The sequence below is a fragment of the Microbacterium sp. genome (genome assembly GCF_036823965.1).
Lineage (GTDB): Bacteria > Actinomycetota > Actinomycetes > Actinomycetales > Microbacteriaceae > Microbacterium.
In genome coordinates, this window is the sequence record NZ_DAITBE010000008.1 from 57,672 (window position 1) to 146,202 (window position 88,531).

Here is an 88,531-nt window from a genome sequence, read left to right on the forward strand (position 1 = left end):
GTCGCGCCGAGCAGGCGCGCGATCGATGCCAGGTCTCGCGTCATATCCGCAGTATAAGGAATGTCGAGAGCTGGCAACGAAGATCATCATTTCGATGAATGACACGAGCATGCCCGCGTTTCTACGATGAAGCCCGACCGACACGAACGAAGGGGGCCACATGCGGGCCATCGTATTCCGCGACACCGACAGTCCGATCGAGCACACCGAGGTGCAGCTCGCGCCGCCGGCTGCCGGAGAGGTGCGCGTGAAGATCGCCGCTGCGGGCGTCTGCCATTCCGACCTGCACGTGAAGCGAGGGGAGTGGACGGCAGCGGCGCCGATGGTCATGGGACATGAGGGCTCCGGTGTGGTCACCGAGCTTGGCGAGGGTGTCACGTCGCTCGCCGTCGGCGACCACGTCGTGCTCAGCTGGGTGCCGCCGTGCGGCGAGTGCCGGTACTGCCGCTCCGGCCACGAGGCGCGCTGCCAGAAGGTCGCGACCGTCGTCGCCCCGCTCGGCGTGCTCTTCGACGGAACCTCGCGGCTGAGCAAGGACGGCGAGACGATCCACCACTACCTCGGTGTCTCCTCGTTCGCCGAGGAGGTCGTGGTGCCCGCGTCCGGTGCGATCAAGGTGCGCGACGACGCGCCGCTCGACGTCATCGCCGTCGTCGGCTGTGCGGTCGCGACCGGCGTCGGCGCCGTGATGAACACCGCGGGCGTCGAGCCCGGTGCTCTCGTCGCCGTGATCGGATGCGGCGGCGTCGGCCTCAACGTCATCCAGGGCGCCCGACTCGCCGGTGCCGAACGGATCGTCGCGATCGATGTGCGCGAGGACAAGACGCGCCTCGCCGCGCAGTTCGGCGCCACGGATCAGATCGTCGCCCCCGACGGCGACGCGGTCGCGCAGCTGCGGGCTCTCCTCCCGGACGGCGTCGACTACGCCTTCGATGCGATCGGCCGCACCGCCACGACCGAGCAGTCCATCGAGATGCTCGGACTCGGCGGCGCAGCGGTGATCGTCGGTCTGCCCCCGACCGGTGCCCGCGCATCGTTCGAGCCGCTCGTGCTGGCCGAGGCCGACCAGCGCATCCTCGGGTCGAACTACGGCTCGGTGCGTCCGGCGATCGACATCCCCGCTCTGGTCGACCGCTACATGGACGGCCAGCTGATCCTCGACCCGCTCATCTCCTCGCGCCGCCCGCTGGCCGAGGCGGCAGAGGCCTTCGCCGAGCTCGAGTCCGGCCAGGCACTGCGCACCCTCCTCATTCCCTGATCGACCCTCCCTGCACCACACCTCACAGCACCACTCCGACCGACCCGATGCGAAGGAGCACCCCTTGACCACGACATCCCAGCAGCATCCGCCCGGTGCCGCAGCCGGCGCACCCACCGACGCAGGCCTCCGCCGCGGCGTGATGAGCGGCCCCGAGCTCGCGGCCCAGGCGATCGCGAACATCGCCCCGAGCGCGGTGATCGCCTTCACCGCAGCCGCGATCTTCCTCGGCGCCGGCAACGGCACCGTCTACGCCTTCGGCCTCGCGACGATCGTGATCCTCTGCGTCGGCTACTGCGTCGTGGTGTTCGCCCGCAAACACGCCTCCGCCGGCTCGCTCTACACGTACGTGTCGAAGGGGCTCGGACCTGCCGGTGCCTACCTCGCCGGTGCGGCGCTGCTGATCGGATGCTTCGGCATCGCGGCAGCCTCCCTCATGGGTTCGGTCTCCTACATGAGTCAGTTCCTGACGCTGCTCGGCGTGCCTGCGGCCGGTGTCGGCTGGAGCATCGGCCTCGCGATCGTGCTCGGCGGCCTCGCGACCCTGTTCACGATCCGCGGCATCCGTCTCTCCGCTCGTGTGTCCCTCGTGCTCGAGCTGCTGTCGGTCGCGATCATCCTGGTGCTGCTGATCTCGGCACTCGTCTGGGCCGGGCCGGGCGCGTGGGATCCGGCGCAGCTGCTCGCCGAGGGCTCCTCGTTCCAGGGCGTCGCGGCCGGCATGGTGCTCGGCATCCTCGGATTCGTCGGATTCTCGTCGGCTGATGCGCTCGGCCGCGAGGCGAAGAACCCGTACAAGGCCATCCCTCGGGCGATCATGTGGAGCGCGCTGACCGTGGGCATCCTCTACGTCTTCGCGGCGTACACGCAGATCGCCGTCCTCGGCGACGACCTCGCCACCTCGGCGAGCCCGCTGGAGAGCATGTCCGAGCTCATCGGCATGCCCGCCTGGTTCGCGCCGGTGCTCACGTTCGGCGTCGCCGCGTCGTTCTTCGCCGTGGTCGTCGCTCCGCTCAACGTCATCGGCCGCATCGTGTACGTGATGGGCAAGGAGGGTGTGGTACACGAGCGGTTCGGACGCACCCACGAGCGTCACCTCACGCCGCACCGTGTGCTGCTGGCCGCCGGAGCCCTCGCCGTGATCGTCGACATCGTCTTCCTGATCGCGGGCGCCGACCCGATGGAGATCCTCGTGTGGGTCAACACCTGGGGCACCTACGGCTACATGGTCGCGTACGCGCTCGTCGCGATCGCCTGCGTCGTCTACACGCAGCGCGCCGGAATGCGGAACGGCCTCGTGTGGGTCTGCGCGACGATCGCGGTCGCCACCATGGCCTACGTCTTCTTCGCGAACGTGTTCCCGGTGCCGGCGTTCCCGTTCAACGTGATCCCCTACGTGTTCATCGTCTGCGTGCTCGCAGCACTCACCCGGTACTGGTTCCTGAAGGCGCGTCACCCCGAAGTGATCGCGCGCATCGGAAACACCGAGACGTCGGCGATGGACGGCGTCGGCTGACCCGAACAGCCGCTCGCAGCTGACGAGGGCCTCGACTCCATATGGAGTCGGGGCCCTCGTCGGTGGTTGCGTCCGGTCGATAGTTGCACTTTTGCAACTACAGGCGTATGGTTGACACTTATCAACTTTCTACGCAGGAGCTCTCCAACTGTGACAACCCCCTCATCACCCTCCATCTCAACGGCGACACGTTCGCCGCGCGAGGTCTTCACCGCGATCTCCGGCCTCGTCGTCGGCATGTTCGTCGCCGTGCTCTCGGGCACCGTGGTGTCGACCTCGATGCCCGTCATCATCGCCGACCTCGGCGGCACCCAGTCCCAGTACACCTGGGTCATCACGGCGAGCCTGCTGGCCACGGCCGTCTCGACGCCCATCTGGGGCAAGCTGGCCGACCTCGTCGACCGCAAGATCCTGGTGCAGCTGTCGCTCATCATCTTCACCGTCGGCACCGTGATCGCCGGCTTCTCGACCGACACGAACATGCTCATCGCCGTCCGCGTCGTGCAGGGCATCGGCGTCGGCGGCCTGATGTCGCTCGTCATGATCGCCGTCGCCCTCATCATCTCCCCGCGTGAGCGCGGCAAGTACATGGGCGTCGTCGGCGGCATCATGGCCCTCGGCACCATCGGCGGCCCGCTGCTCGGCGGACTCCTCACCGACGTGTGGGGCTGGCGCTCCAACTTCTTCGTCGGCGTGCCGTTCGCGATCCTCGCCATCGTGCTGCTGCAGTTCACGCTGCACCTGCCGAAGCCGCAGCGCGACACGAAGGTGTCGATCGACTACTTCGGCATCGTCCTGCTCGCCGTCGGCGTCTCGACCCTCCTCATCTGGGTCTCGATGGGCGGCAGCCAGTTCGACTGGGATTCCTCCACGAGCATCATGCTCGCCGTCATCGCCGGTGTCGCGATCGCCGGCTTCATCACGGTCGAGTTCTTCGTCAAGGAACCGATCGTCCCGATGTCGCTGTTCCGCAACCGCACCTTCACGCTGTCGGTCGTCGCCTCCATCGCGATCGGCGTCTCGATGTTCGCCACCTCAGTGTTCCTCGCCCAGTACTTCCAGCTCGCACGTGGCGCCACACCGACCGAATCCGGCCTCATGACGATCCCGATGATCATCGGCCAGATGGGTGCATCGATCATCATCGGCCAGCTCGTCAGCCGCTTCGGCAAGTGGAAGGGCTGGATGCTCACGGGTGCCGCGCTCACCACGATCGGCGTGAGCCTGATGTCGACGCTGCGCTACGACACCCCGTTCCCGCTGGTCGCCGTCTTCATGTTCGTGCTCGGCGCAGGCCTCGGCATGGTCATGCAGAACCTCACGCTCATCGTGCAGAACGACACCCCGGCGCGCCAGCTCGGTGCTGCCTCGTCGAACGTCAACTTCTTCCGGACGATCGCCGGCACCATCGGCGTCACGGTCATGGGTGCGATGCTCTCGACGAGCGTCGCGAACTACATGACCGACTCGCTGAAGGGCTTCACGCCCACCACGCAGGACGAGGTCGACGCGCTGCAGCACCTCGCATCTGGTGACGTTCCGAAGGTCACGCAGCTCCCCGACACGATCCGCGCGATCGTCGAGGGTGCCTACGGTCACGGCATCGCGGACGCCTTCATCATCGCGATCCCGCTCGCCGTGATCTCGATCATCGCGATCGCGTTCATCAAGAACAAGCCGCTGTCGACGAAGAACGCCGCAGAGCATCTGCGCGAGCAGGCCGAGGAATCGGTGATCGACGTCGCCGAGGCCGAGGTCGGTGCATCGCTCTCGACAGGGACCATCCGGATCACGGGTGCCGAGTCCACGTCGCCGACCACCGGATCGGTGACCGTGCTCGAGCGCGAAGACCGGGAGCCGAGGCGCTGAGGTGGTCACCTCGGAAGCAGCGGTGTCCCAAGACGTGGACAGCGCACTCGGAGACCTCCAGACGCACCTGAACCTCATCTTCGCGAGGACCAGATCGCTCTGGAAGGAGTCGGCGGCCCGCGTCGCCCCGGAACTGCAGGTCGGCGGCTACAAGCTGCTGACGTTCATCGAACGGGCCGAGACCGCGAACGCCCACGAGCTCGCCGAGCGCTTCGAGATCGACAAGTCGGTCATCAGCCGGCAAGTTCGGATGCTGGAGGAGCTGGGCCTGATCGAGTCGCGGCCCGATGCGCGCGACGGGCGGCTGCGGGTGCTGACGGCGACACCGTCGGCCCGCGCCGCACTCACCGAGCTTCGCCGGGACCACGCCACCCGCCTGCGGACGGTCGTGGCCGAGCTCACGCAGGACGAGATCGCTGCAGCATCCAAGGTCTTCCGGCTTCTCGCGGAGATCTGATCGGACAGTCGCACGAAGCCCCGCCGTCAGTCCGACGGCGGGGCTTCGCCGTAAGCTGGCGACCATGAGCGCCTCCTCCGACGAACCCGCCCGAACGGGCGAGCCAGCCGCTGCATCCGCCGGCGCCGATGACCGTGTCGACCTCGATCAGGCGGTCACCAGGGTCGAGCACGAGCTGGGTCGGCTCTTCGCCCGGATCAGGGTGAGCTGGCGCGAAGCCGCGACCACCGTGCATCCCGATCTGCAGCCGCTCGGCTACCAGGTGCTCACGTCGATCGCGACGGGCAAGGCCACCTCGGCCGGCGCGATCATCGAGCGTCTGCAGACCGACAAGTCCGCCGTCAGCAGGCACGTCCGTCAGCTCGAGCAGCTGGGACTCGTCGAGAGCGTCCGGGATGAGGACGACCGTCGGGCGCGAGTGCTCGTCGCCACCGAACTCGCACAGGAGCGGGTGGCGCTCGCCCGCTCGCGGTACGAGGCTCGACTCGGCGAGCGGCTGCGCAAGTGGTCGGCGGAAGACCTCGATCACTTCGCCGATCTGCTCGCTGCGTTCGGCGACTGAACGACTCCCGCGGGATCAACGCGAGGTCGGCGGAAGCTTGTCGACGCCGTGGCGGTTCGGCTTGTCCGGCTCGGCCGCGGTCTCCGGCGACGCGTGGGCAGGACCCGTCGGCGCCTCGGACGTGGGATAGCTCGGCTCGTCGATCTCGACCGCCTTGTCGCGCTCGTCGAGCGGGGGCAGATGGTCGAGCGGCTGCTTGATGTCGTCTGGATGGCTCATGCCTCCAGCATCCGACGGGTCGCGCCCGGCGGCCAGGGGGTTGAGAACGGGCCGCTCATGTGGTTCTGCCCGACGCCCACGGCTGACACGCGCCGAGGGGTCGCCGGCCCGCTGCTCCCCGTCGCCGATCGCTCACCCCTCCGTCGTGTCCGACTCCGACGCGCTCGCATCCGTGACCGGTTCCCGACCCGTGCGCGAGGTGCGGCGACGCAGGAGCGCCAGCCCGCCACCGACGACACCGGCGGTGAGGCCCAGCCCCGCGAGGAGCGGGCTGAACACCCCGCCCGTGTTCGCGAGCGGGTCCGAGCCTGCTCCGGAGGAGTTCCCTCCACCCGTGGACGGCCCTGTCGCACCCACCACGGCCAGCGGAGTGGACGTGGTCTCGCCCCACGCGTCGATCGCGACGATCTCGTGCGGACCGACCTCGACGTCCGGCACGCGGAAGCTGAACTGCGCCGCGCCCTGCGCGTCGGAACGCAGGATGCCCAGTGCCTGCGGCGCCGAGTGGAGCTCCAGTCGGACATCGCTGGCGGGTTCGAACCCGGTGAGAGAGACGACCACGGTGTCGCCGATCCGTGCCGTGACGGTGTCGAGGCTCAGCGCGGCGGCTCCGGGGGTGGGGGAGTCGGCGGGGCCGAGGTCGCGCATCGGCTTGCCCGTGCGCGGATCCGCGGGGCGCACCATCCGTCGCTCGCCGTCGACGATCACCACGATCGGCTTCGCGTCAGGAGCCCTGTCGGCGACCACGTCGTAGCCGGCGACCTTGCCGTCTCGCCATGTGCAGGTCACGCGGTAGCCGCCGCGGGCGCGCAGACCCGTGAAGGACCCGGTCGCCGCCCAGTCGGCGGGCAGTGCGGGCAGCAGGCGGATCACGCCACCATGGCTCTGCAGCAGCATCTCGATGATGCCGCCGACGATCCCGAAGTTGCCATCGAGCTGGAACGGCGGGTGATCCGCCCAGAGGTTCTGCAGCGTGTTGAAGGTCAGCAGCCCCCGAACCATGGTCCGCGCACGCTCGGCCTCACCGAGTCGCGCGAACAGCGCGGTGCGCCACGGCCACGTCCACGACCGGCGGCTGTCTCCGGAGACGGTGGCCGCGGTGAACGGCACGCCGTCCTTCTCTCCGCAGCGCGCTTTGAGTGACACGAGGGCCGCGGCGGCGAGCTCAGGCGTCTCCGGCGTGATCTGGCGACCCGGGTAGACGGCGAACAGATGCGAGGTGTGGCGGTGCAGATCGCTCGGGTCGTCGCGGTCGGCCTGCCACTCCTGGAGCTGACCCCACCGCCCGATCTTGTTCCCGGCCAGACGGCCCCACATGTCGGCGACCTTCGCCCGATACTCGGGGTCGATATCGAGCGCGGTCGCAACCTCGATGTAGTTCCGGAACAGGTCCCAGATGATCTGCTGGTCGTGCATCACCCCGTCCTCGCGCGGACCGTGCTCGGGTGACCAGCCGTTCGGCGCGACGAGCGTGCCGTCCGGGAGCTCCTTCAGCTCGTCCTCCCAGAACTCGCAGATCTCCTTGATCAGCGGATAGGCGAGGTCGCGGAGGTACGTCTCGTCCTGGGTGAAGGCCCAGTGCTCGTAGAGATGCTGCGCGTACCACGCACTCGCGATGGTGTTCCATTCCCAGCCGTTGCCCCCGAAGATGCTCTGCGAGGTACGGGCGGTCCATCCGCGCTTGTCGGCACCGAAGGCCTTCTGTGTCGCCACGCGGCTCGGCACGGCGACCTGCTGGATGAAGGCCGCGAGCGCCTCGTGCGACTCCGACAGGTCGGAGGTCTCAGCGCCCCAGTAGTTCATCTGGATATTGATGTTGGTGTGGTAATCGCTGGCCCAGGCCGGCGAATTGCTCGCATTCCACAGCCCCTGCAGGTTGGCGGGGAGGCCGCCCGGCTTCGAGGAGCTGAGCAGCAGATAGCGCCCGTAGGCGTACATGGTCTGCTCCAACGTGGGGTCGGACTCGCCTGCGGCATAGCGCGTGAGACGCCGGTCCGTCGGCAGGGCGAGCACGGCGGCATCCGTCTGCCCCCACTCGATGGCGGCACGCTGCATGAGTCCCGAGACATGAGCGACGTGTGCCGTGCGGAGGTCGTCCCAGGAGCGTCCGGATGCGGCGGCGAATGCGCGCTCGATCTTCGGCTCGGGGGCCTCTCCGCGCCAGCCGTCCGCGGCGTTCATCCGGTAGTCGGTCCGGGCGTCGAGAAGCAGGGTGAGCCGTGAGGCTCCCTCGATGCGCAGGCCGTTCTGCTCGGCCGTGATCGTGCCGTCGGTGTCGATGATCTTCGCCGCCGCGGCATATCTGAGAGCGTTGGCCATCGTGCCGGAGAAGCTCAAGCGAGCTGCCCCGGCGTCGGCGACGGTCTGCGGGCCGTCGTCCTGGTGCGTGCTCAGGGTGAGGTGCGCCGCGAGCGACTTCTCCCGATCCGCGGTCAGCCGCACCACGATGAGGTCGGCCTCGCGGCTGGCGAAGGCTTCGCGCAGGACGGTCCCGTTCGGCGTGGCGAAATGCGTGGTGTGCACACCGACCGCGATGTCCAGCGCACGGCGGTAGTCGACGACGGTGCGCCGGCTCGCAGTGCTGAATCCGTTGCCGGTGAAGGCGACGCCGGCGAGCCGGAAGGCCCCGGGCGCGACGATCGTCAGGCGATACGCCGCGTACGCCGTCGTGTTCGCGAACGTGAACTCGCGGAGGCTGCGCTCCGGGAAGGACTCGCCCGTGCGGGTGTCCAGCGTCGTCCAGTCGAGGCCGTCGTTCGAGCCGGAGACAGTCCATGCGGTCGGGTCGGCGCCGGGCCCCTCCGCGGCGGGGGTGAGCACGTAGCCGTCGAGCGCTCGTCTCTCGCCGGTCTCGAGCTGCCACACGGCCCCGGAGCCGGCATCCGCCACTTCCCAGACCGTGGAGGGGTCCGAATCGACGGTTCCCAGAAGGGAATCGGCGTGGCCGCTGGGCGATGACGCGAAGACGGAGCCGGAGCCGGTGAGGTTGATTCCGCCGAGTGCGACCTCGGCGACCTGGAAGTGGCTGACGCCCGCCTTCGGCAGGAACACGAAGCGATAGAACGCATAGGCGACAGTGTTCGTCGCGGAGTAGTCCTTCGTGAGCTTTCGCGTCGGGAACGGCGATTCGGAGCGCTCATCGAGCGTCACCCAGTCGGAGCCGTCGGCGGATCCCTCGAATCTCCAGTCCTGCGGATCCCGCGCTGGCACGTCGTTGGCGCTGGTCAGCGAGTATGCCGAGACGACGCTGGGGTCCGCCAGCTGCGCCTGCCACACCACTTCGGTGGGCGGGCCGTCGATGCACCACTTCGAGTCCGCACTCCCGTCGTACGTCTGAGCGACGGTCTCGCTCCCGGAGTTGTTGTAGGGACCGCCGGGGGCGGTGACCGTGTTCGTGGCGCTGAAGCTCATCGAGAGGTCGCCGAAATCTCGGAACGACCCGAATCCGGTGACGGATGTGTCGAAGTCGCCGTCCCAATCGTTCATCCCGCCCCAGAAGCTCTGCTCGCTGAAATGCACGACCTCGCGGTCCGGGTTGCCGAAGAGATTCGCGCCCAGTCGCGCGTTGCCGATCGGCAGCGACTGCTGCTCCCAGCTCACCGCCGGCGTGCCGTACCAGAGCGCGTGAGTCGAGAGCTCCGGTCGCGCGATGGCCCCCGCTGCGGCGGCCTGAGGCCGGAAGGTCGCCGGCAACGTGCTGGCGGCAGCGGGCCGTGCGGACAGGAACTGCGGCGTGAATACGGCAGCGGCAGCGAGGCCCCCCAGCTGCAGCGCGCCACGACGAGAGATCGGTTCTTTGAACATGGGAAATCCTCCGGAGCGTCATCGATCAGAGTCAGAATTGCCGAGAAAAGAGGTCTTCAGCGAAACCAACCACAATCCTGGCTGAGGATTGATCCGATGTCTAGACCGACTCCGGTGCCGCGTGCGGCTCACTGCCGTCTCGACGCGGCGGGCCCGACCGTGCAGAGCCGGTCCGCATCCGCAGCCTCGAGTGGCCCATCTGCAACGTCGGCGACACTCGCTCGGGGGAGGATGGAGATATGACCGCCAACCCCTATGCATCCCGCCCGTGGCTCAGCTCGTACGCGGAGGGCGTCCCGGCGGAGATCGACGAGCCGACGCAGACGCTGCCGGAGATGCTGGCCGCGAGCGTGCACGCCTACGGCACACGTCCTGCACTCGAATTCTTCGGCGCGGTCACGACCTACCGTGAACTCGGAGCGCAGATCGAGCGAGCCGCCGAGGGCCTGCGGCGGCTCGGGGTCGGGAGCGGTGACCGGGTCGCTCTGGTGCTGCCGAACTCCCCGCAGCATGTCGTGGCCTTCTACGCGACGCTCCGCCTCGGCGCGATCGTGGTCGAGCACAACCCGCTCTACACGGCCCGCGAGCTGCGGCACCAGTTCGAGGATCACGGCGCCAGCGTGGCCGTCGTGTGGGACAAGATCGCCGACACGGTCGCCGGGTTCCCCGCCGACCTCAAGGTCGAGCACATCGTGAGCGTGGACATCACGGCGGCGATGCCGTTGTCGAAGCGGATGCTGCTGCGCCTGCCGGTGCCGAAGGCGCGCGAGTCGAGGGCGAAGCTGACGACGACTCCGAAGGCGCGGCATCTCGTCGCCTGGAAGACGCTGATCGATCACCGCCGGATCTCGCGGCGCGTGCCCGGCCCGACGCTGAGCGACACCGCGCTGCTGCAGTACACGAGCGGCACCACCGGGGTGCCGAAGGGGGCGATCCTCACACATGCGAACCTGCGCGCCAACGCGATGCAGGGGCGCGCCTGGGTTCCGGGCCTCGTCGACGGCGAAGAGACGTTCTACGGGGTGCTGCCCCTGTTCCACGCCTACGGCATGACGCTCTGTCTGACCTTCGCGATGAGCATCGGCGCGAAGCTCGTGCTGTTCCCGACGTTCGACCTCGGCCTGGTGACGGCTGCGGCGAAGTCGAGCCCGCCGACCTTCCTCCCGGCGGTTCCGCCGATCTACGATCAGCTCGCCCGCGCTGCCGCACGCGGCACCATCGACCTCTCGACCGTCCGGTTCGCGATCTCCGGCGCGATGAGCCTGCCGGTCGCGACCGTGCAGCGCTGGGAGGAAGCCACCGGCGGCCTGCTCGTCGAGGGCTACGGCATGACCGAGAGCTCGCCAGTGGCCCTCGGCAATCCGATCGGACGCACCCGGCGCCCCGGAACCGTCGGCGTGCCCTTCCCGAGCACCGAGATCCGCGTGGTCGACCCGGCCGACACCGACGTCGACGTGCCGGCCGGCGAACGGGGCGAGCTGCTCATCCGCGGCCCGCAGGTGTTCCAGGGCTATTGGGGCCGTCGTGGCGAGACCGCCGACGTGCTGCTCGCCGACGGATGGCTGCGCAGCGGCGACATCGCCGAGGTGTCGACCGACGGGTTCGTCACGATCGTCGACCGCCTCAAGGAGCTCATCATCACCGGCGGATTCAACGTGTCGCCGAGCGAGGTGGAGGACGCGCTCGAGGCGCATCCCGACGTCGTCGCAGCGGCCGTCGTCGGGCTTCCGCGATCCAGCGGCGGCGAAGAGGTCGCGGCGGCCGTGGTGCTCCGTGAGGGTGCGGTGCTCGACGCAGGTGCGCTGCGCGACTTCTGCCGCACCAGGCTCACCCCCTACAAGGTGCCCAAGCGCATCACGGCGGTCGACGACCTCCCTCGATCGCTCATCGGCAAGGTGCTGCGCCGTCAGGTGCGGGAGCAGCTGCTCGACGCTCGCTGATCGAATCGGAGGCCGTCGGATGCCGCGGTGGGGAGTTCTCTCCATCGAGGGATCCGCGCATCCCCGATAGGGTTTCTCAGGTGTCTCGATAAATCACTCGGGATCGGAGGGCGGGGGCCAGATGGACGATTCGGGTACGGATTCGGAGAAGACGCGACGGATCTACGGACCTCCGCGAGCGGCGGTGCTGGCGTTCGGGACCCCGGAACCGGCGATCGCCTACGCAGTGCCGCTCGCCGGTGCGGTGATCGTGGTCGCGACCATCGTCATGACGGTGTTCGCAGGCGACCTGGTCATCGCGAACAGTGAGGTCGCAGCGCTCCGCGGCGGCCCGGATGTGCTGGCGGGTGTCGTGATCCTCGCGGTCGCGGTCGCCGTCGCCCATGGGTTCGGGATCACCGCAGCCACCCTGGCCGTGATCGCGCGCGTCGATGGGCGTCGGCTCACGGCGGGCGCCGCGTGGGCAGGTGCAGTGCGTCGTCCTGGCAGCGTCCTGCTCGCGACCCTCGTCACGCTGGGTATCGCGGCGCTCGTCGTCGGCATCGTCGGCGTGCTCATCCCGGTGCTGCCCATCGCCGGCATCGCGGCTGCCATCGCCCTGCTGCCCCTCGGGATCGTGCTCGCCCCGCTGCTGCTCGCCTGGCCGCTGATCGTGGCAGGCACGCACTCGCTCCCGTCCGCGCTCGCCGCGGCATGGCGGTCGCCGCGCGCCTTCCAGGGGCAGGCCGCCGAACCGCTGGGCAGCCCGCGACTCGCCGTCTCGGTCGCCGTCATCATCACCGGCCTGATCTCGGTCGGACTCGGCTGGTCGGGCGGGCTGCTTCCGGCAGGGTGGTGGACGCCGGTCGTCGGCGTCGCGCTCGCACTCGTGCCGGCAGCGCTCACGCAGCTGCTGCTCGTCGCGGTCGAGGTTCGTGGCATGGCGCTCCGGGTGAAGGGGCCGCTCCAGGTTGTCGAGAACACCTCGGCGGATCCCGCTGAGACCGCCGAGCCGGTGCGCGCACCGCGCGGGGGCGTGCTCATCGGTCTCGGCGTGCTGCTCGTGCCGGCGATCGTCGCGGGCGTGCTGATCGCGATCAACCCGTGGCACGTGCCCGCCTACGCCGCTGCCGACGTGCGCCGGGTCTGGAAGTCCTCGGAGGTCGTGCACTGGGACGGCGGCACCGCCGTGCTCTCCCGCCTGGCCGGCGAGGATTCGCGCGCCCAGCTGTGCTCCGGCGCCGAGTGCGGGCCCGAGCACGAGATGCGCTCCATCCTCCCGTCGACCATCGCGCCGGCTGCGGACGGCGGACTCCTCTCCGCTGCCTGGAACCCGGTCGAGGGTGCCGACTCCTCCTCCGGGAGCTTCGAGCTGCGCGTGACGCACAGTTCGCCCGAGGCGCTCGCCCGGTGGTCGGAGCCGCTCGACGACGACGCATCCGACGCTGAGCGGTGGGAGGCATGGCACGGCTTCCCCGGCGAGGAGCGCGTGCTCGGCAGCGTCGATGCGGCCTTCCGGCCGGCCGAGTCGGTCACCGCGCGGATCAATGAGTCCCGCATGGCCGTCGCGATCGACTCGAGCGGTGAGAATCCGGTGATCGCGTCGATTGTCCGCCCGGAACTGCGCGACTCGATGCTCTCCGTCGACTTCTGCGATGACGCCGAGTGCACGGCCAGCAGCCGCATCTCGATGCCGGTGCAGTGGAGCCTGTGGAGCACGAATGCGACCACGCTCGACATCGCGTCCGCACCCGATGGCTCGGTCGTGATCACCCTCGTGGACGACATCGGCGAGGAGGGCGCCATCCCGCTGCGCGTCATCACCGCCACGGCTGATGGCGAGTGGACGACCGAGACGCCTGACGTCGATGTTCCCGGGGAGTCCGTCACCGACCTCGACGCCACGCACGGCGCCCAGGTGGCGATGAACGCAGACGGTCTGCCGGTGATCCTGTTCCGGGGCGTCGAGCAGAACGTCATGCGGCTCTTCACCTGCGCGGATGCATCGTGCGCTGACGTGACCTTCACCGACATCACGCCGGACACCGAGCTGCTGCACGCGCCGGCCCTCGCGATCGATGCGACTGGCCGCCCGCTCATCGGCACGATCGATGCGGCGGTGAACATCGCCCTGCTCTCCTGCGATGACGCGGCCTGCACATCACGCACATCGGTGCCGTTGGCCGGTGTGGTGGCGACGGGCGCCGGCTTCACCAACGGCTTCGCGCTCTCGCTCGACGACCAGGACCGCCCACTCGCCGCGGTCGGCCTCCGGCACAGCGGCGCGACAGCGAAGGACACCGACAGCGGCACGGTCATCGAGTGCACCGCCGCGCGCTGCGGCGCCGACTGATCGGCGGGTGCCGATCACGTGGGGTCACGGGACCGCAGGTGACCCCTGCTGCCCGGCGCCGCGGCGAATCGGCATCCGCACTCCGGCCAGCGCTTCGAGCTGCTCCCAGACCGAGGCAGCGAGTTCGGCCGGCGGGGTCTGGGTGCGGGCGATCGGTTCGATGCGAACCGGCAGGCCGCGGAGTCGGCCGGCGGGAGCATAGTACTCGCCGCCCGCTGCGGCCGGATCAGTGAGCGCCCGCACGGCGGACCAGGCGGCGGTGTCCTTCCCCTGCGCCCACGGCGTGTAGGGATTGCGCTGGTAAGGCGTCGTGGCATCGCGGATGCCGGGTCGCTCCGGCGTCTTCGCATCGACGCCGACACCTGGGCGGACCACGAGGGACGCGACGGGGAGTGCGCTCGCGCGAAGGCGGCGCTCGAGCTCGAACGCGAACACCTCGGTCACGGCCTTCGCCTTCGTGTATGCCGCGATGGAGATCGGGGGCGTCGCGCGCACATCGTCGACGCCGACCCGGAACTGCTGCACGAAGCCGGTCGACGTATGGACGACGCGACTGGTCGAGCCGTGCGCGTCACCGGTCGCGACGAGCGCGGGGAGGATGCCGGCGAGCAGGCGGACGTTCGCCGCGACGTGGGTGCCGAGCAGCAGGGGGAGTCCGTCCTCGGTGACGGCGCGTCGACCGCCGGTCATCGCTCCGCCGTTCAACAGCACGCCGTCGAGGCGCGGCAGCGCGCGCAGCTCGTCTGCGGCACGGTCGACGGAGTCGAGGGAGGCGAGATCGATCACGACGCGTCGGACGGATGCTCCGGGAACACGGTCGCGGATGGCGGCCTCAGCGAGGCGGAGCTTCGCTTCTGAGCGGGAGGCGAGCACGATCTCCGCCCCGGATGAGGCGAGCTGCTCGGCCGCGAAGTAGCCGATGCCACCGGTCGCGCCTGTGACGGCGAAGGTGTGCCCCGTGTGGTCGGGCAGGTGTGCGGGATTCCAGGTCATGAGTCGGTCCTCGAGTAAGCGGATGAGTTATCCGTTTGAACCTAGCACGAAGCGGATGATCTATCCGCTTCCCTGGTACGATCGACCCATGCGACAGATACGTGCGGATGCCGTGCGCAGCCGGACTCGGATCCTCGATGCCGCGCGTGCCCAGCAGTCGGCCACGCTGAGCCTGAACGTCGTCGCGAAGGATGCAGGACTCGGCGTCGGCACCGTCTATCGGCACTTCCCGACGGTGCACGCACTCGTGGAGGCGCTCTCCGCCGAGACGCTCGAGCGGATGCTGACGATCGCCCGCTCCGAGTCGCAGCGCGCCGACACGGAGGCGGCGTTCATCGGCTTCCTCGACGGCGCTCTCGAACTGCAGCTCCAGGACGGCGGACTCCAGGCCGTGCTGCTCTCGCCCGACGACGAGGACCAGGGCGTGCGCGCGATGAAGCAGGAGATCTTCGCGGCCTTCGAGGGCGTCCTGCAGCGCGCTCGACACGAGAGGATCGTCCGTGCGGACCTGTCGATCACCCAGCTCGAGCATCTGATCTGCGGCATCGAGCACGCCGTCAGGATCGGGGAGCCCGGCGATCGGCAGATGTTCCTGGAGATCCTGCTCGCCGGCATCCGTCCGACCGTCTGACGGCCGAAATCAGCCGCGCAGCGTGAGTGTCTGCTGCACGGTGCCGATCGGGCCCAGCTCGTCGTGGACCACGGTCTGAGTCAGCCCGTGTCCGCGCGGTCCGTAACTCACGGTCGTGTCGAAGCCGATCCATTCCGTCTCGGGTGCTCGGAACAGGTGCGCGGTCAGATCGACGTTGGGGAATGCGAGATCCGCGGGAGAGTGCAGTGGCGTGACGCCGTTCGCGATGTCGACGAAGCCGAGGAGTCGAGCAGTCGGGCTGACCGGCTCATCCTGGATCAGCGGCAGCCGCGGGCGCAGCCAGCACTGGGCTCGGCCGGCTTGCTCCTCCCGCCGACGGACCTCGACGGTTCCGACGAATTCGCCGGGCCAGATGTCGGATGCGTTCCAGTGGGGCAGCATCTCTCGGGGCGGCATCGGGAGGAGCGCGGTCCCCTGGACGGTGGCGGTGTCTGAGGGGGCGAGGAACCATCCGCGAGCGATGACTGCTGTGCGACCGTCTTGGCTGAGCGTGGCCTCTGCGAGTTCGATGGTCCGTCCTGGCCGGATGACGCGAGTCGAGGTCTCCATCGCATGGATGTCCAGGGTGCCGAGGATGTCGAAGGAGACTCGGGCGAGATCCATCGGAGCCCTATGGCGTGAACGATGATCGGCCTCCAGGAGGTGGGCGAGCAGTCCCAGCGCAGGGGCGATGTGCTGTTCGCTGGTGTTCCACGCGCCCTCGACTGCGGAGGTCGGGAGGAATCGCGACGCGTCGAGGCGATGGAACGACGCGGTCGGGGAGTCGGTGGCTGTCACAGGTGCACGAGCCTTTCGATGATGAGGAGGAGTCCGATCGCGATCATCGTGATGCCGGAGATTCGACTGACGATTCGGGCGGCGGCCGGCCGGGTGCGGAGCAGGCGATCCGCTCCGTATCCCACGACGATGTACATCACGGCGCAGCTTGCCACGTGGACGAGCCCCAGGACGATGATCTGCGGGGCGAGCGGCCAGGACGACTCGGGATCGGTGAACGGCGGCAGCACCGCGAGGAAGAGCAGGAAGACCTTCGGGTTCAATCCGCTCACGCCGAACCCCTTCGCCCACCAGCGCCACGCCGATCCGGGAGGCTGCACGCTGCTCGCCTGCACCACTGCCGGGTGGCGGAGCGTGGAGATTCCGAGCCACATCAGGTACAGCGAGCCGGCGAGCGTGAGAACCGTGAGGGCGCCGGGGATGCCCATGATCAGTGTGCCGACGCCGGCGGCGACGATGAGCGTCGCGACCACGTGTCCCGTCAGGAGTCCGAGCACCGCTGGTAGGACCCGCCGCTGGAGTCCCGCTGTGATGGCGTAGGCCCAGTCGGCGCCCGGTGTGAGTACGAAGAGCGCGGAGACTCCCCAGAATGCAAGGACGGAGGGGAGGTTCACGACGTGACTTCTTCGCACTGCTCCATGTGAGCAAGGCTATTCGCGATCAGCCGCAATGTGCTTTCAACTTCTGTGCCTCTTCGAGCCGTCCGTGGAAGAATCAACGCATGGATGCCACGGATAGGAAGATTCTTTCCGAACTGCAGCGAGACGGGCGCCAGACGCTCACGGAGCTGGCCGAACGGGTGCAGCTGACCGTGTCGCCGTGCCATCGAAGAGTGCGGGAGCTCGAGAGGGACGGCGCGATCACCGGGTATCGGGCGATTCTGGACCCGAGCGCAGTGGGGTTCGGCTTCCAGACGCTCGTCTTCGTGTCCATGCGCGAGTCCACCCGGGACGTCATCGCGGCCTTCGAGGCTGCGGTCACTGAGATCCCCTACATCCTCGACGCGGATCGGCTGTTCGGAGATCCTGACTATCTTCTGCGCGTCGTCGCACGAGACCTCGAGCACTTCCAGCAGATCTACGACGAACGACTCAGCGCGCTCCCCGGAGTGCAGCGTCTGAACACGACCCTGGTCATGCGCTCGGTCGTCGATGAGCGGGCGCTTCCGCTCGGTGGCTAGAGAGACGAGCTCAGCGAGATGTGCGGGCGGTCTCCATGCTCTGCGCACGCAGGATCCGGTGTAGCACGTCCGGCGTGATCCGTGCCCTGCGCCCCTGGCCGGTCTTCGCCAGGTCGGAGATGGTCGTGTGGCCGCATCCGGTGAGGCGCGCGATCTCACGCAGCGAGAAGCCCCGCTGTCGAAGCTGCCAGATGCGCTCGGAGGCCGGCGTCGAGTCGACGTGCTCTGCGCGCGGTGCGATGCCGGCGGATGCCGCGATCTCGCGTCGTCGCAGTGCCTGCGCGTCGGCGCACGAACGACCGTCCGAGTCGCCAGGACAGGTGCGCCGGTCGCGGCATCCGAGATAGTAGCCGTTCGGGGTGCCGTGGGCGACGCCGGGGCCTTCCCCATCGAGCCGTCGGCTGCGATAGTCGCGGATGTACTCGCGACGCGCGCCGGCGCACGTCGTCCTCCCGCGCTGCCAGTTCGGGCAGGTGCGGTCCTCGTGGCATCCGCGTCGATAGCCGCCGAGCGTGCCGTGGGTGGCGGCTGTCTCGTCGCCGGAGCCACGTTCGGTCGGGGCAGGTGCGGCAGAGCCGGCTGATGCGTCACGGGGGATGGGTTGCTCGAGCGGCAGCTTCCACATCCGATAATCGGATCGCCTCCGCACCGATGCCTCTGCGCAGGACAACCAGGGTGAGAACTCGCCGTGCGGGCACATGGCGCGCGTGCGGCAACCGGCGGCGAAGCCGGCGAAGCTGCCGTGCGGGGCGGAAGCGCTCACGCGCTCGTCCTCGCGGGTGAGGGGGCCGCCGTCATGCGTACGCCCGCTGCTGCTCGTGACCGCGGATCGCCGACTGTGCGAGTCCGATGATGCGATCGATGCGCTGAGTGGCGTTGACGGCCAGCCCCTGCTCGTGGGGCGCGAGCGGCTCCAGGGTGTCGAGCTGCGAATCGAGCAGGGCGAGCGGCATGAAGTGATCGCCGCGAGTCACCATGCGCGCGGCGAGCACGCCTCTGGTCACGGTGAGATGCAGGAAGAACACATCAGGTGCCTGGGTGCGCAGCGCGTCGCGGTACGCGACCCGGAGCGCGGAGCACGCCATCACGAGCCCGGACGGCCGATGGCGACGGAGTTCCTCTCCGACGGCGCGCAGCCATGGGCGGCGGTCGTCGTCGGTGAGGGGGATGCCACGCGACATCCTGTCGAGATTGGCGTGCGGATGCAGGTCATCCGCGTCCTGGAACGGCAGGCACAAGCGCGCCGACAGCGCCTCGCCGACGGTCGACTTGCCGCACCCGGAAACGCCCATCACGACGATGAGCGGGCCGGAACGAGCGTGATCGGTGCTCATGGGAATCGCAGCAGCACCTTCCCCGACGCCGTCGGATCGAGCGCGATACCGAGCGCCGTGAGGCTGTCCTCCAGCTCGAACTCGTGCGTGATGACCGGATCGACGGCGAGGCTGCCGTCCGCGAGCGCCTCGATGACCGCGTCGATCTCGTCATGGAATCGGAACGAGCCGACCAGATCGAGCTCGCGCGTGATCGCGGTGGCGATCGGGACCGGCTGATCGCCGTCGGGCTGCAGGCCCACCATCACGACGCGACCGCCGCGGGTGGCGCCACTGAGCGCGGAGGCGAGACCGCGAGGGTTGCCGGAGGATTCGAGGACGATATCGGCGTCGACGGCGGCGATCTGCTCGGCATCCCCCGCGAGGATCGTGCGGGTGGCGCCGACCGCGGCCGCGATCCGCAACGGCTGACCGTGCAGATCCACCGCCACGATCTCGGCCGCACCCTTCGCACGGGCCGCAGCGACGACGAGGGCACCGATCGGACCGGCTCCGATCACGAGCACGCGCTTTCCGCGGACGTCCCCTGCACGATCGAGCGCGTGCCAGGCGACGCTGGCCGGTTCGATGAGCGCGGCGGTCCGCAGGGCGAGCTGCGGCGGGAGCGCGCGAAGCATCCGGGTCGGCAGCACGACATGGTCGGCGAAGCCGCCGGCCGTGTGCGGCAGTCGCGCCGCAGAGCCCAGATAACTGACGCCGCCCGAGATGTTCGGGCGATCGGCGGGGAATCGGACGGGCGATCCGGCGTATCGGGCCGGATGCACCACGACCGGCGTTCCGGCCGCAGGACCGGAGCCGTCACTGGCTGGAGCCATCACCGTGCCGACGATCTCATGGCCGAGCACCATCGGCTCGCGGAGGATCGACTGTCCTGCTGCCCCGTGCTTCCAGTAGTGGAGATCCGAACCGCAGATGCCGCCGTAGGCGATGCGGATCACGGCTTCGTCGTCGGCTGGCGTGCGCAGGGGCACATCCTCGACTCGGATGTCCTCCGCGGCGTGGGCGACGAGTGCTCTGACGGATGCCGGAGCCGATGCGGTGGTGTCAGACGACAACGCTCATGCCTCCGTCCACGAACACGAGCTGACCGTTCACGTACGCGGAGGCGTCGGAGGCGAGCCACACGGCCGGTCCGATCAGGTCCTCCACCTCGCCCCATCGTTCGGCGGGGGTGCGACCGACCACCCATGAGTTGAAGGCCGGGTCATCGATCAACGCCTGCGTCATCTCGGTACGGATGTAGCCGGGAGCGATGCCATTGATCTGCAGACCATGCTTCGCCCACTCGGCCGTCATGGCGCGGGTGAGGTTGCGCAGGCCGCCCTTGGTCGCCGTGTACGGGGCGATCGACGGCCGTGCGAGGTCGGCCTGGATCGAGCAGATGTTGATGATCTTCCCGGCGCCGCGCGTGAGCATCCGCTTCGCCACGGCCCGTCCGACCAGGAACGGCGCGGTGAGGTTGACAGTGACCACGCGATCCCAGTCTGCGACGTCGAGGTCGACCATCGGCACGCGGTGCTGGATCCCCGCGTTGTTCACCAGGATGTCGATGGGCCCGTGCTCGGCCTCGGTCGCGGCGATCGCTGCTTCGACGGCGGCGTCGTCCGTGATGTCGAACGCGCGGCCGGACACTCTGACGTCCGGCACGGATGCCGAGAGGCGGATCACGGCATCCGCCACTCCGGTCTCCGTCGTGCCGTTCAGCACGATGTCGGCACCGGCACGGGCCAGGCCCTCCGCGAGTGCGGCGCCGATACCGCGCGTCGATCCGGTGATGAGCGCGGTCCTGCCGTGCAGGCTGAACAGCTGGTTCCGAGTCATCGGGCGCCCTCGCGCGAGGCGCGAAGCTCGACGACCTCGGCGTCCTTCGCCGCCTCGAGCTCGACGATCGCATCGGCGCCTGCGAGCGCCTCATCGACTCGCGACGGCGGGATCACGATGACACCGTCGGAGTCAGCGACGATGATGTCCCCGGGGGAGACCACGACGCCGCCGAGTGCGACTGGCACGCCGATGCGTCCAGGGCCGTTCTTGAACGGGCCGGCAGGGGTGAGCCCGCGGGCGAAGACCGGGAAGCGCAACGATTCGATGATGTCGCGGTCCCGGACGACTCCATCCACGATCGCTCCGGTGGCACCGAAGAGATCGAAACGCTGGGCGAGGTTGTCACCGAGGATGGCTCGGCCCTCGTAGCCTCCGGCGTTGATGATGAGCACGTCACCGGGCTGGATGTGATCGAGCGCCTCGATCACGGCCTTGTTGTCGCCCGCGACGGTGAGCACGGTCAGGGCGCTGCCGACGATCTTCGCGCCGGGCCAGATGGGGGAGATGCCGGCGTCGACGATGTCGAGTCGCTCCATGCCGTCGCCGAGGTTGGCGACCGAGTGGCGCTCGAAGGCGGCGAGAGTCTCGGCAGAGGGACGCTCCCAGGACGGGGTGACGGAGATGTTCGAGTCGGTGGTCATGGTGATTCTTTCGTGGAGGTGGGACGGATCAGGGGTAGAGGCCGCGGTTGCGGTGCGCATCGTAGACCCGCCCGACCGCGATCGTCATGGCGGCGCGGCGCAGGGTCACGCCCCGCCGGATGGACTGGCCGAGCACGTCGTTCCAGGCCGCGCTCATGCGGGTGCGCAGACGCTCCTCGACGGTCTCGAGCGACCAGCGGTATGTCTGCTTCGCCTGGGCCCACTCGAAGTAGGACACGATCACTCCTCCGGCGTTCGCCAGGATGTCCGGCACCACGAGGGTGCCGCGCGCCGAGAGGATCTCGTCGGCGGCAGTGGTGGTCGGGCCGTTGGCGCCCTCGACCACGATGCGGGCGCTCACCGCATGCGCGTTGCCCTCGTGGATCACGCCCTCGACGGCGGCCGGCACCAGCAGGTCGACGTCGAGCGTCAGGGCATCCGCTGCCGGAAGCGCGTCTGCACCGTCGAAGCCCTGCACGGTGCGGTGCAGGTCGACGTGCCGATCGAGGGCGTCGAGGTCGAGGCCGGTGGACCGGTGCACTGCACCGTGCTCATCGGCGACGCACACGACGCGGACGCCGGCCTCGCTCAGGAAGCGGGCGGCCGAGCGGCCGACCTTGCCGTAGCCCTGCACCGATGCCGTGGCGCCGTCCGCGCTGATGCCCACGTGATCGAGGGCTGCCAGCGCGACGAGTGCGACGCCACGGGACGTCGCGGTCGCGCGCCCCAGCGATCCGCCGAGACTGATGGGCTTGCCGGTGACGACGTCGGGAACCGTGTACCCGACGTTGGCGGAGTACGTGTCCATGATCCAGGCCATGGTCTGCTCGTCCGTGCCGATGTCAGGCGCGGGGATGTCGCGATCCGGACCGATGATCGGCAGGATCTCGCTCGTGTACCGCCGGGTCGCACGCTCCAGCTCGGCACGGGAGTGGCGGGAGGGGTCGATCGCGAGTCCGCCTTTGGCGCCGCCGTACGGGAGATCGACGAGCGCGCACTTCCATGTCATCCACATCGCCAGCGCCCTGACCTCGTCGAGGTCGACGCCGGGGCTGAAACGGAGGCCGCCCTTCGCAGGTCCTCGCGTCAGGCTGTGCTGCACGCGATAGCCGCGAAGCGTGAGGATCCTGCCGTCGTCGGTCCGCAGCGGAACCGCCACGGCAAGCTCCCGACGAGGCGTGACCAGCATCTGGAAGACGTCATCGCCGTGCTCGAGCGAATCGAGCGCCTGTCTGAGCTGTCTCCGCGCATCGCCGAGGGGCGTCGCCACGGTGGTCACCGGTGAGTCGATCAGCATCCTTGCCTCCAGATGAAATGCGAATTGAGTCGCGTTTTATTCTTCGATCATGCATCAGGTGTCGATGATCCACAACCCCGAGATCGCACCAGCCGATCTTCACAGCTTCGCGAATTCTGCCGGAAACATTGGGCGTCTACGGTCATCATCACCGCCAACCCACAGCTGTTTCGGGATACGGCTTGACCAAATCAAAATGCAACTCTAGTCTCAGATGCGATATCAATCGCAGGATGATGGGCGTACCATCATCACCAGCACGTGGGTTGCTCGATTTCGAAGGTGAGACATGCAATGACTGCAGCGCAATCGCTCAGCACCGAACAGGTCGCTGTCGTGACGGCAGACGGGAAGATGGTGCGCAAAGCGACCGTCGCCGGAGCCGTCGGTTCATTCGTCGAGTGGTACGACTACGGCATCTACGGGCTGCTGGCGACGTACCTCGCGATCAACATCATGGGAGGCGCCGAGACAGGCGCGCTCTTCCTGACCAACATCGGCTTCCTGGTGAGTTTCATCGCACGGCCGTTCGGCAGTGTGATCTGCGGCTACCTGGGCGATCGCATGGGGCGCAAGACGCTCCTCGCAGCACTCCTGATCCTCATCTCGGTCGCCACGGCCTGCATCGGCCTGATCCCCTCGCACGAGGTCATCGGCGTCGCCGCTCCGATCCTGCTCATCGCGCTCCGCGTGCTGCAGGGCTTCTCGGCCGGTGGCGAGGTCGCCGGCGCCATGGCGTTCGTCGGCGAGTACGCGCACAACGCGACCCGCAACTTCTCGATGTCGTTCATCGCCGTCGGCTCGTTCCTCGCGCTGATGTTCGGCTCAGCCTTCTCCGCTGTGCTCATCACCACGCTCGGCGACGCGACCATGGAGGCGTGGGGCTGGCGCATCCCGTTCCTGTTCGCCGCTCCGCTCGGATACATCGGCTTCTACATCCGCCGCCGCATGGAGGAGACACCGCACTTCGAGGCCCTTCGCGAGCGCAAGTCGGTCGCCCGCAACCCGCTGAAGGCCGTCTTCACCTCGAAGCGCACCCTCCTGGCAGTCGTGCTGACGATCTTCCTTCCGGCACTGAACGGTCCCGGCTATTACCTGCTGTTCGCGTACATGCCCACCTACCTGAAGACGTCGCTCGGCGAAGGCCACAACTTCACGATGCTGCAGGCGCTCATGGTGACGGCGTGCAGCCTGGTCGCGATCATCATCTCGATCCCGCTCATGGCTCGACTGTCGGACCGCATCGGGCGCAAGAAGGTGCTCGCGTTCTCCGCCGTCGTCACGGCGGTCGTGGCCTACCCGGCGTTCGCGCTGATCACCACCGGCCAGATCGGACTCGCGATCATCGCGACGATCGTGATGGCGATCGCCTTCTCCGGACACGCGGCGGTCATCCACACCGTGCTGACGGAGATGTTCCCGACCACCGTCCGCTACAGCGCGTACAGCATCGGGTTCAGCCTCTCCACCATCATCTTCGGAGGCAGCGCGCCACTGGTGATGACCGCGATCATCAACGCCACAGGCAGCAGCATGGTGCCGGCGTTCGCCGCGATCATCACGGCCGGCATCACGCTCGTCTCGCTGATCTTCGTCCGCGAGACCAAGGGCACGGCACTGCGCGTCGAGTGATCACGCGAGAGCATTGACTGAGACAGAAGGAGCAGCATCATGGGAGTGAACTCGGTCGCTGTGGTCGCCGATCTCGGCGAGAGCTACGGCAACTACACCATCGGAGACGATGAGGCCCTGCTGGGTCTGGTCACCGCATCGAACATCGCCTGCGGGTTCCACGCCGGTGACCCCCGGGTCATCGACAAGACCGTCGCCGAGTGCGTGCGCCGTGGCATCGAGCTCGGCGCGCATCCCGGGTACCCCGATCTGGTCGGCTTCGGCCGTCGGCTGATCGAGGCGTCGGAGGATGAGATCCGCACCGACGTGCTCTACCAGATGGGTGCGCTCGACGCCTTCGCCAGGGTGCACGGCGGCAAGATCAGCCACGTCGCACCGCACGGACGCATGGGCAGCATCGCGCAGACGGATGCCAAGCACGCCAGGGCGATCACGGACGCCGTCGCGGCATACGACCCCTCGTACGTCGTGATCTGCCAACAGGGGCTGCTCGCGGAGGAGTCGCGCAAGCGCGGTCTCGAGGTCGGCTACGTCTTCCTGGCAGATCGCGGCTACGGCGACGATGGCTGGCCCGTCGCGCGGTCGCACCCGGGCGGGCTGATCTACGACCCGCAGGCGATCGGCGAACGCGTCGCGCAGGTCGTGCGCGAGGGCACCGTCACCACGGTCGACGGCAATGTCGTGCCGCTCGGACACGACGCCGACATCGTGCTGCTGCACGGCGACCACCCCACCGTCCTCGAGAACGGCACCGCACTGCGTGCCGCACTCGAGGCCGAGGGGATCCGCGCCACGGGCCTCCGCGAGGTCCTGGCCGAGAAGGCCGCACTGGCCGCTCGCTGATCGGAGAACAGCAGATGTCCGTATTCCCGCTCGCCATCGCCGACTACGGGGACGGCGCCGTCATGGTCACGGTCCGTAGCCAGGAGGAGGCCGAGCGTCGGCGCCTGATCGGCGAGTTCCGCGAGCGCGTGCTGACCGAGCTGCCGCCGGGCGTCGACGACATCGTCTCAGGACTGGAGTCGCTGCTGGTCGAGTTCGATCCGCTCACGACCTCGTCCGAGCAGGTGGCGTTCGCGCTCGGTGCCCTCGGGCGGATCTCCGACCCGCCGGCGACGCAGCGCACCCCGCGAGTGCTCGATATCCCGATCGTGGTGGACGAGGAGACCGGGCCGGATCTCGGCTCGGTGGCTGATGAACTCGGACTCAGCGCCGACGAGGTGATCGCGCGACTCGAGTCGTCGACGCTCACCATCTCGCTCCTCGCCGCAGCGATGGCGCCGATGATGGACGGGCTCGTTGTGCCGCGCGGCGTCCGGCGGCAGGCGACGCCCCGGACGGACGTGCCGTCGGGCTCGATCATGGTCGCCGGACGCAACGTCATCATCCAGCCGTTCCCCGGCCCGACCGGCTGGCGCGTGATCGCGCGCACGCCGTTGCGGATCGTCGACATCTCGCGGGAGCAGCCGGTGTCGTTCGCCCCCGGCGATGTGCTGTCGTTCCGGCGCGTCAGTGCAGCGGATGCCGCGGCGCTGGCAGGAGGCTTCCTCGAGGGAGAGATGCGATGACCACCACGATCCGGATGACCGAAGTCGGCTGGCGCACGACCGTCCAGGACCTCGGGCGCAGCGCGACCGAGCGGCTCGGGGTGCCGAGCGGCGGCGCAGCCGATCAGGGTGCGGCCAGAGTGGCGAACATCCTGGTGGGCAACCCGCAGAGCTCTCCGCTGCTGGAATCGCTCGGCGGCGCCGTCGCGTTCACAGCCGACACCGATCTGCTCGTGAGCGCCACCGGCTCGGTGGCCGGCATCGCGATCGACGGATGCGAGGTCGAGCTCGGTCAGCCGTTGGCGATCCCGGCGGGCGCCGAGATCCGAATCCTGGCAGCCGAGACAGCGGCTCGCACCTACGTCGCCGTCGGCGGTCTGCTCGACGTGCCCCGGTTCCTGGGCAGCGCGGCACCCGATCAGCGAATGGGGTTCACCCAGGCGCTCGTCGTCGGGGGTGAGATCGCGGTCGCGACGGCCGTCACGCGCATCGATCAGCCGTATCTCGGCCGAGCGCTCTTCCGGCTGCCGGTGCCGGACCTCGCAGATCCTGCACGCGATGACGTCGTCCGCATCGTCGATTGCGCCGAGACGAATGACATCGAGGGCATCCGTGACCTCCTCGCGGCATCCGTCTACACGGTCACCAACCGATCCGATCACGTCGGCATCCGCCTCGACGGGCCGGTCCTGCATCCGGCGCACGACCAGGAGATCCTGTCGCACGGCGTGCCGATCGGCGCGATCGAGATCCCGCATTCCGACGAGCTGATCGTGCTCGGTCGCTACCGCACGCTGACTGCCGGGTATCCGATCGTCGGCTTCGCCACCCGCCGCTCGCAGGACCTGATCGGTCAGCTGCGTCCTGGTCAGGAGCTCGGCTTCGCCTGGACGGATCGCTCGGCGGCGCGCGCGGATGCGCTCCGTTTCGAGATTGAGCTCGCTGCGCTCACCGCCGCATCGCTGGGAGCGTTCGCCGCACTCGAACTGCCCGTGGTGTCCACACGCGTTGCAGTCCACGGTCTTAAATGAGAAACTAATCGCATACGAGAACGCATTCCGATGCGAGAGAGTGAGAGTTCGATGACGGAGTTGAACGGTCAGGTGGCGCTCGTCACCGGCGCAGGCAGCGGAATGGGACGCGAGATCGCACTGCTGCTCGCGGCAAGCGGCGCGACGGTCGTGATCGTGGGGCGTCGTCCTGAGCCGCTCGAGGAGCTTCGGGCCGAGATCGTGGCTGCTGGGGGGCAGGCCGTGGTCGACGTCGCCGACATCTCCGCCGATGGTGCGGCGGACGCGCTGATCGCCCGGGTGAGCGAGAAGGTCGGCCCCGTCGACATCCTCGTGAACAACGCCGGCAGCTCCTCGACGGTGCTCAATCCGCAATGGCTGGAGGAAGACGAGTGGCGTGGCGTCATCGACGTGAACCTCACCGCCGTGTTCCTGCTGAGCCGTGCCGTGCTGTCCGGCATGATCGCCCGCGGTGGTGGCACCATCATCACGGTCTCCTCGCTCGCGGCGCTCACGCCGAACCTCCTCGGCGGAGCGGCGTACGGAGCGGCGAAGGCAGGTGTCCGCAACTTCATGACCTTCCTGCACACGACGTTCCGCGGCGACGGCATCCGGGCCATCACCGTGCTCCCGGGCGAGGCGGACACCCCGATCCTCGAGAACCGCGCGCGTCCGCCCCGCGCCGACGAGCGCGCCAACATGGTGCAGCCGGTGGACGTTGCTCGCGCCGTCCACCTCGCCGCAACCCTGCCGCCGCGCACCGTGCTGCAGGAGGTCATCGTGGCGCCGACCCGGCAGCGCGACGTCTCAGGCGACCTGGAGATCAGTCGCTGGCTCGGCGCGCCGGAGGGTGCACGTCCGAAGGAGCAGTCCGCATGACGACCATCGATCTCCCCCACGTCATCGACTTCACTGCGGCGCCTGCCGTGCTCCGCGTTGAGGCGACCTCCCGTCGTGTGCAGCAGCCGGCGTCATCCGCCGACCTCGTCTCGCTCGCAGTCGGCGAGCCTGACTTCGACACCCCGCAGAAGATCGTGGATGCTGCAGGCGCCTCCGCAGAGCGCGGCCGTACGCACTACGCGCCGATGGCCGGCGATCCCGCGCTGCGTCAGCGTCTCGCCACCGAGATCACGGCATTGCGCGGGCTGCCGACCGACGCTTCCGACGTGCTCGTCACGCAGGGAGGCACGGCCGGGCTCTCGGCTGCGATCCTCGCGACCGTCGGCCCCGGTGACCGGGTCGTGATCCCGGATCCGACCTATTCGCTCTACGCCGACCTGGTCTCGCTCGCCGGCGCCACGGCCGTGCACGTGCCCATCGCAGAAGACCTGCACTGGGACCTCGACGCCTTGCGTGCCGCGCTCCCCGGCGCGCGCATGTTCGTCTTCTGCAACCCAGGCAACCCCACCGGCATCGTGCACTCGCGCGCGGAGATCGAGGCCCTCGCCTCGATGCTCGAAGGCACAGACACGATCGTGCTCGCGGATGAGGCCTACGCGGCGCTGAGCTACGCCGATGAGCCCTTCACCTCGGCGCTCCAGGTGCCCGCACTCGAGGGTCGAACGATCTACTGCCAGACCTTCTCGAAGAACTACGCGATGACCGGATGGCGGGTCGGGTACCTCTGGGGCCCGAGCGCGATCATCGAGGCCGCGACGCGCGTGCACGGCACGTTCAACGGATCGCTGAACACCTTCGTGCAGGACGCCGCGATCGTCGCGCTCGACGAGTGCGACGCCGACATCGTGCGGATGCGGGATTCGTACCTGCGTCGACGCGAGGTCATGCGCGAGGCATTGGCCGCCGTTCCCGGCCTCGAGCTGAGCGAACCGGAGGGTGCGTTCTACTTCTTCCCGCGTTTCGACGCGCCGTTCACCTCGGTCGAGATGGTCGCCCATCTGCGTGAGCACGGCGTCGCAGTGCGGCCGGGTTCGGAGTTCGGGCCGAGCGGTGAAGGCCGCCTCCGGCTGTCCTATGCGGCGTCCGACGATGCCATCCGCACCGGCGTCGCACGCATGGCGGAGGCGCTGACCGCACTACGATCGTCCTGAGGGAAGGGGACCCATGCGCAGCGATACCGAACGCAACCGGCGACGCCTGATCAAGGCGGCGGCGTATCTCGTCGCTCGTCGGGGTTCGTCCGTGCGCATGACGGATGTCGCCGAGCGCGCCGAGGTCTCACCGGCAACCGCCTATCGGCACTTCGGATCCGTCGATGAGATCCTCTCGCAGTTCCGATTCGATGTCGGTGAGCGACTCCTCGACTTCAGCCAGAAGAGCGAGGAGCATGGGCTCGCTCGTCTCGAGGCGGTGTGCGGCCACTGGGTACGGCTGGTCGTCAAGCACGGCGGGGCGATGGTCCACACTCGATCGGAGCACGGGTACCTGGAGCGCCTGCGTGCATCAACGCAATACCTGACGGTGCAGGGCGACGCGCTCCTTCCGGCGATCTCCGAGGCGTCGGAGGAGCTCGGCGTCGAGGACCCGGCCGACGAGGCGCTGTTCCTCTGGAACATCATGTTCGACCCCCGCGAGATCTTCGACCTGCTGAACACCGTCGGGCTGAACGAGGAGCAGGTTTCACGTCGTCTGTTCGCCGCGTTCTGCGGTGCGCTGGTCGGCTGGGCCGCGGACAAGTCCGGTGCGCCCGTCGCCGAACGGCTGCGCAGGATCCCGGTCGACTGACCGCAGAGGCCACGAGAGAGGGCGGGCGCCGATCGATGATCGGCACCCGCCCTCTCTCCGTCCGGTCAACGCGAGGGCGTGCAGGCCACCGCCATCACGAGGCCGGCCGGGCCGACGACGTGGTGGTATTCGTGCTCCTTCGGGAGATAGACGGCATCGCCAGGACGGAACTCATGCACCGTGCCGTCCGGCAGCGTCTGCGTCGATCCGCCGTGCAGGCAGTACAGCACGCTCTCGTGTTCACCGTCGCCATTGGCCACGTGCTCGAAGTCGGCGATGAACGTCGTGATGTGGAAGCTGAACGACGAGCCCTGCGCAGCCTCGGTGATCAGACGGTGGGTGTACTCGATCCCGGACTTGAGCGCGATGCGCTCGACGTCTTCGACCCGACGCCAGGCGATGCCGCTCATGCCTCGACTCCGGACACGAACACGTCACCTGGTTCCCATCCGACTGCGTCGCCGAAGGGCAGCGCGCCGAATCCGAGGCGCTTCCCGCGCGTGTAGAAGTGCGGCGTCCACCGGGCGTCCGCCGCCGGGCGGTACACCGTGTTCGACTCTCCGGCGAAGCGCGCGGGACCGGTCGGTCCGAGTGCGAGCACGGAGAAGAGGTCGGCGAGCTCGGCATCCGCACCGGCGACGTGGGAGATGGCCTCGTCGGTCGTCCAGTCCTGCACGACGAAGAAGCGCCCCTCGCGCTCAGGGGTCGCCTCCACTCTGACGTCGCCGAAGAGGCGGAGGAAGTTCGGGCCGACGTAGGTGACGGTGTAGTCGCCGTAGGTGCGCCCGAGCTGCACCGCCTCCCGCACGAGGAAGGCCTCGAGGGCTGGCAGGGTCACGGTGCCCTCGTCGGCGAGGATCGCGGGAGTCGTGGTCGCGGTCATTGGTGTGTTTCCTTTCGATCGGTCTGTGAGTGGCGCAGCGTCGGGGCGGGCTGCGTGATTCGCGTCCCGCCCCGACAGACGTCACCCGAGGATGCGGTCTGCCTCGGCGAACAGCTTGTCGGCAGCATCTTCGGGAGAGAGGCGTCCGTAGGCGACCTCCTGCGAGTAGCGGGCGAGCTCGGCCGTGAACTGCTGCGAGGTCTCCGGCACGATCGGGCTCGGGCGGGTCGGGAACTCGAGCTGCTCGTTGAGGTACTCGACGACCGTCCGGTCGCCGTCCGAGAGCAGCGGCAGGATCGACTCGCTCACGGCGCTCGAGGTGGGCGTGCCCATGCTGATCTTCGTGATCGCAGCGGCCTCTGGAGCGTTGACGATCTCGTTGATCAGGTCGGCCGTGACGCCGGGCGCCGGCGTGTTCGCGGCGGCTGCGAGGAGCAGCGCCGTGTAGAACCGCCAGTCCTCGGCGGCATCCTCGATCTCCGGGTAGTCCTGCAGCGTGAGCCCGCCATCGCGGAGCGCACCGGCCGCAGTGAGGTGCGTCGCGCTGGAGAGGCGGATCGCCGCCTTGCCGGTCACGAGCAGATCGTTGGTGAGGCCCTGGCTCTCGCTCTCGATCTGCACGTCGGGCGCGGGGATCACACCGGCCTCGCGCAGTTCAGCCCAGTACTCCCACCAGGCGATGAGGGTGTCGCGGTCGAAGCCGACGCCGCCGTCCTCGCCGTAGACCTCTTCGCCGTGCTGGCGGACCCAGACCTCGAAGGCGCGCTGGGTCTGGCCGACGGTCGGGTCCGTCAGGCCGTAGTACCCCTCGCTCGGGCGGGCGAGAGCAGTGGCGAGATCGGCGAGATCGTCCCAGGACTCGACGTCGTACTCGAGCCCGCCCGCGTCCAGGACCGCCTGATCGACCAGCACGGCCTGGCCGTTGAAGTTCGACGGGATCGCGTAGACGCTGCCGTCCACCTCGCCGTACGGCAGCCAGCTCTCGCCGATCGCGTCCGAGTCGATGTTCTCGCCGAGGTACGGCGAGAGGTCGAGGAGCGCGCCGGCTTCGGCGTACCGCCCGAAGTGGGTCTCGGTGAGCCAGAACAGGTCGGGCAGATTCTGAGACGCGGCAGAGGTGGTGAGCCGCTCGAAGTACGGACTCTGGTCGGCGAACTCCATGGTCGCCGTCACGCCGTCCTGGCCCTCTGCGAACTGATCGATCACCTGCTGGTAGAGATCCGCTCTGTCTGCTCCGCCCCAGAGGGCGACCGTCAGGTCGACCTTGTCCGGGCGCTCGGCGGAGGGCTCGGGCGTGGTCGGGGAGGTGGAGCATCCGGCGACGAGCAGGACCGTGAGGAGTCCTGCGCCGGCGGCTGTGCCGACACGTCGTGCATTCATGGGTGGTTCCTTTCGATGGTGTGAAGTGGAGCCGTGCGGATGATGCGGATGGTGCGGGAGGAGAGGATCTGGGTCACTTCAGGCCGGTGGTGGCGATGCCGTTCACGAGGTGGCGCTGGGTGAAGAGGAAAAGCAGGAAGACGGGAAGGAGCGACAGGCAGGCCATCGCGAACATCGGGCCCCACTGCGAGGCGCCCTCGGAGTCGAGGAAGGCGTTGAGCGCCAACGGGACAGTGAAGTTCTCGCGCGACGGCAGGTACAGCAGTGGTGAGAGGAAGTCGTTCCAGGTCCAGATGAACGTGAACGCCGCAGTGACGGCCAGTGCCGGACGCATCAGGGGGAGGATGATGCGCCAGAACACCCCGAAGGGTCCACAGCCTTCGATGGCCGCCGCGTCATCGAGTGAGCGGGGAAGACCGCGGATGAACTGGACCATCAGGAAGATGAAGAAGGTGTCGACCGCGAGGAACTTCGGCAGCAGCAGCGGCCAGAACGTGTCGACCATGCCGAGGTTGTTGAAGAGGATGTACTGCGGCACGAGGATCACCTGGAAGGGCAGCATGAGCGTCGCCATCATCGCTACGAACATGGTCTTCTTGCAGCGGAATTCGAGCCGCGCGAAGGCGTAGGCGGCAAGCGTGCAGGAGAAGAGGTTGCCGAGGACGGATGCTGCGGCGACGAGCGCCGAGTTGCCGAGGAACAGCAGGAACGGGTGGCCGATGGCGTTCCAGCCCTGGACGTAGTTCTCCCACGTCCAGGTCGTGGGCAGCCCTCCCTCTGTGAAGATCTCGGCGGTCGGCTTGAAGGAGCTCGAGACCATCCACAGCAGTGGATAGATCATCGCGACGCCGACCGCGATGATGACGATGTGGGCGATGAACTTCTTCACCGACCACGGGCGGCGTGGCTTCCGCTTCGTTCCGGCGGTGGTCAGTGCTTCAGTGAGCGTGACAGTCATGGCTCACTCCTCTCCGTAATGGACCCAGCGGTTCGACGTCGCGAACGCCAGCCAGGTGAACAAGCCGATGATGAGCAGCAGGACCCACGCCATCGCCGAGGCGTAGCCCATGTCGAAGTCGCGGAACGCCTTCTGATAGAGGTACAGCGTGTAGAACAGCGTCGAGTCGACCGGCCCGCCGGACCCGCCGGAGACGATGTAGGCCTGTGTGAAGGTCTGGAACGCGCTGATCATCTGGAGCACGAGGTTGAAGAAGATCACCGGGCTGATCATCGGCACGGTGATGCGCCAGAACTTCGTCCACGCGCCCGCGCCGTCGACGGATGCCGCTTCGTACAGTTCGGTCGGGACCTGGCGCAAGCCGGCCAGGAAGATCACCATCGGCGAGCCGAAGGTCCACACATTGAGCGTGACGAGGGTGCCGAGTGCGAAATCCGGGGAGCCGATCCAGTTCGGCAGGTTCTCGAAGCCGATCGACCCGAGGATCTGATTGACCATGCCCTCCGCGCCGAAGATCTGACGCCACAGGATGGCGACCGCGACGCTCGAGCCGAGCAGCGACGGCAGGTAGTAGACCGAACGGTAGAACGCGAGCCCCTTGAGGCCCTGGTTCAGCACCATGGCGATCAGGAGTGCGAAGCCGAGTTGCAGCGGAACGGAGATGAAGACGTAGGTGAAGGTGACGCCGAGCGATGACATGAAGCGCGCATCACTGGTGAACATCCGCTCGTAGTTCTCGATGCCGACCCAGTCGGTCGAACCGATGAAGCTGTAGTCGGTGAAGGAGAGCAGCAGGCTCGCGATCATCGGCCCCAGCGTCACGGCGATCATCCCGATCAGCCACGGAAGGAGGAAGATGTACGGCGCCCAGCGCCGCACGCCGCGCGTGCGGACGCGTGGTCGCGATACGGGACGGTGTCCGCTCGCACGGTCGGCGTCGCGCGTGTCTCGGGTGGATCTCGCGTGATCCAGGGTGCGCTGGCTCAACATCAACTCCCTCGTCGAACTGAGAGTGCAATCGCGTATGCGATTCGCATCTCTATTGAGACAACACTCTTAGTTAACTCACGGCAAACGTCAAGTGTTTCCGCAGAGAGCGCCGGAGAGTTTACGCGTCCGTTACACACGTGCGGGTGGTCGTATTTGGCAAAGTGCATGGCACAGCCGGATACTGCTCTCGAGCCACGAGCCCGAGAAATCAAGGCGACAACGGGAGGATCCGGCACATCTGTGGCACATTGCTTGTCCCGCTCGCTCGCGGATCCATACAGTTCCCTCAAGCGAGCGAACGCGCCGCCCATGAGATCTGACAGCGGACCAGCGCACCCCCGACATCGGCGCACGCAACTCGATCGTCGTACCCGCAGAGAGTCCGCCAATGGAGGCGAAATGACGAACACCGCAATTCCCAGGAAGACGCCGGCCAAGGCCGCGATCGCCTCCTGGGTCGGCACCACGCTCGAGTACTACGACTTCGCCGTCTACGGCACAGCGTCGGCACTCGTGCTCAACCAGCTGTTCTTCCCGCCGGAGCTCCCGGAGGGCATCCGCGTGCTGCTCAGCCTCGCGACCTTCGCCGTCGGCTATGTGGTCCGGCCGCTCGGCGCGTTCATCCTCGGCCCGCTCGGCGATCGCTTCGGTCGCAAGTTCGTGATGATGCTGACGCTGTTCGGCATCGGCATCTGCACGTTCATCATCGGCTGCCTGCCGACGTACGAGCAGATCGGCATCGCTGCGCCCGTGCTGCTGGTCGTGATCCGCATCCTCCAGGGGCTGTCGGTGTCGGGTGAGCAGGCGAGCGCGATCACGATGAGTCTCGAGCACGCCCCCGAGCACCGTCGTGCGTTCACCACGAGCTTCACGACGAGCGGCTCCGCATCCGGCGGCCTGCTCGCGACGGCCGTCTTCATCCCGTTCGCCGCGCTCCCGACGGAGGACCTCCTCGGCTGGGCATGGCGGATCCCGTTCTGGCTCTCCGCGGTCGTCGTCGTGGTCGCGTACCTCATCCGCCGCAACCTCGAGGAGCCGCCGTCCTTCCTCGAGACGCAGGCGATCAAGGTGCAGCTCGCCCCCATGAGGCAGGCCACCCGCTTCCACTGGGTGGCGATCATCCGCGTCGCCGCGTGCGCCATCATCGCCGGCGTGAGCTATCTGTTCGCCACGTTCTCGGTGGCGTTCGCGACGACCGGCTACGGACTCGACAAGGCCACCATGCTCTGGGTCCCGGTGCTGGCGAGCCTGCTCGCTCTGCTCTACACGCCGGTTGCCGGCTTCGTCGCCGACCTCATCGGTCGCAAGACCGTGTTCATCATCGGCGCCGTCGGCGCTGGTGTGACACTCGCTCCCTACCTCTGGGCCATCACGCAGGGCGACTGGCCGCTGATCTTCGTGCTCGGCATCCTCTGCAACGGCCTGTTCTACTCGACGGCCAACGCGGCCTGGCCCGCCTTCTTCGCGGAGATGTTCCCGAACCGCGTCCGTGTCTCGGGGCTCGCGGTGGGCACCCAGATCGGGTTCGCGATCGCCGGCGCCGTCGGCCCGGTGGCGTCGACCGCGCTGGCCGGGGCCGACCTGAAGAACTGGTTCGGTCCGGCGATGCTCGGTCTCGGACTCATGCTGATCGCGGTGATCTCGGCACTGACCGCGAGGGACACCAGCCGCTACACGCTCGACGAGGTCGACGACGTGCAGCAGACGCAGAAGGAGAAGGACACCGTCACCGCATCGATCCTGATCCCGTAGGGACCGGACGCAGGACCGGCGGAGCCCGGGGTCGCATCGTCGACCCCGGGCTCTCGTCGTGCGGCGCCGGGCTCTCGTCGTGCGGCGCCTGGTCGACGCGCGAGCCTCAGCGCTGCAGCGGCGCCGTCGAGTCGCGCACCGTGAGGTGCGCGGAGATGTGGTCGATGCGGTCGGCGCGGTCGCGCGTCGAGAACCTGCCGATGAGCATGTCGACGGCGGCCCGACCTGCGCTCTCGCCGGGCGAGGTGACGGTGGTGAGCGGCGGGTGCGAGAACGACGAGCCGAAGATGTCGTCGCAGCCGACGACGCTGAGGTCGTGCGGCACCGAGACGCCGAGCTGTCGGAATCGATCGAGCGCGCCGATGGCCAGCACGTCGTTGAAGAAGATGCAGGCGGTGGCGCGGGTGAGCACGACCGCGTCGGCGGCCGCTGCTCCGTTCGCGAGCGTCGGCTGATAGCGCCCGACCGTGACGAGGTCGACGCCCTGCTCGTCCGCCGCGGCGGTGATGGCCTCGTAGCGCGTGTGGTCTGTCCAGGAGCCGTGCGGGCCGCGAACATAGGCGATGCGCACGTGCCCGAGGGAGTTGAGGTAATGCACGGCCTGCGCGAGGCCGGCGGGGGTGTCGATCACGATGCCCGACAGGCCCGGTGCCTCCCGGTTGATCGTCACGGTCGGCGCGATCTGGGCGACCGCGCGCAGCGCCTCGTCGTCGATCCGAGGGGACGAGACGACGATGCCGTCGACCGTGCGGGCCATCTCGCGCAGCCACTGCTCCTCCATGGGCAGGGACTCCTCGGTGCTGACGAGCAGATGCAGATAGCTCGCGGCACGGATCTGGGCCTGTGCGCCGCGGATGACGTCGAGGTTGAACGGGTTGGTGAGGTTCGGGAGCACGAGCGCGATGGTGCCGCGCGCGAGGCGGTTCTCGGCGGCGGGCAGCAGCGCGGACGTGTAGCCCATCTCGTGCGCCTTGCTCGTGATCCGCTCGTACATCTCGGGGCTGACGCGGTTCGGATTCGAGAGCGCGCGCGAGACCGTCGACGGCGCGACGCCGAGCGCCTCCGCGATCTCGGTGAGCGTGACGCGGCGCTGGACACGACGTGCGGGAACGACCATGGCTCGATGCTACCGAACCGCGAGCGGTTCGGGACCGCGTCATTGGCACAGAAATTGCCAAGCCAGGCTCGCCCTATCCCTGGAATCACCGACACCTGTCCGGCTATCCGGCACAGAAGCGGCACGACGCTGCACCCTTCGATGCCGTCCGTCCTAGCCTGTCTGCAACAGCGGATTCGACGACGAGAGGAGCTGACGATGACCCGCAGAATCGATCTGGTCGCAGATCTCGGCGAGGGGTTCGGCCCCTGGCGGATGGGCGACGACGCCGCACTGCTCGACATCCTCACCTCGGCGAACATCGCCTGCGGCTTCCACGCCGGCGACCCGCAGATCATGGATGAGACCGTGCGCGCCTGCGTCGAGCGCGGCGTCGGCATCGGTGCGCATCCCTCGTTCCCCGACCTGCAGGGATTCGGGCGCCGAGACATGGGACTCACCGCCGACGAGGTGCGCACCGACGTGCTGTACCAGATCGGCGCGTTGCAGGCGATGGCCGCCTTCCACGGCGCCGCGGTCACGCACATCGCACCGCACGGCCGGCTCGGCAACCTGGTCGCGGTGCGCGAGGACTACGCGGAGGCCGTCGCCACGGCCGCGGCTCGCCTGAACCCCGAGCTCATCGTGCTCGCGCAGGACGGGAAGCTCGCGGATGCCGCGCGCGCCGCAGGGCTCCGGGTCGGCATCGTCGGGATCGCCGACCGCGCCTACGAGGACGACGGCACCCTGGTGCGTCGCACCGAGCCGGGCGCAGTGATCCACGACGGCGACGAGATCCGGCGGCGCACCGTGCGGATGGTCGTCGACGGCGTGATCGAGAGCCGCAACGGCGTGCTCATCCCGGTCGCGTGCGACACGGTGCTCGTGCACGGCGATACCGCCGGCGCGGTCGAGCTTGCTCGGCAGATCCGCGAGGGCCTGGAGACCGCCGGTGTCGAGATCGCCCCGCTCGCGGACTGGCTGGAGTGAGCGGCGCCATGGCTGCAGCATCCGTCGTCATCTCGCCCAGCGGCACCTCCGCCCTGCGTGTCGTCAGCACCCTCGCCGACCGCGACGCGGGTTGGCGGCTCGTCCATCACCTCGCGCGCTTCGTGGACGCCGCGCACGTCCCGGGTGTCGAGTGCGTCATCCCGACCTACGACGCGGCGCTGATCGAGCTCGACCCCGCCGAGGTGTCGCTCGATCGGCTCGGCGACTACCTCGCCCACGTGGTCGAGGGACTCGACGTCGACCGCCCGCTCACCGAGAGTCCGCGCACCTTCGACGTGCCGGTGCGGTACGACGTCGACGGCGAGCTCGATCTGCAGATGGTCGCCGACGCGCAGGGGGTGCGCATCGACGATGTCATCCGCCTCCACAGTGAGCCCACCTACGTCGTGCGCTGCCTCGGTGCGCCAGGCGGATCGCCCATGCTCGACGGCCCTCCCCTCCCGCTGCCCGTGCCGCGTCTGGCGAGCCCGCGCGCGCACGTGCCGCAGGGCGTCGTCTCGGTCGCCGGTCGGCAGGCGACGATCACTCCCGCTGCCGCGCCCGGCGGCTGGCCGCTGATCGGACGCACCCCGCTGACGGTGCTCGATCTCGCGGCCGAGCCCTTCGTCCCGTACGAGCCCGGCGACCTCATCCGCTTCCACGCGATCGACGGCGACGAGTACGAGTCGCTGCTCGGCGCCAGGATGGTGGCGCGATGAACGCCGGCGCGCTGACCGTCATCGACGCGGGCTCCACGCAGGTCACCGACCTCGGCCGCCGCCGCGGACCGCGCTTCGGCGTTCCGGTGAACGGTGCGCTCGATCAGCGCTCAGCCCGCATCGCGAACATCCTCGTCGGCAATCCGGAGGCGGCGCCGGTGCTCGAGATCACCGCACTCGACGCCGAGTTCGTCGCCGACGTCGACCTGCTGATCGCGGTGAGCGGCGCAGACGGGCATCTCACGGTCGACGGCGTCGCGCGTCCCTCGAACGAGCCGGTCTCGGTGCGTGCCGGCGAGGCGATCGCGCTTCGGCAGATCCAGGGCGGGCTGCGGTCATACCTGGCGGTGCGCGGCTCGTTCGACGTGCCGCAGCTCCTCGGCAGCTGCGCCCCGGATTCGGTGCTCGGCTTCGGCGGCCGGCTCGTCAGCGGTGCGTCGATCCCGGTGCGCCGCTCGACGGCACCGATCTTCAACGCGCACTTCTCCGCCGAGCTCTACAGCCTCGACGTGCCTCGCCTCCCGGCGGGATTCGTCGTGGATGTCACCGACGGCCCCGACATCGACGACTTCGCCGGCACCGCGGGTCGCCTCTTCGAGCAGCCCTATCTCGTCACGCCGAAGAGCAACCACATCGGCCTGCGCATGACCGGGCCGCTGCCGGAGCGGATCACGCAGGGCGAGGTGCTCTCCCGTGGCGTTCCGGTCGGGGCGGTCGAGGTGCCGCCGGGGGACGAGCTCCTGGTGCTGCATCGCGGGCGCGGCGTGACCGCCGGCTACCCGGTGCTCGCCGTCGTGACGCCCGGCTCGCTCGATGTGCTGGCGCAGGTGCGACCCGGTCAGCACCTCCGCTTCCGTCGACGCTCCGCGGCAGATGCCGCAGCCCGAGCTCGCGCCGAGCTCGTCGAACTCGAAGCGCTCCGTCGTCGCGTCCAGTCCGTGTTCGCGGCTCTGGACGCACTCGCAACAGCCACCACCGGAAGGACCCTGCTATGACTTTCTCCGACTACCGTGTCGCCGTCGTCACCGGCGCGACGAGCGGCGTCGGCCGCGGCGCGATCGACCTGTTCCTCGCGAAGGGACTCACGGTCCACGCGATCGCGCGCGACGAGTCGCGGCTCGCCGACCTGGCCGCGAAGGGCGTGATCACCCACGCGCTCGACGTGCGGGACACCGCTGCGCTCACCCGCGAGCTCGACGGCATCGAGGCCGACATCGTGCTGAACAGCGCGGGGGTCAGTCGCGCGGGCAACATCCTGAGCGCATCGGCCGAGGATCTCGACGACCTGATCGAGGTGAACCTCACGGCGGTGATGCAGATCCTGCGTCTCGTGTACCCGGGCATGGTCGAGCGCGACCGCGGTCACGTGCTCAACATCTCCTCGATCGCCGGGCACTACAACTTCTTCGGTCACACCGCCTATCACGCGACCAAGGCAGCGGTGCATCAGCTCTCGCGGCAGCTCCGCAACGACGCCATGGGCAAGCGGGTGCGCGTCACCGAGCTGAGCCCCGGTCGGATCGAGACCGAGATCTTCTCGCGCAACCTGGGCGGCACGCCCGAGACGGATGCCGAGGCCTGGGCGACCTACTACGAGGGCTTCGAGTCGCTCACGGTCGACGACATCGTCGCGGCGATCGAGTACGCGGTGGATGCGCCGGCGCACGTCAACATCGGGCTCATCGAGCTCATGCCCACATTCCAGGTGCCCGGCGGACTCACCTTCGAGCGCCGCCAGCAGGACGCCGTCCTCGAGAACGCAGAGTAAGGAACGACACCATGGTCCACGTCACCACGAAGATCGAGCGCGCCGACGCAGCCGACATCGCACGGCTCGGCGAATTCAGCGCCGCGACCATCCACGAGGCGCAGGGGCGCCGCGGCGCGCTGAACTCGAACATCAAGCCCATCGACCGCGACACGTCGTTCGTCGGGTCGGCGTTCACCGTCGTGTGCGCTCCCCGCGACAACCTCATGCTCCAGGTCGCGATCCACTACGCGCAGCCGGGCGATGTGCTCATCGTCTCGGCAGGCGAGTTCGCCGAGGCCGGCATGTTCGGCGACGTGCTCGGCAACGCCTGCAAGGCCAAGGGCATCGCGGCGCTCGTCACGGATGCCGGCGTGCGCGACACCCGGGAGCTGCGCGAGCTCGGACTCCCGGTGTTCTCCGGCAGCGTGTCGATCAAGGGCACGGTGAAGGAGACCCTCGGCGCGCTGAACCAGCCGGTCGTCTTCGCCGGCGAGCTCATCCGCCCCGGCGACATCGTCAAGGGCGATGCCGACGGCGTGGTCGTGGTGCGGCGCGAGGAGGCCGGTGAGGTCGCCGAGCTGTCGGCTGCGCGCGACGCGCACGAGGCCGAGCTCATCACGAAGTACTGGGCCGGCGGCACGACCATCGAGCTCTGCAACCTCACCGAGGTGCTGAAGGCGAAGGGCCTGACGTCCGACATCGAGGACGCGTCATGACCGAGGCGACCGTGTCATCCGATGCAGTCGCGTCGTCGTTCAGGGCGGCCGAGCGTCTCGGTCGCATCAAGCCCTCGCCGAGCACGGCCGCGGCGGCACGGGTGCGGGAGCTGAAGGCCGAGGGCCGGCGCATCCTCGACCTGACCGTGGGCGAGCCGGACTTCGACACGCCTGCGCATGTCACGCACGCCGCGATCGCCGCGATCGAGGCGGGCGAGACGAAGTACACGCCGGTGAACGGCACGCCCCGGCTGCGACAGGCGATCCGGGGTGCGCTGCAGCGCACCCACGGGATCGAGTACTCGGATGCCGAGATCACGGTGGGCGGCGGCGGCAAGCAGGTCATCTTCCTCGCCCTGATGGCGACCGTGGATGCCGGCGACGAGGTGCTCATCCCGGCGCCGTACTGGGTCTCGTACCCCGACATGGTGCGCGCGAACGACGGCACTCCGGTGATCGTCGCGACGTCGGCCGAGGCCGGCTACAAGCTGACGGCCGCCGAGCTGGAGGCCGCGATCACCGACCGCACCACCTGGCTGATCCTGAACAGCCCGGGCAACCCGAGTGGCGCGATCCACACCGCGCACGAGCTCGCCGAGCTCGCCGAGGTGCTGCGTCGTCACCCCGCCGTCTCGGTGCTGTCGGATGAGATCTACAGCGAGATCTCGTTCACCGGATCGCCGGCGCCGAGCCTGGCCTCCGTCGCCCCCGACCTCCGCCACCGCGTGCTCGTGGTCTCCGGCGTCTCGAAGTCGTATGCGATGACCGGCTGGCGGCTGGGCTACGCGGCCGGCGACCCAGCGCTCATCGGCGCGATCAACACGCTGCAGTCCCAGACGTCGTCGTGCCCGTCGTCGATCAGCCAGGCCGCAGCGGCTGCGGCACTCGAAGGGCCGCAGGACTTCATCGCCGAGTCCGTGCCGGTGTATTGCGAGCGCCGCGATGCCGCGGTGGCGGGGCTCGGCGCGATCGACGGACTCACGCCGCTCGTCCCCGACGGGGCCTTCTATCTGTACGTCGACTGCGCCGGCCTCATCGGCAGGCGCACGGAGGACGGCAGCATCCTCACCGGTGATCAGGACGTGACCCTCTACCTGCTCGACCGGGCCGGCGTCGCCGTCATCCAGGGGTCCGCCTACGGACAGTCGCCGTTCTTCCGGATCTCGTTCGCGACCGACCTCGACACGATCACCGCCGCGATCCAGGAGATCGCCACCGCCGTGAGCGCACTGCGATGACCGGGCAGCGGATCGAGAACCCGTTCGACCTCACCGGTCGGCGGGCTCTGGTGACCGGCTCCAGCCGCGGCATCGGCCTCGCCATCGCCCGGTCGCTGCTCGGCGCCGGCGCGCACGTGGTCGTGCACGGTCGAGACGCCGCGGTCGTCGACGCGACCGCCGCCTCGCTCGCGGGGGAGTTCGGAGCGGATGCCGTGTCGACCGCCGCGTTCGACATCACCGACGAAGCCGCGGTCATCGCCGGCATCCGCGACATCGAAGCCGCCGGCCCGCTCGACATCCTTGTGAACAACGCGGGGATGCAGCACCGTGAGCCGATGCTCGAGGTGAGTCTGGAGAACTGGGAGCGCGTGATCCGCACCGATCTGACCAGCGCCTTCCTCGTCGGTCGCACCGCGGCCCGTGCGATGGTCGAGCGCGGCGGCGGAGCGATCGTGAACATCTGCTCGGTGCAGACCGACCTCGCCCGTCCCACGATCGGCGCGTACACCGCGGCGAAGGGCGGGCTTCGCAACCTCACCAAGGCCATGACCGCGGAATGGGCCGGCAGCGGCGTGCGCGTGAACGGCGTCGCCCCCGGCTACATCCGCACCGAGCTCACGCAGTCGCTCGTCGACGATCCGACCTTCAACGCGTGGGTCCTCGGTCGCACGCCGGTCGGCCGCTGGGGAGAGCCGGAGGACATCGGCGGCGCCGTGGTCTGGCTCGCCTCGGACGCATCGCGCTTCGTGACCGGCCAGGTCGTCTTCGTCGACGGCGGCATGACGGCGGTGGTCTGATGTCGGATGCGCTGCACGCACTCGTGATCCACGAGGCCGGCGATCTCCGTCTCGATGTGATCCCGGAGCCGGTGCCTGCGCCGGACGAAGCGGTGATCGACGTCATCTACGGCGGCATCTGCGGCTCCGATCTCCACTACTGGAAGCACGGCGCAGCGGGGGAGTCGATCCTCCGTGCCCCGATGGTGCTGGGGCACGAGGTCGTCGGCGTCGTCCGCCGAGCCGCGGCCGACGGCAGCGGCCCCCCGGAGCAGACCCGCGTCGCGGTGCATCCGGCGACCCCGGCGAAGGAGGCCATCCGCCACCCGGTCGACCGGCCGAACATCTCCGGCGGCGGTTACCTGGGTTCCGCGGCGCGCTTCCCGCACCGGGACGGCGCCTTCGCGCAGCGGGTCGCGATGCCGACCAGGATGCTGCGTGCGCTCCCAGAGGGCGTCGATCTGCAGGAGGCCGCGCTGATCGAGCCGGCCAGTGTCGCGTGGCACGCCGTCAGCCGGATCGGCGACGTCACCGACCTCTCCGCGCTCGTCGTCGGCTGCGGTCCGATCGGCCTGCTCGCCATCGCGGTGCTGCGGGCACGGGGCGCACGCCATATCACCGCCGTCGATCTGCACGAGCGCCCGCTCGGCATCGCGCGGGAACTCGGTGCCGACATCACGCTGCAGCAGCCGGATGACGCCGACATCGCGGCGATCGACGCGGATGTCGTGATCGAGTCCTCCGGCAGCCATCGCGGTCTCGACACCGCGATCCGCGGCGCAGCGCGTGGTGGTGCAGTGGCGATGGTGGGGCTGCTGCCGAGTGGTCCGCAGCCAGTGCAGGTCGCGCTCGCGATCGCGAAGGAGCTCGACCTGCTCGGGTCGTTCCGTTTCAACGACGAGATCGACGAGGTGATCGCCGCGCTCGCCGATGGCACGTTGCGGATCGCGCCGGTGATCAGCCACGTCAAGCGCTGGCGCTCGGCTGCAGACGCGTTCGCGCTCGCCGCCGACCCGACCGTGTCGAGCAAGGTGCTCCTGCAGTTCGGGCGCGGACGGTGACGTCCCCTCCCGGCGCCGCCTCCGCGCCGCACGGCAGCGCCGCCGGCTATGACGCGGGCTGCCGCACCAGGGCGATGTGCCCGCACGGCCCGGATTCGGGGTGGCTCAGCTGCGCGGAAGCCGTGGTGCGCCGGCGCGGGGACTACCACCTCCTGCGTCTTCCCGCGGATCAGCCGCTGCCGAGACACGGCAACGTCGGCGTGATGACGTCGTCGCACGAGCCCGTCCGCGCGGTGCACGGCACACCATGGGGGTACGCCCGCGGATGCCGCGATGCGCGCGCATGCCCGAACCGGCTTCGCGGCGCGGTGACCTGCGCCGACGCGCGGCGTCGGTACGTGCAGGACTACTCGGCGAGGCGTGCGGCCGGCGCTGGGACGCCGATCGAGCACGGCACGCCCAACGGGTATCTCCTGGGGTGCCGTGACAGCCGGCTCTGCCCCGGCGGCGACGAGGGCGTCTCCTGCACCGAGGCGCGATCACGACATCGGATGCGGATCGCACGCGCGGCCGGCATCGCCCCACGCGCCGAGACCCTCGACGCCGCCCCGGCGATCGCGAAGGTCCGCGCGCTGCGGTCGCAGGGATGGTCGCTGCGTCGCATCTCGTCGGCGACCGGGTGCGGACGCACCACGATCGCCGAACTCACCGGCGAGACCGGCGCGGTGCGGGAGCGGATCACGCCCGTCACGCTGCGACGGATCCTCGCCGTCCAGCCGTGACGACCGTCGCTCGTCGGCTCGGCACGGCTGGACGCCGCGTACCCTTGGCCTCATGACCGCAACGAACGCCCGAACCGCCGCGCAGGTCGTCGACTGGCGACGCCGTGTCTTCGCCCTCTACGACGCCGTGCGCCGGGCGGAGTCTCCCGAGGACGCGCACGAGCTCTGGCGGATCGAACGCGACGAGCTGCTGCTGCATCACCCCGCGACGCCGCTGCGCTCGGAGGACCGGCCGCTGTTCGAGGGAATCCCGATCGCTCCCTACGACGCAGCGTGGCGCTTCGAGCTGCCGATCCTGCCTGCCGAACCCGGCGGCTTCGACTTCGCCACCGGCACCGACGGCGTCGTGCCCTTCGAACGGGTCGGCAGGGTCGAGGTCCCCGATGCCGGCTCGCTCGACATCTGGCGGCTGACCACCTACGGCGGCGGGCTGTTCATCCCCGTGCGCGATGCACTGGCCGGGCGCCCCGGCGGGACCTACGGCGGCGGGCGCTACCTCATCGACACGATCAAGGGTGCCGACCTCGGCTCCGATGCCGAGCGCGGCACGATCGTCCTCGACTTCAACTTCGCGTACAACCCGTCGTGCGCCTACGACCCGGCGTGGGCATGCCCGCTCGCCCAGCCCGGCAACGTGCTCCCCGTCGCGGTTCCCGTCGGCGAGCTGTACGCCGGCGCCTGAGCGCACGGCGACACCCGTCAGGCCCGCGGCGGCCCTGATGAGTCGCGCACGATGAGTTCGTGCGCGGTCTCGATCGTCCTCGCCTCGTCGGTCCCGGGCCGGAGGATGAGCGACACGGCGTGCTGGCCCATCTCGAACATCGGGATCCGGGCGGTCGTGAGCGCGGGGGCCACGTCTGCTGCGACGGCGATGTCGTCGAATCCGACGACGGAGAGGTCTTCCGGCACGCGGATGCCGTGCTGGCGGAGTTCGCTGAGGATGCCGATGGCCATGGCGTCGTTGAGGCCGACGATGGCGGTGATGTCGCGGTCGATGAGTTCGCGTGCACCGGCGATGCCGCCGTCGCGGGTGAACGACTTGGAGACGACGGTGAGTTCGACACCGGCATCCGCTGTGCCCTCGCGCAGTCCGGCGATGCGGTCGGCGACCGTGTTCAGCTCCGGCGGTCCGGCGACCACGCCGATGCGGCGGTGGCCGAGGTCTGCGAGGTGCCGGCCGATCGAGACGCCGGCTCGGTGGTTGTCCGGGAGCACCGCGTCGACCGGGAGGTGGTGGCGCCCGATCACGGCGACGCGTCCGCCGGCGACGGTGAAGCCCATGAGCGCCTCGGCCATCGCGACCTCGTGGATCGGGTCCGCATAGCCGGAGCCGGCGATGATGATCGAGCCGACGCGCTGGCGCATGAGCGCCTTGACCTGGGCGAGTTCGCTGTCGGGCGTGCGCTCGGCCTGCGCGATCTGCACCGAGCGATGCTCGAGGGTGGCGCTGCGGATCACGCCGCTGGCGATGTCCGCGAAGTACGGGTCGCCGATCTCGTGCACCACGAGTCCGATGGTGGGGACGAGTCCGCCGGCGAGCCCTCTGGCGTGCATGTTCGGCTCGTAGCCGAGTCGCTGCGCGACGTCACGGACGTGGGCTGCGACCTCGGGGGAGATGCCGGAGCCGCCCGACATCGCCCGCGAGGCGCTGGCGAGGGAGACCCCGGCGGCCTCGGCCACATCGATGAGTCGTGGCGCGTCTGCACGCTTCACGAAACCTCCCCCTGGAGCAAAGATCGACGCTGACTGCGCTGTGGGTTGCTCTCGTCACTTCGGTCCCACTATAGTGGCGGAAGCGCTTACGAAAGCGCTTTCGCTACGATGACGTAGGAGACTCGGATGACTGCACCCCGACACGGTCGACGGATTGCCATGGCGATCGGAATGGTATCGATCGCAGCGCTCACGGTTACGGCTTGCTCCGGAACCGGCGACCAGGCGGAAGGGGGTGGCTCTGACGATCCCATCGTCATCGGCATCTCGCTGCCGCTCACGGGCGACTTCTCCGAACCGGGCAAGGGCGTCGAGCGAGGCTACGAGGCCTGGCGTGACATCATCAACGAGAACGGCGGACTCCTCGGTCGTCAGGTCGAGCTGAAGATCCTCGACGACCAGTCCAACGCCGACCGTGTCGTCTCGGACTACGAGTCGCTGATCGCGCAGGACGGCGTCGACCTCGTGTTCGGGCCGTTCTCCACCCGACTCGTGGTGCCGTCGGCCCGCGTCGCGCAGGAGTACGGCATGCTCTTCGTCGAGCCGGCCGGCGCAGCCGAGGAGGTCTTCGAGCAGGGCTTCGACAACCTGTTCTACGCCGCCCCCGCGATCGCGAACGACCACTACAACAACCTCGCGGACTACCTGCTCGCGCTGCCGGAGGGCGAGCGCCCCGAGACCGCGGCGGTCGCCTCGATGGACGACCCGTTCGCCCAGGGCACCGCCTACGGCCTCAGGGACAAGCTCGAGGAGGCCGGCGTCGAGATCCTCGTGAACGAGGTCTACCCGCCGAACACGACGGACTTCTCCACGATCGCCGCGAAGATCGCGCAGTCGGATGCCGACATCGTGATCGGCGGCACGCAGTACCAGGACGCGGTCAACCTGATCATCGCGCTGCAGCAGCTGAACTATCAGCCGGAGCTCGCGGCATTCTCGACGGCACCGACCAACCCCGAGTTCGCAGCCGCGATCGGCGGGGCGACCGAGGGCATCCTCGCGCCGACCGGATACTCGCCGAAGTCGCAGTTCCCCAGCAACATCGAGTTCGTCGAGAAGTACACCGAGATGCACGGCAACCCGCCGTCCGAGGACGAGGCGAACGCCTACACGACCGGCCAGGTCGTCGCGGCTGCCGTCGAGGCCGTCGGGTGTGCCGAGCAGGGCGACTGCCAGCAGGAGCTCATCGACTGGCTGCGCGACAACTCGGTCGAGACCGTCGTCGGCGAACTCAGCTGGGATGAGACGGGCAAGCCCACCGGCGCGCACCTGATCCAGCAATGGGTCGGCGGCGAGATCCTGATCGTCCTCCCCGAGGACGTCAAGGAGTCCGACTTCCTCTTCCCGAAGCCGACGTGGTGATCCGCACGTGAGTGGAGCACTGCTGCTGCAAAGCCTGATCCTCGGCATCCTGCTGGGAGGGCTCTACGCCCTCCTGGCGGCCGGGCTCACGCTGTACTTCGGAATCATGCGCGTCGTCATGATCGCGCACTCCGCGTTCCTGATCCTCGCCGCCTACCTGGCCTGGTGGTTCAACCGGGAGACCGGCATCGACCCGCTCGTGTCGCTCATCGTCACGGTGCCCCTGTTCTTCCTCACAGGCGTCGTGATGCAGCGACTGCTCGTCTCGCGGTTGAAGCCCCTGACACTGACCATGATGTCGGTGCTGCTCACCTTCGCGGTGGCGCTCGTGATCGAGGGCTCGCTCGGGTTCTTCTTCACGGGCACGCAGCGCCGCATCCCGCTGCCATACGCCAGCGCCAGTCTCGACTTCTTCGGGGCGCAGGTGCCGGTCGTGAAGCTGATCGCCTTCGGCCTTGCCGCACTGGCCCTCGCCGGACTCTTCGTGCTCCTGAAGTACACGAAGTTCGGCCAGGCGCTGCGGGCGACCATCCAGCATCCTGAAGCCGCCCGACTCGTCGGCATCAACACCGATCGCGTCGCCGGCTACGGATTCGGACTCGGGCTCGCGACGGCGGCGATCGGCGGCACCGCGCTCTCGCTCGACGCCACGATCTACCCCTCGCTGCACTGGCACTGGATCGGCCCGCTCATGGCGATCATCGTCGTCGGCGGTCTCGGCAGCATCCCGGGCGCAGCCATCGCGGCGCTCGTGCTCGGGGTCGCGCAGAGCCTGCTCCAGCTCCCGCTGGGGCCGACGTGGGCGCAGACGGTGTTCTACGTCGCGCTGTTCGCCACGCTCATGTTCCGTCCGCAAGGATTCTTCGGAGGTCGTCTTGCCCAGCGTTTCTAGCCGAGAGCCGATCGCCACCGAGACGGTGGTGATCGCACCTCCTGCACCTGTCCGCCGGTCGTCGACGAAGTGGGTCGGCATCGTCCTCATCGTCATCGGCGCGGCACTCATCCTGTCGTTCCCGACGATCGCTCCGAACCCGTACATCCTGTCGGCCGGCGTCGTGATCCTGAACTACGCCGTGCTGTCGACGGGATGGAACTTCATGGGCGGGTTCACCGGGTACATCTCGCTCGGGCACGCCGCGTACTTCGGACTCGGCGCCTACGGCACCGGGCTGCTGATCAAGTACCTGGCGCTCCCCGGCTTCGTCGCCTGGATCCTCGCCGCCGTGCTCGTCACCGTCATCGCGATCCCGATCGGCATCGCAGCCCTCCGGGTGCGCGGCGCATCGTTCGTGATCGTGTCGATCGCCTTCGTCCTGATCATGCTGCTGGTGTTCCAGAGCTGGCGCGACGTCACCGGCGGCTCAGAGGGACTGAACGTCCCGCGTCCGTTCGACGTGCTGCGCCCCGAGCATCACCGCATCTTCTATTACCTGTTCGCCGGGCTCCTGGCGTTCGCGATCGTGGTGTGGTGGCTCATCGACCGGTCGAAGTTCGGCACCGCGCTGAAGTCCATCCGAGAGGACGAGGACAAGGCGCAGTCGCTCGGCGTGCCCACCACCCGGTACAAGCTGATCGCCTACATCCTGTCCGCGCTGTTCGTGTCGCTCGGCGGCGGACTCTACGCGCTGTGGTTCGGCGACCTGGATCCGATCTTCCAGTTCTCGATCCTGATCGGCTCGTACATGGTGCTCATGGCGCTGCTCGGCGGCGTCAGGAACCTCTTCGGCCCGCTGCTCGGCGCCGTGGTCGTCGGCCTCGCGCTCGAGTACTTCAAGCTCGAGTTCGGCGACACGCAGTTCCACCTGATCGCGACCGGCATCCTGCTCGGCGTCGTCGTGCTCTTCATGCCGGACGGGATCATCCCCGCGGTGAAGGCGCTGTTCACGCGAGGGCGGGATCAGGCCTCGATCCGCGAGGTCACCGCGGGTGAGCTGCTCGAACAGAACACGGCCCGCACCGCAGCGCACCGGACAGCGCAGCAGTCCACGCGACGAGCGGATGCCGCAGGAGAGGAGGCGTCGTCATGAACGCTCGCGCAGCACAGGGCACCGCAACGCTGGAGAGCCTGAGCACGGTCGAGATGACCAAGTCCTTCGGCGGGGTCACCGCTGTCGACGCGGCATCCGTGACGTTCCTGGAGGGGAAGGTCAACGGACTGATCGGGCCGAACGGCTCGGGCAAGACGACCTTCTTCAACTGCGTGACCGGCATGATCAAGCCGGACTCCGGCCAGGTCAGGTACCGCGGGCACGCCATCACCGGGAAGTCACCCGACCGCATCGCCCGCACCGGCATCGGGCGCAGCTTCCAGCTGTGCCGGGTGTTCCCGCGGATGACCGTGATCGAGAACCTGCTCGTGGCGGTCCGCAGCACCAGCATCCGCCAGCAGCTTCGCTCGGCGAAGGACCCGGACGAACTCGAACGGGCACGCGGCTGGCTGCGCCGGGTGGGCATCGATCACCTCGAGCACGCTGAGGCGCGCAACCTCAGCTACGGACAGCAGAAGCTGCTCGAGCTGGCCGGTGTGCTGATGGGCGAGCCGGACACGATCATGCTCGACGAGCCGGCCGGCGGGGTGAACCCGGCCCTGATCGGCCGCATCGCCACGCTCGTGCGCGAGCTCAACGACGAGGGCAAGACCTTCATCATCGTCGAGCACAACATGGAGATGGTCATGAGCCTGTGCGATCACGTCGTCGTGTTCGACCGCGGTCGTCCGATCGCCCAGGGCACTCCCGAGATCATCCAGAAGGACCCGCGAGTGCTGGAGGCATACCTTGGCGTCTGAGACGAAGAACCTGCTCGAGCTGCGCGACATCGAGGCGGGCTACGGGCGCGCTGCGCTCGTGCTCCGCGGCCTCACGGTCGAGGTGCCACCGGCATCCGTCGTCTGCCTGGTCGGACCGAACGGCGCCGGCAAGTCCACGGTGCTGAAGGTGGCGAGCGGCATGCTGAAGCCGCGGTCGGGCACCATCCGGGTCGACGGCGAGGACGTCACGGGTGACGGCCCGCAGAAGATGCTGCAGAACGGACTCGCGCATGTGCTCCAGGGGCACAGCGTGTTCCGCGAGATGACCGTCGGCGAGAACGTGATGCTCGGCGCCTTCACCCTCAAGGACCAGAAGGTCATCCAGGAGCGCGTCGAGTTCGTGCAGAACCTGTTCCCCATCGTGGGGGAGCGGTGGAAGCAGCTCGCCGGCCTCCTGTCCGGCGGGCAGCAGAAGCAGGTCGAGTTCGCCCGTTCGCTCATGGTCAGCCCGAAGGTGGTGCTGCTCGACGAGCCGTCGATGGGGCTCGACCCCAAGACGACGGCGAAGGTCTTCGAACAGGTCGCGCGGATGCGGGATGCCGGCACGGCGGTGCTGCTCGTGGAGCAGAACGCGCGGCGCGCGCTGGAGACCGCCGACATCGGCTGCGTGCTCGACCTCGGTCGCGTGCACATCTCGGGGCCCGCGCCCGAGCTGCTCGCCGACCCGACGCTGGCTGCGCTGTACCTGGGCGGCAAGCCCGCCACCGACGACGCCGCGACAGCGGGTCTCTAGACCGCACCACGACCCTCGATCGCCCTCCCCGCTGCAGTGCCGCCCCGGGGAGGGGGTACGACCCATCGGCACGACACCGCACGACGATGACGTTGAGAGGTTTCTGATGCACGAACGAACCATGCGACCGGCGAGATCCGATGGGCGAGCGGATGCCCCACCCAGAGCGTCCTCCGCTCGACGGACCGCTGCAGCGGTCGCCGCGATCACCGTCGTCGGCGCGCTGCTGACGGCGGTGCCGGCGACGGCGGCCGAGCCCTTCACGGAGCTGATCGACTTCGAGGCATATGAGCGCACCGCGCTCGACGGGCAGGACGGCTGGGTGGCATCCGCCGCTCCGCGCGTCATCGCCGACCCGCTGAACGGGAACAACCAGGTCGTCGAGTCCATCGGCGGTGGGCAGCAGTCGTATCGCGCCATCCCGCCGATCGCGAACGGTGACACCGGCACGCTCTTCTTCCGGTTCCTGCGCACCGGCAGTGTCGACACCTCGTTCGGCCTCACCGACGTCGACGCGCCGAACGACTACGCGAACAGCCGCGCCTACGTGAACAACCAGAACGACGACGTGCTGCGCGTCCGCGACGGCGGTGCCTTCACGCCGGCCGGCGTGTGGTCGAAGGACGCCTGGCAGTGCGTCTGGATCGTGGCGGACAACGGCGCCGACACGGTCGCCGTCTACAGCCAGGGCGGTCCCTACGAGGAGATCACGCGGCTGCCGGCGGGCACGGAGCAGCAGTTCGGGTTCCGCCAGGCGGTGAACGGCGCGCTCGACCGCTTCTTCTGGAAGAACGGCGCGTCGAGCAGCGGCCGCCTGCTGCTCGACGACGTCGCGGTCGACACCACGGGGGAGAACCTCGCGATCGCCACCGGCAATCCGGGCGACTGCGCACCGGGCGGCACCGCGACCGAACCGCTGCTGAACCCGCTGCCGGACCCGGCGCTCGCCGAGCTCGGCATCGAGGTCACCGAGCTCGCGCAGCTGCCGGAGTCGAAGACGACACCCGCGACGCAGGACCAGCGTCTGGTGCGGCACAACCGGATCACGCACCTCGACGAGGTGCCAGACGACTCGGGGCGCCTGATGGTGCCGGACAACAACGACATCCTGTATCTGGTCGACAAGGAGTCGGGCGAGTACGTGCCGTATCTGAACGTGCGGAACGAGTTCATCGACAACTTCCACAACAGCGCAGGACTCGGGACGGGTCTCGGCTCGGCGGAGTTCCACCCGGACTTCGCCGACAACGGCCTGTTCTACACCGTGCACACGGAGGGCGGGACGGCCCTCACCGAGGACACGCCTGACTTCCCGGCCTTCGGTGCCACGGCGTTCCACAGCGTGATCACCGAGTGGAAGGCCAGCGACCCATCGGCCGCGACCTTCGCCGGCACGCATCGCGAGGTCATGCGCATCCCCTTCAACGGCCGAGTGCACACCGTGCAGCAGATCGCCTTCAACCCGACGGTCGCATCGGGCGACGCAGACTACGGCAACCTGTACGTGCTCGTGGGCGACGGCGGCAACGGCGTCGGCAACGGCAACCCGCAGGATCTGGCGACGCCGCAGGGCAAGGTGCTGCGCATCAACCCGACCGGCGACGACAGCGGGAACGGCGAGTACGGGGTGCCGTCGGACAACCCGTTCGTGGACGAGACCGGTGCGCTGCCCGAGATCTACGCGGTCGGGCTTCGCGATCCGCATCGCATCAGCTGGGACCCCGAGGGTGACCACACCATGTACCTCGCGCACATCGGCGAGTGGCAGGTCGAGTCGATCTACGCGGTCGAGCCCGGTGACAACTACGGCTGGTCGGTGCGCGAGGGCTCGTTCCTGGCGGACAACCGGCAGATCTTCCCGCTGCCGGCGGATGACGCCGAGAACGGCTTCACCTACCCGGTGGCCGCCTACGACCACAACCGCGATCCGGGCCAGACCGGTGACGCCGGTGTGGCCGTGAACGGCGGATTCGTCTACCGCGGCGACATCCCCGAGCTGCAGGGGCGGTACCTCTTCACGGACCTGGTCCGCGGCTGGGTGCTCTCGACGAACGCCGATGAGATGGCGCGCAACGAGGGCGACATCGCCGACCTCGCCACGATCGAGGAGCTGCGCGTCTTCCACGAGGGCGTGGAGACGACCTTCCAGGACCTCGTCGGCGACACCCGTGTCGACCTGCGATTCGGATCGGATGCCGACGGCGAGCTGTACCTCGTGTCGAAGGCGAACGGCAAGATCTGGAAGGTCACCGGTGCGCGGACGGTCGACGAGACGCCGTCACCGTTCGTCCTCCCGGCGCTCGCACCGAACCTCGTCACCCACTACGACTTCGACCACCCCGACGCGGCCGATCCGAAGACCGAGGTCGACCAGGGACGCTCAGGCACCGACATCGCGCTCGTCAACGGCGGGGTGGAGATGCGGGTCGCGGATCGCGCCTATGCCGGAGCGGGCGAGGCGCTGCAGACGCAGCAGATGAGTCCGCGGACGGCGTCGAACGACGACTGGAAGGCCGGCGTCTACGACGCATCCGGTGTCGAGTCGCTCGAACCGCTCGCGGATGCCGACGAGATCTCCGTCATGGGCTGGTTCAAGCCGACCGGAGACCATCCGGCCCTGAACTCGGGGACCGCGGATCCGGACGACGTGTACAACGCGATCGGTCTGGCCGGCGTGCTCACCGGCACCTCGGACGGCCACGCGGTGCGGGCGCTGCTGGAGGTCATCACGGTCGACGGCGAGCTGAAGCTCGTGGCCCTCGGGCGACGGGTCGACGGGGCAGGCTCCTGGACCTTCGCCGCTGACCTGCCGTGGAACGAGATCCTGCAGAAGGGCCGGTGGGTGCACCTCGCCGCGACCTTCGACTTCGCGGGCGGTGAGATGAAGCTCTTCATGAACGGCGAGGAGCTCGCCGGGAAGTACACCGCGGCCAACCCCTGGGGCGCCGGATCGACGTCCGACACCGCGCCCGCCGGGATCAAGATCGGCGGCAGCTTCCCGCAGAACACACGCGAGTCGAACCCCTTCAACGGACGCATGGACGACGTGATGCTGCTCGACACCGTGCCGACGCCCGAGCAGATCGCGGCGCAGTACGCGCTGTACGACGTGACCCCCGAGGAGCCGCCGACACCACCGACGTGCACGCCGGAGGGCACGGTCATCACCGACGTGATGTCGGCCGAGGACTGGGCGCCGCGCACGCCGGCGAAGTGGGACTTCCCCGGTGACGAGGTCGTGCTCACCGAGGCGGGCACGAACCCGAACGACGGCATCCGCCGCCCGTTCGAGTACGCGGTGCTCACCGAGGGGCCGGAGCTCGGATCGTTCGACCTCAGTGGGCAGGTGCGGCTCGACGAGCAGGCGTCGGTGAACAACCGCGACGTGATCATCGTGTTCGGGTGGAAGTCGGACACGGAGTACTACTACGCCCACCTCTCGCAGGACAACACGATCTACCCGCACAACGGCATCTTCAAGGTGAACAAGGCCGACCGTGAGCGGATCGACGACCAGTGGGACGGGACGGTCGGCGCCCCGCCGGCGGTGACGGACGAGGAGTGGCACGATGTGCGAGTCGTCCGGTGTGCTGACAGCGGCGACATCGCCGTGTACCTCGACGGACTCGACACCCCGCTGCTGACCGCGAACGACACGACGTTCCCCGAGGGCCGGGTGGGCTTCGGCTCCTTCGACAACTTCGGACGCCTTCGCGACCTCACGGTCACGGCGGCGGCGACCGACACCACGGCGCCGACGGTGACCGTCAAGACGGGAGCGGAGTTCACCGTCGGCCGCGACGGCGTGTTCAGCAGGGTGTCGTTCGCGCTGCAGGACGACGGGAACGTCAGTCGTCTGACGCTGAACGGCGTGGAGAAGGAGCTGACTGATGCCGTCTGGTCCGACCTGAACGGCGTGGTGCCGGGAGCCTTCGGCGCCGTGGAGGGCGCGAACACGCTGGTCGTGTACGACGCCGCAGGCAACGCCACGACCGTGCAGTTCGCGCTCGACGTGACGGCACCGGCGGTGACGGTGAAGGAGGGCGCGCAGTTCACCGTCGGCGCCGACGGCACCTACAGCACGGTGTCGTACAAGCTCCATGACGCCGGGAAGATCGACCGGCTCACGGTGAACGGCGTGGCGAAGGATCTGACCGACAACGTGTGGTCCGATCTCAACGCCGTGTCCCCGGGCCGGTTCGGCGCGGTGGCCGGTGAGAACACGGTGGTGGTGTACGACGTGGCGGGCAATGCCACGGCCGTGCGGTTCGTGCTCACGGCTTCGCCGTAGTTCGTGAACAGGCGCCCCTCTCGAGTTTCGGCTCCCCAGCCTGACTCTCGAGAGGGCGCTGCCACCGGGGGGTGTGGCTGTCCTGCTCACTGCAATCGGTTCTGCGCCCCAGACGCTTCACCATGGCAGCCCCAGCTGCCGTCATCGAGAATAGCGCGGAAACCCGTGTCCCCCAAATGGGGGACACGGGTTTTTGCTGAGAGTTTGCTGAGCGCTTGGATGCGGACGGCATCCGGGCCGGTCCTGCGTGGTGTCAAGGGGTGGGCATGCACGACCGGGACACGGGATGCTGGAGGATCGGAAGGCCGGAAGGAGTCAGCCATCATCACAGATCTCCGCGGACGCAGCCGCGCCGCTGCGCACACTGCGCGCGATGCCGTCCACCCGGCCCGACTGCTGCTCGTCGCGAAGACGATGCTCGCGGTCGGGCTCGCGTGGTGGATCGCCCCGCACATGCCGGGGGTCACCGACGAGTACCCCTACTACGCCCCGCTCGGCGCGCTGCTGAGCATGTACCCGACCCTGATGGGGTCGGCCAAGTCCAGTCTGCAGACACTGCTCGGCCTCGCGACCGGGATCGGCCTCGCGGCACTCGTGGTGATCACGGTGGGTCCGACCTGGTGGACCATCCCGCTCGTCGTCGGCGTCGGCGTGCTGGTCTCCGGCACCGGCTGGTTCGGTGCGGGGCGGGACTACGTGCCGATCGCGGCACTGTTCGTCCTGATCATCGGCGGCCAGAACGCCGACGACTACTCGCTCGGCTACCTCACGCAGACCGCCGTCGGCGTCGTCGTGGGACTCGTGATCAACTTCGTGATCGCACCGGCGCCGCTCACCGCCTATGCGCAGGCGCGAGTGCACGAGTTCCGCGCGCAGCTGGCAGCACATCTCGACGACATCGCCGAGGCCGTGTCGGAGTCGTGGCCACCGGAGCATGAGCAGTGGGCCGGCAACGAGAGGTCGCTGGCCGACACCGCCCGCTCGGTCAGAGCGACGCTCGACGAGGCCGATGAGAGCCGTCGCTGGAACGTCCGAGCGCGCGGCAGCCGGGCGCACACCGCTGATGTGCATGCGCAGCTCGCCGCGCTCGACCGGATCGCCGACCGCATCCGCGATGTGTCCGAGACGATCGCCGACACGATCTGGGACCGCCCCGGCGCGATCGACCTCGACCCGGCGGTCGTCGCGCCGCTGACGGATGCCTGCCGCGCCGTCGCCCTCGTGATCGGTCTCGACGACCTCGACTCCGCCGAGGCGCATCGCGTGCGGGGTGAGGCCGTCCGTGCCGTGCGGCTGCTGCTCGAGACCGTCGACGACCGCACCGTCGAGGTGCGCCGCTCGATGGGACCCGGTGTGCTGTGCGCGATGCACCTGCGCCGCATCCTGATCCTCGCCGGGCAGCAGCTGCCGGAGTGACCGTCAGCGCCGCACGCGGGCTCTGGTCTTCGTGACGCTGTCGAGCGTGGCGCGCACCGGCGTGCCGAGGTAGAGCCCGAGCGAGGCGCCGGATGCGAGGCCGACGCCGATCACCGCGGCGTAGACGAGCGAGCCCCCAGCACCGACGACCGCTGTGGCCGTGCCGTCGGTGTGCACCATCTCGAGCAGCCCCTGGAAGACCGCGACACCGGGCACGAGCGGCACGATGGCCGCGGTCGTGACCGCGACCGACGGCACGTGCAGGTTGTGCGCGATCATCACCCCGATGAAGCTCGCGAGCAGCGCGCCGACGGCGCTCGCGGCCGCAGGGTGCAGGTTCAGGGCGATCGAGCCGGTGTACCCGGCGATCGTGATGGCGCTCAGCAGCGCACTCACGAGGATGATGCGGATGCCGGCGCCGTTGAAGACCGCCACCGCGACGGCGATGATGACCGCGCCGGCGAACACGCTCGGCAGCGGCCCGAAGGGCGCAGGATCGTCGGGCAGGTCCATCGTGAACCCGAGGACGCTGCCGAGCTCCAGGCCCACGAGGATGCCGATCACGACGCCGAGTGTCTGCATCGTGAGGTCGAGGATGCGTCCGCCCGCGGTGAGCGCGAAGCCGTCGATCGCGTCCTGCGCCGCGCCGACGACGGTCAGGCCGGCGAGCATCAGCACGATGCCGGAGGCGACGATGATCGATGGGCGGATGCCGACGAAGGGCTCGATCCCGGCGGCGCCGAGCGCCGAGACGGCGACTGCGACGACGGTCGTCACGAACCCTCCCGCGATCTGGCTGAAGAACAGGGGGACCTGCAGGCGGGCGAGTCCGGCCTGGGTGAGTGCTGCGGCGAGGGCTGCGACGAAGGTGAGGCCGACGATGATCGGCGAGGCGCCGAGGAGGATGCTGACTCCCACCGCGAGCAGGGCGCGGGCGACCACGACCACCGGCTGCTGGTACCGGAAGGGCACCCGGCGGATCACGCGGAAGGCCGTGCGGGCCGACTCCAGGTCGAGCCCGCCGCGGATGTCGGAGACGAGCGCCTGCACGCGCTGGAGCTTGGCATGATCGGGTGCTGTGACCCGCACCACGCGAACCAGGGTCTCCGGCCACACTTCACCGCTCAGGTGGAACGACACCGTGATCGAGTTGTAGGTCACATCGACCTGCACGCCGCGCAGTCCGTACGAGTCGCAGACCCGCGTGATCGCGAGCGTCACCTCATGGGCCGACGCCCCGACCGCGAACATCGACTCGCCGATGCGGGTTGCGAGGTCGAGCACCCTCGGCACCGTGCGCTCGTCGATGATGGGCATGACTTCGGTCGGCGCGACGTTGGAGGGGTCGGTGTGCAGGATCCTGCGCACCGAGGCGAGCAGCCGCCGCTGGGTCTTCGGGGACATGCATCCATTCTCCCGTCCGGTCGCTGCGGGTGCGCCGCGCCCCGCCGCCCGGGTCAGCGCGTGAGTGCGGCGAGCTCGGCCCTGTTGCGGGCGCCGGTCTTGCGCAGCAGCTTCGAGACGTGGAACTTCACGGTGTGCGGACTGACGCGCAGCTCGGCGGCGATCTCCGCATTGCGGGCGCCGGTGCTCAGGAGTCGCAGCACCTCGCGCTCCCGCTCGCTGAGGTCGATGTCCTCCTCGACCGAGTGGGCGGATGCCGGCGGGGGATCGAGTGGCAGCACGATGCTGAGATCGCTGCCCCACCCCGGAGTGGAGGAGACGCTGAGGGTGCCGTCGGTCGCACTGACCTGCTCGGCGATCCGGCGCAGTGCATCGTCGTGTGCGGTGAGCTCTCCGCTGCCGTCGTCCCGGATGCCGATCAGCAGGTTCAGGCCGTCGCAGTCCCACTGGATGCGCACCCGGCGGGCGTCGTCGGCATCAGCGAAGGCGAGCACGGCGTTGCGGACGATCGCGCGAGCCGACAGTGCCACGGCGCCCGGCAGCGCCCGGCCGTTCGCGGGCGGCTCGACGAACTGCACGTCGAGCTGCCCGAAGCGCACGAGCGGTCGCAGGTCGCGCTTCAGTCGCTCGAAGGCGCCGACCACGGGCTCGAGGAAGTCGCTCTCGCGCACATCGGATGCCGTGCGCAGCTCGACGAGTGCGGCGGCGGCCACATCGATCGCGGTCTGCCTGGCCGCCTGATCGCCGAGGCGCGTCGAGCGCAGCACCGCGAGGATCGACTCGAGCGTGACCGCGTGCCGGTCGGACTGCTCGGCGAGGATGCGGGCCTGCTCCGAGCTGTGCACTCGTGCGGCCTGCGAGGTGACTGCTCCCTGGGTCGTGACGGTGGTGGCCATGCCCCGAGGTTAGCCGATCGGACAGTCCTAGCCGAACGGCTAGTTCTTCCAGACATTCGGCGGACCCCGGCGCGAGGCGCGGCGTTCGATGATCGAAGGATGAGCACTGCCACTCTCACCTCCGCCGACGCGATCCGCCTCGTCAGAGGGGAGACGGATGCCGCGCTCCAGGCGCTGGCCGACACCGAGTCGGGCGCGATCGACGCGCTCGCCGACGCGGTCCTCGACGCCGATCGCGTGTTCCTCCTCGGCGCCGGACGCTCCGGTCTTGCACTGCGGATGACCGCCATGCGGCTCATGCACCTCGGGCTCACGGTCTTCGTCGTCGGCGACACCACGACGCCCGCGATCGAGCCGGGCGACCTGCTGCTCACCGCGACCGGCTCCGGCACGACCACCGGGATCGTCCGCGCAGCCACGACCGCGAGCGAGGTCGGTGCGATCGTCGCCGCGATCACGACGGCCCCCGAGTCGCCGGTCGCCGAGCTCTCGCAGGTCGTCGTCGCGGTCCCGGCCGCCGGCAAGCTCGATCGTTCAGGCACGACCTCGGCGCAGTACGCCGGCAGCCTCTTCGAACAGACCGTCGTGCTGCTCGGCGATGCGCTCTTCCACGCGCTCTGGCAGCGCAGCGGCGCCTCGGCCGACGAGCTCTGGCCGCGCCACTCGAACCTCGAATGATCCAGGCCTCCCGGCCGACACCTCACGAAAGCAGGAACATGAAGATCCAGTTCGCCATCGACACGCTCACCACCGAAGCCGCCCTCGACCTCGCTGCATCCGCCGCCGAGCACGTCGACATCCTCGAGCTCGGCACCCCGCTCATCAAGAGCGAGGGCCTCTCGGTCGTCACCGCCATGAAGCAGGCGCACCCCGACAAGATCGTCTTCGCCGACCTGAAGACGATGGATGCCGGCGAGCTCGAGGCCGAGATCGCGTTCGCGGCCGGCGCCGACCTCGTCACGGTGCTCGGCTCGGCCGACGACAGCACCATCACGGGTGCTGTCAAGGCCGCCACCAAGCACGGCAAGGGCATCGTCGTCGACCTGATCGGCGTCGCCGACAAGGCTGGCCGCGCGAAGGAGGTCGTCGCGCTCGGCGCCGAGTTCGTCGAGATGCACGCCGGCCTCGACGAGCAGGCCAAGGAGGGCTACTCGCTCGACGGGCTGCTCGAGGCCGGCCGTGCCGCTGGTGTGCCGTTCTCGGTCGCCGGCGGCGTGAACGCGTCGTCGATCGCGGCCGTGCAGGCCTCCGGCGCGCAGATCGCCGTCGCCGGCGGCGCCATCTACGGTGCCTCGGACGTCGCGGCTGCGGCAGCAGGGCTCCGGGCCGCGCTGGTCTGATCCGCAGCAGACGACTGAGGCCCGCCGGATGCCCGGCGGGCCTCCGTCGTTCAGCGGCGACTCGCGGTCAGGCGTCCTGCTGCGTCAGGGAACGCTGGCGGAGGTTTCCCACCCATCGGATCAGCACCGCGAGCAGGAAGAAGACCACGACGAGGGCCGCGCACCACAGGGCGACTCCGCCGTACCCGCCGCTGACATCGGGGTTGTAGAACGGGTACGGGTAGAAGCCGTCGACGGCTCCGCGAGCGACGGAGAAGATCGAGAACACGGCCGGCCAGATCATCCACCACAACACGACACGGAACGGCAGTCGACGGCGAGGAGCCCAGATGAGCCAGTCCAGGAATCCTGCTGCCGGCACGATCATGTGCACGACGACGTTGACCCACGGGATCACCGGGCCGATGTCGCCGTCGCCCAGGATCGCGCTGAAGACGATGCCGACGAAGACGATGTAGACGACCGCGCCACCGCGGATCGCGACCATCGAGTCGGACGGGTCGGTGCGACCCCGCAGCAGACGCAGCGCACTCACGATGAACACGATCGAGATCAGGATGTTCGACAGGTTCGTGAAGTAGCAGAAGAAGTTCGGGATGCTGAAGCCTCGGGCCACCGTCACGGCGAAGAACTGCACGAACACCGCTGTCAGCGAGAGCGCGGCGAAGGCGAGCCGGAAGACGATGGCGGCGACGCGGGAAGTCATGCCCTCAATGTAGCGTCGCGGGCCGGTCGCACCGGCGGCACCGCGCTCGCGTCACTCCGTGCGGTGCGGCGACTGCAGCTCGCGCGAACGCCGCGATGTCGGCGGCGAGCATTGCCGGCTCCTCGTGCGGCGCGAAATGCCCGCCGCGCGGCATCAGCGTGTAGCGCGTGAGGTGATAGGTCCGTTCGATCCAGGCCCGCGGCGGCGAGGCGAGGTCATGCGGGAACAGGGCGATCGCAGTCGGCACCCGTACCTGGTCGATGCGGTCGGTCAGCCCGGCGGCGTGCTCGTAGTACGCACGGAACGAGGTGCCGATCGAGTTCGTGAACCAGTAGAGCGATGCCAGGGTCAGCAGGTACTCGTCGCTGAAGCGCGATGAGACGTCGCCGTCGCAGTCGCTCCAGGCGCGGTGCTTCTCGAGGATCCACGAGAGCAGGCCGGTGGGGGAGTCGGACAGGGCGGGTGCGAGGGTGAGCGGTCGGGTCTGCTGCTGGTGCTGATACCCGCCCTCGACGGTCAGCCAGGTCTGCACCCGAGCGAGATGCGCGCGTTCCTCCGGTGTGATCGACGTCTCGTCGACCTGCGCCGGCGGAGCGACGGCCAGCAGATGGATGCCCGCGACCTCGTCGGGGTATGCCTGGGCGAGACGCGACGTGATGCCGGCGCCGAGGTCGCCGCCGTGCGCGAGATACCGGTCGACGCCGAGGTGCTCGGTCATCAGCAGGTGCCAGAGGACGTGGGTCTGCACACCGAGGTGCGGACGCTGCGGCGAGAACGGCAGCCCTGGCAGCGCCGGCACGATCACGGTCGCAGCGTGCGAGGCGTCGCCGCCGAAGCGGGACGGCACCGCCAGTCGCTGCGCGACCTCGACGAGCTCGAGCGCTGTGCTCGGCCAGCCGTTCGTGAGCAGGATCGGGATGCCGGTGCCACCGCGCTCGGCGTCGAAGCGCAGGTAGGCGACGGTCGTGCCGTCGATGTCAGCCGACGCCCAGGGCAGCTCCTCGATCCGCCGTTCCTGCGCACGCCAGTCGAACTCGTCGGCCCAGATGCCGACGAGTCGCCGGAGCTCATCCTGATCGGTGCCGGCCTCCCAGCTCGTCGTCGGCCACGGTTCGGGCCAGCGCGTCTCCAGAAGGCGTCGTCGCAGATCATCGAGCTTGCCGTCGCTGACCTCGAGGCGTGGGATGCGGGACACGGGGAGACCTCCTCCAGAGCGGGCGGGACGACACGGCGACGCTATCGCAGGGCTCCGACGTGGGCGCCGTGGATGCAGATCCGGTGCTCCGCGCTCGCCGCCGTGGCGGGCTGCACCGATCGGGCGTCCACCGTCAGGCAGCTCGGAATACCGCATCCGCAACTCCCGGGGCAAGCCCCTCGTGACGATGCTGTGCGTGACCTATGTTCGGTGGCGCGGGGTGCGGAAGCCCTCGAGGGTGCGGCTTCGGCCTTCCCCCGCACGCCGGTGGTCTGCGGCCGCTCACCTCTGAGCGGAGCGGGCCGCCGGCGGTTCCTGCCGGCGGTTCGTGCCGGTGGTTCCGGCTGTCCTCGACGCGTCGTCTGCGTGCGTTCTGCAGGGAGATGTGCGAGATGCAGGGAGGATTCGACGGATCGGCCCTGCATCCGAGACCTCTCCCTGCATCTCGCACGCGCACGGCGCGTGAGCGTGAGCCGGACTACTGCGAGATGCCCAGGTCGGGATCGACGTTCGACTCGTCGCCCTGCTTCAGCGGGTCGAGTTCGACGTCGTCGCCCTGCTCGAGCTCGTCGGCGTCGTCGGCATCCTGCTGGTCGGCGTCGTACTGCACGGCGTCCGGCGCTGCCGGGTCGTCGGCGGTGAAGGTCTTCTCGCCGGCCGAGGTCTCGGCCTCGGCGTCGAAGGGACCCTGGTCCTCGGGGTACGAGCGGGGTTCAGACATGGGGAGTCCTCTCAGATCGGAGATCGAACGTCGGATGCCGGATCCGGAGTCGGATGCCGGAGCTGCCCAGCCTCGCGCATTCCGGCGTCCGCCGCCCACCCGTTGACAGGGCGCGACCGGCGTGGTTCCTTCCCGTGCCCGACGCGTCAGTCAGGCCGCGCAGGTCTCGAACACGTACGCCTCGTCGTCCGGCGTGACGAGGTCGCGGTCGCGCAGCACCATCGACGCGGGGGAGTCGGGGTCGGCGCACATCTCCGCGAACTCGCGCGGCAGCTCGTCGCTGTACTCGATGTCGATCACGCTGTCGCCGTAGACATCGGTGTACGCCGCACATTCCCGGTAGGCGGCGCACTCCTCGGTGACCGCGAAGTCGAAGCCTGCCTGCTCGTGCAGCACCCGCGCATCCTCGGCGGCGTTCTTCTGCCCGGCCGCGAGTCCGACGGCGTGGGCTGCGTCGACCAGCATCGTCGCGAGCCAGAGGTTGTCGTCGAGCGTGAGTGCGCCGTCAGAGCGCGTGTAGGAGTCGAGGTTGTCGAACTCGACGGCGTCGAACCCGGCATCCGCGCACCCCTCGATCCACGGGATCACCTGCTGCGCGATGCGCTCGCGGCGTTCAGCGGTCGAGGTGTCGACCAGCACCTCGTCCGGCCAGTCCGGATCGAACACGGGTTCGCCGTCGCGGTGCAGCAGCAGATCGTCGTCCCAGGTGTCGAGCTCGCCCGGCTGCGTCTGGAAGCCGTTCACGTAGCAGATCGAGTAGACCCCCGGCGCCGGCTCTGCTGCGCGATCCCGCCCGACGATGCCCACCCCGGCCGCCGGGTCGTAGGCGCCGCCGAGCTGATAGTCGGGCACGGCACCGGCGGGGAACCCCGTGGGGTCTGCGGCTGCCGCGGCATCCGTCCCGTTCCCCGCGTGGCCCGCGTGCCCCGTCGTCTCGGCGCAGCCGGTGAGGGCGACCACCGCGGCGGCGAGCAGCGCGACGGCTCCGATCGCGCGATTCAGCGCTTCGCCCCGTACAGTGCGCCGATCTCCTTCGAGCCCATCCCTCGAGCATAGGTCGGATGCTGCGGCCAGCCCGCCGGCGAATCCTCCCACTCCTCCTGGCGCCCATAGGGGAGCAGATCGACGAGGCCCTGCAGATGACTCAGGCGCTCGGTGCCGCGGCCGTTCGTGTGCCAGGTGCGGTACACGTCGTCGCCGTCGCGCAGGAACACGTTCACGCCGAAGCCGCCGCCGGGAGGGGCGTCGACGTCCGAGCCGAAGGAGCTGCCGGCGCTGGAGTACCAGTCCATGCGGTTGCCGACCCGTTCGCGGTAGGCGAGTGCCTCATCGATCGCGCCGTTCGTGACGATCACGAACCGAGCGTCGTAGACGCGCTCGATCACGTCGAGCCGCGTGAACTGCGACGTGAAGCCGGTGCAGCCGGGGCACTGCCATTCATCGCCGTCCGACCACATGTGGTTGTAGACGATCAGCTGCGGGTGCCCGTCGAAGACATCGACGAGGCGGACCGGACCTTCCGCGCCCACGAGTGCGTACTCCGGCATCCGCACCATCGGCAGCCGTCGCCGCTGCGCCGCGATCGCGTCGAGCTCTCTGGTCGCCGCCTTCTCGCGCACCCGCAGCGCGTCGAGTTCGCGCTGCCACGTGTCGGCATCGACCACTGGCGGAAGGGGATGCTGCGCTGCGCTCATGAGGACCTCCGATGCGATGGTCCCACCAGTGTGCGCGCGGGTCGGGACGCCGTCAACGGGGTGACGGCACCGGTCCGCCAGGAGCCTCGGCGGCGGCGTCCGATGCCTCGACCGGGTTGCGGCGGATGCCGATCCACGACACCACGCCGCCCAGGACGAGCAGTGTCGCGGTCACCCACGCGGCGTTGTGGAAGCCGTCGAGGTCGAGGGCGCCGCCGACGATCGTCGAGAGCATCGCGACCACCAGCAGGCCGGCGACGCGGGAGATCGCGTTGTTCACGGCCGAGGCGATCCCGGAGTGCGACTCGTCGATCGCGCCGAGGATCGCCGACGTCAGCGGGGCCACCGTGAGCGAGAGGCCGAGGCCCATCACGATCATGGCGGGCAGCACCTGCCACCAGTACGAGAAGTCCGTCGAGACGGTCAGCAGGAGCAGCGTACCGGCAGCCATCAGCAGCGGGCCGACCGTCATGAAGATCCGCGGGCCGAAGCGGCCGGCCCAGAGACCTGCGCGGGAGCTGAGCAGGATCATCAGGATGGTCAGCGGCAGGCTCGCGAGACCGGCCGCGGTCGCCGAGAGGCCCGCTCCCTGCTGCAGGTAGACACCGATCACGAAGCCGTTCAGCGAGAGCGCCGCGTAGACGAACAGGGTCGCCAGGTTGCCCCAGCCGAAGTCCCGCACCCGGAACAGCCAGAGCGGCATGAGGGGAGCGGCCGAGCGCTGCTGGCGGATCAGGAACCACGCGAAGAGCAGGGTGCCGAGGATGCCCGGCAGCCAGATCGCCGGCGATCCCCAGCCGAGGTTCGGCTGCTCGATGAGCGCGAACACGACGGCGCCGAGCCCGATCGCGCACAGCGCCCCGCTCCACCAGTCGACCTTCACACCGCGCGGGTGCTCCGGCAGGTGCAGGCGGGCGAGCAGCAGCAGGGTGATGCCGATCGGGATGACGTTGATGAGGAACACGAAGCGCCACGACAGGTAGTCCACGAACAGTCCGCCGAGCAGCGGGCCGACGAGCTGGGCGCCCGTGGTGAACGCGGTCCACACGCCGATCGCCCTCGACTGCACGTCGGAGCGCATGGTCGCGGTGATCAGCGCGAGCGAGCTCGGCACGAGCAGCGCACCGGCAGCGCCCTGCGCCGCCCGGGAGACGATCAGCATGATCGGATCGATCGAGGCGGCGACAGCGATCGAGGCGATGCCGAACGCGATGAGCCCGACCCGCATCACGACCACGCGGCCGTAGGCATCGGCGACGGAGCCGGCGAGCAGGATCAGCGCACTCAGCGTGATCAGATACGCGTCGACGACCCACTGCTGCGTCGTGATGCCACCGCCGAGTTCTCGGCTGATCGCAGGCAGCGCGACGGTCACGACGGTGCCGTCGAGGAACGTCACGAACGACGCCAGCACGGCGATCGAGATCACGAGCCGCTGGAGCGGGGCGAAGGAGGCCACAGCCTGACGATACTCCCGGGAGACGACGTCGAGGGCGGTCAGTGCTCGTCGTGCGGCGAGAGCGCGCCATCGCGGTACAGCCGGCGAAGGCCGGACACCCCGTCCGACTCGAATGCCGCCCGCTGCCGATCGGCGCCGGTGCCTTCGCTGCTGACCCGGGCGAGCCGATCCTCCACGAAGGCGAGGTCGTTGTGCGCCTCGAGCGCGGGGCGCACGGCGTCGATCAGTGCACGTGCGAGCGTCCGGGCATCCGAGACCTCTGCGCTCGCCGGGTCGACGAGCCGGGCGTCCATGCCGTGCCTGGCGGCGGTCCACAGCGACGCGTCGAGCTGGTCGATGCGGGCGTGCGAGGCGCGGAGGTCGCCGGTCACGGCGATCGCGCGGGTGAGCGCCGCCGCGAACAGGGTGTCGTCCGGATGCAGCTGTGCGTCGAACACGCGGATCTCGACGGTCGGGAAGCGCTCGGAGACCCTGGCGGCCCACGAGAGGGATGCCGCGTCGGCGATGGCGTGCAGCTCGATCAGGCGGTCGACCTGCGAGCGGTAGTCCTCGAGGTCGTGGAACCGCGGCGGGCTCCACGACGAGGGGAGGCGGCGCATCACGACGCTGCGCCAGCTGGCGAAGCGCGTGTCGACGCCGTCGGCGAAGGGGCTGTCGCCGGTGAGTGCGAGCAGGACGGGGAGCCAGCCGCGCACCCGGTTGAGGGCCTGGACGCGCTCCTCGTCGTCGTCGATCTCGACGTGCACGTGCAGGCCGTTCACCTCGTGGCCTCGAGTGATGTGGGCGAGGTGCGCCGCGACATCGTCGTAGTGCGGTGCCGACACGACGGTGAGCGATCCGGTGGTCGCGAAGGCGGTGCCGGATGCCGCGGCGACGGCACCGCGGTCGGCGGCGTGCTCGCCCACCAGGCCGCGAAGATGACGCACCTGCGCTCCGGCCTCGGCGAGCGTCTCGACCGGATCGGTCACGCACTCCACCTGGCAGGTCAGGTACTCGGCGAGCACCCGCCCCTGCATCGCCCGGTCGGCGAGCGCCTGGCGGTCCGCGTCGCTGATCCCGATGGGCACCAGGGTGGCGTCGTCGAGGAAGACGAACTCCTCCTCGATACCGAAGCGCGCCATCGGGCGCCGCCTAGTGATTCCGCAGTTGGGAGATGAGCTCCGTCTTGCGGAGCGAGCTGTAGCCGGTCAGCCCCAGTTCCTTCGCGCGCTTCCGGAGCTCGGGGACGGTCCAGTCCTCGTAGTAGCCGTGCTCGCCGCCGCGGCGTCCGACAGCGCTGCGGCCCTCCTTGGCCGCGGCGTTCGAGATGCGGGCGGCCTTCTCCTTGGAGGCACCGTCGTCGCGGAGCTCCTCGTACAGCTCCGGGTCCTTCAACGAGTTGTTGCGGCGTCCTGGCATGATCTTGCTCCTGTCCATGGCATTGCGGAGGTGTCCCCGTCAACCCCCTCTGACGATGCGACCCCGCGCAATAGTGTGGGGAGCTGCAATCGGGGTGCCCAGCCCCGGTCAGAAGGGAAGACCGATGAACATCCTCCTCATCATCGTCATCGTCGTAGCCGTGATCCTTGCGATCACCGGCGGACTCGTGCAGTCGCTGCAGTTCCTGCTCTGGGTGGGACTCGTCCTGCTCGCGATTGCCGTGATCGCCTGGTTGATCCGATCGATCAGCGGGAGCCGCAAGGTCTGACCTCAGACCGTGAGGTCCGCACAGTGCGGGCCTCACCCCCAGAACAGCATTCAAGGAGTGAGGCCCGCGCCATGCGTGGGTCTCACTCCTTGAATGCGTCTCGGACGTTCTCGCCGGTCTTCTCGGCGGCATCCTTGACGTTCTCGCCGGCCTGCTTCGCGGAGGCCTTCACCTGATCGGCTCGGCCCTCGGCCTCGAGCTTCTCGTTGTCGGTGAGCTTCCCGAAGCCCTCCTTGGCCTTGCCTGCGGCCTTCTCGGCGGCGTTCTTGATGTCATCTGCAGCGCTCATGGCGACTTCCTCTCTTCGAAGGATCGATGGGAGTGCCACTGTTCCACCGCGCGATGAATCGGGCCACGGGATTGACAACCGTGAGCCGGCATGACAGGCCGTGCGAGTCGAGCGACAGCGTGTTCACCGCACATTCATCTTCCCGTCGCATGGGTGATCGACCTATGGCTGTGCCCGCCGCGCGATGTCCACACTGAGCTATCGCACACGACGAGAGAACGGTGGGTCATGGAGAGCTTTGAGGTGGCAGTGGTCGGAATGGGTGCGCTGGGAAGCGCAGCCGCCTATCACCTCGCCCGGCGGGGCGCCCGCGTCGTCGCCTTCGAGCAGTACGAGCTCGGCCATGTCCGCGGCGCGTCCCACGACACCTCCCGCATCGTGCGCACCTCCTACGGTGCGCCGGAGTACGTGCGGCTCGCTCAGTCGGCTTACCGCGACTGGGAAGACCTGCAGCAGGAGTCGGGTGAGCGGCTGCTGACGATCACCGGCGGCGTCATCTTCATCCCCACCGACGGCCCGTACTCGGCATCCGACTTCACCGCCGCCTTGACCGAGTGCGAGGTGCCGCACGAGCTGCTCACCCCGGCCGAGGTGCACGCCCGCTGGCCGCAGTTCACGATCCCCGAGAACGTCGAGACCATCTACACACCGGACTCCGGGATCGCGCATGCCTCGCGCACCGTGGCCACCCTGCAGCTGCGCGCCAGGGCGCTCGGCGCCGACATCCGCGACCGCACCGCCGTCGAGGCGATCGTGCCGGACGCCGACGGGGTGATCGTGCGCACCGCGAAGGGCGAGGTACGGGCCGCGAAGGTCATCGTCGCCGCCGACGCCTGGACCAACACGCTGCTCGAGCCGCTCGGCGCTGCGATCCCGCTCGACATCATGCAGGAGCAGGTCACGTACTTCCGGCCGGAGGACCCGGCGCCGCTCGGAGCGGACACGCTGCCGGTCTGGATCTGGGAGGACGACGAGTGCTACTACGGCTTCCCGACCTTCGGTGAGCCGACCATCAAGGCGGCCCGCGATGTCTCGGACAACCGGATGACGCCGGAGGAGCGCACCTTCGTCCCCGCGCCGGAGCTCACGGCGCAGCTGGACGGCTTCGTGCACCAGCTGCTCCCCGGCGCCGGGGAGCAGCTGCGCACCGTCACCTGTCAGTACGCGCTGACCCCCGACCGCCGCTTCGTGCTCGGGCCGCTGCCGCAGCATCCGGATGTGATCGTCGCACTGGCCGCCGGCCATGGCTTCAAGTTCACACCGGCGTTCGGCCGCATCCTGTCGGAGCTCGCGCTCGACGGCGAGACCTCCGACGACGTGTCCCAGTTCACCGCCGCTGCCCTGACCCACTGATCCGCCCGGCGTGCCGAGAGCCGTTCGATATGGAGGTTTCACCCATGAAGCATCTGATCCGCTGGGTCGAGACACCGTTATCGAGCGGCATCCGCCTGGGTACCGTGACGAGCATGTCGACGAAGACGGACTGCTGAATGGCGCGCTATATCTTCACGCGAGTGCTGTCGTCGCTCTTCGTGCTCTTCGTCCTGTCGGTGCTGGTCTTCTCGATGGTGCGCATCATCCCCGGCGACCCGCTGGCCGCGTTCGCGGACCCGGCGAACCCCGACCCGGAGGCCCTCGCCGAGCTGCGCACCAAGCTCGGGCTCGACCAGCCCGCGATCACCCAGTACTTCGTGTGGCTCGGCGGCGTGCTCCGTGGCGACTTCGGTGCAGCGATCACGCTTCCGGGCCAGGTGTCCGACATGATCGCGAACCGGCTGCCGCTCAGCCTGACGCTCGCCGTGATGGCCACGCTGTTCGGCGTCGTGCTCGGGCTTCCGGCCGGCATCCTGGCGGCGACGCGCTGGCGCCGACCGAGCGATCACATCGTGCGCGGCACCTCGTTCGTGCTGCTCGCCACGCCGCCGTTCGTGCTCGGCGCGGTGCTCATCCTGATCAACTCGCTCACGCTGAAGCTCCCGCTCATCGGGTACTCGGGGGCTGCCGGCAACCCGGCCAAGGCGATCGGCGTGCTGGTGCTGCCAGCCCTGCTGATCGGCATCGTGCTCGCCGCGATCATCGCCCGCTACACCAGGGGCACGCTGCTCGACACGCTCGGCCAGGACTTCGTTCGCACTGCGAGGGCCAAGGGCGCATCGCCATCGCGGCTGGTCGGTCGACACGCGCTGCGCAACGCGCTCATCCCGGTGACGACCGTCGTGGGCATCGAGCTCGCCGCGCTCGTCGGCGGCACCGTCGTGATCGAGCAGGTCTTCTCGCTCCCCGGCATGGGGCAGCTGCTGCTCACCGGCATCCGCAGCTCCGACTATCCGATCATCCAGGCGACCGTGCTGCTGATCGGCGCCGTCTACGTCGGCATCAACTTCATCGTCGATCTGATCTATCCACTGATCGACCCACGAGTGAGGGTACACACGCGATGACTGTCACCCGCGAACTCGCCCTGGCATCGGCCGTCGGCAAGCGCCGTCGCCGTCCCACGCTCGGTCCCTCGTTCTGGGCCGGTGCCGGCATCCTCGGCTTCATCCTGCTGCTCGCGGGCTGGATGTCGCTGTGGCCGCCGTACGACCCGCTCGCCACCGCAGGTCCCGCAATGGCCGGGCCCTCGGGTTCGAACCTGCTCGGCACCGACAACCTCGGCCGTGACACCTTCACCAGGCTCGCGCTCGCCGCCCGCACCAGCCTGCTCATCTCCGGCGCCGGTGCCCTGCTCGGCGCCGTCGTCGGCACCACGCTCGGCCTGATCGCCGGCTACGTCGGCGGCTGGGTGGATGCCGTCATCATGCGCATCGTCGACGCGCTGCTCGCGCTGCCGGCGATCCTCGTCGCCCTGGTGGTCGGCGTGGTGATCGGCAACGGCGCCTGGCCGCTGATCCTGGCGCTCGGCCTCGTCTTCGCCCCCGGCTTCGCCCGAGTGATGCGAGCGCCGGTGATCGCGATGCGCGACCGCGACTTCGTGCTCGCCGCCCGCCTCTCCGGCGTGCGGGGCAGCCGCATCGTGGTCGAGCACCTGCTGCCGAACGTGCTCACGCCGCTGTTCGTGCAGTTCGCCTCCGTGGCATCCCAGATCGTGCTGATCGAGGCGGCGCTCAGCTACCTCGGCCAGGGCGTGCAAGCACCTGAGCCATCGGCCGGCCGCATGATCAGCGAGTTCACCCGCTTCATGCAGCTGCAGCCGCTCCTGATCATCCTGCCGTCGCTGGTCATCATCCTGCTGTCCGCCGCGTGGAACCTCCTCGCCGACGGACTGCAGGACTGGCTGGCACCCCGACGGGAACCCGCCTTCTCGCTCGGCCGGCGTCGCGCCGACCGTGCGAAGAAGCACAGCACCACCCGAGAGAACAGCACCACCCGAGGCACCACACACACAGAAGAGAGTCAGCTATGAAGAAGGCATTTCTCATGGGCGCGGCGGTCATCGCCGTCGGCGCCCTGGCGCTCACCGGTTGCGGCACCGACACCGGAGGCTCCACCGGCACTGGCGCCGATGGCGAGCCCGTCGCGGGCGGCACCCTGACCTGGGGCGTGCCGGCCGAGCCCTCCGCCGGTGGCCTCGACCCGATGGTCGCCTCCGCGATCGCAGCAGAGGTCATCGACTCCATCGCCTACGACACCCTGCTCACCCGTGAGAACGACGGCACCGTGAACCCGGCGCTCGCCACCGAGTGGGACCAGCCGGACGAGCTCACCTGGGTCTTCCAGCTGCGTGACGACGTCACCTTCGCCGACGGCAGCCCCTTCGACGCATCCGATGTCGTGTACTCCTTCGAGACGCGCAAGGACGGCGGCACGAACGCCACCTACCTCGTCAACATGGAGAGCGTCGAGGCGACCGGCGACCACGAGGTCACCTTCCACTTCAGCCAGCCCGACGGCACCTTCCTCGACGCGGTCTCGGCACGCCAGACCTTCTTCATCGTGAGCGAGGAGGGCTACGGCGCGGCATCCGAGGAGGAGCGCCAGACGCAGACCTTCGGCACCGGCGCCTTCCAGGTGACCGAGTGGTCGCAGGGCGTCAGCGTCACGCTCGACAAGAACGACAACTACTGGGGAGAGGCCCCGAACCTCGACTCGATCGTCTTCGAGCTGTACCCCGACGAGAGCACCCTGCTCGCCGCCGTGCAGCAGGGCAGCGTGCAGGCGGCGTCGTTCATCGATGGCAGCCTCGCCGGCCAGGCCGAGTCCGCCGGCTTCACGCTCGGCGACCCGCCCTTCCGCCAGAACCTCGCGATCTACATCAACCCGGAGGCGGGCCCCCTCGCCGACGTGAACGTGCGTCGCGCATTCTCGCTCGCCCTCGACCGTCAGGCGCTGGTCGACACCGCGATGCTCGGCAACGCCGGCATCTCGTTCGTGCCGCCGGCCGGTGACCCTGGCGCACCCGACGCCACGGACCTGCCGTACTACACGCGCGACCTCGATGAGGCGAAGAAGCTCCTCGAAGAGGCTGGTCAGCCGAACCCGGAGATCACGCTCAGCTACATGGGTGATGTGGCGCAGTCGCACCACCCGGTCTACGAGATGATGCAGCAGCAGCTGGCCGAGGCGGGCATCACGCTCAACCTCGAGGCCACGCCGCTGTCGGAGATCGCACCGATCTTCACCACCGGCGAGTCCTGGACCGATCTCGTCGCGATCCCCGGCAGCCCGCGTGCATCCGCAGCGTTCTACCTGCAGCCGGTGCTGCTCGAGGGCGGCGTGTACAACCACTGGGACGGCAACCCCGACGCCGACAAGGCGCGTGAGCTGCTGACGCAGGCCATGGCCGCGGCGACGCCCGAGGAGTACAACGACCTCATCGACCAGCTCGCCGAGGAGACCGCCGAACAGGTGCTCGAGATCGTCCCCGCCGCGGTGCCGGTGTACTTCGAGGTCTGGGACGCGAACAAGCTCAAGGGCTACGAGAGCGACGCGTTCTACTCCCGGTACAAGCTCGACTCGGCCTGGTTGTCCGAATGAGCCACGACGTCGACGCTCTCCGGGTCGAAGACCTGTCCATCGCCTACGGGGGTGCAGCACCCTCGGTGTCCGAGGTGTCGCTCCGCGTGCGCGCTGGGGAGATCGTCGGCGTCATCGGCGAGTCGGGCAGCGGCAAGTCCAGCGTCGCCCTGGCGATGATGGGGCTGCTGCCCGATTCCGCGACGGTCACCGCCCGAACGATGACCGTCGCTGGATCCGAGATGAAGGATGCCTCCGAGCGCGACTGGGGCACCGTGCGGGGCGTTCGCGCCTCCATGGTGTTCCAGGAGCCGATGTCGGCACTGAACCCGTGCATGCGGATCGGCGCGCAGATCGCCGAGGTGCTGCTGATCCACGGCGTGGCCGACAAGAAGGCGGCGCGCACGAAGGCCCTCGACATCCTGCGGCTCGTGCGGATGCCTGATGCCGAGCGCCGCATGAACTACTACCCGCACCAGCTCTCCGGCGGGCAGCGTCAGCGTGTCGTCATCGCGATCGCGGTGGCCGCCGACCCGACGCTGCTCGTCGCGGATGAGCCGACGACGGCGCTCGACGTGACCGTGCAGGCGCAGATCCTCGATCTGATCCGCACGCTGCGCGATGAGACCGGCATGGGCGTGCTGTTCATCAGCCACGACCTCGGTGTGATCGGCCAGCTGTGCGAGCGCATCGCGGTCATGTATCGCGGGCGGATCGTGGAGTCCGGCACGACGCAGCGCGTGCTCGAGAACCCGCAGCATCCGTACACGAGGGCGCTGCTGGAGAGCATCCCTCGTCCGTCCGTGCCGGTTCGGTCGCCGCTGGCGGTCATCCCGGCAGACAACGACTTCGACCAGGTCCCTGCCGTGCTGGAGGAGGCATCGTGAGTGAATTCGAGACGGATGCCGCGGCGCCTGTCGATGACGTGCTGCGGGTGAAGAACGTCACGCAGCGGTTCGGTCACGGCGACAACGCGATGGTCGCGCTCGACGACGTGAGCCTGCGCGTGCGCCGCGGCGAGACGCTGGGTCTCGTGGGGGAGTCGGGCTCGGGCAAGAGCACGCTCGCCCGAGCCATCCTGCTGATGCGCAAGCCCACCTCGGGAAGCATCGAGTTCGACGGCGGCGACGTCACCGGTCTCCGCGGCTCGGCGCTGCGGCGCCACCGCCGCCGGGTGCAGATGGTGTTCCAGGACCCGAACGACTCGCTCGACCCGCGGTTCGCGATCGGTCGCTCGGTCGCCGAGCCGCTGGTCGCCGCCGGCATGGCGCCGAAGGACCGCACCATGCGGGTCTACGAGTCGCTCGAGCAGGTCGGCATCCCCGCGGATGCCGTGAACCGCTACCCGCACGAGTTCTCGGGCGGTCAGCGGCAGCGCATCGCGATCGCTCGTGCCATGGCCGCCGACCCCGAGTTCATCGTGCTCGACGAGCCGACCTCCGCGCTCGACGTGTCGGTGCAGGCGCAGGTGCTGAACCTGCTCGTCCGCCTGCAGGAGCGCACCGGCGTCACCTACCTCTTCATCACCCACAACCTGTCGGTGGTGCACCACATCGCGCACCGCGTCGCCGTGATGCACCAGGGCAAGATCGTCGAGGAGGGCACCGGCGAGCAGGTCATGAACGCGCCGCAGCATCCGTACACCCGGACGCTGCTGGAGTCGATGCCGGTGCTGTACCGGACGTAGGGCGAGCCTCAGAAGAACAGCATCGCCTTGTACGCGATGACGGATGACACCGCGCACAGCACGGCCGTGAGAGCGATCGCGGCAGCGGGGACGATCCAGACCTTCCGGCGTCGGCGGAGCAGGACGATCAGGACCAGGGTCACGAACTGGATCAGTGCGGTCGCGATCATGAAGCCTCGGAAGTTGAATCCCAGGAGATCCCACTCGCAGTCCGGGTCGCAGTGCGGCGTCGAGATGCCCAGGAATCCGACCCAGAACACGGCCGCCAGAGACACCAGCAGCTGAATGCTCCAGGTCAGGAGGCTGCTCCTGTACTCCGGGGCAGGGCTCGGTCGAGTCCAGCGGCCGATGGCGATGGCGATCCCCAGCGCGATCGCGGCGACCAACACGGTCCACCCGAAGAGTTCGTACATCCGCCCATTGTGCCGAACGGCACGGGTGGGAGCCGATATCTTCCGCGCCTCAGCGCATCTGCAGCCGGTCGCGCAGCTCGTCGAGGCGCACCGCGATGCCGATGCGGAACATCCGCTCGTCGTCGCGCCAGCTGGCACCGAGCACGTGGTCGAGCCGGTCGAGGCGCTGCAGGATCGTGTTCGTGTGGAAGTTCAGCGCGCGGGCGGTGCGGGTCGGGCTGCTGTTGTGCCGCACGAAGGCGCGCAGCGTGCCGAGCAGATCGGCGCCGCGCTCCTGGTCGTACTGCCGCACGGCTCCGATCGTGTCACGGAGGAATGCGCTGAGCGCTCGTACATCGGTGTCGAGGATCGCGGAGTACGGCAGGAAGTCGTCGACCTGGGCCGTGACGTCGGTGAGCTCGAGGGCCGTGATGAGTCGCGCGGTGCGCATCGCGGTCTGGAACGCCTCCGGCAGTGCACCGGACGCGGGCCGCGGATACACGGCGGAGACCGGATGCTGCACGGCTGCCGCCACGCGTCGGCGGAGCCGATCGACGTCGACCGCCCCGCGGTCCGCACTGTGCGCCGCCACCACGAAGCCGCGGTATTCGCCCACGAGCGAGCGGTCGTCGAGTTGACGGCTCAGCTCGCGCAGCGCCGTGGTCTGCTGATCGCCCGGCACCGACAGCAGGATCAGCGAGTCGAGCGCCTGCAGGTCGACACCCAGCCGACGGGCACGCCGCTCGACGTCGGAGCGGCGCTCCGGCACGTCGTCGAGGAGGTCGGCGACCAGCTCGCTGCGGATGCGCAGATCGGCACCGGATGCCGCCTCCTGCTGCAATTCGAGGAGCGCGCCGACCTGGGCCGCGCGCTCGACCGTGCGGAGATCGACCGCGCCGAGCTCGAAGTCGCCGTCGCCGAGCAGCAGTGCGCCGAAGTGACGGTTGCCTGCTGACAGCGCCGACACGGCACGGACGCCGGTGCCAGGCACCGTGACGCAGTAGCCGGAGCGGCGGCTCTCGGCGATCGCGGCGCGCACCGGCTCCTGCAGCGCGAGCATGCCCGGGGCGAGCGGCAGACCGGCTGCGGCGATGATCTGCTCCTGCGAGTCGATGATGGCGACCGCCCGGCCGAGCGCCGAGGCGAGGGTCTCGGCCACCGGGCCGAAGCCGCCGCCGGCGAGCACGGCCTGCACGAGCTCCTGGTGCACGGTGTTCGCGCGGTCCCGTTCGACGAGGTGAGCGGTGAGGCTCTCGAGGTTCCTGCGACTCTCGTCCTCCGACTCCTGCAGCTCGCGGAGCGTGTGCGTGGTCTGCAGGATGATCGAGGCATGGTCGGCCACGGCTGTCAGCAGCGCGACCTGGTCGGGGGTGAAGTCGCGTGCCTCGCGGTTCGCGACGAACAGCACGCCGATCACGTCGTCGGAGGTCACCATCGGCACACCGAGCAGCGACACCAGTCCCTCGGACGACACGGCGTCGTCGATGCCGGAGTCGTGCCGTTCTGTGGCGTACGCCGAGTAGTCGGACACCCACTGCGGCATCCGCGACTCGACCACGACGCTCGCGAGTCCTCGTCCCGGCGGCACTCGGAGGGTCTGGAACGACGCGCTCACCGAGCCGCTCGTCTCTCGCACCCGCAGCTCGCGGGTGTCCGGGTCGAACTCCGACAGGTACGCGAGGTCGACGCCCATCATGGTGTGCGCCCGCTGCACCAGCCGGGCGAGCACGGCGTCGCTGTCGCGAAGTTCGGCGAGCTCGCGGGCACTGGAGAACAGCGCGGAGAGCTCGTGCTCACGGCGCCGCAGCCGGGAGATCTCGCGCTGCGACCGGTGCACGCGCTCCGCGATCTCGGCTGCGTCCTGCTCGGCGGCGCCCAGCTGCGTCAGCGCATCGCTGACCGCGGTCGGGCCGACCAGATCGCTGTCGTGGGCGGCATCGAGCAGCGTCGCGATCGCGACGGATTCGCGGCTCATGAGAGCTCCTTCTGCGTTCGGGGGCGCGGGAGAGCGGGGTGCCTTCAGTGTCGAGCATGCGGGACGGCGGGAGGGTGTGTCAATCGCATACACCGTGCGCAGTTCGCTGAGTGATCCGCCCATCGCAGGCGCGGGATGCCGCTTCTAGGGTCGTCCTAGAGCCGCGGCGCCGAGGATCCGGTGACCGCCAGTCAAGGAAGGTCGCCGATGACGATCAACAGCCGAATCTCAGGTCTGCGCGACCACACCCCCGAGGAGCGACTCGCCCTCGTCGCGGAGGGAGCCGGACTCGAGACGGCGTCGCTCGACGCCCTGCAGCCGCACGCAGGTCTCTCGCTCGCCCAGGCCGATCACATGATCGAGAACGTCGTCGGGATCATCGGCATCCCGGTCGGTGTCGCCACCAACTTCCGTATCGACGGCACCGACCGCCTGGTGCCGATGGCCACGGAGGAGCCGAGCGTGGTCGCCGCCGCCTCCAACGCCGCTCGCATGGCCCGCGGGCACGGTGGCTTCACGACCTCGTACACGGGCGATGTGATGATCGCTCAGATCCAGGTGCTCGACGCGATCGACCCGCACGCCACCCGCTTCGCGCTGCTCGAAGCTCGCGACGAGCTGCTGGCCCTCGCGAACGAGCAGGATCCGGTGCTCGTCTCGTTCGGCGGCGGCGCCTTCGACATCTCGGTGCGGGTGCTGCCGACCCGTGCTGGCGTCCAGGTGATCCTGCACCTGCACGTCGACGTGCGCGACGCGATGGGGGCCAACGCGGTCAACACCATGGCCGAGGCCATCGCACCGCGCATCGCCGAGCTCGCCGGCACCCGCACGCTGCTGCGCATCCTCACCAACAAGGCCGAGCTGCGGCTGACCAGGGCCCGCGCGGTGTTCGACGCCGAGCTGCTCGGCGGACCGCAGGTCGTCGACGACATCGTCGCGGCCAGCGCCTTCGCCGAGGCGGACGCCTACCGGGCGGCCACGCACAACAAGGGCATCATGAACGGCATCACCGCCGTCGTGCTGGCCACCGGCAACGACACCAGGGCCGTCGAGTCCGGCTGCCACTCCCACGCGGCACGGCACGGCGGCTACACCGCGCTGTCGCAGTTCGAGAAGGATGCCGACGGCAACCTCGTCGGCACGCTCGAGGTGCCGCTCGCGGTCGGCCTCGTCGGAGGAGCGACCCGCGCGCACCCGACCGCGCAGGCCTCGGTGCGACTGCTCGGCGTCCAGACGGCCCGAGAACTCGCGAGCATCATCGCCTCGGTCGGACTCGCGCAGAACCTCGCCGCCTGCCGGGCGCTCGCCGCCGAGGGCATCCAACGCGGCCATATGACGCTGCACGCTCGCACGATCGCCGCGAGCGCCGGTGCGGAGGTCGACGAGATCGGCGAGGTCGCGGCGCGCATCGTCGCCGAGCGCCGCATCCGCGTCGAGTTCGCCCGCGAGGTGCTCGCCGAGCTGCGTGCAGAGAAGACCTCGGCATGAGCCCGCTGCCCGCACCGCGGGTCGAGCCGGAGGCGGGACTCCCGGCGCGCGTCACCGTGTACGAGGTCGGGCCCCGCGACGGACTGCAGGCCGAGACCGACATCATCCCCAGCTCGGTCAAGGCCGAGCTCTGCCGACGGCTGTACGCGGCCGGTTCGCGCGACCTCGAGATCACGAGCTTCGTGCCGCCGACCTGGGTGCCGCAGCTCGCGGATGCCGCGCAGGTGGTCGCCGACGTCGACGTGCCGTCCGGTGCACGCGCTGTCGCGCTCGTGCCGAACCTCCGTGGACTCGAGCGCGCGATCGACGCGGGGATCCGCGAGGTGGCCGTCGTGGTCAGCGCGACCGAGTCCTTCGCCAAGGCCAACCTGAACAACACGAGGGCCGGAGCGATCGACCGTGCGGTCGAGGTGATCGCCGCGGCCGGCGCGCAGGGCATCCCGGTGCGCGGCTATGTGTCGATGGCGTTCGGTGACCCGTGGGAGGGGCAGGTCGACACGGCATCCGTCAGCTCGGCCGCCGCCGAGCTGCATGCGGCCGGCGCCAGGACCATCGCCCTCGGCGACACGATCGGGGTCGCGACCCCCGGCCTCACGACCCGCGTCGTGGACGAGACGCTCGCCGCCGGCATCCCGCTCTCCGGCATCGCCCTGCACCTGCACGACACCTACGGGCAGTCGTTGGCGAACGTGCTCGCCGCCCTCCGGCTCGGCGTCGCGGAGTTCGACGCCTCGGTGGGCGGGCTGGGTCGCTGCCCCTACGCGAAGGGCGCGACCGGTAATCTCGCGACTGAGGACCTGGTGTGGATGCTGCACGGTCTCGGCATCGAGACCGGACTCGACCTGGGCGCCCTCGCGGCGACGACGGAGTGGCTCTCCCGCGTCCGCGGCATCCGTGCACCGTCGAACGTGGCGCGGGCGCTCGCAGCCGCAGGACTCGACACCGCAGACACCAGCAGGCCCGAACCCGCACAGGAGGCAGCGACCGCATGACCGACTTCACGCTCCCCGCTCCTGGCGCGCTCGCCGGCGTCACGGTCCTCGACCTGTCCCGCGTGCTCGCCGGTCCCTACGCCGCCCAGATGCTCGCCGACCTCGGCGCCACCGTCATCAAGATCGAGAACCCGCGCGACCCCGACGTCTCGCGCGGTTTCCCGCCGTACCTGACGCACGGCGACGAGGAGTTCAGCGCCTATTACGCGCAGTACAACCGCGGCAAGCTCGGCGTCGGACTCGACCTGTCCAGCCCCGAGGGCGTCGAGGTGCTGAAGGACCTGGTCCGCTCGGCCGACGTGCTCGTCGAGAACTTCCGCCCCGGCACGATGGCCAAGCTCGGCGTCGGCTGGGACGTGCTGCATGAGATCAACCCGTCGCTCGTCTACACCGCGATCTCGGGGTACGGCCACACCGGCTCGCGCACGCGCCGTCCGGCGTTCGACAACACCGCGCAGGCCGCCGGCGGACTGTGGTCGATGAACGGCTACCCGGATCAGCCCCCGGTGCGCGTCGGCGTCACGATCGGCGACGTCTCGGCGACCCTGTTCGCGGTGATCGGCACGCTCGCAGCCCTGCGGCACGCCGAGGCCACGGGAGAGGGACAGCTCGTCGACGTCGCCCAGGTCGACAGCATCCTCGCACTCACCGAGACCGCGGTCGTGGACTACACCGTGACCGGCAAGGTGGCGACCCCGGCCGGCAACGAGCACGCGTGGGTGCGGCCGTACGAGCTGTTCGACTGCGCCGACGGCCAGGTGTTCTTCGGGGCGTACACCGACAAGCTCTGGAACGCGAGCTGCGATCTCTTCGGCACGCCGGAGCACAAGGCCGACCCCGAGATCGACACCATGCGCAAGCGGTTCGACGAGGCGGTGTACCAGCGACGGGTCAAGCCGATCGTCGCCGCCTGGCTGAAGGACAGGACGAAGGCCGAGCTCGAGGACCTCGCCGGCGACGTGGTGCCGCTGACCGCGGTGAAGACGATCGCCGAGGTCGTCGACGATCCCGGCACCGCCGAGCGCGACATGATCGTGTCGGCCGACTACGGCGACCTCGGCGTCCTGCGCATGTTCGGTCAGCCGATCAAGCTCTCCGCGACCCCGGCGAATCCCGGCCGCACCGCGAACCGTCTCGCCGAGCACGCCGATCAGGTGCTCGCCGACCTCGCAGGCTACGACGCCGATCGCATCGCCGAGCTTCGTGCCGCCGGTGTGCTGCCGTGAGCGTCGTCCGCACCGAGACTGTGCTCGCCTCGACCGTCGAGGCGTACCGCGGCACCTTCGCCGCAGACGACCGGACGCGTGAGCACGGTGCCGAGCTTCCGGCAGGCTGGGAGGGGCTGCTGTTCCCCTTCGACGCGGCGCTCGCCGACCTGCGCGCCGACGGGACGCCGGCCCGCGACGGCGTGATCCCCGAGATCGACCTGCCGCGGCGCATGTACGCGGGGGAGACCACCGAGTTCCTGCGCCCGATCCACCTGGGTGACGAGGTCGTGCAGACCACGAGCCTCGGCGACGTCGTCCACAAGGACGGCTCGCGCGGACGGCTCGTGTTCGTCGACGTGGTGCGCGAGTACGCGGTCGACGGCGAGACCGCGATCCGCAGCGTGTGGCACGATGTGTTCCTCGAGGCGGCGGATCCGGACGCTCCGGTGCGCCCGCCGAAGACGGATCCGGATGCCGCAGACGTCGCCGACTGGGCCGACGAGGTCACCCTCGATGCGCGTCAGCTGTTCCGCTTCTCGGCGCTCACCTTCAACTCCCACCTGATCCACTACGACCGCGCGTGGGCGCGCGACGTCGAGGGGCTGCCCGATCTGCTCGTGCACGGCCCACTCACCCGCATCCTGCTCATGGACGCCGCCCGGCGACATGTGCCAGACCGTCACCCCGAACGCCTCGCGGTGCGTGCGATCGCCCCGGTGCTCGTCGATCGACCCGTGCGCATGGTCGGGCGCACCGAGGGCGACGTCACGGTCGTCTCCGCGCTCGACGCCGCCGATGTCGTGCTCGCCACTGCCGAGATCACCTGGAGCCGGTCATGAGACACGCAGCCGACTACGCATTCGACGATGCCGACGGCATCCGTTCGCTCGTGCGCGAGAACCCCTGGGGCACGATCATCAGCTTCGTGCCGGGGAAGGGCCTCGTCGCCTCGCACTACCCGCTGCTGCTCGAAGAGGATGCCGAGGGCATCGTGCTCGTGAGCCATGTCGGCAGGCCCGATGAGCGGCTGCACGAGCTCGGCGCTCACGAGCTGCTGGTGATCGTGTACGGCCCGCAGGGCTACGTCTCGCCGAGCTGGTACGACACCTCACCAGCGGTGCCGACCTGGAACTTCGCGGTCGCCCATCTGTACGGCACCCCCGAGATACTCTCGGACGAGGAGAACCTGCAGGTGCTGGACCGGCTGGTCGCGCACTTCGAGAACCCGCTGCCGGAACCGTTCCTGATGCATCAGACGCTGGAGAACACCGCCTACGCCGAGCGGATCGTGCACGGCACGGTCGGCTTCCGGCTGCGCGTGGACCGGTTCGAGGCGAAGGAGAAGATGAGTCAGGACAAGCCGGTCGCGGTCGTCGACCGAGTGATCGAGGCGCTCGGCGAGCCGGGCCCGTACCAGAACCCAGCATTGGCCGCGCGGATGGCGCGGGTGCACGGAAGAGAGCAGGACGCATGACCGCCTTCGTGGGAGTCGCCGACATGGTGACCTGGATCGCCAGGCACGGCGCCGAGACGATCATGGCCGAGATGGCCGACACGATCGAGGCGGACTTCCGTCGCTGGGAGTCCTTCGACAAGAGCGAGCGGGTGGCCAACCACACCCCGTTCGGCGTGATCGAGCTGATGCCGATCAGCGACCCCGACCTGTACGCCTTCAAGTACGTCAACGGGCACCCGTTCAACCCGGTTCGCGGATTCCAGACCGTGACGGCGTTCGGCGTGCTCGCCGACGTGCACAACGGCTACCCGGTGTTCCTCGCCGAGATGACCGTGCTCACCGCCCTCCGCACCGCGGCGACCTCGGCCATGGTGGCTCGCAAGCTCGCGCGCCCGGACTCGCAGGTCATGGCGATGATCGGCGCCGGCAGCCAGGCGGAGTTCCAGGCCCTCGCGTTCCGGGCGGTGCTCGGCATCCGTACCCTCCGCGTGTACGACGTGGATGAGGCGGCATCCGCCAAGCTCGTGCGCAACCTCGCACCCCGAGGGTTCGACGTCACGGTGTGCTCCTCGGCATCCGACGCGGCATCCGGCGCCGACATCGTCACGACCTGCACGGCCGACAAGGCGGTCGCGCAGGTGCTGACGGATGCCGACGTCGCACCCGGCATGCACATCAACACGATCGGCGGCGACTGTCCAGGCAAGACCGAGCTCGACCCGCGCATCCTCGAGCGCGGTCCGGTGTTCGTCGAGTACACGCCGCAGACGCGCGTCGAGGGCGAGATCCAGAACGTCGCTCCCGACTTCCCGGTGATCGAGTTCTGGCGGGTGCTGAACGGCCTCGACGACGGCCGCACGTCGCCGGAGCAGATCACGATCTTCGACTCGGTCGGCTTCGCGATTGAGGACTTCTCGGCGCTGCGCCACCTGCGCGAGAGCGTCGCCGGCACCGAGCTCTCCCGCGAGATCGATCTGGTCGCTGCTCCCGAGGATCCGAAGGATCTGTTCGGCTTCACCACCGTCCCCGTCCCCGTCGCCTGACCGGAGCACCATGAGCCACGCCCCAGCACTCACCCTGCAGAACGTCCGCCCCTACGACGGCGGCGAGCCGATCGACGTCGTGCTCCGCGACGGTCTGATCGCCGGGATCGCACCGGCCGGCACCACGGATGCCGAGGGCGAGACGGTCGACGGCGCAGGACGCTGGATCGGGCCTGGGCTGTGGGACGCGCACCTGCACTTCACGCAGCACGTCATCACGCGCCGTCGCATCGATCTGACGACGACGCACAGCGCAGCCGACGTGCTCGACGTGGTGCGCCGTGCGCGCGCGGAGGGGGCGCCGCTGCTCGGCGGCATGCTCATGGGCTACGGCTTCCGCGACGGTCTGTGGCCGGTGCCGGCCTCGCTCGATGCCCTCGACGCGACGGTCTCCGACGTCCCGGTCGTGCTCGTGAGCGGCGACCTGCACTGCGGGTGGATGAACCGGGCCGCAGCGTCCCGCTTCGGCATCGAGCTCGACGAGACCGGGCTGCTGCGCGAGGGGCCGTGGATCGAACTGCTGCACTCCTTCGACCAGACCGGCGACCTGCCGCTGACGGCCTACCGCGAGGCTGCGGATGCCGCCGCCGCTCGCGGTGTGGTGGGCGTCGTCGAGTACGAGAACACCGACAACATCACCGAGTGGTCGGAGCGCACCGCGCAGGGGCTCGATTCGCTGCGGGTCGACATCGCCGTGTGGCCCGACCGGCTCGAGGCCGCGATCGCGCAGGGCCTGCGCACCGGCGACATCGTCGACGAGCGCGGCCTGGTCGAGTTCGGCCGGCTGAAGGTCGTGGTCGACGGCTCACTGAACACCCGCACGGCCTGGTGCTGGGACCCGTATCCGGGCATGGATCCCTCGCATCCGCACGCGTGCGGGCTGGAGAGCGTGCCGATCCCCGAACTTCGTCGACTGCTCACGATCGCCAGGGCGGGCGGCGTCGAGGCCGCGGTGCACTCGATCGGCGACCGAGCCAACACCGAGGTGCTCGACACCTTCGAGGCGCTCGACATGCGGGGCGTGATCGAGCACGCGCAGCTGGTTCGCGAAGAGGACTTCGCCCGGTTCGCGCAGCTCGGCCTGATCGCGAGCGTGCAGCCGGAGCACGCCATGGACGACCGCGACGTCGCCGACCACCACTGGGCCGGGCGCACCGCCCGCGCCTTCGCCTTCGGCTCGCTGCACCGCGCTGGCGCTGCGCTGCGGCTGGGATCGGATGCTCCGGTCGCACCGCTCGACCCGTGGATCTCGCTGAGCGCCGCGACCGCCCGAAGCCGCGGCGACCGTGACGCCTGGCACCCGGAGCAGCGACTGCCGCTCGACGTCGCGCTCGCGGCATCCGTCCGGTCATCCGTCGCCGTCGGTCAGCCGGCCGACCTCGTGATCAGCGAGGGCGATCCGTATGCAGCCGACCGCGACGAGCTGCGGGAGATGCCGGTCGCGGCCACCCTGCTCGGCGGACGCTTCACGTGGCGTCGGATCTGAGGCCCGCGATGACCTCCACGCTCTTCACCGGCGGCACCGTCTTCACCGGCGAATCCGAGACCTCGTTCGTCTCGGCCTTCCGCATCACCGACGGCGTGATCGACTGGGTGGGGGATGCTGCATCCGCACCCGAACCTGCGGCCGGGCAGCAATCGGTCGACCTGGGCGGACGCACTGTGCTGCCTGGACTGATCGACAGCCACACCCATCCGGCGCTGATCGCCGGCACCGCGGCGGCCGCCGAGTGCTTCCCGCCAGCAGTGACCTCCGCCGACGACCTGGTGGCGGTGCTGCGCACGCACGGCGCCGCGACCGCCGACCCCGCATCGTGGATCCTCGGGCGCGGCTTCGACGACACGAAGTTCCCCGGTCGAGCCATGCCGACCGCGGCCGACCTCGACCGTGTCAGCACCGAGCGCCCCGTGCTGGTGTGGCGCTGCGATGCGCATTCCGCGGTCTGCAACACCAGGGCGCTCGAGATCGCCGGCATCACGGCCGAGACCCCCGACCCCGACGGTGCACGCTTCGAGCGCGACGCCGATGGCCGACCGAACGGCGTGCTCACCGAGCTCGCCGCGGTGGACCGGGTCTCGTCGTTCATCCCCGCACCGTCGCGCGACGAGCAGATCGACGCGCTCGTCGCACTCGGCGCGGAACTCGCGACGCGCGGCATCGTGGCGGTCTGCGACCTGCTCTCGACGCGCATCGAGGACCCGATCGGCACCTTCCGCGCCGCCGCGCAGCGTGGCCTGCGCACCCGCGTCGCGCTGTACCCCGGATGGGATCCTGCCGAGCCGCTCGCCGACCTCGAACCAGGCGACCGCGAGGGCCGGATCCGCGTCGGCGGTGTGAAGGTCGTGCTCGACGGCGCCTACTCGAACCGCACCGCCTGGGTGCACGAGCCCTACCCGGAGTCCTGCGACCACGGGCTGCGGCTCGTGGATGACGCGGATGTGCTCGCCGCCGGCGACTGGGCTCGCCGCAACGGCGTGCAGCTCGCCGTGCACGCCATGGGCGACCGGGCGCTCGACCGCGTCGTCGAGCTCTTCGAGGACGCCGAGCCCTGGCTCGACGGCATCCCGTCCGTGCGGATCGAGCACGCCACGATCATCAGCGACGACTACCTCGCCCGCCTGCGCTCGGCGCGCATGTCGTTCGGCATCGCGACGCACACCGTGTTCTTCTTCGCCGAGTACGACGGATACGAGCAGGCGCTCCGCGCCGAGCAGGTGACCGATGCGTATCCGATCGCGCGGCTGTACGAGGGGCTCGAGCCCCTCGCACTGTCGTCGGACCGCCCGGCCACCGCGTGGAGCGGTGCCGATGATGTGATGCTCTCGGTCGGGGCGGCGGTGCGTCGCCGCACCTACAACGGCATCGACTTCGGACCGGAGGCGGCGATCACGGTCGCGCAGGCACTGCTGCTGTACACCGGCCGCGCCCGCCTGCTCTCGCCGCTCGAGGGCGTCGGCCTGCTGCAGCCTGGTTTCGACGGCAGCTTCGCGGTGCTCGACCGCGACGTCTTCACGGTGCCTGCCGAGGAGATCGCCGCCGTGCGCGTCGCCGAGACCTGGATCCGCGGGGAGCTGGTGTGAGCGCCGCCCCTGGGTCCCTGAGCCTGTCGACGGGCCCTGCCTGGTTCCCTGGGTCCCTGAGCCTGTCGACGGGCCCTGCCTGGTTCCCTGGGTCCCTGAGCCTGTCGAAGGGCCCTGCCTGCGAACGAAGGATCCTCTCATGACACGCTTCGACGCCCACGCGGCCGAGCTCCTCGACGACCTGATCGCGGTGCGGCGCGAGCTGCACGGCGCCGTCGAGGTCGGGCTCCACCTGCCCGAGACGCAGCGCATCCTGCTGCGCGAACTCGCCGACCTCGGGCTCGAGATCTCGGTGGGAGAGTCGCTCTCCTCCATCACGGCCGTGCTGCGCGGCGGTCGCCCCGGCCCGGTCGTGCTGCTGCGCGGCGACATGGACGGGTTGCCGGTCACCGAGGCATCCGGTCTCGACTTCGCGTCGGTCTCCGGAGCCATGCATGCTTGCGGTCATGACCTGCACATGGCAGGGCTCGTGGGAGCGGCGCGGCTGCTCGCCGGGCAGCGCGACGACCTCCCCGGCAGCGTGATCTTCATGTTCCAGCCGGCGGAGGAGGGGCCGGGCGGTGCCGAGCCGATGCTCGCGGAGGGGGTGCTGGATGCCGCGGGGGAGCGCCCCGTCGCGGCGTACGCGATCCACGTCGACAGTGCAGTGCCGTCCGGGCAGCTCGTCACGCGCGAGGGGTCGATGATGGCGAGCGCCAACGCGCTCGAGCTCGTCGTGCGGGGCACGGGCGGGCATGCGGCCTTCCCGCACCTGGCGATCGATCCGGTGCCGGTGGCGGCGCAGCTGATCCTCGCGATGCAGACCTTCGCCGCGCGACGGCTGCCGGCCACGGACCAGGCCGTGATCTCGGTCACGACGCTGTCGAGCGACGCCGAGGCGGGCAACATCCTGGCGGCATCCGTGAGCATGGAGGCGAACATCCGCACGCTCTCCGCCGCGACGCTCGAGGTGGTGCGCACCGAGCTCCCCGCGATGCTCACGGGTATCGCAGAGGCGAACGGCTGCACGCTCGACGCGAACTTCATCGCCGCGTACCCGGTGACGGTCAACGATCCGGCTGAGACTCGGGAGGTGCTGGCGGTGCTCGATGAGATCGTCGGCGCAGAGCGGGTCATCCGCCGCGAGGCTCCCTACATGGCGTCCGAGGACTTCTCCTATGTGCTCGACGAGGTGCCAGGCGCCATGATCTTCCTCGGCGCAGCATCCGCCGAGGGACCGAAGCCGCTGCACTCGGACGACGCGATCTTCGATGACGGCGTGCTCGGTCTGCAGGCGACGGTGCTCGCCGAGCTCGCCTGGCGGCGCCTCGCCCGCGGCTGACCGCCTTGCCACGGTGCCCCTTGGGTCCCTGAGCGGCCCCTTGGGTCCCTGAGCTGGTCGAAGGGTCCTGCCCCCTTGGGTCGCTGCGGTGCTCCTGGGTCCCTGAGCTTGTCGAAGGGTCTTGCGAGTTGTCCACACCCCGGCCTCACGCCGCGATTCCACGAGACCATGGCTGATGGCATGGACCTATATCCTGCGCTGCAGTGACGGCGCCTTCTACACAGGCAGTACGAACGGCGAGCTCGACTCCCGCGTCTGGCAGCACAATCACGACGACTCCTTCGCCGCGAACTTCACGCGCAAGCGACGCCCGGTCGTGCTCGTCTACGCGGAGCCCTTCGACACCGTGGATGCCGCGTTCTTCCGAGAGAAGCAGCTGCAGGGGTGGAGCAGGGCGAAGAAGATCGCGTTGATCGAGGAGCGCGGGCACGAGCTGCCGGGGTTGTCGAAATCGCGTGGGCCGGATGCTTCGACAGGCTCAGCGACCCAGGTGGGCTGAGCGACGCGGGAGGAGCGGCCTCCGTTGGGTCCCTGAGCTTGTCGAAGGGCCGGACGCTTCGACAGGCTCAGCGACCCAGTGGGCTGAGCGACCCAGTGGGCTGAGCGACCCAGGTGGGCTCAGCGACGCGGGAGGAGCGGCCTCCGTTGGGTCCCTGAGCTTGTCGAAGGGCCGGA

The 88,531-nt window shown here is 69.3% G+C and carries 85 protein-coding genes (1 of these 85 running past the window's edge); 53 read left to right on the top strand and 32 right to left on the bottom strand.

Annotated features, from left to right (window positions below; genetic code table 11):
- Positions 1-44, bottom strand: partial view of a helix-turn-helix domain-containing protein gene (locus tag V7Z82_RS13920; protein WP_334152132.1) — the 5' portion only. 1,348 nt of this gene lie to the left of the window's left edge; the window shows 44 of its 1,392 coding nt (coding positions 1-44); the start codon lies at positions 42-44; its stop codon lies off the left edge, out of view.
- Positions 45-160: 116 nt separating this feature from the next.
- Here V7Z82_RS13920 and V7Z82_RS13925 point away from each other — a divergent pair, with 116 nt between their 5' ends.
- From V7Z82_RS13925 to V7Z82_RS13945, 5 genes are all read left to right on the top strand, one after another.
- Complete coding sequence (locus tag V7Z82_RS13925) at positions 161-1,258, top strand: Zn-dependent alcohol dehydrogenase (RefSeq protein ID WP_334152133.1); 1,098 nt, start codon at positions 161-163, stop codon at positions 1,256-1,258.
- 142 nt (positions 1,259-1,400) lie between these two features.
- On the top strand, positions 1,401-2,774 hold the full coding sequence (locus tag V7Z82_RS13930) for an APC family permease (protein WP_334152237.1): 1,374 nt from the start codon (positions 1,401-1,403) through the stop codon (positions 2,772-2,774).
- 237 nt (positions 2,775-3,011) lie between these two features.
- Positions 3,012-4,643: a DHA2 family efflux MFS transporter permease subunit gene (locus tag V7Z82_RS13935; protein ID WP_442927640.1), complete on the top strand. Its 1,632-nt coding sequence runs from the start codon at positions 3,012-3,014 to the stop codon at positions 4,641-4,643.
- 22 nt (positions 4,644-4,665) lie between these two features.
- Entirely contained in the window at positions 4,666-5,100 is a 435-nt protein-coding gene (locus V7Z82_RS13940) for a MarR family winged helix-turn-helix transcriptional regulator (RefSeq protein ID WP_334152135.1), read from the top strand.
- Positions 5,101-5,164: 64 nt separating this feature from the next.
- Complete coding sequence (locus tag V7Z82_RS13945) at positions 5,165-5,662, top strand: MarR family winged helix-turn-helix transcriptional regulator (protein WP_334152136.1); 498 nt, start codon at positions 5,165-5,167, stop codon at positions 5,660-5,662.
- Between the two features lie 15 nt (positions 5,663-5,677).
- On the opposite strand, the gene V7Z82_RS13950 is transcribed toward V7Z82_RS13945, so the two are convergent.
- Both V7Z82_RS13950 and V7Z82_RS13955 read right to left on the bottom strand, forming a co-directional pair.
- The gene (locus tag V7Z82_RS13950; protein ID WP_334152137.1) at positions 5,678-5,881 is read right to left on the bottom strand and encodes a hypothetical protein; all 204 of its coding nucleotides are present in this window, start codon (positions 5,879-5,881) and stop codon (positions 5,678-5,680) included.
- 132 nt (positions 5,882-6,013) lie between these two features.
- Positions 6,014-9,685, bottom strand: a complete 3,672-nt coding sequence (locus V7Z82_RS13955) for a glycosyl hydrolase family 95 catalytic domain-containing protein (protein ID WP_334152138.1) — start codon at positions 9,683-9,685, stop codon at positions 6,014-6,016.
- Between the two features lie 239 nt (positions 9,686-9,924).
- Here V7Z82_RS13955 and V7Z82_RS13960 point away from each other — a divergent pair, with 239 nt between their 5' ends.
- Together V7Z82_RS13960 and V7Z82_RS13965 are read left to right on the top strand one after the other, a co-directional pair.
- On the top strand, positions 9,925-11,625 hold the full coding sequence (locus tag V7Z82_RS13960) for a long-chain-fatty-acid--CoA ligase (RefSeq protein ID WP_334152139.1): 1,701 nt from the start codon (positions 9,925-9,927) through the stop codon (positions 11,623-11,625).
- Positions 11,626-11,746: 121 nt separating this feature from the next.
- Positions 11,747-13,957 (top strand): hypothetical protein, encoded by a 2,211-nt coding sequence (locus V7Z82_RS13965; RefSeq protein WP_334152140.1) that lies wholly within the window; start codon positions 11,747-11,749, stop codon positions 13,955-13,957.
- A 24-nt stretch (positions 13,958-13,981) separates the two neighbouring features.
- Here the strand turns inward: V7Z82_RS13965 and V7Z82_RS13970 are convergent, their stop codons facing one another.
- Complete coding sequence (locus tag V7Z82_RS13970; protein ID WP_334152141.1) at positions 13,982-14,950, bottom strand: SDR family NAD(P)-dependent oxidoreductase; 969 nt, start codon at positions 14,948-14,950, stop codon at positions 13,982-13,984.
- Positions 14,951-15,038: 88 nt separating this feature from the next.
- On the opposite strand from V7Z82_RS13970, the gene V7Z82_RS13975 reads away from it, so the two are divergent.
- Positions 15,039-15,581 carry a TetR/AcrR family transcriptional regulator gene (locus V7Z82_RS13975; protein WP_334152142.1) on the top strand — a complete coding sequence of 181 codons (543 nt, stop codon included), beginning with the start codon at positions 15,039-15,041 and terminating at the stop codon, positions 15,579-15,581.
- A gap of 9 nt (positions 15,582-15,590) precedes the next feature.
- Here the strand turns inward: V7Z82_RS13975 and V7Z82_RS13980 are convergent, their stop codons facing one another.
- Together V7Z82_RS13980 and V7Z82_RS13985 are read right to left on the bottom strand one after the other, a co-directional pair.
- Positions 15,591-16,379: a thioesterase family protein gene (locus V7Z82_RS13980; RefSeq protein WP_334152143.1), complete on the bottom strand. Its 789-nt coding sequence runs from the start codon at positions 16,377-16,379 to the stop codon at positions 15,591-15,593.
- Entirely contained in the window at positions 16,376-16,993 is a 618-nt protein-coding gene (locus V7Z82_RS13985) for a LysE family translocator (protein WP_334152144.1), read from the bottom strand. The genes V7Z82_RS13980 and V7Z82_RS13985 overlap by 4 nt, the downstream gene beginning before the upstream one ends.
- A 107-nt stretch (positions 16,994-17,100) precedes the next feature.
- On the opposite strand from V7Z82_RS13985, the gene V7Z82_RS13990 reads away from it, so the two are divergent.
- The gene (locus V7Z82_RS13990) at positions 17,101-17,559 is read left to right on the top strand and encodes an Lrp/AsnC family transcriptional regulator (protein ID WP_334152145.1); all 459 of its coding nucleotides are present in this window, start codon (positions 17,101-17,103) and stop codon (positions 17,557-17,559) included.
- Positions 17,560-17,569: 10 nt separating this feature from the next.
- On the opposite strand, the gene V7Z82_RS13995 is transcribed toward V7Z82_RS13990, so the two are convergent.
- The 6 genes from V7Z82_RS13995 to V7Z82_RS14020 are packed head-to-tail and all read right to left on the bottom strand — an operon-like array spanning position 17,570 to position 22,655.
- A complete protein-coding gene (locus tag V7Z82_RS13995) occupies positions 17,570-18,322 on the bottom strand; it encodes a helix-turn-helix domain-containing protein (RefSeq protein ID WP_334152146.1) in 753 nt (250 codons plus the stop codon).
- 31 nt (positions 18,323-18,353) lie between these two features.
- Positions 18,354-18,893 carry a gluconokinase gene (locus tag V7Z82_RS14000; RefSeq protein WP_334152147.1) on the bottom strand — a complete coding sequence of 180 codons (540 nt, stop codon included), beginning with the start codon at positions 18,891-18,893 and terminating at the stop codon, positions 18,354-18,356.
- Entirely contained in the window at positions 18,890-19,948 is a 1,059-nt protein-coding gene (locus tag V7Z82_RS14005) for an L-idonate 5-dehydrogenase (protein WP_334152148.1), read from the bottom strand. Before V7Z82_RS14005 ends, V7Z82_RS14000 begins: the two co-directional genes overlap by 4 nt.
- Positions 19,938-20,714 (bottom strand): SDR family oxidoreductase, encoded by a 777-nt coding sequence (locus V7Z82_RS14010; protein WP_334152149.1) that lies wholly within the window; start codon positions 20,712-20,714, stop codon positions 19,938-19,940. The genes V7Z82_RS14005 and V7Z82_RS14010 overlap by 11 nt, the downstream gene beginning before the upstream one ends.
- Positions 20,711-21,358, bottom strand: coding sequence for an RraA family protein (locus V7Z82_RS14015; RefSeq protein ID WP_334152150.1), 648 nt, complete (start codon positions 21,356-21,358; stop codon positions 20,711-20,713). Before V7Z82_RS14015 ends, V7Z82_RS14010 begins: the two co-directional genes overlap by 4 nt.
- Before the next feature lie 28 nt (positions 21,359-21,386).
- Positions 21,387-22,655, bottom strand: coding sequence for a Glu/Leu/Phe/Val family dehydrogenase (locus tag V7Z82_RS14020; RefSeq protein ID WP_334152151.1), 1,269 nt, complete (start codon positions 22,653-22,655; stop codon positions 21,387-21,389).
- 294 nt (positions 22,656-22,949) lie between these two features.
- On the opposite strand from V7Z82_RS14020, the gene V7Z82_RS14025 reads away from it, so the two are divergent.
- From V7Z82_RS14025 to V7Z82_RS14055, 7 genes are read left to right on the top strand one after another with little or no spacing between them, the layout of a single operon-like run.
- Entirely contained in the window at positions 22,950-24,287 is a 1,338-nt protein-coding gene (locus tag V7Z82_RS14025; RefSeq protein WP_334152152.1) for an MFS transporter, read from the top strand.
- 39 nt (positions 24,288-24,326) lie between these two features.
- The gene (locus tag V7Z82_RS14030; RefSeq protein WP_334152153.1) at positions 24,327-25,130 is read left to right on the top strand and encodes a LamB/YcsF family protein; all 804 of its coding nucleotides are present in this window, start codon (positions 24,327-24,329) and stop codon (positions 25,128-25,130) included.
- Between the two features lie 14 nt (positions 25,131-25,144).
- Positions 25,145-25,855, top strand: coding sequence for a 5-oxoprolinase subunit B family protein (locus V7Z82_RS14035; RefSeq protein WP_334152154.1), 711 nt, complete (start codon positions 25,145-25,147; stop codon positions 25,853-25,855).
- Positions 25,852-26,865: a biotin-dependent carboxyltransferase family protein gene (locus V7Z82_RS14040; protein WP_334152155.1), complete on the top strand. Its 1,014-nt coding sequence runs from the start codon at positions 25,852-25,854 to the stop codon at positions 26,863-26,865. Before V7Z82_RS14035 ends, V7Z82_RS14040 begins: the two co-directional genes overlap by 4 nt.
- A 51-nt stretch (positions 26,866-26,916) precedes the next feature.
- The gene (locus tag V7Z82_RS14045) at positions 26,917-27,723 is read left to right on the top strand and encodes an SDR family oxidoreductase (protein WP_334152156.1); all 807 of its coding nucleotides are present in this window, start codon (positions 26,917-26,919) and stop codon (positions 27,721-27,723) included.
- The gene (locus V7Z82_RS14050) at positions 27,720-28,895 is read left to right on the top strand and encodes a pyridoxal phosphate-dependent aminotransferase (protein WP_334152157.1); all 1,176 of its coding nucleotides are present in this window, start codon (positions 27,720-27,722) and stop codon (positions 28,893-28,895) included. The genes V7Z82_RS14045 and V7Z82_RS14050 overlap by 4 nt, the downstream gene beginning before the upstream one ends.
- Positions 28,896-28,908: 13 nt before the next feature.
- Entirely contained in the window at positions 28,909-29,529 is a 621-nt protein-coding gene (locus V7Z82_RS14055) for a TetR/AcrR family transcriptional regulator (protein ID WP_334152158.1), read from the top strand.
- 65 nt (positions 29,530-29,594) lie between these two features.
- On the opposite strand, the gene V7Z82_RS14060 is transcribed toward V7Z82_RS14055, so the two are convergent.
- From V7Z82_RS14060 to V7Z82_RS14080, 5 genes are all read right to left on the bottom strand, one after another.
- Complete coding sequence (locus V7Z82_RS14060) at positions 29,595-29,939, bottom strand: ectoine synthase (RefSeq protein ID WP_334152159.1); 345 nt, start codon at positions 29,937-29,939, stop codon at positions 29,595-29,597.
- Positions 29,936-30,412 carry a hypothetical protein gene (locus tag V7Z82_RS14065; RefSeq protein WP_334152160.1) on the bottom strand — a complete coding sequence of 159 codons (477 nt, stop codon included), beginning with the start codon at positions 30,410-30,412 and terminating at the stop codon, positions 29,936-29,938. The genes V7Z82_RS14060 and V7Z82_RS14065 overlap by 4 nt, the downstream gene beginning before the upstream one ends.
- A gap of 81 nt (positions 30,413-30,493) precedes the next feature.
- Positions 30,494-31,792 carry an ABC transporter substrate-binding protein gene (locus V7Z82_RS14070; protein ID WP_334152161.1) on the bottom strand — a complete coding sequence of 433 codons (1,299 nt, stop codon included), beginning with the start codon at positions 31,790-31,792 and terminating at the stop codon, positions 30,494-30,496.
- A gap of 73 nt (positions 31,793-31,865) precedes the next feature.
- The gene (locus V7Z82_RS14075) at positions 31,866-32,750 is read right to left on the bottom strand and encodes a carbohydrate ABC transporter permease (RefSeq protein ID WP_334152162.1); all 885 of its coding nucleotides are present in this window, start codon (positions 32,748-32,750) and stop codon (positions 31,866-31,868) included.
- 3 nt (positions 32,751-32,753) lie between these two features.
- A complete protein-coding gene (locus V7Z82_RS14080) occupies positions 32,754-33,629 on the bottom strand; it encodes a carbohydrate ABC transporter permease (protein ID WP_334152238.1) in 876 nt (291 codons plus the stop codon).
- 510 nt (positions 33,630-34,139) lie between these two features.
- Here V7Z82_RS14080 and V7Z82_RS14085 point away from each other — a divergent pair.
- Entirely contained in the window at positions 34,140-35,492 is a 1,353-nt protein-coding gene (locus V7Z82_RS14085) for an MFS transporter (RefSeq protein ID WP_334152163.1), read from the top strand.
- Positions 35,493-35,598: 106 nt separating this feature from the next.
- Here the strand turns inward: V7Z82_RS14085 and V7Z82_RS14090 are convergent, their stop codons facing one another.
- The gene (locus V7Z82_RS14090) at positions 35,599-36,609 is read right to left on the bottom strand and encodes a LacI family DNA-binding transcriptional regulator (protein WP_334152164.1); all 1,011 of its coding nucleotides are present in this window, start codon (positions 36,607-36,609) and stop codon (positions 35,599-35,601) included.
- Positions 36,610-36,807: 198 nt separating this feature from the next.
- On the opposite strand from V7Z82_RS14090, the gene V7Z82_RS14095 reads away from it, so the two are divergent.
- The 10 genes from V7Z82_RS14095 to V7Z82_RS14140 are packed head-to-tail and all read left to right on the top strand — an operon-like array spanning position 36,808 to position 45,224.
- On the top strand, positions 36,808-37,578 hold the full coding sequence (locus V7Z82_RS14095; RefSeq protein ID WP_334152165.1) for a LamB/YcsF family protein: 771 nt from the start codon (positions 36,808-36,810) through the stop codon (positions 37,576-37,578).
- A gap of 8 nt (positions 37,579-37,586) precedes the next feature.
- On the top strand, positions 37,587-38,297 hold the full coding sequence (locus V7Z82_RS14100; RefSeq protein WP_334152166.1) for a 5-oxoprolinase subunit B family protein: 711 nt from the start codon (positions 37,587-37,589) through the stop codon (positions 38,295-38,297).
- The gene (locus tag V7Z82_RS14105) at positions 38,294-39,292 is read left to right on the top strand and encodes a biotin-dependent carboxyltransferase family protein (RefSeq protein WP_334152167.1); all 999 of its coding nucleotides are present in this window, start codon (positions 38,294-38,296) and stop codon (positions 39,290-39,292) included. Before V7Z82_RS14100 ends, V7Z82_RS14105 begins: the two co-directional genes overlap by 4 nt.
- A complete protein-coding gene (locus V7Z82_RS14110) occupies positions 39,289-40,065 on the top strand; it encodes an SDR family oxidoreductase (protein ID WP_334152168.1) in 777 nt (258 codons plus the stop codon). The genes V7Z82_RS14105 and V7Z82_RS14110 overlap by 4 nt, the downstream gene beginning before the upstream one ends.
- An 11-nt stretch (positions 40,066-40,076) precedes the next feature.
- Positions 40,077-40,763, top strand: a complete 687-nt coding sequence (locus V7Z82_RS14115) for a 4-carboxy-4-hydroxy-2-oxoadipate aldolase/oxaloacetate decarboxylase (RefSeq protein ID WP_334152169.1) — start codon at positions 40,077-40,079, stop codon at positions 40,761-40,763.
- Positions 40,760-42,001: an aspartate transaminase gene (locus V7Z82_RS14120; protein WP_334152170.1), complete on the top strand. Its 1,242-nt coding sequence runs from the start codon at positions 40,760-40,762 to the stop codon at positions 41,999-42,001. The genes V7Z82_RS14115 and V7Z82_RS14120 overlap by 4 nt, the downstream gene beginning before the upstream one ends.
- Complete coding sequence (locus V7Z82_RS14125) at positions 41,998-42,780, top strand: glucose 1-dehydrogenase (protein ID WP_334152171.1); 783 nt, start codon at positions 41,998-42,000, stop codon at positions 42,778-42,780. The genes V7Z82_RS14120 and V7Z82_RS14125 overlap by 4 nt, the downstream gene beginning before the upstream one ends.
- A complete protein-coding gene (locus V7Z82_RS14130) occupies positions 42,780-43,820 on the top strand; it encodes a zinc-binding dehydrogenase (protein ID WP_334152172.1) in 1,041 nt (346 codons plus the stop codon). The genes V7Z82_RS14125 and V7Z82_RS14130 overlap by 1 nt, the downstream gene beginning before the upstream one ends.
- On the top strand, positions 43,817-44,542 hold the full coding sequence (locus V7Z82_RS14135) for a hypothetical protein (protein WP_334152173.1): 726 nt from the start codon (positions 43,817-43,819) through the stop codon (positions 44,540-44,542). The genes V7Z82_RS14130 and V7Z82_RS14135 overlap by 4 nt, the downstream gene beginning before the upstream one ends.
- A 52-nt stretch (positions 44,543-44,594) precedes the next feature.
- Entirely contained in the window at positions 44,595-45,224 is a 630-nt protein-coding gene (locus tag V7Z82_RS14140; RefSeq protein WP_334152174.1) for a DUF1684 domain-containing protein, read from the top strand.
- 17 nt (positions 45,225-45,241) lie between these two features.
- Here V7Z82_RS14140 and V7Z82_RS14145 read toward each other — a convergent pair whose 3' ends face one another.
- Positions 45,242-46,255: a LacI family DNA-binding transcriptional regulator gene (locus tag V7Z82_RS14145; RefSeq protein ID WP_334152175.1), complete on the bottom strand. Its 1,014-nt coding sequence runs from the start codon at positions 46,253-46,255 to the stop codon at positions 45,242-45,244.
- A 126-nt stretch (positions 46,256-46,381) separates the two neighbouring features.
- On the opposite strand from V7Z82_RS14145, the gene V7Z82_RS14150 reads away from it, so the two are divergent.
- From V7Z82_RS14150 to V7Z82_RS14180, 7 genes are all read left to right on the top strand, one after another.
- Positions 46,382-47,617 carry an amino acid ABC transporter substrate-binding protein gene (locus tag V7Z82_RS14150; protein ID WP_334152176.1) on the top strand — a complete coding sequence of 412 codons (1,236 nt, stop codon included), beginning with the start codon at positions 46,382-46,384 and terminating at the stop codon, positions 47,615-47,617.
- 7 nt (positions 47,618-47,624) lie between these two features.
- A complete protein-coding gene (locus V7Z82_RS14155) occupies positions 47,625-48,509 on the top strand; it encodes a branched-chain amino acid ABC transporter permease (protein WP_334152177.1) in 885 nt (294 codons plus the stop codon).
- Positions 48,493-49,644 (top strand): branched-chain amino acid ABC transporter permease, encoded by a 1,152-nt coding sequence (locus tag V7Z82_RS14160; RefSeq protein ID WP_334152178.1) that lies wholly within the window; start codon positions 48,493-48,495, stop codon positions 49,642-49,644. The genes V7Z82_RS14155 and V7Z82_RS14160 overlap by 17 nt, the downstream gene beginning before the upstream one ends.
- Positions 49,641-50,405, top strand: coding sequence for an ABC transporter ATP-binding protein (locus V7Z82_RS14165; RefSeq protein WP_334152179.1), 765 nt, complete (start codon positions 49,641-49,643; stop codon positions 50,403-50,405). The genes V7Z82_RS14160 and V7Z82_RS14165 overlap by 4 nt, the downstream gene beginning before the upstream one ends.
- On the top strand, positions 50,395-51,159 hold the full coding sequence (locus V7Z82_RS14170; protein ID WP_334152180.1) for an ABC transporter ATP-binding protein: 765 nt from the start codon (positions 50,395-50,397) through the stop codon (positions 51,157-51,159). The genes V7Z82_RS14165 and V7Z82_RS14170 overlap by 11 nt, the downstream gene beginning before the upstream one ends.
- 106 nt (positions 51,160-51,265) lie before the next feature.
- Positions 51,266-55,450, top strand: a complete 4,185-nt coding sequence (locus V7Z82_RS14175; RefSeq protein ID WP_334152181.1) for a PQQ-dependent sugar dehydrogenase — start codon at positions 51,266-51,268, stop codon at positions 55,448-55,450.
- Positions 55,451-55,669: 219 nt separating this feature from the next.
- Positions 55,670-56,866, top strand: a complete 1,197-nt coding sequence (locus V7Z82_RS14180) for an FUSC family protein (protein ID WP_334152182.1) — start codon at positions 55,670-55,672, stop codon at positions 56,864-56,866.
- Positions 56,867-56,869: 3 nt separating this feature from the next.
- On the opposite strand, the gene V7Z82_RS14185 is transcribed toward V7Z82_RS14180, so the two are convergent.
- Positions 56,870-58,270 carry a threonine/serine ThrE exporter family protein gene (locus tag V7Z82_RS14185; protein WP_334152183.1) on the bottom strand — a complete coding sequence of 467 codons (1,401 nt, stop codon included), beginning with the start codon at positions 58,268-58,270 and terminating at the stop codon, positions 56,870-56,872.
- A gap of 53 nt (positions 58,271-58,323) precedes the next feature.
- Positions 58,324-59,166, bottom strand: a complete 843-nt coding sequence (locus V7Z82_RS14190; RefSeq protein ID WP_334152184.1) for a helix-turn-helix transcriptional regulator — start codon at positions 59,164-59,166, stop codon at positions 58,324-58,326.
- Positions 59,167-59,265: 99 nt separating this feature from the next.
- On the opposite strand from V7Z82_RS14190, the gene hxlB reads away from it, so the two are divergent.
- Both hxlB and hxlA read left to right on the top strand, forming a co-directional pair.
- Entirely contained in the window at positions 59,266-59,844 is a 579-nt protein-coding gene (gene hxlB / locus V7Z82_RS14195) for a 6-phospho-3-hexuloisomerase (protein WP_334152185.1), read from the top strand.
- Between the two features lie 38 nt (positions 59,845-59,882).
- Positions 59,883-60,506: a 3-hexulose-6-phosphate synthase gene (gene hxlA, locus V7Z82_RS14200; RefSeq protein WP_334152186.1), complete on the top strand. Its 624-nt coding sequence runs from the start codon at positions 59,883-59,885 to the stop codon at positions 60,504-60,506.
- A gap of 67 nt (positions 60,507-60,573) precedes the next feature.
- Here hxlA and V7Z82_RS14205 read toward each other — a convergent pair whose 3' ends face one another.
- The 8 genes from V7Z82_RS14205 to V7Z82_RS14240 form a co-directional block, all read right to left on the bottom strand.
- A complete protein-coding gene (locus V7Z82_RS14205) occupies positions 60,574-61,212 on the bottom strand; it encodes a Pr6Pr family membrane protein (RefSeq protein ID WP_334152187.1) in 639 nt (212 codons plus the stop codon).
- Between the two features lie 4 nt (positions 61,213-61,216).
- Positions 61,217-62,407 (bottom strand): epoxide hydrolase family protein, encoded by a 1,191-nt coding sequence (locus tag V7Z82_RS14210; protein ID WP_334152188.1) that lies wholly within the window; start codon positions 62,405-62,407, stop codon positions 61,217-61,219.
- 478 nt (positions 62,408-62,885) lie between these two features.
- Positions 62,886-63,128: a hypothetical protein gene (locus V7Z82_RS14215; protein ID WP_334152189.1), complete on the bottom strand. Its 243-nt coding sequence runs from the start codon at positions 63,126-63,128 to the stop codon at positions 62,886-62,888.
- 150 nt (positions 63,129-63,278) lie between these two features.
- A complete protein-coding gene (locus V7Z82_RS14220; protein WP_442927641.1) occupies positions 63,279-64,130 on the bottom strand; it encodes an endo alpha-1,4 polygalactosaminidase in 852 nt (283 codons plus the stop codon).
- Positions 64,127-64,822, bottom strand: coding sequence for a DUF899 domain-containing protein (locus tag V7Z82_RS14225; protein ID WP_334152191.1), 696 nt, complete (start codon positions 64,820-64,822; stop codon positions 64,127-64,129). Before V7Z82_RS14225 ends, V7Z82_RS14220 begins: the two co-directional genes overlap by 4 nt.
- Before the next feature lie 52 nt (positions 64,823-64,874).
- Positions 64,875-66,281 (bottom strand): MFS transporter, encoded by a 1,407-nt coding sequence (locus V7Z82_RS14230; RefSeq protein ID WP_334152192.1) that lies wholly within the window; start codon positions 66,279-66,281, stop codon positions 64,875-64,877.
- Between the two features lie 38 nt (positions 66,282-66,319).
- A complete protein-coding gene (locus V7Z82_RS14235) occupies positions 66,320-67,402 on the bottom strand; it encodes a carboxylate-amine ligase (protein WP_334152193.1) in 1,083 nt (360 codons plus the stop codon).
- A 10-nt stretch (positions 67,403-67,412) separates the two neighbouring features.
- Positions 67,413-67,679 carry a DUF7218 family protein gene (locus tag V7Z82_RS14240; protein WP_334152194.1) on the bottom strand — a complete coding sequence of 89 codons (267 nt, stop codon included), beginning with the start codon at positions 67,677-67,679 and terminating at the stop codon, positions 67,413-67,415.
- A 124-nt stretch (positions 67,680-67,803) separates the two neighbouring features.
- Here V7Z82_RS14240 and V7Z82_RS14245 point away from each other — a divergent pair, with 124 nt between their 5' ends.
- Positions 67,804-67,968, top strand: coding sequence for a hypothetical protein (locus V7Z82_RS14245; RefSeq protein ID WP_334152195.1), 165 nt, complete (start codon positions 67,804-67,806; stop codon positions 67,966-67,968).
- An 82-nt stretch (positions 67,969-68,050) separates the two neighbouring features.
- Here the strand turns inward: V7Z82_RS14245 and V7Z82_RS14250 are convergent, their stop codons facing one another.
- The gene (locus V7Z82_RS14250; RefSeq protein ID WP_334152196.1) at positions 68,051-68,257 is read right to left on the bottom strand and encodes a CsbD family protein; all 207 of its coding nucleotides are present in this window, start codon (positions 68,255-68,257) and stop codon (positions 68,051-68,053) included.
- A gap of 228 nt (positions 68,258-68,485) precedes the next feature.
- On the opposite strand from V7Z82_RS14250, the gene solA reads away from it, so the two are divergent.
- From solA to V7Z82_RS14280, 6 genes are all read left to right on the top strand, one after another.
- Positions 68,486-69,610, top strand: coding sequence for an N-methyl-L-tryptophan oxidase (gene solA, locus V7Z82_RS14255; RefSeq protein ID WP_334152197.1), 1,125 nt, complete (start codon positions 68,486-68,488; stop codon positions 69,608-69,610).
- 137 nt (positions 69,611-69,747) lie between these two features.
- Complete coding sequence (locus V7Z82_RS14260; RefSeq protein ID WP_334152198.1) at positions 69,748-70,698, top strand: ABC transporter permease; 951 nt, start codon at positions 69,748-69,750, stop codon at positions 70,696-70,698.
- Positions 70,695-71,663 (top strand): ABC transporter permease, encoded by a 969-nt coding sequence (locus V7Z82_RS14265; protein WP_334152199.1) that lies wholly within the window; start codon positions 70,695-70,697, stop codon positions 71,661-71,663. The genes V7Z82_RS14260 and V7Z82_RS14265 overlap by 4 nt, the downstream gene beginning before the upstream one ends.
- Positions 71,660-73,234, top strand: coding sequence for an ABC transporter substrate-binding protein (locus tag V7Z82_RS14270; RefSeq protein ID WP_334152200.1), 1,575 nt, complete (start codon positions 71,660-71,662; stop codon positions 73,232-73,234). The genes V7Z82_RS14265 and V7Z82_RS14270 overlap by 4 nt, the downstream gene beginning before the upstream one ends.
- Positions 73,231-74,100, top strand: a complete 870-nt coding sequence (locus tag V7Z82_RS14275) for an ABC transporter ATP-binding protein (protein WP_334152201.1) — start codon at positions 73,231-73,233, stop codon at positions 74,098-74,100. Before V7Z82_RS14270 ends, V7Z82_RS14275 begins: the two co-directional genes overlap by 4 nt.
- Complete coding sequence (locus V7Z82_RS14280; RefSeq protein WP_334152202.1) at positions 74,097-74,900, top strand: ATP-binding cassette domain-containing protein; 804 nt, start codon at positions 74,097-74,099, stop codon at positions 74,898-74,900. Before V7Z82_RS14275 ends, V7Z82_RS14280 begins: the two co-directional genes overlap by 4 nt.
- A gap of 8 nt (positions 74,901-74,908) precedes the next feature.
- Here V7Z82_RS14280 and V7Z82_RS14285 read toward each other — a convergent pair whose 3' ends face one another.
- Together V7Z82_RS14285 and V7Z82_RS14290 are read right to left on the bottom strand one after the other, a co-directional pair.
- Positions 74,909-75,313, bottom strand: coding sequence for a hypothetical protein (locus V7Z82_RS14285; RefSeq protein WP_334152203.1), 405 nt, complete (start codon positions 75,311-75,313; stop codon positions 74,909-74,911).
- A gap of 49 nt (positions 75,314-75,362) precedes the next feature.
- On the bottom strand, positions 75,363-77,267 hold the full coding sequence (locus V7Z82_RS14290; RefSeq protein WP_334152204.1) for a GAF domain-containing protein: 1,905 nt from the start codon (positions 77,265-77,267) through the stop codon (positions 75,363-75,365).
- A 180-nt stretch (positions 77,268-77,447) separates the two neighbouring features.
- On the opposite strand from V7Z82_RS14290, the gene V7Z82_RS14295 reads away from it, so the two are divergent.
- The 10 genes from V7Z82_RS14295 (at position 77,448) to V7Z82_RS14340 (ending at position 88,355) form a co-directional block, all read left to right on the top strand.
- On the top strand, positions 77,448-78,755 hold the full coding sequence (locus V7Z82_RS14295; protein ID WP_334152205.1) for a hydroxymethylglutaryl-CoA reductase, degradative: 1,308 nt from the start codon (positions 77,448-77,450) through the stop codon (positions 78,753-78,755).
- Positions 78,752-79,747 carry a hydroxymethylglutaryl-CoA lyase gene (locus V7Z82_RS14300; protein ID WP_334152206.1) on the top strand — a complete coding sequence of 332 codons (996 nt, stop codon included), beginning with the start codon at positions 78,752-78,754 and terminating at the stop codon, positions 79,745-79,747. The genes V7Z82_RS14295 and V7Z82_RS14300 overlap by 4 nt, the downstream gene beginning before the upstream one ends.
- Positions 79,744-80,973 (top strand): CaiB/BaiF CoA transferase family protein, encoded by a 1,230-nt coding sequence (locus V7Z82_RS14305; protein WP_334152207.1) that lies wholly within the window; start codon positions 79,744-79,746, stop codon positions 80,971-80,973. The genes V7Z82_RS14300 and V7Z82_RS14305 overlap by 4 nt, the downstream gene beginning before the upstream one ends.
- Positions 80,970-81,794 (top strand): FAS1-like dehydratase domain-containing protein, encoded by an 825-nt coding sequence (locus tag V7Z82_RS14310; RefSeq protein WP_334152208.1) that lies wholly within the window; start codon positions 80,970-80,972, stop codon positions 81,792-81,794. The genes V7Z82_RS14305 and V7Z82_RS14310 overlap by 4 nt, the downstream gene beginning before the upstream one ends.
- On the top strand, positions 81,791-82,429 hold the full coding sequence (locus V7Z82_RS14315) for an FMN-binding negative transcriptional regulator (RefSeq protein ID WP_334152209.1): 639 nt from the start codon (positions 81,791-81,793) through the stop codon (positions 82,427-82,429). The genes V7Z82_RS14310 and V7Z82_RS14315 overlap by 4 nt, the downstream gene beginning before the upstream one ends.
- Complete coding sequence (locus tag V7Z82_RS14320; protein ID WP_334152210.1) at positions 82,426-83,454, top strand: ornithine cyclodeaminase; 1,029 nt, start codon at positions 82,426-82,428, stop codon at positions 83,452-83,454. The genes V7Z82_RS14315 and V7Z82_RS14320 overlap by 4 nt, the downstream gene beginning before the upstream one ends.
- Before the next feature lie 10 nt (positions 83,455-83,464).
- Positions 83,465-84,940 carry an amidohydrolase gene (locus V7Z82_RS14325; protein ID WP_334152211.1) on the top strand — a complete coding sequence of 492 codons (1,476 nt, stop codon included), beginning with the start codon at positions 83,465-83,467 and terminating at the stop codon, positions 84,938-84,940.
- 8 nt (positions 84,941-84,948) lie between these two features.
- Positions 84,949-86,535, top strand: a complete 1,587-nt coding sequence (locus V7Z82_RS14330; RefSeq protein ID WP_334152212.1) for an amidohydrolase — start codon at positions 84,949-84,951, stop codon at positions 86,533-86,535.
- A gap of 139 nt (positions 86,536-86,674) precedes the next feature.
- Positions 86,675-87,856 carry a M20 metallopeptidase family protein gene (locus V7Z82_RS14335; RefSeq protein WP_334152213.1) on the top strand — a complete coding sequence of 394 codons (1,182 nt, stop codon included), beginning with the start codon at positions 86,675-86,677 and terminating at the stop codon, positions 87,854-87,856.
- A gap of 175 nt (positions 87,857-88,031) precedes the next feature.
- A complete protein-coding gene (locus V7Z82_RS14340) occupies positions 88,032-88,355 on the top strand; it encodes a GIY-YIG nuclease family protein (protein WP_334152214.1) in 324 nt (107 codons plus the stop codon).
- Positions 88,356-88,531: the final 176 nt, after the last annotated feature.

Bases quoted from the DNA above. Each gene is read 5' to 3' on its own strand.
- V7Z82_RS14130 (WP_334152172.1), top strand. From the start codon at position 42,780: ATGTCGGATGCGCTGCACGCACTCGTGATCCACGAGGCCGGCGATCTC.
- V7Z82_RS14335 (WP_334152213.1), top strand. From the start codon at position 86,675: ATGACACGCTTCGACGCCCACGCGGCCGAGCTCCTCGACGACCTGATC.
- V7Z82_RS14100 (WP_334152166.1), top strand. From the start codon at position 37,587: ATGGCTGCAGCATCCGTCGTCATCTCGCCCAGCGGCACCTCCGCCCTG.
- V7Z82_RS14340 (WP_334152214.1), top strand. From the start codon at position 88,032: ATGGCATGGACCTATATCCTGCGCTGCAGTGACGGCGCCTTCTACACA.
- V7Z82_RS14285 (WP_334152203.1), bottom strand. From the start codon at position 75,313: ATGTACGAACTCTTCGGGTGGACCGTGTTGGTCGCCGCGATCGCGCTG.
- V7Z82_RS14180 (WP_334152182.1), top strand. From the start codon at position 55,670: ATGCGGACGGCATCCGGGCCGGTCCTGCGTGGTGTCAAGGGGTGGGCA.
- V7Z82_RS14055 (WP_334152158.1), top strand. From the start codon at position 28,909: ATGCGCAGCGATACCGAACGCAACCGGCGACGCCTGATCAAGGCGGCG.
- V7Z82_RS14185 (WP_334152183.1), bottom strand. From the start codon at position 58,270: ATGTCCCCGAAGACCCAGCGGCGGCTGCTCGCCTCGGTGCGCAGGATC.
- V7Z82_RS14000 (WP_334152147.1), bottom strand. From the start codon at position 18,893: ATGAGCACCGATCACGCTCGTTCCGGCCCGCTCATCGTCGTGATGGGC.
- V7Z82_RS13930 (WP_334152237.1), top strand. From the start codon at position 1,401: ATGAGCGGCCCCGAGCTCGCGGCCCAGGCGATCGCGAACATCGCCCCG.
- V7Z82_RS14275 (WP_334152201.1), top strand. From the start codon at position 73,231: ATGAGCCACGACGTCGACGCTCTCCGGGTCGAAGACCTGTCCATCGCC.
- V7Z82_RS14150 (WP_334152176.1), top strand. From the start codon at position 46,382: ATGACTGCACCCCGACACGGTCGACGGATTGCCATGGCGATCGGAATG.
- V7Z82_RS14320 (WP_334152210.1), top strand. From the start codon at position 82,426: ATGACCGCCTTCGTGGGAGTCGCCGACATGGTGACCTGGATCGCCAGG.
- V7Z82_RS13975 (WP_334152142.1), top strand. From the start codon at position 15,039: ATGCGACAGATACGTGCGGATGCCGTGCGCAGCCGGACTCGGATCCTC.
- V7Z82_RS14045 (WP_334152156.1), top strand. From the start codon at position 26,917: ATGACGGAGTTGAACGGTCAGGTGGCGCTCGTCACCGGCGCAGGCAGC.
- V7Z82_RS14030 (WP_334152153.1), top strand. From the start codon at position 24,327: ATGGGAGTGAACTCGGTCGCTGTGGTCGCCGATCTCGGCGAGAGCTAC.
- V7Z82_RS14115 (WP_334152169.1), top strand. From the start codon at position 40,077: ATGGTCCACGTCACCACGAAGATCGAGCGCGCCGACGCAGCCGACATC.
- V7Z82_RS14065 (WP_334152160.1), bottom strand. From the start codon at position 30,412: ATGACCGCGACCACGACTCCCGCGATCCTCGCCGACGAGGGCACCGTG.
- V7Z82_RS14110 (WP_334152168.1), top strand. From the start codon at position 39,289: ATGACTTTCTCCGACTACCGTGTCGCCGTCGTCACCGGCGCGACGAGC.
- V7Z82_RS14085 (WP_334152163.1), top strand. From the start codon at position 34,140: ATGACGAACACCGCAATTCCCAGGAAGACGCCGGCCAAGGCCGCGATC.
- V7Z82_RS13935 (WP_442927640.1), top strand. From the start codon at position 3,012: ATGTTCGTCGCCGTGCTCTCGGGCACCGTGGTGTCGACCTCGATGCCC.
- V7Z82_RS14050 (WP_334152157.1), top strand. From the start codon at position 27,720: ATGACGACCATCGATCTCCCCCACGTCATCGACTTCACTGCGGCGCCT.
- V7Z82_RS14265 (WP_334152199.1), top strand. From the start codon at position 70,695: ATGACTGTCACCCGCGAACTCGCCCTGGCATCGGCCGTCGGCAAGCGC.
- V7Z82_RS14010 (WP_334152149.1), bottom strand. From the start codon at position 20,714: ATGACTCGGAACCAGCTGTTCAGCCTGCACGGCAGGACCGCGCTCATC.
- V7Z82_RS14120 (WP_334152170.1), top strand. From the start codon at position 40,760: ATGACCGAGGCGACCGTGTCATCCGATGCAGTCGCGTCGTCGTTCAGG.
- V7Z82_RS14215 (WP_334152189.1), bottom strand. From the start codon at position 63,128: ATGTCTGAACCCCGCTCGTACCCCGAGGACCAGGGTCCCTTCGACGCC.
- V7Z82_RS14175 (WP_334152181.1), top strand. From the start codon at position 51,266: ATGCACGAACGAACCATGCGACCGGCGAGATCCGATGGGCGAGCGGAT.
- V7Z82_RS14305 (WP_334152207.1), top strand. From the start codon at position 79,744: ATGACCGACTTCACGCTCCCCGCTCCTGGCGCGCTCGCCGGCGTCACG.
- V7Z82_RS14260 (WP_334152198.1), top strand. From the start codon at position 69,748: ATGGCGCGCTATATCTTCACGCGAGTGCTGTCGTCGCTCTTCGTGCTC.
- V7Z82_RS13965 (WP_334152140.1), top strand. From the start codon at position 11,747: ATGGACGATTCGGGTACGGATTCGGAGAAGACGCGACGGATCTACGGA.
- V7Z82_RS13925 (WP_334152133.1), top strand. From the start codon at position 161: ATGCGGGCCATCGTATTCCGCGACACCGACAGTCCGATCGAGCACACC.
- V7Z82_RS14095 (WP_334152165.1), top strand. From the start codon at position 36,808: ATGACCCGCAGAATCGATCTGGTCGCAGATCTCGGCGAGGGGTTCGGC.
- hxlA (WP_334152186.1), top strand. From the start codon at position 59,883: ATGAAGATCCAGTTCGCCATCGACACGCTCACCACCGAAGCCGCCCTC.
- V7Z82_RS14300 (WP_334152206.1), top strand. From the start codon at position 78,752: ATGAGCCCGCTGCCCGCACCGCGGGTCGAGCCGGAGGCGGGACTCCCG.
- V7Z82_RS14020 (WP_334152151.1), bottom strand. From the start codon at position 22,655: ATGCTGATCGACTCACCGGTGACCACCGTGGCGACGCCCCTCGGCGAT.
- V7Z82_RS14325 (WP_334152211.1), top strand. From the start codon at position 83,465: ATGAGCCACGCCCCAGCACTCACCCTGCAGAACGTCCGCCCCTACGAC.
- V7Z82_RS14070 (WP_334152161.1), bottom strand. From the start codon at position 31,792: ATGAATGCACGACGTGTCGGCACAGCCGCCGGCGCAGGACTCCTCACG.
- V7Z82_RS14165 (WP_334152179.1), top strand. From the start codon at position 49,641: ATGAACGCTCGCGCAGCACAGGGCACCGCAACGCTGGAGAGCCTGAGC.
- V7Z82_RS14025 (WP_334152152.1), top strand. From the start codon at position 22,950: ATGACTGCAGCGCAATCGCTCAGCACCGAACAGGTCGCTGTCGTGACG.
- V7Z82_RS14240 (WP_334152194.1), bottom strand. From the start codon at position 67,679: ATGCCAGGACGCCGCAACAACTCGTTGAAGGACCCGGAGCTGTACGAG.
- V7Z82_RS13990 (WP_334152145.1), top strand. From the start codon at position 17,101: ATGGATGCCACGGATAGGAAGATTCTTTCCGAACTGCAGCGAGACGGG.
- V7Z82_RS14205 (WP_334152187.1), bottom strand. From the start codon at position 61,212: ATGACTTCCCGCGTCGCCGCCATCGTCTTCCGGCTCGCCTTCGCCGCG.
- V7Z82_RS14105 (WP_334152167.1), top strand. From the start codon at position 38,294: ATGAACGCCGGCGCGCTGACCGTCATCGACGCGGGCTCCACGCAGGTC.
- V7Z82_RS14040 (WP_334152155.1), top strand. From the start codon at position 25,852: ATGACCACCACGATCCGGATGACCGAAGTCGGCTGGCGCACGACCGTC.
- V7Z82_RS14270 (WP_334152200.1), top strand. From the start codon at position 71,660: ATGAAGAAGGCATTTCTCATGGGCGCGGCGGTCATCGCCGTCGGCGCC.
- V7Z82_RS14075 (WP_334152162.1), bottom strand. From the start codon at position 32,750: ATGACTGTCACGCTCACTGAAGCACTGACCACCGCCGGAACGAAGCGG.
- V7Z82_RS14315 (WP_334152209.1), top strand. From the start codon at position 81,791: ATGAGACACGCAGCCGACTACGCATTCGACGATGCCGACGGCATCCGT.
- V7Z82_RS14235 (WP_334152193.1), bottom strand. From the start codon at position 67,402: ATGGCGCGCTTCGGTATCGAGGAGGAGTTCGTCTTCCTCGACGACGCC.
- V7Z82_RS14090 (WP_334152164.1), bottom strand. From the start codon at position 36,609: ATGGTCGTTCCCGCACGTCGTGTCCAGCGCCGCGTCACGCTCACCGAG.
- hxlB (WP_334152185.1), top strand. From the start codon at position 59,266: ATGAGCACTGCCACTCTCACCTCCGCCGACGCGATCCGCCTCGTCAGA.
- solA (WP_334152197.1), top strand. From the start codon at position 68,486: ATGGAGAGCTTTGAGGTGGCAGTGGTCGGAATGGGTGCGCTGGGAAGC.
- V7Z82_RS14245 (WP_334152195.1), top strand. From the start codon at position 67,804: ATGAACATCCTCCTCATCATCGTCATCGTCGTAGCCGTGATCCTTGCG.
- V7Z82_RS14290 (WP_334152204.1), bottom strand. From the start codon at position 77,267: ATGAGCCGCGAATCCGTCGCGATCGCGACGCTGCTCGATGCCGCCCAC.
- V7Z82_RS14330 (WP_334152212.1), top strand. From the start codon at position 84,949: ATGACCTCCACGCTCTTCACCGGCGGCACCGTCTTCACCGGCGAATCC.
- V7Z82_RS14125 (WP_334152171.1), top strand. From the start codon at position 41,998: ATGACCGGGCAGCGGATCGAGAACCCGTTCGACCTCACCGGTCGGCGG.
- V7Z82_RS13960 (WP_334152139.1), top strand. From the start codon at position 9,925: ATGACCGCCAACCCCTATGCATCCCGCCCGTGGCTCAGCTCGTACGCG.
- V7Z82_RS14015 (WP_334152150.1), bottom strand. From the start codon at position 21,358: ATGACCACCGACTCGAACATCTCCGTCACCCCGTCCTGGGAGCGTCCC.
- V7Z82_RS13970 (WP_334152141.1), bottom strand. From the start codon at position 14,950: ATGACCTGGAATCCCGCACACCTGCCCGACCACACGGGGCACACCTTC.
- V7Z82_RS14225 (WP_334152191.1), bottom strand. From the start codon at position 64,822: ATGAGCGCAGCGCAGCATCCCCTTCCGCCAGTGGTCGATGCCGACACG.
- V7Z82_RS13955 (WP_334152138.1), bottom strand. From the start codon at position 9,685: ATGTTCAAAGAACCGATCTCTCGTCGTGGCGCGCTGCAGCTGGGGGGC.
- V7Z82_RS14060 (WP_334152159.1), bottom strand. From the start codon at position 29,939: ATGAGCGGCATCGCCTGGCGTCGGGTCGAAGACGTCGAGCGCATCGCG.
- V7Z82_RS13950 (WP_334152137.1), bottom strand. From the start codon at position 5,881: ATGAGCCATCCAGACGACATCAAGCAGCCGCTCGACCATCTGCCCCCG.
- V7Z82_RS13945 (WP_334152136.1), top strand. From the start codon at position 5,165: ATGAGCGCCTCCTCCGACGAACCCGCCCGAACGGGCGAGCCAGCCGCT.
- V7Z82_RS14035 (WP_334152154.1), top strand. From the start codon at position 25,145: ATGTCCGTATTCCCGCTCGCCATCGCCGACTACGGGGACGGCGCCGTC.
- V7Z82_RS14250 (WP_334152196.1), bottom strand. From the start codon at position 68,257: ATGAGCGCTGCAGATGACATCAAGAACGCCGCCGAGAAGGCCGCAGGC.
- V7Z82_RS14190 (WP_334152184.1), bottom strand. From the start codon at position 59,166: ATGGCCACCACCGTCACGACCCAGGGAGCAGTCACCTCGCAGGCCGCA.
- V7Z82_RS14140 (WP_334152174.1), top strand. From the start codon at position 44,595: ATGACCGCAACGAACGCCCGAACCGCCGCGCAGGTCGTCGACTGGCGA.